The organism is Bacillus sp. FSL P2-0069, from assembly GCF_038593315.1.
GTDB classification, from domain to species: domain Bacteria; phylum Bacillota; class Bacilli; order Bacillales; family Bacillaceae; genus Bacillus; species Bacillus safensis.
This window is the reverse complement of record NZ_CP151984.1, coordinates 3392578-3507920: the sequence shown is the minus strand read 5'-3', so window position 1 is coordinate 3507920 and position 115343 is coordinate 3392578. Positions and strand designations below refer to the sequence as shown.

116 protein-coding genes, 1 pseudogene and 3 riboswitches (1 of these 120 running past the window's edge) are annotated in these 115343 nt (G+C 41.9%); of the genes and pseudogenes, 91 read left to right on the top strand and 26 right to left on the bottom strand.

What is annotated here, in order from left to right:
* A protein-coding gene (locus NSQ34_RS17995) for a class I SAM-dependent methyltransferase (RefSeq protein ID WP_098677076.1) crosses the window boundary here: on the top strand, positions 1-148 show its 3' portion. The gene continues 560 nt to the left of window position 1, outside the view; only the last 148 of its 708 coding nucleotides appear in the window; its start codon lies off the left edge, out of view; it ends in the stop codon at positions 146-148.
* Positions 145-1242 carry a saccharopine dehydrogenase NADP-binding domain-containing protein gene (locus tag NSQ34_RS17990; protein WP_098677077.1) on the top strand — a complete coding sequence of 366 codons (1098 nt, stop codon included), beginning with the start codon at positions 145-147 and terminating at the stop codon, positions 1240-1242. Before NSQ34_RS17995 ends, NSQ34_RS17990 begins: the two co-directional genes overlap by 4 nt.
* 27 nt (positions 1243-1269) lie before the next feature.
* On the opposite strand, the gene NSQ34_RS17985 is transcribed toward NSQ34_RS17990, so the two are convergent.
* The gene (locus tag NSQ34_RS17985; protein WP_176967111.1) at positions 1270-3093 is read right to left on the bottom strand and encodes an acyltransferase family protein; all 1824 of its coding nucleotides are present in this window, start codon (positions 3091-3093) and stop codon (positions 1270-1272) included.
* A gap of 225 nt (positions 3094-3318) precedes the next feature.
* Here NSQ34_RS17985 and NSQ34_RS17980 point away from each other — a divergent pair, with 225 nt between their 5' ends.
* From NSQ34_RS17980 to NSQ34_RS17915, 14 genes and pseudogenes are all read left to right on the top strand, one after another.
* Positions 3319-4182 carry a S8 family peptidase gene (locus tag NSQ34_RS17980; protein WP_176544447.1) on the top strand — a complete coding sequence of 288 codons (864 nt, stop codon included), beginning with the start codon at positions 3319-3321 and terminating at the stop codon, positions 4180-4182.
* Positions 4183-4238: 56 nt separating this feature from the next.
* A complete protein-coding gene (locus tag NSQ34_RS17975) occupies positions 4239-5030 on the top strand; it encodes an SAR2788 family putative toxin (protein ID WP_140352791.1) in 792 nt (263 codons plus the stop codon).
* A gap of 25 nt (positions 5031-5055) precedes the next feature.
* Entirely contained in the window at positions 5056-5517 is a 462-nt protein-coding gene (locus NSQ34_RS17970; RefSeq protein ID WP_098677079.1) for a stage III sporulation protein AH, read from the top strand.
* Positions 5518-5634: 117 nt separating this feature from the next.
* Positions 5635-6510, top strand: coding sequence for an aldose 1-epimerase family protein (locus NSQ34_RS17965; RefSeq protein ID WP_098677080.1), 876 nt, complete (start codon positions 5635-5637; stop codon positions 6508-6510).
* A 59-nt stretch (positions 6511-6569) separates the two neighbouring features.
* Positions 6570-7514, top strand: coding sequence for a sugar-binding transcriptional regulator (locus tag NSQ34_RS17960; protein ID WP_041118292.1), 945 nt, complete (start codon positions 6570-6572; stop codon positions 7512-7514).
* Between the two features lie 84 nt (positions 7515-7598).
* On the top strand, positions 7599-8270 hold the full coding sequence (gene deoC / locus NSQ34_RS17955; protein WP_034281386.1) for a deoxyribose-phosphate aldolase: 672 nt from the start codon (positions 7599-7601) through the stop codon (positions 8268-8270).
* Positions 8271-8436: 166 nt separating this feature from the next.
* Positions 8437-9618 carry a NupC/NupG family nucleoside CNT transporter gene (locus NSQ34_RS17950; protein ID WP_034281385.1) on the top strand — a complete coding sequence of 394 codons (1182 nt, stop codon included), beginning with the start codon at positions 8437-8439 and terminating at the stop codon, positions 9616-9618.
* Positions 9619-9643: 25 nt separating this feature from the next.
* The gene (locus NSQ34_RS17945; protein WP_041087525.1) at positions 9644-10945 is read left to right on the top strand and encodes a pyrimidine-nucleoside phosphorylase; all 1302 of its coding nucleotides are present in this window, start codon (positions 9644-9646) and stop codon (positions 10943-10945) included.
* Positions 10946-11096: 151 nt separating this feature from the next.
* A pseudogene (locus NSQ34_RS17940) lies at positions 11097-11581 on the top strand (MarR family transcriptional regulator).
* Positions 11582-11594: 13 nt separating this feature from the next.
* Positions 11595-12233, top strand: a complete 639-nt coding sequence (locus NSQ34_RS17935; RefSeq protein WP_041118286.1) for a nitroreductase family protein — start codon at positions 11595-11597, stop codon at positions 12231-12233.
* A gap of 25 nt (positions 12234-12258) precedes the next feature.
* Positions 12259-12552, top strand: a complete 294-nt coding sequence (locus NSQ34_RS17930; protein ID WP_024423933.1) for a putative quinol monooxygenase — start codon at positions 12259-12261, stop codon at positions 12550-12552.
* A 189-nt stretch (positions 12553-12741) separates the two neighbouring features.
* Positions 12742-15123: an immune inhibitor A domain-containing protein gene (locus NSQ34_RS17925; protein WP_342500983.1), complete on the top strand. Its 2382-nt coding sequence runs from the start codon at positions 12742-12744 to the stop codon at positions 15121-15123.
* Between the two features lie 206 nt (positions 15124-15329).
* Positions 15330-15584, top strand: a complete 255-nt coding sequence (locus tag NSQ34_RS17920) for an ORF6C domain-containing protein (RefSeq protein ID WP_012011773.1) — start codon at positions 15330-15332, stop codon at positions 15582-15584.
* A gap of 5 nt (positions 15585-15589) precedes the next feature.
* Positions 15590-15961: a DUF1304 domain-containing protein gene (locus NSQ34_RS17915; RefSeq protein ID WP_034281380.1), complete on the top strand. Its 372-nt coding sequence runs from the start codon at positions 15590-15592 to the stop codon at positions 15959-15961.
* Between the two features lie 34 nt (positions 15962-15995).
* Here the strand turns inward: NSQ34_RS17915 and NSQ34_RS17910 are convergent, their stop codons facing one another.
* Entirely contained in the window at positions 15996-16160 is a 165-nt protein-coding gene (locus NSQ34_RS17910) for a hypothetical protein (RefSeq protein WP_003214630.1), read from the bottom strand.
* 255 nt (positions 16161-16415) lie between these two features.
* On the opposite strand from NSQ34_RS17910, the gene NSQ34_RS17905 reads away from it, so the two are divergent.
* The 11 genes from NSQ34_RS17905 to NSQ34_RS17855 all read left to right on the top strand — a co-directional run bounded on the left by NSQ34_RS17905 (position 16416) and on the right by NSQ34_RS17855 (position 28836).
* Positions 16416-17072: a type 1 glutamine amidotransferase domain-containing protein gene (locus NSQ34_RS17905; RefSeq protein ID WP_034281379.1), complete on the top strand. Its 657-nt coding sequence runs from the start codon at positions 16416-16418 to the stop codon at positions 17070-17072.
* 141 nt (positions 17073-17213) lie between these two features.
* Positions 17214-18341: a hypothetical protein gene (locus NSQ34_RS17900; RefSeq protein WP_065214972.1), complete on the top strand. Its 1128-nt coding sequence runs from the start codon at positions 17214-17216 to the stop codon at positions 18339-18341.
* 56 nt (positions 18342-18397) lie between these two features.
* Positions 18398-18501, top strand: a riboswitch (TPP riboswitch).
* Positions 18502-18588: 87 nt separating this feature from the next.
* The gene (gene tenA, locus NSQ34_RS17895; RefSeq protein WP_025093767.1) at positions 18589-19275 is read left to right on the top strand and encodes a thiaminase II; all 687 of its coding nucleotides are present in this window, start codon (positions 18589-18591) and stop codon (positions 19273-19275) included.
* Positions 19272-19871, top strand: coding sequence for an ECF transporter S component (locus NSQ34_RS17890; RefSeq protein ID WP_025093768.1), 600 nt, complete (start codon positions 19272-19274; stop codon positions 19869-19871). Before tenA ends, NSQ34_RS17890 begins: the two co-directional genes overlap by 4 nt.
* Positions 19846-21444: an ABC transporter ATP-binding protein gene (locus tag NSQ34_RS17885; RefSeq protein ID WP_034281377.1), complete on the top strand. Its 1599-nt coding sequence runs from the start codon at positions 19846-19848 to the stop codon at positions 21442-21444. The genes NSQ34_RS17890 and NSQ34_RS17885 overlap by 26 nt, the downstream gene beginning before the upstream one ends.
* The gene (locus NSQ34_RS17880; RefSeq protein ID WP_081125118.1) at positions 21434-22168 is read left to right on the top strand and encodes an energy-coupling factor transporter transmembrane component T; all 735 of its coding nucleotides are present in this window, start codon (positions 21434-21436) and stop codon (positions 22166-22168) included. The genes NSQ34_RS17885 and NSQ34_RS17880 overlap by 11 nt, the downstream gene beginning before the upstream one ends.
* Positions 22169-22318: 150 nt before the next feature.
* Positions 22319-23158, top strand: a complete 840-nt coding sequence (locus tag NSQ34_RS17875) for a methyl-accepting chemotaxis protein (RefSeq protein ID WP_081125115.1) — start codon at positions 22319-22321, stop codon at positions 23156-23158.
* 169 nt (positions 23159-23327) lie between these two features.
* The gene (locus NSQ34_RS17870) at positions 23328-24143 is read left to right on the top strand and encodes a YwqG family protein (protein WP_081125113.1); all 816 of its coding nucleotides are present in this window, start codon (positions 23328-23330) and stop codon (positions 24141-24143) included.
* Positions 24144-24378: 235 nt separating this feature from the next.
* Positions 24379-25212: a PRD domain-containing protein gene (locus tag NSQ34_RS17865; protein WP_034281373.1), complete on the top strand. Its 834-nt coding sequence runs from the start codon at positions 24379-24381 to the stop codon at positions 25210-25212.
* Positions 25213-25538: 326 nt separating this feature from the next.
* Positions 25539-27446, top strand: a complete 1908-nt coding sequence (locus tag NSQ34_RS17860; protein WP_111926979.1) for a beta-glucoside-specific PTS transporter subunit IIABC — start codon at positions 25539-25541, stop codon at positions 27444-27446.
* Entirely contained in the window at positions 27418-28836 is a 1419-nt protein-coding gene (locus NSQ34_RS17855) for a glycoside hydrolase family 1 protein (RefSeq protein WP_111926977.1), read from the top strand. The genes NSQ34_RS17860 and NSQ34_RS17855 overlap by 29 nt, the downstream gene beginning before the upstream one ends.
* Before the next feature lie 54 nt (positions 28837-28890).
* Here NSQ34_RS17855 and NSQ34_RS17850 read toward each other — a convergent pair whose 3' ends face one another.
* Positions 28891-30015 (bottom strand): 5-methyltetrahydropteroyltriglutamate--homocysteine S-methyltransferase, encoded by a 1125-nt coding sequence (locus NSQ34_RS17850; RefSeq protein WP_034281370.1) that lies wholly within the window; start codon positions 30013-30015, stop codon positions 28891-28893.
* Positions 30016-30103: 88 nt separating this feature from the next.
* A riboswitch (SAM riboswitch) is annotated at positions 30104-30216 on the bottom strand.
* Positions 30217-30352: 136 nt separating this feature from the next.
* Here NSQ34_RS17850 and NSQ34_RS17845 point away from each other — a divergent pair.
* Positions 30353-32383, top strand: a complete 2031-nt coding sequence (locus NSQ34_RS17845; RefSeq protein WP_065214965.1) for an AAA family ATPase — start codon at positions 30353-30355, stop codon at positions 32381-32383.
* A gap of 55 nt (positions 32384-32438) precedes the next feature.
* On the opposite strand, the gene NSQ34_RS17840 is transcribed toward NSQ34_RS17845, so the two are convergent.
* The 4 genes from NSQ34_RS17840 to NSQ34_RS17825 form a co-directional block, all read right to left on the bottom strand.
* Positions 32439-33758, bottom strand: coding sequence for a gluconate:H+ symporter (locus NSQ34_RS17840; protein ID WP_065214964.1), 1320 nt, complete (start codon positions 33756-33758; stop codon positions 32439-32441).
* A 48-nt stretch (positions 33759-33806) separates the two neighbouring features.
* A complete protein-coding gene (locus NSQ34_RS17835; protein ID WP_176967114.1) occupies positions 33807-35228 on the bottom strand; it encodes a four-carbon acid sugar kinase family protein in 1422 nt (473 codons plus the stop codon).
* Between the two features lie 7 nt (positions 35229-35235).
* The gene (gene garR, locus NSQ34_RS17830) at positions 35236-36129 is read right to left on the bottom strand and encodes a 2-hydroxy-3-oxopropionate reductase (RefSeq protein WP_176967115.1); all 894 of its coding nucleotides are present in this window, start codon (positions 36127-36129) and stop codon (positions 35236-35238) included.
* Positions 36130-36327: 198 nt separating this feature from the next.
* Positions 36328-37185 (bottom strand): MurR/RpiR family transcriptional regulator, encoded by an 858-nt coding sequence (locus NSQ34_RS17825; RefSeq protein ID WP_170825854.1) that lies wholly within the window; start codon positions 37183-37185, stop codon positions 36328-36330.
* A 161-nt stretch (positions 37186-37346) separates the two neighbouring features.
* Between NSQ34_RS17825 and NSQ34_RS17820 the strand changes: the two genes are divergently transcribed.
* Complete coding sequence (locus NSQ34_RS17820) at positions 37347-38024, top strand: DUF3298 and DUF4163 domain-containing protein (RefSeq protein WP_034281367.1); 678 nt, start codon at positions 37347-37349, stop codon at positions 38022-38024.
* 85 nt (positions 38025-38109) lie between these two features.
* Here the strand turns inward: NSQ34_RS17820 and NSQ34_RS17815 are convergent, their stop codons facing one another.
* The gene (locus NSQ34_RS17815) at positions 38110-38289 is read right to left on the bottom strand and encodes a hypothetical protein (protein WP_008345664.1); all 180 of its coding nucleotides are present in this window, start codon (positions 38287-38289) and stop codon (positions 38110-38112) included.
* A 289-nt stretch (positions 38290-38578) separates the two neighbouring features.
* Complete coding sequence (pepT, locus tag NSQ34_RS17810) at positions 38579-39811, bottom strand: peptidase T (protein WP_065214962.1); 1233 nt, start codon at positions 39809-39811, stop codon at positions 38579-38581.
* 226 nt (positions 39812-40037) lie between these two features.
* On the opposite strand from pepT, the gene NSQ34_RS17805 reads away from it, so the two are divergent.
* From NSQ34_RS17805 to NSQ34_RS17785, 5 genes are all read left to right on the top strand, one after another.
* Complete coding sequence (locus NSQ34_RS17805; protein WP_024427532.1) at positions 40038-40361, top strand: WXG100 family type VII secretion target; 324 nt, start codon at positions 40038-40040, stop codon at positions 40359-40361.
* Between the two features lie 4 nt (positions 40362-40365).
* Positions 40366-41562, top strand: a complete 1197-nt coding sequence (locus NSQ34_RS17800) for a glycine zipper domain-containing protein (RefSeq protein WP_144496458.1) — start codon at positions 40366-40368, stop codon at positions 41560-41562.
* Positions 41563-41574: 12 nt separating this feature from the next.
* Positions 41575-42333: a hypothetical protein gene (locus tag NSQ34_RS17795; RefSeq protein ID WP_254001495.1), complete on the top strand. Its 759-nt coding sequence runs from the start codon at positions 41575-41577 to the stop codon at positions 42331-42333.
* 21 nt (positions 42334-42354) lie between these two features.
* Entirely contained in the window at positions 42355-42882 is a 528-nt protein-coding gene (locus NSQ34_RS17790; RefSeq protein WP_254001494.1) for a YfjD family protein, read from the top strand.
* Between the two features lie 99 nt (positions 42883-42981).
* Positions 42982-43446, top strand: a complete 465-nt coding sequence (locus NSQ34_RS17785) for a helix-turn-helix transcriptional regulator (protein ID WP_024423909.1) — start codon at positions 42982-42984, stop codon at positions 43444-43446.
* A gap of 54 nt (positions 43447-43500) precedes the next feature.
* Here NSQ34_RS17785 and NSQ34_RS17780 read toward each other — a convergent pair whose 3' ends face one another.
* Positions 43501-43848 carry a helix-turn-helix transcriptional regulator gene (locus NSQ34_RS17780; RefSeq protein WP_065214960.1) on the bottom strand — a complete coding sequence of 116 codons (348 nt, stop codon included), beginning with the start codon at positions 43846-43848 and terminating at the stop codon, positions 43501-43503.
* A gap of 205 nt (positions 43849-44053) precedes the next feature.
* On the opposite strand from NSQ34_RS17780, the gene NSQ34_RS17775 reads away from it, so the two are divergent.
* The 6 genes from NSQ34_RS17775 to NSQ34_RS17750 all read left to right on the top strand — a co-directional run bounded on the left by NSQ34_RS17775 (position 44054) and on the right by NSQ34_RS17750 (position 49782).
* Entirely contained in the window at positions 44054-45043 is a 990-nt protein-coding gene (locus tag NSQ34_RS17775; RefSeq protein WP_024427527.1) for an asparaginase, read from the top strand.
* A 28-nt stretch (positions 45044-45071) separates the two neighbouring features.
* Positions 45072-46493, top strand: a complete 1422-nt coding sequence (gene aspA, locus NSQ34_RS17770; RefSeq protein WP_024423908.1) for an aspartate ammonia-lyase — start codon at positions 45072-45074, stop codon at positions 46491-46493.
* Positions 46494-46637: 144 nt separating this feature from the next.
* Positions 46638-48044, top strand: coding sequence for a Na+/H+ antiporter NhaC (gene nhaC, locus NSQ34_RS17765; protein WP_034281362.1), 1407 nt, complete (start codon positions 46638-46640; stop codon positions 48042-48044).
* 296 nt (positions 48045-48340) lie between these two features.
* Complete coding sequence (locus tag NSQ34_RS17760) at positions 48341-48766, top strand: DUF5082 family protein (RefSeq protein ID WP_041118256.1); 426 nt, start codon at positions 48341-48343, stop codon at positions 48764-48766.
* 37 nt (positions 48767-48803) lie between these two features.
* Positions 48804-49067 (top strand): YwqI/YxiC family protein, encoded by a 264-nt coding sequence (locus NSQ34_RS17755; RefSeq protein WP_034281361.1) that lies wholly within the window; start codon positions 48804-48806, stop codon positions 49065-49067.
* A gap of 289 nt (positions 49068-49356) precedes the next feature.
* Positions 49357-49782: a DUF5082 family protein gene (locus tag NSQ34_RS17750; RefSeq protein WP_254001493.1), complete on the top strand. Its 426-nt coding sequence runs from the start codon at positions 49357-49359 to the stop codon at positions 49780-49782.
* A 48-nt stretch (positions 49783-49830) separates the two neighbouring features.
* Here the strand turns inward: NSQ34_RS17750 and NSQ34_RS17745 are convergent, their stop codons facing one another.
* Complete coding sequence (locus tag NSQ34_RS17745) at positions 49831-50046, bottom strand: hypothetical protein (protein ID WP_254001492.1); 216 nt, start codon at positions 50044-50046, stop codon at positions 49831-49833.
* A gap of 136 nt (positions 50047-50182) precedes the next feature.
* Here NSQ34_RS17745 and NSQ34_RS17740 point away from each other — a divergent pair, with 136 nt between their 5' ends.
* The 7 genes from NSQ34_RS17740 (at position 50183) to NSQ34_RS17710 (ending at position 57286) form a co-directional block, all read left to right on the top strand.
* Entirely contained in the window at positions 50183-52141 is a 1959-nt protein-coding gene (locus tag NSQ34_RS17740; protein WP_254001491.1) for a BglG family transcription antiterminator, read from the top strand.
* Between the two features lie 89 nt (positions 52142-52230).
* Entirely contained in the window at positions 52231-53541 is a 1311-nt protein-coding gene (locus tag NSQ34_RS17735; RefSeq protein ID WP_061110267.1) for a PTS transporter subunit EIIC, read from the top strand.
* A gap of 31 nt (positions 53542-53572) precedes the next feature.
* Complete coding sequence (locus NSQ34_RS17730; protein ID WP_041118248.1) at positions 53573-55006, top strand: glycoside hydrolase family 1 protein; 1434 nt, start codon at positions 53573-53575, stop codon at positions 55004-55006.
* Positions 55007-55018: 12 nt separating this feature from the next.
* The gene (locus NSQ34_RS17725; protein WP_254001490.1) at positions 55019-55342 is read left to right on the top strand and encodes a PTS sugar transporter subunit IIB; all 324 of its coding nucleotides are present in this window, start codon (positions 55019-55021) and stop codon (positions 55340-55342) included.
* Positions 55343-55361: 19 nt separating this feature from the next.
* Positions 55362-55691, top strand: coding sequence for a PTS lactose/cellobiose transporter subunit IIA (locus NSQ34_RS17720; RefSeq protein WP_024423898.1), 330 nt, complete (start codon positions 55362-55364; stop codon positions 55689-55691).
* Between the two features lie 80 nt (positions 55692-55771).
* Positions 55772-56605 carry a polysaccharide deacetylase family protein gene (locus NSQ34_RS17715; RefSeq protein WP_254001750.1) on the top strand — a complete coding sequence of 278 codons (834 nt, stop codon included), beginning with the start codon at positions 55772-55774 and terminating at the stop codon, positions 56603-56605.
* Between the two features lie 312 nt (positions 56606-56917).
* Entirely contained in the window at positions 56918-57286 is a 369-nt protein-coding gene (locus tag NSQ34_RS17710; protein ID WP_254001489.1) for a VOC family protein, read from the top strand.
* Between the two features lie 44 nt (positions 57287-57330).
* Here the strand turns inward: NSQ34_RS17710 and ribD are convergent, their stop codons facing one another.
* From ribD to NSQ34_RS17695, 3 genes are read right to left on the bottom strand one after another with little or no spacing between them, the layout of a single operon-like run.
* A complete protein-coding gene (gene ribD / locus NSQ34_RS17705; RefSeq protein ID WP_254001488.1) occupies positions 57331-58422 on the bottom strand; it encodes a bifunctional diaminohydroxyphosphoribosylaminopyrimidine deaminase/5-amino-6-(5-phosphoribosylamino)uracil reductase RibD in 1092 nt (363 codons plus the stop codon).
* Positions 58409-59170 (bottom strand): GTP cyclohydrolase II, encoded by a 762-nt coding sequence (locus tag NSQ34_RS17700; RefSeq protein ID WP_034281353.1) that lies wholly within the window; start codon positions 59168-59170, stop codon positions 58409-58411. Before NSQ34_RS17700 ends, ribD begins: the two co-directional genes overlap by 14 nt.
* A 16-nt stretch (positions 59171-59186) precedes the next feature.
* Positions 59187-60041 (bottom strand): VOC family protein, encoded by an 855-nt coding sequence (locus tag NSQ34_RS17695; RefSeq protein ID WP_254001487.1) that lies wholly within the window; start codon positions 60039-60041, stop codon positions 59187-59189.
* A gap of 177 nt (positions 60042-60218) precedes the next feature.
* On the opposite strand from NSQ34_RS17695, the gene NSQ34_RS17690 reads away from it, so the two are divergent.
* From NSQ34_RS17690 to cydC, 15 genes are all read left to right on the top strand, one after another.
* Positions 60219-60551, top strand: a complete 333-nt coding sequence (locus tag NSQ34_RS17690; RefSeq protein WP_034281352.1) for a helix-turn-helix domain-containing protein — start codon at positions 60219-60221, stop codon at positions 60549-60551.
* A 369-nt stretch (positions 60552-60920) separates the two neighbouring features.
* Positions 60921-61379: an NEAT domain-containing protein gene (locus NSQ34_RS17685; protein WP_254001486.1), complete on the top strand. Its 459-nt coding sequence runs from the start codon at positions 60921-60923 to the stop codon at positions 61377-61379.
* A 20-nt stretch (positions 61380-61399) separates the two neighbouring features.
* Entirely contained in the window at positions 61400-62053 is a 654-nt protein-coding gene (gene isdC / locus NSQ34_RS17680; RefSeq protein WP_046312772.1) for a heme uptake protein IsdC, read from the top strand.
* A 19-nt stretch (positions 62054-62072) separates the two neighbouring features.
* Positions 62073-63884 (top strand): NEAT domain-containing protein, encoded by a 1812-nt coding sequence (locus NSQ34_RS17675; protein ID WP_342500981.1) that lies wholly within the window; start codon positions 62073-62075, stop codon positions 63882-63884.
* 75 nt (positions 63885-63959) lie between these two features.
* Complete coding sequence (gene isdE, locus NSQ34_RS17670; RefSeq protein ID WP_098677097.1) at positions 63960-64847, top strand: heme ABC transporter substrate-binding protein IsdE; 888 nt, start codon at positions 63960-63962, stop codon at positions 64845-64847.
* Between the two features lie 33 nt (positions 64848-64880).
* Positions 64881-65867: an iron ABC transporter permease gene (locus NSQ34_RS17665; RefSeq protein ID WP_046312779.1), complete on the top strand. Its 987-nt coding sequence runs from the start codon at positions 64881-64883 to the stop codon at positions 65865-65867.
* A complete protein-coding gene (locus tag NSQ34_RS17660) occupies positions 65854-66624 on the top strand; it encodes an ABC transporter ATP-binding protein (protein WP_061110259.1) in 771 nt (256 codons plus the stop codon). The genes NSQ34_RS17665 and NSQ34_RS17660 overlap by 14 nt, the downstream gene beginning before the upstream one ends.
* 26 nt (positions 66625-66650) lie before the next feature.
* Positions 66651-67403 carry a class B sortase gene (gene srtB, locus NSQ34_RS17655; protein ID WP_041118230.1) on the top strand — a complete coding sequence of 251 codons (753 nt, stop codon included), beginning with the start codon at positions 66651-66653 and terminating at the stop codon, positions 67401-67403.
* Between the two features lie 18 nt (positions 67404-67421).
* On the top strand, positions 67422-68360 hold the full coding sequence (locus tag NSQ34_RS17650) for an ABC transporter substrate-binding protein (RefSeq protein ID WP_254001485.1): 939 nt from the start codon (positions 67422-67424) through the stop codon (positions 68358-68360).
* Complete coding sequence (locus tag NSQ34_RS17645) at positions 68357-69370, top strand: iron ABC transporter permease (protein ID WP_111926957.1); 1014 nt, start codon at positions 68357-68359, stop codon at positions 69368-69370. Before NSQ34_RS17650 ends, NSQ34_RS17645 begins: the two co-directional genes overlap by 4 nt.
* Position 69371: 1 nt before the next feature.
* Positions 69372-70493 (top strand): heme oxygenase, encoded by a 1122-nt coding sequence (gene isdG / locus NSQ34_RS17640; protein WP_034281342.1) that lies wholly within the window; start codon positions 69372-69374, stop codon positions 70491-70493.
* Positions 70494-70814: 321 nt separating this feature from the next.
* A complete protein-coding gene (locus NSQ34_RS17635) occupies positions 70815-72230 on the top strand; it encodes a cytochrome ubiquinol oxidase subunit I (RefSeq protein WP_041118224.1) in 1416 nt (471 codons plus the stop codon).
* Positions 72217-73233: a cytochrome d ubiquinol oxidase subunit II gene (gene cydB, locus NSQ34_RS17630; RefSeq protein WP_070326179.1), complete on the top strand. Its 1017-nt coding sequence runs from the start codon at positions 72217-72219 to the stop codon at positions 73231-73233. Before NSQ34_RS17635 ends, cydB begins: the two co-directional genes overlap by 14 nt.
* Entirely contained in the window at positions 73233-74969 is a 1737-nt protein-coding gene (cydD, locus tag NSQ34_RS17625; protein ID WP_098677100.1) for a thiol reductant ABC exporter subunit CydD, read from the top strand. Before cydB ends, cydD begins: the two co-directional genes overlap by 1 nt.
* Positions 74959-76692 carry a thiol reductant ABC exporter subunit CydC gene (gene cydC / locus NSQ34_RS17620; RefSeq protein ID WP_098677101.1) on the top strand — a complete coding sequence of 578 codons (1734 nt, stop codon included), beginning with the start codon at positions 74959-74961 and terminating at the stop codon, positions 76690-76692. The genes cydD and cydC overlap by 11 nt, the downstream gene beginning before the upstream one ends.
* Before the next feature lie 57 nt (positions 76693-76749).
* Here cydC and NSQ34_RS17615 read toward each other — a convergent pair whose 3' ends face one another.
* Positions 76750-77787, bottom strand: coding sequence for a pectate lyase (locus NSQ34_RS17615; protein ID WP_034281462.1), 1038 nt, complete (start codon positions 77785-77787; stop codon positions 76750-76752).
* Positions 77788-78248: 461 nt separating this feature from the next.
* Between NSQ34_RS17615 and sigY the strand changes: the two genes are divergently transcribed.
* The 13 genes from sigY (at position 78249) to NSQ34_RS17550 (ending at position 89527) form a co-directional block, all read left to right on the top strand.
* A complete protein-coding gene (gene sigY, locus NSQ34_RS17610) occupies positions 78249-78782 on the top strand; it encodes an RNA polymerase sigma factor SigY (RefSeq protein ID WP_034281337.1) in 534 nt (177 codons plus the stop codon).
* Complete coding sequence (locus NSQ34_RS17605) at positions 78779-79090, top strand: YxlC family protein (RefSeq protein ID WP_034281336.1); 312 nt, start codon at positions 78779-78781, stop codon at positions 79088-79090. Before sigY ends, NSQ34_RS17605 begins: the two co-directional genes overlap by 4 nt.
* The gene (locus NSQ34_RS17600) at positions 79087-79299 is read left to right on the top strand and encodes a hypothetical protein (protein ID WP_034281335.1); all 213 of its coding nucleotides are present in this window, start codon (positions 79087-79089) and stop codon (positions 79297-79299) included. Before NSQ34_RS17605 ends, NSQ34_RS17600 begins: the two co-directional genes overlap by 4 nt.
* A 311-nt stretch (positions 79300-79610) precedes the next feature.
* Complete coding sequence (gene gdhA, locus NSQ34_RS17595; protein ID WP_024423873.1) at positions 79611-80981, top strand: NADP-specific glutamate dehydrogenase; 1371 nt, start codon at positions 79611-79613, stop codon at positions 80979-80981.
* Positions 80982-81063: 82 nt separating this feature from the next.
* Complete coding sequence (locus NSQ34_RS17590) at positions 81064-81177, top strand: hypothetical protein (protein ID WP_223250414.1); 114 nt, start codon at positions 81064-81066, stop codon at positions 81175-81177.
* Between the two features lie 125 nt (positions 81178-81302).
* Positions 81303-82685: a copper amine oxidase gene (locus NSQ34_RS17585; RefSeq protein ID WP_098677102.1), complete on the top strand. Its 1383-nt coding sequence runs from the start codon at positions 81303-81305 to the stop codon at positions 82683-82685.
* A gap of 59 nt (positions 82686-82744) precedes the next feature.
* Positions 82745-83359: a class F sortase gene (locus NSQ34_RS17580; RefSeq protein WP_098677103.1), complete on the top strand. Its 615-nt coding sequence runs from the start codon at positions 82745-82747 to the stop codon at positions 83357-83359.
* Between the two features lie 237 nt (positions 83360-83596).
* Entirely contained in the window at positions 83597-85540 is a 1944-nt protein-coding gene (locus NSQ34_RS17575; RefSeq protein WP_098677104.1) for a BglG family transcription antiterminator, read from the top strand.
* A 122-nt stretch (positions 85541-85662) separates the two neighbouring features.
* Positions 85663-85968, top strand: a complete 306-nt coding sequence (locus NSQ34_RS17570) for a PTS sugar transporter subunit IIB (protein ID WP_024423869.1) — start codon at positions 85663-85665, stop codon at positions 85966-85968.
* A 14-nt stretch (positions 85969-85982) separates the two neighbouring features.
* Positions 85983-87332, top strand: a complete 1350-nt coding sequence (celB, locus tag NSQ34_RS17565) for a PTS cellobiose transporter subunit IIC (protein ID WP_024423868.1) — start codon at positions 85983-85985, stop codon at positions 87330-87332.
* Positions 87333-87358: 26 nt separating this feature from the next.
* Positions 87359-87685, top strand: a complete 327-nt coding sequence (locus NSQ34_RS17560) for a PTS lactose/cellobiose transporter subunit IIA (RefSeq protein ID WP_024427495.1) — start codon at positions 87359-87361, stop codon at positions 87683-87685.
* Positions 87682-89010, top strand: a complete 1329-nt coding sequence (locus NSQ34_RS17555; RefSeq protein WP_342500980.1) for a 6-phospho-beta-glucosidase — start codon at positions 87682-87684, stop codon at positions 89008-89010. The genes NSQ34_RS17560 and NSQ34_RS17555 overlap by 4 nt, the downstream gene beginning before the upstream one ends.
* A gap of 118 nt (positions 89011-89128) precedes the next feature.
* Positions 89129-89527, top strand: coding sequence for a hypothetical protein (locus tag NSQ34_RS17550; RefSeq protein ID WP_176967122.1), 399 nt, complete (start codon positions 89129-89131; stop codon positions 89525-89527).
* A 316-nt stretch (positions 89528-89843) separates the two neighbouring features.
* Here the strand turns inward: NSQ34_RS17550 and NSQ34_RS17545 are convergent, their stop codons facing one another.
* The gene (locus tag NSQ34_RS17545; RefSeq protein ID WP_024426445.1) at positions 89844-90935 is read right to left on the bottom strand and encodes a branched-chain amino acid aminotransferase; all 1092 of its coding nucleotides are present in this window, start codon (positions 90933-90935) and stop codon (positions 89844-89846) included.
* Positions 90936-91302: 367 nt separating this feature from the next.
* On the opposite strand from NSQ34_RS17545, the gene NSQ34_RS17540 reads away from it, so the two are divergent.
* The 5 genes from NSQ34_RS17540 to NSQ34_RS17520 all read left to right on the top strand — a co-directional run bounded on the left by NSQ34_RS17540 (position 91303) and on the right by NSQ34_RS17520 (position 97530).
* On the top strand, positions 91303-92730 hold the full coding sequence (locus tag NSQ34_RS17540; RefSeq protein ID WP_176967123.1) for a right-handed parallel beta-helix repeat-containing protein: 1428 nt from the start codon (positions 91303-91305) through the stop codon (positions 92728-92730).
* Between the two features lie 97 nt (positions 92731-92827).
* Positions 92828-92937: riboswitch (SAM riboswitch) on the top strand.
* 170 nt (positions 92938-93107) lie between these two features.
* Positions 93108-94226 carry a sugar ABC transporter substrate-binding protein gene (locus NSQ34_RS17535; RefSeq protein ID WP_034281327.1) on the top strand — a complete coding sequence of 373 codons (1119 nt, stop codon included), beginning with the start codon at positions 93108-93110 and terminating at the stop codon, positions 94224-94226.
* Between the two features lie 69 nt (positions 94227-94295).
* A complete protein-coding gene (locus NSQ34_RS17530; RefSeq protein WP_176967124.1) occupies positions 94296-95792 on the top strand; it encodes a sugar ABC transporter ATP-binding protein in 1497 nt (498 codons plus the stop codon).
* A complete protein-coding gene (locus tag NSQ34_RS17525) occupies positions 95789-96802 on the top strand; it encodes an ABC transporter permease (RefSeq protein WP_098677110.1) in 1014 nt (337 codons plus the stop codon). Before NSQ34_RS17530 ends, NSQ34_RS17525 begins: the two co-directional genes overlap by 4 nt.
* A gap of 95 nt (positions 96803-96897) precedes the next feature.
* Positions 96898-97530: a GTP pyrophosphokinase family protein gene (locus NSQ34_RS17520; protein WP_025093809.1), complete on the top strand. Its 633-nt coding sequence runs from the start codon at positions 96898-96900 to the stop codon at positions 97528-97530.
* A 45-nt stretch (positions 97531-97575) separates the two neighbouring features.
* Here NSQ34_RS17520 and NSQ34_RS17515 read toward each other — a convergent pair whose 3' ends face one another.
* Together NSQ34_RS17515 and NSQ34_RS17510 are read right to left on the bottom strand one after the other, a co-directional pair.
* Positions 97576-97716, bottom strand: a complete 141-nt coding sequence (locus NSQ34_RS17515) for a hypothetical protein (RefSeq protein WP_162860197.1) — start codon at positions 97714-97716, stop codon at positions 97576-97578.
* A 19-nt stretch (positions 97717-97735) separates the two neighbouring features.
* The gene (locus NSQ34_RS17510; protein ID WP_098677111.1) at positions 97736-98821 is read right to left on the bottom strand and encodes a Rap family tetratricopeptide repeat protein; all 1086 of its coding nucleotides are present in this window, start codon (positions 98819-98821) and stop codon (positions 97736-97738) included.
* Between the two features lie 519 nt (positions 98822-99340).
* Between NSQ34_RS17510 and NSQ34_RS17505 the strand changes: the two genes are divergently transcribed.
* The 3 genes from NSQ34_RS17505 to NSQ34_RS17495 all read left to right on the top strand — a co-directional run bounded on the left by NSQ34_RS17505 (position 99341) and on the right by NSQ34_RS17495 (position 101545).
* Complete coding sequence (locus NSQ34_RS17505; protein ID WP_098677112.1) at positions 99341-100105, top strand: transporter substrate-binding domain-containing protein; 765 nt, start codon at positions 99341-99343, stop codon at positions 100103-100105.
* A gap of 70 nt (positions 100106-100175) precedes the next feature.
* A complete protein-coding gene (locus NSQ34_RS17500) occupies positions 100176-100820 on the top strand; it encodes an amino acid ABC transporter permease (RefSeq protein WP_024423856.1) in 645 nt (214 codons plus the stop codon).
* On the top strand, positions 100817-101545 hold the full coding sequence (locus tag NSQ34_RS17495) for an amino acid ABC transporter ATP-binding protein (protein ID WP_034281322.1): 729 nt from the start codon (positions 100817-100819) through the stop codon (positions 101543-101545). Before NSQ34_RS17500 ends, NSQ34_RS17495 begins: the two co-directional genes overlap by 4 nt.
* An 85-nt stretch (positions 101546-101630) precedes the next feature.
* On the opposite strand, the gene NSQ34_RS17490 is transcribed toward NSQ34_RS17495, so the two are convergent.
* Positions 101631-102014, bottom strand: a complete 384-nt coding sequence (locus NSQ34_RS17490) for a VOC family protein (RefSeq protein ID WP_024423854.1) — start codon at positions 102012-102014, stop codon at positions 101631-101633.
* Positions 102015-102132: 118 nt separating this feature from the next.
* On the opposite strand from NSQ34_RS17490, the gene NSQ34_RS17485 reads away from it, so the two are divergent.
* The gene (locus NSQ34_RS17485) at positions 102133-103314 is read left to right on the top strand and encodes a class I SAM-dependent rRNA methyltransferase (protein WP_098677113.1); all 1182 of its coding nucleotides are present in this window, start codon (positions 102133-102135) and stop codon (positions 103312-103314) included.
* A 36-nt stretch (positions 103315-103350) separates the two neighbouring features.
* On the opposite strand, the gene NSQ34_RS17480 is transcribed toward NSQ34_RS17485, so the two are convergent.
* A complete protein-coding gene (locus NSQ34_RS17480; protein ID WP_024423852.1) occupies positions 103351-104031 on the bottom strand; it encodes a CidB/LrgB family autolysis modulator in 681 nt (226 codons plus the stop codon).
* The gene (locus NSQ34_RS17475; protein ID WP_080701177.1) at positions 104025-104408 is read right to left on the bottom strand and encodes a CidA/LrgA family holin-like protein; all 384 of its coding nucleotides are present in this window, start codon (positions 104406-104408) and stop codon (positions 104025-104027) included. The genes NSQ34_RS17480 and NSQ34_RS17475 overlap by 7 nt, the downstream gene beginning before the upstream one ends.
* Before the next feature lie 165 nt (positions 104409-104573).
* Between NSQ34_RS17475 and NSQ34_RS17470 the strand changes: the two genes are divergently transcribed.
* From NSQ34_RS17470 to NSQ34_RS17455, 4 genes are all read left to right on the top strand, one after another.
* A complete protein-coding gene (locus NSQ34_RS17470) occupies positions 104574-105461 on the top strand; it encodes a LysR family transcriptional regulator (RefSeq protein WP_039182411.1) in 888 nt (295 codons plus the stop codon).
* Positions 105462-105478: 17 nt separating this feature from the next.
* On the top strand, positions 105479-106303 hold the full coding sequence (gene thiM, locus NSQ34_RS17465; protein WP_098677114.1) for a hydroxyethylthiazole kinase: 825 nt from the start codon (positions 105479-105481) through the stop codon (positions 106301-106303).
* Positions 106290-106958, top strand: a complete 669-nt coding sequence (thiE, locus tag NSQ34_RS17460) for a thiamine phosphate synthase (RefSeq protein WP_098677115.1) — start codon at positions 106290-106292, stop codon at positions 106956-106958. Before thiM ends, thiE begins: the two co-directional genes overlap by 14 nt.
* 133 nt (positions 106959-107091) lie before the next feature.
* Positions 107092-107466 carry a nuclear transport factor 2 family protein gene (locus tag NSQ34_RS17455; protein ID WP_098677116.1) on the top strand — a complete coding sequence of 125 codons (375 nt, stop codon included), beginning with the start codon at positions 107092-107094 and terminating at the stop codon, positions 107464-107466.
* Positions 107467-107496: 30 nt separating this feature from the next.
* Here the strand turns inward: NSQ34_RS17455 and NSQ34_RS17450 are convergent, their stop codons facing one another.
* Positions 107497-109038: a cation acetate symporter gene (locus NSQ34_RS17450; RefSeq protein WP_041115397.1), complete on the bottom strand. Its 1542-nt coding sequence runs from the start codon at positions 109036-109038 to the stop codon at positions 107497-107499.
* The gene (locus NSQ34_RS17445; RefSeq protein WP_034281315.1) at positions 109035-109349 is read right to left on the bottom strand and encodes a DUF485 domain-containing protein; all 315 of its coding nucleotides are present in this window, start codon (positions 109347-109349) and stop codon (positions 109035-109037) included. Before NSQ34_RS17445 ends, NSQ34_RS17450 begins: the two co-directional genes overlap by 4 nt.
* A 316-nt stretch (positions 109350-109665) precedes the next feature.
* Between NSQ34_RS17445 and NSQ34_RS17440 the strand changes: the two genes are divergently transcribed.
* Complete coding sequence (locus NSQ34_RS17440) at positions 109666-109929, top strand: SEC-C metal-binding domain-containing protein (RefSeq protein ID WP_051627325.1); 264 nt, start codon at positions 109666-109668, stop codon at positions 109927-109929.
* A 608-nt stretch (positions 109930-110537) separates the two neighbouring features.
* On the opposite strand, the gene NSQ34_RS17435 is transcribed toward NSQ34_RS17440, so the two are convergent.
* Positions 110538-111116, bottom strand: coding sequence for a hypothetical protein (locus NSQ34_RS17435; protein ID WP_141545653.1), 579 nt, complete (start codon positions 111114-111116; stop codon positions 110538-110540).
* A gap of 1083 nt (positions 111117-112199) precedes the next feature.
* Between NSQ34_RS17435 and NSQ34_RS17430 the strand changes: the two genes are divergently transcribed.
* Complete coding sequence (locus NSQ34_RS17430; protein ID WP_342500979.1) at positions 112200-113327, top strand: Rap family tetratricopeptide repeat protein; 1128 nt, start codon at positions 112200-112202, stop codon at positions 113325-113327.
* Positions 113317-113601: a hypothetical protein gene (locus tag NSQ34_RS17425; protein ID WP_041115399.1), complete on the top strand. Its 285-nt coding sequence runs from the start codon at positions 113317-113319 to the stop codon at positions 113599-113601. Before NSQ34_RS17430 ends, NSQ34_RS17425 begins: the two co-directional genes overlap by 11 nt.
* Before the next feature lie 251 nt (positions 113602-113852).
* Here the strand turns inward: NSQ34_RS17425 and NSQ34_RS17420 are convergent, their stop codons facing one another.
* Together NSQ34_RS17420 and NSQ34_RS17415 are read right to left on the bottom strand one after the other, a co-directional pair.
* On the bottom strand, positions 113853-114521 hold the full coding sequence (locus tag NSQ34_RS17420; RefSeq protein ID WP_098677117.1) for a glycosyltransferase family protein: 669 nt from the start codon (positions 114519-114521) through the stop codon (positions 113853-113855).
* Complete coding sequence (locus tag NSQ34_RS17415) at positions 114514-115203, bottom strand: class I SAM-dependent methyltransferase (RefSeq protein WP_081125030.1); 690 nt, start codon at positions 115201-115203, stop codon at positions 114514-114516. Before NSQ34_RS17415 ends, NSQ34_RS17420 begins: the two co-directional genes overlap by 8 nt.
* Positions 115204-115343: the final 140 nt, after the last annotated feature.

Below are 115343 nucleotides of genomic sequence, written 5' to 3'. Positions count from 1 at the left end.
GGGACGTGCAACATATCCTGTGCCTGAGGAGGAAATGAGGGGACATTTAATTGAGGCGGGGTTTCGAGACATCAGACCTTATTTTCAGGCAGGAATGATCAAAGGGCTTGTTTGCAAGCGAGGTCGTAGAAAGGCGGATGAGAGATGAGATCACAGGTAATGGTAATTGGCGGCTATGGACATGTCGGACAGCAAATATGTCTTCAGTTAAGTGAAGTGTATAAAGGGCAAATTGTTGCGGCGGGGAGAAGCTATGAGAAGGCTGAACAATTTTCACAGCAGACCAAAGGCAGAGTCCGTCCTTACAAACTAGATGTTAGAAAGCCATTAGATTCTGACTGGATGAATGAAACAAAGCTGGTGATCATGTGTCTCGATCAAGAAGACACGTCATTTGCTGAAACCGTTCTGCGGGCAGGCATTGATTATATCGATATTTCTGCAAAGGGGGCGTATATGGAGCAAATGGCACAGCTGGATCAGCAGCAAATCAGTGCAACGGCTTTGCTCAGTGTAGGCCTCGCGCCCGGTCTTACAAATTTATTAGCTGCGAAAGCGGCTTCTATGCTTTCATCAGTGGATCAAATAGATATTGGGATTATGCTTGGATTGGGGGATCAGCATGGAAAAGCCGCGATTGAATGGACGATTGATCATGTCCATACTGAATATGAACTCACTGAACATGATCAGCAGAAAAGAGTGAAAAGCTTTACTGGAGGCAGACCGGTCAACTTTGGTGGACAGCTTGGAAAGCGGTATGCCTATCGATTCCCCTTCTCTGATCAACAGACATTGCCTTCCACAATTCATGTGCCATCTGTGACGACAAGGCTTTGTTTTGATTCACGTCTAGCGACGGGTGCATTGGCCTTTACAAGGAGCCTTGGACTGACGTCGTTCCTTACATTACCGAAAATGAAGGATCGAGCCATTTCAATGATACAATCTTCTCAAGTGGGAACAGATCAATATGCGGTCAAAGTGGAAGCGGCAGGGACGGATGGGAAAAAGGTTCATCATGCAGCACTTGGAATAAAAGGACACGACGAGTCTCAAGCAACAGCTCAAGTCGCCTGTGCTGCGGCCCTGCATTTATTGAGCAGGCGGTTTCAGCCAGGGATTTTTCATATTGAAGAATTATTTTCACTAGCATATGAGAACGGGCATTTTGCTTTGGTGGATCAAAAAACAGGGGAAGAGCAGACATTAGCGATAAGGGCCAGCCTTTTGACGGCATAAAAGAAGACTAGCATTCTGCTAGTCTTTTTATGATGACGTTGACACATCCCTTTTTTTCTTAATGCTTGCTGTGATGAGCTGTGTCAGTGTGTCAGAACCTTTTTTTGAAAGGTGGACACCATCGGACTGAAAATAGGATGGCTGTCCAGTAGCGGCTGAATGCCAATCGACCAAGGTGACATTTTGATCTTGATCAGCCACTCGCTGAATGACCGCATTCACATCATTTTCCCATGACCTTGGAACCCTCGTATTCACTAGGAAAATATGTGCCTTAGAAAAGTTTTGAATGAATGCTTTCAGCGTGTCCTCAGTAAAATAACCATTTGTGCCGAGTTCAATGATAACAGCGGCATCAGATTGATTAAATGATTTGTATTGAGGGGCAATGCTGACGGCTTCGTTCATTTGTCTGCCAACTTTCCCATCGATGGTGATTTGTTTATATGCTTTTTCGAGATTCGGCGCAATGTCTAGCATGACAGAATCACCAATGGCAAGAACTTGGTGAAATTGTTTTTGATCAGCTGCTTTTTTCTCGTGCTTTTCTTTCTTTTTCTTCGCTTTTGATTCCGATGGTTCGGCTGTTTTTTTCGGTGCTGTCTTAATTTGCGTCACTTCCTTCACATGTGGGGAGGAAGTGGACGAGTTAGACATGCCAATGATAAATAAGATCAAAAGAGCTGCGGTGATCCCAAGGAACACCTTATTAGATGTAGACCACTGTTTGATTCCTTTTTTCCAAATAGACCAAGAGGAAAAATATTGTCTGAAGCCATGCTGGCGGATCGGCTGTTCGATGAAGCGATAGGAAGCCTCAGCAACTAGTAAAATAGCGATGAGCTGCAATGTGACACGCGCTATGGAAGGCTGTCCAATTTCAATGACCGGTGTGGTCAGTACGATAATGGGATAATGCCACAGATAAATACCATAAGACCGCTTACCAAGCCAGACGAGCGGCTGAAAGGACAGCCATTTCCCTATAAGACTTGCAGGGTGGCAGACGCACCCAATTAAGATGGCCGCATTCAGACAGAATAAAAGCATGCCGCCCTGATAGAGAAAGGCATCGAAATCGTCCACTGCATAAACACAAAAAAGGAAAATCGCAAACGAACCGAAACCGGCAATATGTAAAATACGTCTGCCAACAGGAAGTAATCTTTTGCTGGATAGTCTTTGCATAGGCCACACAAATGCCAGGCTGCATCCAATCAGGAGCGCAAATGCACGAGTATCTGTTCCATAATAAACCCTGCTTGGATCGGTATCTGGTGAATAAAGAATCGCCATCCATAAGGCAGAGACAAGTGCAAGTCCAAAGGTGATCATAGGAAGATGGGATCTGTTTTTTACCCATTTCAGCCCTGCAATCAACAGTACCGGCCAAATGATATAAAATTGCTCTTCTATTGCCAGAGACCACAAATTTTTCAGTGGAGATAGGGCATTGAAGCTATCAAAATATGAAAGCTGGTGAAAAATGTACCACCAGTTACTGACATAAAAAAAGGACGATATGGCATCGCCACGAATGGACAATAATGCATTTGATCCAGCAATCGCGCACCAGCTGACGGTGATAAAAATCATGATGTAAGCGGCTGGAAGAAGCCTCCTGATCCGTCCCATCCAAAATGGCAAAAGCTCTTGATAGCCTAAATCCTGCTTATGTAACAAGATCGTTGTAATCAAGTAACCAGAAATGACAAAAAATAAATCAACGCCAAGAAACCCGCCGCTTGCGGGTCCGATATGTAAGTGATAAGCAATGACTGCCAATACAGCAACGGCTCTTAGTCCATCTAATCCTAAAATATAACGAAAACGATTTTCCTTGCTGTTCATGAAAATGAATCCCCCATCAATTGTAAAAGAACCTTTATTTAATAAAGGTTACTCATATATTGTATATATAATAGACGTCAACGCATAATATTTAGTTTGAATTTATTCAATAAATTTTTATTGTAAACCACCATATATTAATATATAACATTTTTGGTTTTATATTGACTCAAAACCATAATATAGAATAATATATGAAAAAAGGAGTGGTGTTGAATCAATAGTTTGATAAAAAGATTTTTGATAATATTAATAGTTCTTTTAATTTATTTTAAGTGTTTTGAATTGCACTCAAAAAATTTAAACTTCACTAATAATATTCATCAACAGATTCCATGGAGCATAAAGCTAACAAAAAAATATGTGGAAAATAATAGAGGAGGAGAAAGTGTACGAATAGCAATAATTGATAGTGGGATAGATGGGACTCACCCTGATTTGGTAGGTAAAGTTAAAAAAGGACTTAACACAATTGGTACAGGAGGAGAACAAGAGGACAGTTTAGGGCACGGTACTGCTGTAGCTGGAATAATCACAGCTAATGATAATGAAATTGGACTTGTGGGTATAACGCAGAATGTAGAGTTATATCCTGTTAAAATTCTAGATTCAAAAGGCAAGGGTTCAATAAAAAATTTTGTTAAAGCTGTTCAATGGTGTATTGATAATAAAATTGATGTTATCAATGCTAGTTTTGGATTAATGAAAGATGATCCATCTGTTAAGAAAATTATAGACAAAGCAATACAAAAAAACATAATTATAGTAGCTGCTGTTGGTAATAAGTATGGAAGGAAAATGGATTACCCAGCTGCTTATGAGAATGTTTTTTCTGTAACCGCTGTGGATAAGCATAAGAAGGTAGCTGAATTTTCATCTAAAGGAAATTACGATTTTGCTGCCCCTGGTGTGGATATACCAGTTCTAAAGCCTCATAACAACTATGCGATTGAAAGTGGTACCTCTTTAGCGAGTGCCCATATTACAGGTGTAGTAAGCTTAATTTTACAGTACCGGGAACGTTTTAATATTAATTCTGAAGAACGTTTAAACCAACAAATATATAAAGTTTTGAAAAAATGGTATTGATGATTATTTGAATAAAATTGTTTTTTAGAACAAGAAACTCGGAGGTTTAGTTTAGGATGAATAAAATAAGTAAGTTAATCTCAATTGTTATATGTCTATCGCTGGTTATAACTTTGTTTTTCCAATTTCCAAATAAAACAGAGGCTGTTACCACAAAAGATTTTCATGTTTTAGAAGATAGTAATGAAAAATATGTAATTTCACAGGAGCAAGACGGAGTAACTGGTATTCTAACTCTAAATAAAAAAACAACAGAAATCAGTTATCAAACTGAAGAAATTGGTAGTGAAGGTGAAAAGGTTTCAAAGGATTATGAAGTTGACTTGCAGACACTTTTAAATGATAATTTAGATGTTACATTTAAAGATACAAAAGATGATAAGAAATATGAAGTGAATTCTGAAGATATTCAAGCATCTTTTGCATTTGTTATCCCTATTGGTATTGCTATTGGGGCAGTTCTATTAGAACATTTATTAGCTTTGGGACTTGCAGTAACAGTAGTAGGTGTTACCTATATTGCTTATTCTGAATTTATAAAAAGGAAAGACAATAAACATAATCACTTTATTGCTTATCGAGACAAAGATAAACCTCATTTATTTATTGGAAAAGGCGTAAGTCGTGCAAACGCTGTAAAAAGATTAGCTCAGAAAAAAGATACATGGTCTACTTCCAAAAGCAATGCACAATCTATTGCTAAAGCAGCCAGTCCGATTGGAAAAGTAATAGGTGCAGAAATTGACAAAAAAGGAAAAAATAAACATTATCACTATCATCCAGTTTATAAATTAAAAGGTAAATATGAAAGAACAGGAGCACATGCTTTTTTTGGCGCCCCTAGATAAGAAATTGAGATAGAGGAGGTTTTCGATGATTGTTCTTAATCGTGAACCAAGAAAGAAGGAATACAATGCGCTCATCGATTTATGTTGTGAAGTATGTGATGAGTTCCAATTAGTTTTTAGAAAAGATTTTGCTGATTTTGCTGATTATCGTGAAATTCTAGATAAACTTTCACCATCTCTTAAAGAAATGAAGGAAGAGTCTGAATGGGCTACCACGATTCTAGGAGATGGTCAAACAGCATATGTTTATTATTATTATGCCAATGAACACACAAAAAATCTTTTGAAAGAACTTTCGAACTCTCTATACGGGTGGGTTCACCCTAATTTACTGGAGGATTTATCATTCTTCAAAAATGGGAAAGAGTGGATGGTTTCAAGCTCACATGAAGAGGAGAGCTATATTTTTCCTGAAAACGAAGAAGAAATTGAGAGTTTAAAACAAATCAAAGGTCTTAGATGGACTATAGAAGATGATGATGAATAAGTAATTTAAACGGCTTTTCCCTAGAAGGGAGAAGTCTTTTTTATTCTAACTAACTCTTTTATACTCAAAACCAAAATCCCTGTCATAATAAAAGTAGAAGGAAAGGGGATGTGTTGAATGAGAACGATCGAAAATGATCAGTTATTGGTTCAGATTCATGAAAAAGGAGCGGAAGTCAGGGAGGTGCTTGACAAGGAAAGCGGGCGTCACTATATGTGGTCTGGTGATCCAGCTTATTGGGGCAGGGTGTCGCCTGTCTTATTTCCGATTGTTGGGCGATTAATGAATGACCAATACAAGATTGACGATCAAACCTTTGAGCTCACGCAGCATGGTTTTTTACGTGATGTCAATTTTGATTTATATGAAGAAACGAAGCATACGGTGACCTTTCAATATGAATCAAGAGGCCGGCATGTGAAGCAATACCCGTATGAATTTACAGCGCGAATTCGTTATGAACTATTGGAAAATGGACTGAAGATTTCCTGGGAAATTGATCATGACGGAGAGGATACGATGTATTTCTCCATTGGAGGGCACCCAGCATTTCGTATTCCTCTTCTTGAAGGCGAGCAAACAGCAGATTATTCACTCACATTGACACCTTCCACTGAGCATCTCCCTGTGCAATATGAACTGCGGAATTCACTTGTCAGAGAGAAAGAAAAAGGTATTGAACTTGAGTCGATCCAGCTTCGACCGGAGCTTTTTCAGCTTGATGCGATGATCTTTAGCCATATCAATCGAGTGTCATTGACTTCAGGTGCAGGTCACGGAGTTGAGGTCGATCTCACAGGCTTTCCTTTCGTTGGCATTTGGTCGCCTTATGATCAAGAAAAAGGAACGATGGCTCCTTTTGTTTGTATTGAGCCGTGGTATGGCATCGCCGATATGGAAGGGACGAATGGACAGTATAGGGAGAAGTTTGGGATTCAAACATTAGAAAAAAATGAGACCTTTCATGCCGCTTATACGATTTTCTTCAAATGAACATTTGTGCATGATGAGGTGAACAATTTGTTATGATAGAAGAAAAAGGGGGCGTATGAATGGATCGAGAGAAACAACAGCTGAGTATTGAAGCGGCAAGGCTTTACTATTTGTCTGATTACAGCCAGCAGGAAATTGCCAAACAGCTCGACCTGTCGAGACCGACTGTATCTCGGCTGCTTCAATATGCGAAAGAGAAGGGGTACGTCCAGATTACGGTGATGGATCCGTTTGAAGATTTAAATGAGCTTTCTTCATTGCTCAAGGAAAAATATGACCTGCTCGAAGCTCATGTGGTGTTTTCGCCGAAGGACGACTATCCAACCATCACCGATTATTTGAGCCGATTTGGTGCAGATTACTTGCAAGAAACGGTGAAAGACGGTGATATCGTTGGCGTGAGCTGGGGAACGACTATGTATCAAATTGCACAAAAGATGCAACCTAAACAGGTAAAAGGTGTAGAGGTTGTCCAGCTCAAGGGTGGAATCAGCCATTCTCATGTGAATACATATTCTGCGGAAACCATCCAGCTGTTTGCTGAGGCCTTTCAAACAGCACCGCGTTATTTGCCGCTTCCTGTAGTATTTGATAGTGCTGCCGTCAAAGAGATGGTTGAGCAGGACAGACATATTCAGCGAATTATTGAAATGGGCAAGCAGGCGAATATCGCTGTGTTTACTGTTGGAACGGTCAGAGATGAAGCACTTTTGTTTAGACTAGGTTATTTCCGTGAAGAAGAAAAAGCGCTCCTCAAGCAATCCAGTGTCGGAGACATTTGCTCGCGCTTTTATGATCAAGATGGACGCATTTGCAGTGAAGCCATTAACAATCGCACAATTGGCGTGGAGTTAGATGATTTAAGGACAAAAGAACGATCCATTCTTGTCGCTGGCGGTCATCGAAAGGTGGCTTCTATACACGGCGCACTAAGAGGAAAATATGCGAATGTATTGATCATCGATCAGCACACAGCGAGGGCTCTTTTAAATGTCACAAAATAGATGAACAAAATTTCATAACTATGTTTACAATTGTTCATCTGTCATATATGATGAAAGTATCATAATTAAAAGGAAGTGTGAAGCATGACGATAGCGAAGCTCATTGATCATACAGCACTAAAACCAGATACAACTAGAGCTGCAATTATGCAGTTACTTGAAGAAGCAAAGACTCATCAATTTGCATCTGTTTGCGTAAACCCAACTTGGGTATCTCTAGCGTCGAAAGAACTAGCAGGAACAGGTGTAGATGTATGTACAGTCATCGGTTTCCCGTTAGGCGCAAACACAACAGCGGTAAAAGCATTCGAAACAAAGGATGCCATTGAAAACGGTGCCACAGAAGTGGACATGGTCATCAATGTTGCGGCATTGAAAGACGGCGAATATGATGTGGTTGAACAAGATATTCGTGCAGTTGTAGACGTAGCAAAAGGCAAAGCATTAGTGAAAGTCATTATTGAAACATGTTTACTTACTGATGAAGAGAAAGTCAAAGCTTGTGAGCTTTCAGTGAAAGCCGGCGCTGATTTTGTGAAAACATCGACTGGATTTAGTACAGGCGGTGCGACTGCTGAGGACATCGCATTAATGCGTAAAACAGTAGGACCTGACATCGGTGTGAAAGCATCAGGCGGCGTGAGAACAAAAGAAGACGTTGAGGCAATGACAGCAGCAGGTGCTACCCGTATTGGCGCTAGTGCAGGCGTTTCCATTATCAAAGGGGATCAATCAGCTCCTTCGAAAGACTATTAATTCATACGATCCTATGGTAGGATAACATTCATGACTCATAAATGATGAAAAAGTCATATGCGGAAGGATCTCACTTCTGGGAATTTCTTCCGCGTTTTGTTTACAAAATAGGGTTTGTTCTATACAAGCACATTAATGTAAACGAATTCATTCAAGGAGGAAAAACATGAAATACGTGATTGGTATCATCGGTTTGCTAGTGATTCTCGCCATTGCATGGCTGGCTAGTAATGGGAAAAAACGAGTGAAATTCCGTCCAGTAATTGTCATGATTGTACTGCAATTTATTTTAGGTTATATTCTGCTCAATACAGGTGTTGGAAACTTCCTAGTCGGAGGTTTTGCAAAAGGATTCCAAATGCTTCTTGGCTATGCCGGTGAAGGAATCAACTTCGTATTTGGCGGGTTAATGAATGATAAAGCGTCCACTTTCTTCATCAACGTCTTACTGCCGATCGTCTTTATCTCGGCGTTAATCGGTATCCTGCAGCATTGGCGTATTCTTCCGCTTATCGTACGCGGAATCGGATATTTGCTTAGTAAAGTAAACGGTATGGGGAAACTAGAATCTTACAACGCAGTAGCGTCTGCGATTTTAGGTCAATCAGAAGTCTTTATTTCTATTAAGAAACAGCTTGGATTATTACCTCAGCAGCGTCTTTATACATTATGTGCATCTGCAATGTCGACGGTATCGATGTCGATTGTTGGTGCATACATGCAAATGATTAAACCAGAGTACGTGGTTACAGCACTTGTGCTGAACCTATTTGGTGGATTTATTATCGCATCGATCATCAATCCATATGAAGTGTCTAAGGACGAAGACATGCTTGAAGTCGTCGAGGAAGAAAGACAATCCTTCTTCGAAATGCTTGGCGAATACATTATGGATGGTTTCAAAGTAGCGATTGTTGTTGCTGCAATGTTGATTGGATTCGTTGCATTAATTGCGATGATTAACGGTATCTTTACAGCAGTCATTGGTGTTTCTTTCCAAGATGTACTTGGATATGTCTTTGCTCCATTTGCGTTCCTTGTTGGTGTACCTTGGAGCGAAGCGGTACAAGCAGGAAGCATTATGGCAACCAAAATGGTATCGAACGAATTTGTTGCGATGCTCGCTCTATCTGGAGACGGTCTGCATTTCACTGCTCGTACAGAAGCGATCATTTCTGTATTCCTTGTATCATTTGCGAACTTCTCTTCTATCGGTATCATTGCTGGAGCAGTCAAAGGCTTAAACGAAAAGCAAGGGAACGTCGTCGCACGATTTGGATTAAAGCTGTTATTCGGTGCAACTCTTGTCAGCTTCTTAACAGCAGGTGTAGTCGGTTTAATTTTCTAATTTAAAAAAAGGAATGGTGAAAACAATGAGAATGGTAGATATCATTGCGAAAAAACGTGACGGAAAAGAATTATCTTCAGAGGAAATTTCTTTCTTTGTCAAAGGTTATACGGATGGAACAATTCCTGACTACCAAGCAAGTGCCTTGGCTATGGCAATTTTCTTCCAAGATATGACGGATCAAGAACGTGCAGACTTAACACTCGCTATGGCGAACTCAGGAGATACAATTGACCTGTCTGCCATTGACGGTATTAAAGTAGACAAGCACTCAACAGGCGGAGTAGGCGATACAACAACGCTTGTACTCGCCCCTCTTGTTGCAGCACTAGATGTACCTGTTGCGAAAATGTCTGGGCGCGGCCTGGGGCATACAGGCGGTACAGTGGACAAGCTTGAAGCGGTGAAAGGCTTCCACGTAGAAATTACAAAAGACGAATTCATCGAGCTCGTGAACCGTCATAAAGTAGCGGTCATTGGGCAATCAGGCAACCTGACACCAGCTGATAAAAAGCTGTATGCTCTTCGTGATGTGACAGGAACTGTTAACTCAATTCCGCTTATTGCAAGCTCCATTATGAGTAAGAAAATCGCTGCTGGTGCAGATGCGATTGTACTTGATGTGAAAACAGGCGCAGGTGCTTTCATGAAAACACCAGAAGACTCAGAAAAGCTTGCAAAAGCCATGGTTCGCATCGGTAACAACGTAGGCAGACAAACAATGGCGGTCATCTCTGATATGTCTCAGCCGCTAGGATTAGCGATTGGGAATTCCCTTGAAGTGAAAGAAGCGATCGACACACTCCGAGGCGAAGGTCCTGAAGACTTAAACGAGCTTGTGCTCACATTAGGAAGTCAAATGGTCGTTCTTGCGAAAAAAGCAGACACACTTGATGAAGCAAGAGAAAAGCTGATTGAAGTGATGAAAAACGGCAAAGCACTTGAGAAATTCAAGGAATTCTTAGAAAACCAAGGTGGAGACAGCTCAATTGTGGATCAGCCTGAAAAACTGCCGCAAGCACCTTACAAAATCGAAGTACCTGCCAAAGAATCAGGTGTCGTAGCTGAAATCGTCGCGGATGAAATTGGTGTTGCAGCGATGATCCTTGGAGCAGGACGCGCAACAAAAGAGGACGATATCGACCTATCTGTCGGCATCATGCTGAACAAAAAAGTGGGAGATCGTGTTGAAAAAGGAGATTCACTTGTGACTCTGCATGCGAATCGTGAAGATGTTGCAAATGTCATGGAGAAAATTTATGACAACATCCGCATTGCTGATCATGCCGATGCACCAACATTGATCCACACGGTCATTACTGAATAAAGAAAAAGGACAAAAGCGATTCGTCGCTTTTGTCTTTTTTTATGGTCATTTTAGGCTCGTCTTTTTCTATTGAAATAAAAAAATTCACTTTATGAAACAAACCTCTTGCAATCATCAAACAATGGGTGTATATTAATTGACGAGTCAATGATTGATATATCAAGTAATTGATTTCTGAATAGAAAAGAGGGGATGGCATTGACTGCATTTTGCTCTGAAGAGGCAGAGGTATTATATCGTTTGCAGTGCGTGAACCGTATGATGGGCGTGAAGTTCGAAGCATGTACGGGCATCAGCCAATCAAGACTTGAGTTGCTATCGCTGTTATTCCAAGCCGATGAAATCAGCCAATCAGATTTGCAGAAAAAAGTAAATATTGATAGTGCAGCTGTGACGCGTCATTTAAAACAGCTGGAAACAAAAGGAATGGTCACACGCAGAAGAAAACCAGAAGATAATCGAGTCACACTTGTCCGCTTAACAGAAGAAGGCAGAACGAGAATCGAAGCTTCTAAAATAGAAAAAGAACGATTTATCTCAGAAATGCTTGAAAACGTAAGTGAAGAAGAACGAAGGCTTCTCACTGATGTGCTCATCCGTATACAACAAAACATCGAAAAGATTCAAACAACCTAAAGGAGTGTTACACATGGCTACAACATTAAAAACAAACGATTTTATGGAAATTATGAAAGGGCGCCGCTCTATTCGTAACTATGATCCATCTGTGAAAATCAGCAAAGAAGAAATGACAGAGATTTTAGAAGAAGCAACAACTGCACCATCATCAGTAAATGCACAACCATGGCGCTTCATGGTGATTGACAGCCCAGAAGGAAAAGAAAAGCTTGCACCACTTGCAAAATTCAACCAAACTCAAGTGTCAACATCAGCAGCTGTCATTGCAGTTTTTGCAGATATGAAAAACAATGAATACTTAGAAGAAATTTATTCAAAAGCAGTAGAAAATGGCTACATGCCGCAAGAAGTGAAAGAAAGACAAATTGCTGCATTAACTGCACATTTTGAAGCTCTTCCAGAACAAGTGAATCGTGAAACAATCTTAATTGACGGTGGACTTGTGTCTATGCAGCTTATGCTTGCTGCACGTGCACACGGTTATGATACAAATCCAATTGGCGGATATGATAAAGAAGTCATCGCTGAAACATTTGGATGGGATAAAGAACGTTATGTACCAGTCATGCTTCTGTCCATTGGGAAAGCGGCTGACGAAGGTTATGCATCTTACCGTTTACCGATCGACCGTATCACAGAGTGGAAATAATTTTTAAAAAAAGGGAGACGATCACATGATCATTATTCATGCAGGGATGACCATTCATCCAGAAAAAGAAAACGTATTTTTAGAAGAAATCAACGAATTAATGAAAGCTTCACAGGCTGAAGAAGGCAATGTTTCCTACAAGCTATTCAAGGATACAGAAAAGGAAAATACATTTTTAATGGTAGAAGTGTGGAAAGATGACGCTGCGGTTCAGAGCCATAATGCAAGTGCTCATTTCCAGGCTTTCGTAGCGAAGGCAAAAGAATTCTTAGCCGCTCCACTTGACGTGGTTGCTTTTCAAGGCCAGCAGCTTTCATAGAAAAACAACAAACACCCTAGGCGGTTATCGCCTAGGGTTCTTTTATTTTCGACATATGGTTCCACCCATTTCATTCACGTATTGTGCATTTTCCACAAAATTTCTGAAAATAAAATGTTTTTCGACTTAACTATATTGGAATATGCTAGAATTAGATATTATTTATTACCAAAATAGGGAGGAACCAATATGAAAAAAGGGAAATGGACGAAAATTGCACTAACCGCTGTCCTAAGTTTAGGCACATTGACAGCTTTCAGCACCCCTCTATCTGCCCACACCACAGAAAAATCAACATCCTCAGATGGCGGTCATTATTCAGGTATTCCATTTGACTCAAGTGTCGTGAATGAAGACCGTCTTATCAAAGCCTTGAAAAAACAAGGAAAGATCAAAAAGAATGCCAATGAGGCAGAAACCCAAAAAGCATTAAAGAACTATCTAAAGAAAAAAGAAGAATCGGCAATGAAACAAAGTGCCAGCACCTTAACAGAAGAGCCTGAATTCCTGAAAGAATACAAACAAGAGGTACATAACAAACTTGCCAAAAAGAAAAAATTAAAGAAGCATAAAGGAAAAGAAGGCAATCAAGTAAAACCGGTCAAAAAGGAAAAGTATAAAGGTGACGTCCGCAATGATAAAGTATTGGTTTTATTAGTAGATTTTAAAGATTATAAGCATAATAGTATCAAAAAAGAAGAGACTGATATGTACTATGACAAGTACGATCAACAGCACTATCAAGATATGCTTTTCGGAAAAAATGGCTACATCGGTCCAGATGGGAAACGGAAAGTATCCATGAAGCAATATTATGAAAAGCAGTCTGGCGGCAGTTACACAGTTAGTGGAACAGTTGCAGGATGGTATACAGCGAAGCATGAAGCAGCTTATTACGGCGGGAACGTACCTGACGATTCAGGCAGTGACGGCAGACCGCGCGAATTGGTGAAAGAAGCACTCGAAGCAGCAGCAAAAGATCCGAATATTGATCTCAGCGAGTATGATCAATGGGATCGCTATGATATTGATGGCGACGGGGTTTATAACGAGCCAGACGGCATCATTGACCATCTGATGGTCGTTCACGCCGGCGTAGGTGAAGAAGCAGGCGGCGGACAACTTGGCGCTGATGCGATTTGGTCACACCGCTGGTCACTTGGTGATGTATTTGAAATTCCGGATACTGAATCTGAAGTTGGTCAAGGCGGGAAATTAGGCGCGTTGGATTACACCATCGAGCCTGAAGATGGCGCAGCAGGTGTGTTCACACATGAATTCGGACATGATCTTGGTCTTCCTGACGAGTACGATACACAGTACACAGGCAGAGGAGAGCCCGTTTCTTACTGGTCGATCATGTCAAGCGGAAGCTGGGCAGGTAAAGTTCCTGGTACGGAACCAACAGGCTTTAGCCCATATGCGAAAGAAATGCTTCAAAATCTGCATGGGGGCAACTGGCTTTCTGGACAAACCATCGATGGTAAAACATTAAAGAAAAGCAAAACAGTATTAATTGATGAAGCAGCAACAAAAGGAACGAACCATGATGCCGTTCGAGTCGATTTACCAGATAAAGAGATTGTCGTCACGACACCTGCTCAAGGGAAATATTCGTACTTCAGCGGAATGGGTGACAATTTGAATGCAACCATGACGACAACAGGTATTGATTTGTCAAAAGGAAGCAAAGCAGAGCTGACATTTAAAGCATGGTACGATATTGAAGAAGATTATGATTATGCGTATGTCGAAGTGCGTGAAACAGGGACTGATCAATGGAAGACCATCGCGGGTAACATCACGAATGATCGAAATGAAGCAGGTGCAAACGAAGGCAATGGCATCGACGGAAAATCAGACGGCTGGGTAGATGCAGCCTTTGACCTGTCTGCTTATGCAGGGAAGAAAATCGACCTGCAATTCCGTTACACAACTGATGCAGGCTATGCACTTCCAGGCTTATTCGTAGATGACCTGAACATCACCGCAGATGGAGCGAAAGTATGGTCAGATGATGCCGAGGGCACGTCTACTTTTACCTTTAATGGATTCTCAAAATCTAATGGAAAACAATATGCAGCACAATACTATTTACTAGAGTGGCGCTCTTATGCTGATGTCGATAAAGGCTTAAAGCATATTAAACGCGGGGCAAGTCTGATGAGCTATAATAACGGGTTGGTCGTTTGGTATGTCGATCAATCATACAGTGATAACTGGGTAGGAAAACATCCGGGGAACGGATTCCTTGGCGTAGTAGATGCAGATCAGCAAGTATTAAAATGGAGTGACGGTTCCATTGCCGCCACAGGGTTCCAAGTACATGATGCAGCATTCTTTTTGAATCCAAGTACGAAGCTGAATATAGATTATACAGCAACAACGGGCTTAACTTTGCAAGATCGCTACATTCGACCGGCTCGTACATTTAGTGATAAAAAGAACTATGTGAATCCAAACAACCCAGATGCAGGACGCGATGTACCGACATATGGGTTATCCTTTAAAGTCGTTGGACAAAGTAAGGATCGTTCTGTTGGAAAGATATTAATTTCGAAAAGTAACTAAATAGAAAGCCGGATTCTACCATTGAATCCGGCTTTTTGATATGTGAGAAAAGGATTGTGAGGGCACGATTGTTTTTTAAATCGAATGTCTGTTCTTTTTTATTTTGATATCCGAATGAAACCATTATATAATAGACACTGGAAGGTTTTTCTTTCAACCATGATTCTTTTTAGCTGTTAAAACAAAGGAAAGGATGAGCGTTACCAATGAGTTGTGTCACTGCCAAGCAATTAAAGGTGATTCGAGGGACGATGCAGACTTTTTGCAGCCATTTGGAGTATGATGGCCACGGTAAGCTTCATATCAATACCATCATGGCTTTTATTAAAAAGGAATTCGGCGTGAGAAAAATGAAAGACATTCCACAAAGTCGCTTTACAGAAGCGCTAGAATTAATACAAGACTTTGATTTATACACGGACAAAATAGAGATTCGTGACCGTCTATCAGAAAGGAATTAACTAAATTGAATATTTTAGCAATGATTTTAGTAGGAATTGTCGCATTAGAACACATTGTCATCATGTTATTAGAAATGTTTTTTATGGAATCAAAGATGGCGAAGCGGTCTTTTAAGCTGCCAGAACACTTGCAAAAAGATCCAAATGTCAAAGTAATGTTTGCCAATCAGGGGCTTTATAACGGGTTTTTAGCTGCAGGACTCATTTGGGGGCTCATTCTTGGATCGAATACCGTTGGATATATGATTCAGCTGTTTTTCATTCTTTGTGTGATCATCGCAGCAGTATTTGGCGGTGTAACATCCAATAAATCAATTATCATCAAACAAGGAGTACCAGCACTGCTTGCACTCATTGCACTGATGCTGGCGATCTAATCTTAAATAAAGCCGCCCCTGGTGAGGGCGGCTTTTATCTTTTTCGAAGACCCATCAAACGAATAATGGATGTTAGACAAAGGGCTACGGCAACGGCCAAAATGATTTTTCCGTACATGACCCCCGTTAGGTTCATCAAAAAGACGGCCAATATAATACAGAGCGTGATGATGATCATCACAATCGAATAGGTTTTCATCTCTTTTCCACTCCTTTAAAAATCCCCTCATGTGACGAGAGATCTGTCAATCTTTCCTCATATTATATCACTCAATGACAATTTTACATGAAATTCCCTACCAATAGAATGTGACATATTGATTAGATTTCGAGTCATACCATATTTTTTAGAAAATCGGGTATAACATAATGAGCTGGCCTAAAGTCATATTGCTTGATATTTAATTGTGCAAAATATAAAATAACCACAGGATAAATCGAAAGGATGATCAAGATGAGTAAGAAAGTGTTATTAGTATCGACAAGCAGCCCAGAAATGAATGGACATCCAACAGGCTTATGGCTAGAAGAGTTGGCAGAGCCATTTCATATTTTTAAAGAAAATGAACTAGAAGTACAAATTGTCTCTATTCAAGGTGGCACTGTACCAATTGACAAAAATTCAATTCCTGAAGGTGTCCCAGCGCAATATCAAGATGTATATGAATTACTTCAAGACACAAAGGCGCTTACAGATGTGAATCCCGCTGATTATGACGGAATTTTCTTTGCTGGAGGGCACGGCCCTATGATCGACTTTGCGTCTAATCAACTGGTAGCGGATGCGATCTTAGCAGTTTCAGATAAAAATGGTGCGATCGGAGCCGTTTGTCATGGCGTTTCAGCATTCGTTGATGTGAAGGATGAAAATGGCAAATCATTTATCGAAGGCAAAAAAATCACAGGCTTTACAAACGAAGAAGAGGAAGCCGTGCAGCTGACATCAAAAGTTCCATTTTTATTGGAAACAAAACTTCGTGAGCAGGGGGCAGCGTTTGAAAAAGGAGACGCCTTTGCGCCATTTGCTGTCGTTGACGGACAAATCATCACTGGACAAAACCCGGGATCAAGTGCAGAAACAGCACGCTTGTTTGTCAAAACTATTGCATAAAACGATCAAAAACCAGTCGTGACTCATGCGGCTGGTTTTTTTGTTATAAAAATGTCCCAAAAAAGACCAAAACAATAATTAGAATAATGGTAAAATAATCACAGGGTAAAAAACCCAAATGAGGAAAAAGGGGATGTTCCTGTGAGAGCATTTTATGTCAAAATCACCGCAGCTTTACTATCTGTTTTACTTGTCGCAACAGGTTTGTTGTCACCAGCATTAAAAGCAGAAGAAGCACCGAAATCAGAAGGGAAAATATCACCACTGACGGAAAAAGCGATTCAGCAAGTGCAAGAATCGTTTGAAAAGCAGGATGAAGGAACCGCTATTCAACAGAAGCAAGTGAAAAAATCATTTAAAGTGAATAAGAAGAAAGGAATCAGTATCAAACGAAAAGCTGCTAAAGAAGGCAAAATGCGCACGTCTGCCGTTCGCTCCATTGATGGACTAGCTATTAATCAATCGGCTGTCTTAACAGAGGACGACCCAGTTGATTTATGGTTTTTAAGCACATCTTCACCTCAGGCACTCATCAGCCGGATTACCTCTTCAAACCCTGATTATTTTGTTCAATTATTTGTTGTTGATTATGAAACAGGACAAGCCTACCCGACAGATTTGATTCAACCGGCAGGCAGCCTGCTTGGATTGACCAACTTACCAGCAGGTGATTATGCATTCGGTATTACAAGCGGCGGAGAATTTGGAGATTCCTACACGATACAAGTAAATGCAAAAAACCCGCCCAATTTCACGGGGGCTGTATCTCTTTCGTCCACCTTGCAATATTTTGTAGCTGAGTATGCAAACGGTGATGTATTTGCAAATGGTACAAAAGTATACAATAAGCAAACAAAGACAGCAAATTATGAATGGGAGCGTGTTTTTTATTTCTCTTATGATGGAAAATACGAACAAAGAACTCATTCAATCTCAAGTGTGAAAGTAAAAAACATTTCGGCTCCTGTGTCATACTCAGCTCCTTATGCGAGCTCCTCAGAAGCCATCCTCGTTTACTTAGATGTTGAGACATTGTTTATGTACCATCAATCATCATATGCAAGCGGGCAATATTACCATGATACCTTTGTTGATACACTCGGGAAGACAACACCAAGACGCTTAGATATTGATGATATGACAAATTACGGTGATCATATTTTAGCTGTAGATTTAAAAACAGGAAAGCCGATTGATTTCTTCAGTGTGCTGAATTTTTACTATGCTGCAGGGATCGAGAAGCTGCCAACAATCAGAACGTTGAATTAAGAAAGGCTGTTGACATCAAAACGCCACATGTGTAGAGTAAAGATAATTAAATGACAAAAGTCCACTAGGGGAGTCATGTATGACTGAGACAAGAGAAAATCTTGGACCCTTTGAACCTGATCTAGTTCGTACTAGCGGAGGGAAGTGGAGCTGGACCTTATCTTATTCATGATTGAATTGATAAGAAGGCCGCTCCATTTGGGGTGGCTTTTTCATTTATTCAACTGAAGAAGAGGAGGCTTTTTTTATGACATTTTCTACGCAATTAAGGAAAGAAGCAGAACCGTTATTTGAAGCCATTTATCAGCATCCGTTCGTCAGAGGCCTGGCAGCAGGAAAGCTGGAAAAGGAACAAATCATTCATTACGTCAAACAAGATGCAGAATACTTACAAGCATTCATTAAAATTTATGCAGCAGCGCTCAGCAGATGTACAGACAGAGAGGATATTGCGTTTTTTCATCAGCAGATTGCGTTTGTACTAGATAGTGAGACGCACCCTCATCAAAACCTTTGCCGAGTGGCAGGAGTAGCATATGATGAGCTCCAAGGTGCTTCTTTGGCTCCGAGTGCTCATCACTATATTCATCACATGCTGCAAGTTGCGCAAGAAGGCACGCTTGGTGAAATCATCGCTGTCCTGCTTCCATGTCCTTGGACATATTGGGAAATAGGGAAACGAATGCTTACAGATGTGCAGCCGGACCCGTCACATCCGTTTTATGAGTGGATCACGTTTTATGGAGGATTAACCGATTCTGTTACAGGTGAGCTTTGCAAGCGGCTCGATCAGTTGGCGGAAGCAGCAAGTGAGAAGGAAAAGGAAAAAATGAAACAGCATTTTATCTTAAGCTGCCAGCTCGAGTACAAGTTTTGGGAAATGGCCTTCACTGTTGAAGAGTGGCCAGTTCAACTGGAGGTGCATTCATCATGACATGGAAGATGAAAGAAGTCGTCCTTGCGGTGATTTTATCCGTTGCGTGCGGTGTGATCTATTTAGGATGGTCCACGCTATACTTACCGATTACAGCACTTGTTGGCCCAGCAGGAGGCAACATCATGTTTGGAATATGGGTCATTGCCAGTCCAATCGTTGCATATATCATTCAAAAGCCGGGAGCTGCTCTGATTGCGGAAACAGCCGCCGCTGCTGTGGAATTATTGACAGGAAGCCACTTTGGACTTTCAGCTCTGCTGATTGGTGTATGCCAAGGGCTTGGGGCAGAAATCGCCTTTGCTCTTTTTGGTTATAAACGGTATCGCATGTGGACACTGATGCTGTCTGGTGCCTTTGCCGCTATCGGAGCGATGGCGTATAGTCTCGTGGCAAATGGCTTCGGATATTATACGCCTCAAGTTTTACTTATGACGCTTGTGACTCAAATCATTAGTGGAATGATACTTGGCGGATGCCTTGCGAAAGTGGTGGTGGACGCACTATCCAAAACAGGTGTACTGAATCAATATGCCATCATGAAAGAAAAACGAAACAAAGGTGAACAGCATGAATTCATTTCTCGCGTGCAATGAACTCTCTGTCCGTTTTTATGAACAGCCTAAGCCCGTTTTGCATCAAATCTCCCTTACGATTCAAAAAGGGGAAAAGGTGCTTATTTTAGGACCGAGCGGAAGCGGGAAATCCACGCTCATTTCGGTTCTGGCTGGAATCATTCCAGAGCATGTGGAAGCCGACATGCAGGGTGAAGTGGTGCTGCAAAGACATACAGGCGTCATGTTTCAAGATCCAGACTCTCAGTTTTGTATGCACCGCGTCAATGAAGAAATTGCTTTTAGCTTAGAGAACCGTTCCGTCCCTCGTGAAGAGATGGATGACATCATTCAGCAGCTCATGCAAAAAGTCCAACTGAATGTCGATCCGCATACAGAGATTCACACTTTATCTGGCGGCATGAAGCAGCGATTGGCACTTGCTTGTCTACTCGCATTACAGCCGGATGTTCTATTATTTGATGAACCGACCGCACAGCTTGACCCGGCAGGTAGAATGGACATATTTCAACTGCTGCAGCAGCTTGCAGCCGATCAGCATCAGACCATGATTTTTGTAGAGCATGTGCTTGATGGTGTCATCGAATGGATGGACCGGGTGATTTTATTAGATGATCAAGGCAGCATTTTAGCAGATGGAGCTCCAAATGATGTGCTCGCGGCATATGAGGAAGAAATGAAAGAGGCAGGAATTTGGCGGCCTAAATTATTTCCCGAGAAATGGTCCACGATCATTCAAGATCCATTTCATCCACTGAGTCAAACTTTTATGCAAACCTTTAAAGCACGAAAAGACCAGCGTGAAAAAGTGCCATCAATCGAACGAAAGACAATGATTCGTACAGAAAATCTGCAATTAAGCTACGGGAAAAAAAGGATTATGAGTGATCTCCAGCTTGATATCAAATCAGGAGATTGGGTGGCGATCATTGGGGAAAATGGAAGTGGAAAAAGCACACTTCTCAAACATTTGGTTCGTTTAGAGCCAACGAAAAAAGGCCACATTTTCTTAAAAGATACACTCCTAAAAAAGTGGTCAGACCGAGAACTATATGAAAAAGCAGGCTTTGTGTTTCAAAATCCGGAGCTTCAATTTATACAAGACACAGTATTCGATGAAATTGCCTTTGGCGGCAGACAGCGAAACTGGCCAGAATCTGTCGTACAAGAAAAAACGGTTCAGCTGCTGGAAGAGTTCGGTTTAGAGAAGCATGCAAAAGCACATCCCTTCACCTTAAGTTTAGGGCAAAAAAGAAGATTGAGTGTTGCCACGATGCTCCTCTTTGATCAAGATGTATTGCTGTTAGATGAACCGACTTTCGGGCAGGATGAAAAAACGGCGAAGGAATTGATGAGGCGTTTAAAAGAGCGTCAGCGCCAAGGCACTACCATTGTGATGGTCACACATGATATGGAGCTTGTCGATGAGTGTGCCGATCAAGTGCTTCTGTTTCATCAAGGGAAGCATGTGTATGATGGCACCCCTTATGATTTATTTTCAAATCAGGAACTTGTTGATACTTATCGGCTAAGAGCTCCTTTGCATTATCGCTATGTGGCAGAAAGAAAGGACGTGCTGACGATTGCAAAGTAATCATTCCTTTCTTTCTACTGTGAATCCAGTCATGAAATTACTCGCTCATCTGCTTGCGATGTGCTGTCTTATGGCGATTTCTGACCCTAAAACAACCTTTATCATTTGGCTGTTTGCTCTTGGCATTGGAGTTGTTTTAGGTGGTTGGAATATGAAGTATCTCGTTACAAGGCTTGTCCCTTATCTGCTCTTTTTTATTCTCGTGTTCTGGATGATGGCGGCCTTCGGCAAGGGAGATCATACCGTTTGGAAGTGGGCGTGGTTTCATATCACAGAGGAGAGTTTAAGAAATGGGCTCACCATCGCTTTTAGAATGCTTGGATTTGTGACATTTGGTCTCCTTTTTACGTCCACAACAGATTTGACGGCATTTATGATGAGTCTGATTCACCAATGCCGAATGTCCCCAAAATGGGCGTATGGAATGCTTGCCGGCTTCCGGTTTATTCCGTTATTTCAAAGTGAATTAAAACAAATGAAAGCTGCACATAAAATCAGAGGCTACAAGCAAAAAAACAGCTGGAAAGCCTTTATGCGTTATGCTTTGCCCCTTTTTACACAAGGTGTACGAAAATCAGAGCGCTTAGCGATTGCGATGGAAGCCAGGGGCTTCACAGGGACGAAAGAGCGAACGTATTATCATAACATCAGCACCTCATGGATTGACTATATGTATCTTTTTCTCATCGGTATCAGTGTCTTCATGTGCATTTACTTTGTTTAAAAAACACCCACATTCTCTTGATAGAATGTGGGCTTTTTATATGTCTTAGGTCATTTGATTGATATTAGTGCACATTACAGGCTGTAATAGATCATATAACGAACCGATAAAGAAGGTGTACTGAGAAATAGAGAGGATGAACGTAAGCGAATGTCACAGAGAATTGATAACATAATAGACGCTTTACCAATCATTGGACTTGCTATGAGAGAGCAGCTAACCTTTTCTGTTTTAGGGAAAGAGAAGGTTCTTTATTATCAGCAGCATGGGAATATTGATTTAGGATTTAAAGCTGGTGATGCACTAGATGCTGGATTCCAAAACTTTGCGATGCTGAAAAATGGGAGAGAACCATCGTTTATCCAAATTCCAAAAGAAGTATACGGGATTCCAATGGATATCGTATCCGTTCCAATTACTGATGAATCAGGTCAAGTGGTTGCTGCCTTCTGTGTGGCATATGACCAAACGAATCAACAACGATTAGATCACATCATGACGGAGAGCAACGAAGCTTCCGAAAAACTAGTCGCAATGGTACAGCAGGTTGCCGCACATTCAGAGGAACTACAAGCGACAAGTGAACAAATTCTACAAAATACGAAAACCACTGTCGAAAATTCCTCTAAAATCAATCAAGTGTCCAATCTCATCAAAGGTATCTCTGATCAAACGAACTTACTTGGACTCAACGCATCAATAGAAGCTGCAAGAGTAGGGGAAGCAGGAGCAGGTTTTGGAGTGGTCGCAACAGAAGTGAGAAAGCTGTCAACTCACGCGAAACAAGCGACGACTGATATTGAAACAGCCCTAAAAGATGTGCAGGGATCGATCAAAGGAATGGAAGAAGAAATTGCGCAAATTGTCGCTTCCTCTGAGCATCAGGCAGAGCTAGTAGGCACTTTTACGAAAATTATTGAAGGTCTTCACGAAACAAACGAAACGATGAAAGCATTAGCAAACGACTTAGTAAACTATCAAGTGAAATAAAAGAACGACAAAACCTCCAGCTGAATCGGAGGTTTTTTTATCATTTCAAGGTGAGAAACTTGTTAGGATTATGACCGTTTTATCGCTGACAGGCAGGATACACTTCTGTATGATAGAAAAAGAGAGACTAGTTTTGTCATTAGACCTATTCATAAGGAGGAAGATCATCGTGACACAATCAGCGAAGCTGAAAGAAATACTTGCACCCTACCGTCCGTTGTTAGATGAAACGGAAAAACCAATGATACAATTACAGATGAAACAAGGAAAAACAGGACCATACGACAGCAAAATAGCTGGTGATCCTTATTTTCCCAAAAACGACGAATATCCAGTTGACGGAGAAGGACATCCTATGAAACTTTTGGCACAAATTAATTTCGGCCAGCTGCCGAAGCTGAAGGATTATCCAGAAACAGGACTTATGCAAGTTTTTATTTCTGTGCATGATGATCTTTATGGGATGAATATTGACCATAAAACAGAGCAAAAAGATTTTCGCATCAAATTTATTGAGGAACCTTTCTTGGCAGAAGAAGAGTTAATGACTGATTTTTCTTTTGTGAAAATTCCAGATGATTTTTATTTTCCTGTGACGAAGGAAGGCGCGATTACAGGTGAATTATCAAGCGAAACGATCAGTGTAGGAGATTTCCGCTTTGAAAAAGTCACAGGAAAGAACAGCTGGGACCTATTCGAAGATGCAGATGGTGTTAATGGCGATGAAGCAGATGCCCTGCTGGATGAGTTTTATGAAACAGCTAGTGGCTTTGGTCACAAATTGGGCGGGTATCCAGGGTTTACACAAGAAGATCCGCGTACCTATGTAGATCAAGAACATACCGTTCTGTTATTACAAATTGACTCAGATGATGAAGTAGATCTGATGTGGGGAGATTGCGGTATTGCCAACTTTTTTATCAAACCAGAAGACCTTAAACGAAGAAATTTCGAGAATGTCGTCTATAATTGGGACTGCTCTTGATTTTGTAAAATACACACTTTAAACACTCTTTTTAGAGTGTTTTTGTGTATTTTTTTAGACTTTTTTGCCCCTATTTCGTCATTTTTGAGAGGTAATATGTCATTCTTTCTAGTTGACCGTATCAAAAAAAAATGTAAAATCATCTTAAAGTCCTCTTTTTTGAAAATAATAATAACATGACATATGAATCAACGATAAAATGCTCGAAAAAGCGGAATGTACTGGGGGGTATCAATTGATCATTTCTAAAGTAATCAATAATAATGTTGTCAGTGCGTATGATGACGAGCAGCATGAGCTGGTCATTATGGGCAGAGGGATCGCGTTTCAAAAGAAAAGCGGAGACCCGATTGACGAAGAACGAATCGAAAAAGTATTTTCTATTCAAAATAAAGATATATCAGAAAAATTCAAAACCCTGCTTTATGATATTCCAATCGAGTATATGCAAGTGTGTGAGGCGATTATTGAGCATGCGAGAACAACCCTTAACAAAAATTTAAATGACAGCATCTATGTGACGCTGACGGATCATATCACCTTTGCCATTGAACGTCATCAAAAAGGAATGGACATCAAAAATGCCTTGCTCTGGGAAATCAAACGGCTGTATAAAGATGAGTTCAGATGCGGTTTAGAAGCTATTCGGATCATTGAGGACAAGCTGAGCATCCATCTTCCTGAGGATGAAGCCGGCTTTATTGCCATGCATATTGTCAATGCAGAGCTCAATGAAGAAATGCCAAACGTTATTCAAATCACCAAACTCATTCAAGACATTTTAAACATCGTTAAGTATCACTTTCAAATTGATTTGGACGAGGAATCATTAAATTATTTCCGTTTTGTTACGCATTTGAAGTTTTTTGGTCAGCGTCTGTTTAACGAAACACAGATGGAAAATCAAAACGAGTTTCTGTATGAAGTGGTAAAAGAGAAAAACACCGCAGCTTTTCAGTGCGCAGAAAAAATTAACGATTATGTTCAAAAAGAATACAACCGAAGTCTCATAGAAGATGAAATGCTATATTTAACTTTGCATATAGACAGAGTAATAAAAAGAAAATAAATTCAAAAAGAAAGCGTTGACATCACAAAATTAACATGATAATTTATAACTATAAACTAAATAACCACAATCTTTTAGGATTGTTACTGGTCAAGCAGGCAAAACCTAAATCATTGTCCCTATCTATGATAAGGCGTGATTTAGGTTTTTTTATATCTAAAGACTTATAAAAATTAAATAACGATCAATCGCTATGAAGGATTGTTACTGGTTAAGCAGGCAAAACCTAAATATCGATTAATGTCTGAATCGCTATTTCTCGGACATTAATGGATGTTTAGGTTTTTTCTATATCAAGATGAAATCAACGTTTGGAGGGTAATACAATGAACCACAAACAAACAGCAAAAGAAGTGCTAGAACTTGTCGGCGGTGAAAAGAATGTTAAGCAAGTTACGCATTGTATGACAAGACTTCGCTTCAACTTATACGATGAAAGCAAGGCAGATAAAGAGAAGCTGCAATCAACAGATGGCGTCATGGGCGTGAATCAAAGCGGAGGCCAATATCATGTCATTATCGGCAATGATGTCTCAAATGTCTATCAAGCGATGATCGCTGACTCAGGTCTATCATCTGATGTAAAGTCAGGCGGTACAGAAGAAGCGTCAAAGCAAAATGTGATATCAAAGCTTTTCGATTTTATCTCTGGTGTCTTCACACCGATTCTTCCAGCCATCGCTGGGGCCGGTATGATCAAAGGGATTTTGGCACTGATGCTCACATTCCAGTGGATATCAGATAAAAGCAGTACGTATGCGATTTTAACAGCCATCGGAGATGGAGCCTTTTACTTCTTACCGATTCTGCTTGCTGTAAGCGTAGCCAAAAAAATTGGCACAAATCAGTATATCGCGGCTGCCATTGCAGCAGCAGCACTGCACCCGCAGTTAACCGCTTTACTGGGCGCGGGAAATACAGAATTTCTAGGCTTGCCAGTGGTTGCCGTTGTGTACTCTTCATCGGTGATTCCAATTCTGCTCACCATCTGGCTCGGTTCATATGTTGAAAGATTCGCAGAAAAATATAGTCCGAAATCATTAAAGATCATCCTTGTTCCAACAGTCACACTTCTAGTCGTTGTACCAGTTATGCTCATCGCGGTTGGACCGCTTGGCGGGATTATCGGAAGTGGCCTTTCAGGTGGAATTGATTTATTGTTCAAACATGCAGGTCTTTTGGCCGGACTCTTGATCGGCGGCTTCATGTCACCATTGATCATTACGGGCATGCACTATGCACTGCTTCCAATCATGATCAACAACATTACGTTAAACGGTTTTGACTTCATTCTTCCAATGATGTTTGTAGCAAATATGGCACAAGCAGGCGCAGCATTCGGTGTCTTCTTAAGATCAAAAAACAAAACATTTAAATCATTGGCGATGTCTACAAGTATCACAGCCTTAATGGGTATTACTGAACCTGCTATGTATGGTGTGAACATGCGATTGAAAAAACCGTTCCTTGCAGCCCTTATTGGTGCAGCAGCAGGCGGCGTGTTCATGTCAATCTTTAAAGTAAAATCATATGTGATATCTGGATCAGCAGGCCTTCCAGGTCTCCCAACATTCATTGGACCAACATTTGTCTACTCAATCATCGGCTTAGTAATCGCCTTTGTCGTAGCAACGATCATGACACTTGTTCTCGGATTCAAAGATGTACCAGTGAAAGATGATACAAAAGCAGACAAACCAGAAGAAAAGAAAGACACAGCAGCACTTCAAAATGAAGTGGTACAAAGCCCGCTTGAAGGTCAACTAAAGCCGCTCAATCAAGTAAATGATGCAACATTCTCTAATGAAATCATGGGTAAAGGTGCAGCCATTGTACCAACAGCTGGGCGTGTTGTAGCACCTTTCAACGGCAAGGTTGAAACCATTTTCCACACAAAACATGCCATTGGTTTGAAGAGTGAACAAGGTACAGAACTTCTCATTCATGTGGGGATTGACACGGTAAAACTTGACGGAAAGTATTTTACAAGTCATGTGCAGTCAGGTGATCTGATTCAAGCAGGAGATGTACTCATTGATTTTGATATCGAGGGCATTCAGCAAGAAGGCTATGATGTCACCACACCTGTTATTGTCACCAACACAAACGATTTTGCACAAGTTGATGCGAAAACAGATGGAACGATTACAGTGAAAGAGACACTGCTTACAGTCAGTGTTGAAGAAAAAGAGGAGGGTATTCAACATGAACAAGTTAGAAAAAACATTTCCTAAAGGTTTCTTATGGGGCGGCGCTGTTGCAGCCAACCAAGTTGAAGGCGCATATAATCAAGATGGAAAAGGCTTATCGACAGCTGATGTATCACCAAATGGTATTATGCACCCATTCGATGAATCAATGAAAGACCTTAACTTATATCATGATGCAATCGATTTCTACCATCGCTATAAAGAAGATATTGCACTCTTTGCAGAAATGGGATTCAAGTGCTTCAGATTATCCATTTCTTGGCCGCGTATTTTCCCAAATGGCGACGATGCGGAACCGAATGAAGCAGGCCTCGCTTTTTATGAAAAAGTATTTGATGAACTGCATAAGCATGGAATTGAGCCAGTTGTCACCATCTCTCACTATGAAATGCCGCTCGCACTTGTGAAAAACTACGGCGGATGGAGAAACCGTAAGCTTGTGGATCTTTATGAAACATACGCGAAAACATTGTTCACCCGCTTTAAAGACAAAGTAAAATATTGGATGACCTTCAATGAAATCAACGTTGTATTACATGCGCCTTTCACTGGCGGCGGACTTGTATTTGAAGAGGGTGATGACGAGAAAAGCATTCAATATCAAGCAGCGCATCACCAATTTGTTGCAAGTGCTTTGGCTGTCAAAGCAGGACACGAAATCATTCCTGATGCGAAAATCGGCTGTATGATTGCAGCGATGACAACTTATCCGTACAGCTCAAGACCAGAAGATATGTTTGCTGCAATTGAGCAAGACCGTAAAACATTATTCTTCTCAGATGTACAGGCAAGAGGTTATTACCCAGGTTACATGAAACGTTATTTCCTTGAAAATGACATCAACATCGAGTTCCAAGAAGGGGACGAAGACATTTTAAGAAACCATACAGTGGACTATATTGGCTTCAGTTATTATATGAGCTTTGTGACAAGTACAGATCCAGAGATTCTTGGACAAGTGACTGGCGGTAACTTATTTGAAGGTGTGAAAAACCCTTATCTAGAAGCAAGTGATTGGGGCTGGCAAATTGATCCGAAAGGACTTCGTACAACACTGAATCAGCTGTATGACCGCTACCAAAAGCCATTGTTTATCGTAGAAAATGGATTGGGTGCTGTCGATCAAGTAGAAGAAGACGGATCCATTCAAGACGATTACCGAATTGATTACCTCAGAAGCCATTTGCTAGAGGCGAGAGAAGCGATCGCAGACGGAGTTGACCTGATCGGTTATACAAGCTGGGGCCCAATTGACCTTGTCAGCGCATCAACGGCTGAAATGAAAAAACGCTACGGCTTCATTTATGTTGACCGTGATAATGAAGGAAACGGTACATTAGATCGAAAGAAAAAGAAAAGCTTCGATTGGTATGAACAAGTGATTGCGACAAATGGTGAACATTTGGATGCATAAAAGAAAAAGACAAACCGCCATACTGCGGTTTGTCTTTTTTTCTTCTCTGAGGGGCTACGAAGTCCACACTTGATCAGCAATCTCAATCACATGACGCAGCTTTTCCCATTGCTGCTCTTCTGTTAACAGGTTGCCTTCCTCTGTTGAGGCGAATCCGCATTGTGGACTCAAACAAATTTGGTTAATGTCCACATATTGAGCCGCTTCCTCAATGCGTTTTTTAATCTGTTCAACTGGCTCAAGCTCTCCGTATTTTGAAGTGACAAGGCCTAGTACGATTTGAAGGTTTGGGTTCTTCACATATCGAAGGGGCTCAAATCCGCCAGAACGATCGTCGTCAAACTCTAAAAAGAGACCATCAAGATCTAAGCCGGCAAAAATAGTTTCTGCCGCTGCTTCGTAACCACCTTCAGCTGCCCAAGTTGATTTAAAGTTACCGCGGCAAATGTGCATCGTGATCACCAAATCCTCTGGGCGGTCGGCAACAGCTTCATTGATTGTCTTCGCAAACGATTCACGAAGTTCATCTTCTTCACGGCCAAAGGCTTTGATTTGTTCATGGCCTTTTTCAGAAAAGAACACTGCCCATGCCGTATCATCCAGCTGCAAGTAGCGGCAGCCTGCATCATAAAAAGCACGGATGGCTTTCTTATACGCTTGTGCCACATCATGGTGAAATTCCTCTAAGCTGTCATACACTCCTTCTTCAAGCTTTCCACGGAAAAAGAGCATATTCGGACTTGGAATCGTCATTTTAGCCGTATGATCACCAGCGATGCTGTGAAGGAAACGATAATCCTCCAGCATTGGATGATCTGTAAAATCGATCTTGCCTGTTACCTTGATACCTCTAGCTTTTGTCGTTGTGTTATGGAATTGAATGCCTTGATCTGCTTCAAATCCTTCAACTCCATCGAGTCCTTCAAGAAAGTCAAAATGCCACCATGCACGTCTGAATTCACCATCTGTGACAACCTCTAACCCAATTTCTTTTTGCTTCTCTACAATACGTGTAATTTCTTCGTTTTCAATTTGTCGGAGCTGCTCTGCTGTCAGCGTACCGTCTGCTTTTTGCTTGCGTGCTTCCTTGATGCGCTCTGAACGAAGTAAACTTCCTACTTGATCTGCGCGGAATGGCGGTTTCGTTGTTTTCTTTCCAATGGTTTGTACTTGTGTCATGCTGAATCCCTTCTTTCCTCAGGTTAAAAAATCAAATAAAAAAGCTCTTCCTTAGATAAGGAAGAGCATCATATACTGTGAGAACTCTGCCTTATCTTCAAACAAGCATTTGCTTGCTTAAGGAATTAGCACCATTCTGTTCCTAGGAACAGCGGTTGCCGGGTTTCACAGGGCCAGTCCCTCCACCACTCTTAATAAGGTTACCTTTTGATTCAATTTTCTTAATAAACACAATTATTCAACCTTTTTGAGAAAAAGTCAATGGTTTTTTTATTGATTATTTTGTCAAATAAACTTATATTTAATTATATGGAAAATTTTATAAAGGGGGATACTCATGATTCTAGGAGTATTTTTAAATGGATATAAATCATATCCAAAGTCTGTATTCATTCCTATTACGAGTGATGTAAAGGAAAAATATTCTGTTTATATAGGTACTAATGGTATAGGTAAAAGTGGGATTTTAGAAGCGATAGATGTTTTTTTTAATAATAGAGAATGGAATGCAAATAGAGGTTCAAAAAAAGAAGAATGTTATATAACTCCCATTTTTATGATAGAGAAAGAAATATTAAGAGAATTTGTTTTAAATAAAAATCGTTTTAATAAAATTGAAATTAAAGAAAATGAACTATTATTACATGATATTGAAGTTATAAGTGCTCAGTTTTGGAATGGTATACAAAATTCTCTGGTTGGTGCGACTAGAAGAGAATATGCAAAGATATTCTTTAGTCATTTGGAGCAATTAATAGGTAATTATTCTGAGGAAAAGTATTATATTCTGCCAGCTGGTATTAAATATAATGGCAAATCAACTTTAACTCCTTTTGATAGTCATTATAGGAAGTTATTGGGCGAGGATAACTTTGAAAAAAAGATAGACAGATTGAGGAAAATATTAAAAGAATATTATGCATACATATATATACCTGTAGAACAAAATGTTGATGAAACATTAAAGTTAGAAGATAGGCAAATGCAAACTTTAATGAATAAAGACATTTTATATGAGATAGATAATGTATTAAACTCTAAATATGAAATAGAGGGTAAGAATAGAAGTTTTCTGAATTTCACAAATGATTATCTTAACGAATTTATTAAAGGTATCAATAGTTCAATAAAGCAAATAGACGAAAATTATAACTATAGTGCAGAAGCTTTTAGTAAAAAAAATCTAACTGTTACAGATATCAGAGATAAAATAATAGAAGCATATTTTTCTAAAAGACCGTTAAGGTATAAGAATAGAGAAGTAAATCAATTAAGTTCTGGTGAAAAAAGAAAAGCTTTAATTGATATTGCTTATGCCTTCTTATCTAATTCAAAAGAAATGGATAGGGAAGTAATTTTAGCTATCGATGAACCTGAAGTTTCAATGAATATTGCAAATTGCTTCCCTCAATTTATGAGACTTCAAGAATTAGCAAGTAATTTTAAAAGACAGGTTTTAATTACTACACATTGGTATGGATCTTTACCAATAACAGATCATGGTTATTTATATCATTTGAGAAAAGAAGAGCAAGATGTTGATATAAAGATATCTGACTTTAATTTTTTTGATTATTTAGATGAACAACGGCGCTTTCCTGATGACATTGAATTGAAAAGCATGTTTGATTTAGCTTCGAGCATTATAAGTTTTTCAAAAAGTGTTGAAAATATTAATTGGATAATTTGTGAAGGTAGTACAGATAGGCTGTATTTAGAGAATTTGCTTGATGGTTTAGAGAATTTCCGAATTTTACCTGTTGGTGGTTGTGGTAATGTAATAAAATTATATGGATTATTAAGTTATCCGCTTTCAGACAAATTAACAGCAGATCAATTTAGTGGTAAAATTCTTTGCTTAATCGATACTGATAGTAATAAAGTGAACGTTACTAAAGCTCCTGAGAGCAAAGGGAAAGTGGATATAAGAAGGATTCAAACATTAACTAGTAATAATATAGAGGCTGTTAAATTTTTAGAGCCTTGGAGACAGGGGCAATTTTATGAACGTACAGTCATCGAGGATTGTTTGGATCCCCAAAATTATTATACAGCAGTTCAAAGGGTAATTGAAGAAGAAGGTGATGAGTACTTGAGAACTCTTTTTCAAAAATTTGAGTTTAATACTCAAATTTCTTTTTCTAAAATACTTGGTGATAAATCAATTCTTATCCCTAAAGATAATGATGCTTTTATTAATAAAGAACATATAGTTGAATTTATTAACAATAAAAATATAAAAATGAAAATAGCTAAAAATTATATCGACTGTACAGATAGTAACAAAAATACAAATGAACTTTTAAAAGACGAAGTGTTTAATTACTTTGGTGTTACTAATTCAAAGTACGAACTCTCAAGAACATAAAGAGACTTGATTTTTAAATAAAAGCACCTTCAATGAAGGTGCTAATTTAATAATCCTATATAAACAAATCAGCAGCAAGAACACCAGCAAGTCCGACAAGTGAAAGCACGGTGACCATCAATGTCCACGTTTTAAAGGTTTGAGCCATTGATAGGTTAAAGTATTCTTTATAAATCCAGAAACCCGCATCATTCACATGAGAGAACGTAATACTTCCGGCACCTGTTGCGATCACCATTAATTCAGGGCTGACACCCGTCAGGCCAATCAGTGGTGCAGAAATGCCAGCCGCCGTGAGACCGGCGACAGTGGCTGATCCTAAAGAAACACGAAGGACAGCAGCAATGAGCCAAGTCAGAAGCAGGGGAGAAAGTGTGCTTCCTTGCATGATCCCTGCAATGTATTGATCGACGCCGCTATCAATGAGCACTTGTTTAAAGGCACCGCCGCCTGCAATAATTAATAGAATCATAGCAATAGAGCCGATAGAATCCGTGATGGACTTCATCACGTCCTGCATGCTCTTTCCTCTTCCAAGCCCAAACGTGTAGATGGCAAGCAGCACTGAGATTAATAGTGCAATCGCCGGTTCGCCTAAAAACTCAGCAGTTGGCAGCAATGGAGAGGATGGGAAGAAAATTTCTAGAAATGCCCTGAATGTCATAAGCAATACAGGCAGAACAGCGGTGAAAATGCTAATGCCGAAGCTAGGCATTTCTTCTTCTGTGAATTCCTTTGGATTAAATAAGTTCTTTGGAATATGTGCGTGCAACTGATCTTTTTTAAATAGTTTCGTAAACAGAAGTCCGCCTACTAAAACAGCAGGAATCGCTAAAATAATCCCAACCAATAAGGTTTGTCCCATGTTTGCCTGAAAGACATTCGCAATGGCAGTCGGTCCTGGGTGAGGAGGGAGGAAGCCATGTGTGGTGATGAGTGCAGCGACGAGCGGCATCCCCACATACAGCACAGGAAGTCTTGCAGCTTGAGCGATCGTAAAGACTAATGGAATTAAGATAATGAATCCGGTTTCATAAAATAGGGCAATTCCAATCACAAACCCAGTCAGCATCGTCGCCCATTGGATTTTTCCGATGCCAAATCGGTCAATAAGTGTCATCGCGATCCGCTGAGCTCCGCCAGAATCAGCCATCAATTTCCCAAGCATCGCTCCAAAACCGAGAACGAGTGCCAGATGTCCGAGCGTACTGCCAAGTCCTTTTTCGACGGAAGCGATCGCTTCTAGTGGTGTCATCCCTTCTAACACAGCAACAATTAAAGAGACAATAATCAAAGATATGAAAGCGTTTAACTTAAAGACAACCATGAGTAAAAGCAATAACAAAACGCCAAGTCCTATAAACACTAACGACATGATCTTTCCTCCTTTGTGGTGCATAAGGGCGCAAACACCCCCTATGCCTTATCCTTCAAGTATGTCTACAGCTTCTTTTAACGTATCCTTTGACCCAACATTTCCCGGGAAAATCACATAAGACATGAAAGGGAATTTGCTTTCTTCTCCTGTTTGCCAAACGGGGATCCCTGGTTTGATTTGACCTGCCACGGTCGCACGTTTCACGCTAAGTCCTCTTGTTCCAATATCGCTGGAGGTAATTCCACCTTTGGCAATAAGATACTTAGGACGAATGGTGAGACGCTGGACAATACTTGTCACAGCATCACTAATCTGTACAGAGAGCTTTAATTCTTCCTCTTGGCGATCATCCCCAAGATCAAGCCGTTCTCTTCTTGTATAAACAGCTACAGATTGACCTGCTGCCAACAGTGCTTCAGTTTGCTGAATGACACGGTCAATTTCTTCGCGAAAGGCATCAGGCTCTAATACGAGGTGGGTATTCAATTCAATAAAAGCTATCTCTTTATCTTGTTGCAGCGCTTTTAATTGTTCTGTTGTTTTTTTCACATGAGAACCGATCATAATGAGACCACCATGCGGGCTTTCTTCTTGGATCAAGGCATCTCTTGTTAATAAGGCTTGATCCCCTATACCGCCAAGTACTTTTGTGAGCGCCGCCGCACTTCTGAACATCAGCTGCTGTCCTGCTTGAATGGCTTCAATGAGAGCGGTGACAAAGACTTTGACATCATCATAGTCCACCGCGTTTACAACCACCTTTTTGAAATCCTTGACACTCATGAGCTGCTGTTTGATTTGATCAATGCGTAAAGCCCGCAGATCAGCTAACGAAATGTAGGTAGTGTTCTTTTTTGTGAACATTCCTTCTGACTTTTCTTCAATCCATTCTCCAAGATGAGAAGATTGAAAGCCGAATGTACGGTCTCTTGCAAATTCTGTGTCACCAGCAGGAATTAATTCGTGTCCTTCCTGTACGTAATGAATATTGTCGATCGTAAAGCGTCCACCTTCTTGGAAAAAAGGAAGAAGGATTTCACCATCGAACTGGCGGGAGCTTTGCTGTTCAATGGTCGTTTTGAGTACTTCAGTTTCAAGCGGAAAGTGTCCGCGAAGAGTAGAATCCCCTCGGCTGACAATGACGAAGTCCTGATTAAGACGTTCAGCCACCTTTACAATGGTTGCTGCGATTGTTTTGTGCGCAGCGGCAGTTTCTTTCTCAGTCATACTGCGTGAATTGGTCAAAATAAAGAACATGCGGCTGTCTTCAAGAAAACCAGCCTCAATGCTTTCTTCTGACCAATCGGTGAAAACAGAGACGCCATGTACGGTTTGAATCCCCGTTGGGTCATCGTCTAATACAATGACTTTATGACGAAAGCTGCTCAGTGCTTGTTCGTATGCTGATTGAATGGCCTTTGAATCTGCTTTCGGAATGGCATTTAGTATGTCAGTGCTTTGCTTCATGACCATCTCATCCTTTCTTTACTTCGACATGAGCCATTTTTTCGTAATATTGAACGATGCCTCCATGATCAAGCCCGGATTTCCCGTCCGCTTTGAGGGCGTGGAAGATTTCAAGCAGCTGACTAGAAAGCGGGAGAGGAACACCGATATCATGAGCCGTTTCCATGACGTTGGTTAAATCCTTCAAGTTGATGTCGATGCGTCCGCCAGGTTCAAAATTTCGTTCTAAGATGAGAGGGACCTTTGCATCGAGAACAGCGCTCCCTGCCAGTCCGCCGCGGATGGCTTCATACATCTTATCAATGGCAATGCCTGATTTAGCAGCTAGAACGAGCGCCTCGGACATGGCCGCAATATTTAAGTTGACGATGATTTGATTGGCAAGCTTCGCTGTTGTCCCGCTGCCATTTGCCCCAACTAATACGACTTCAGTGCCCATTGAAAGCAGGACATCCTTCACTTGCTCAAAGATGGATTCTTCGCCGCCAGCCATGATGGCAAGTGTTCCGTCTATTGCCTTCGGTTCTCCGCCGCTGACAGGTGCATCGATAAATTCCACCTGATGCTGTTTGGCAAAAGCAGCTAAAGCCCTGGAGGTGACAGGAGAAATTGAGCTCATATCTACGATGACAGTGCCAGGTGCAGCTGTCGTTAAAATGCCTTGATCACCTGAAACGACTGCCTCTACATGCTCTCCTTTAGGAAGCATTGTGATGATGATATCGCTTTCAGAAGCTGCCTCAGCTGCTGAAACAGCACCTTTTGCTCCGGCTTCTTGTAACGATCGAATCGCTTCCTCATTTAGGTCAAAAACCGTCAAAGTATGACCGGCTTTTAATAGATTGAGTGCCATAGGTTTTCCCATAATACCTAGTCCAATGAATCCAATCTTCTTTGTCACGTTGTCTGCCTCCTATATAGAAAACCCTTACAAAAAGCGCTTTCTTTTCTTATTGTTAGTATATATACTATCAATTAAATTTAATAGTAGGAAATAAACTATTGTTCATTTAATGTACATGACGTGATAGGAACGTGTCAACGGAAAATATGATAAAAGTCACAAAAAAAGACCGGAATCAGCTCCGGTCTTTTGCGTTTATGTCTTATTTTTAGCTACAGCTAATCGAGATCGTTTCACGTTTTCAATGGCATTTGATCCTAGCTCTAAAACAGCGGCGACGTATAGTACATCAATGATCACAAGCTGGTTGATACGGGAGATCATGGAGTCCGATCGATAGGTTGTCTCTCTGGAAGAACTAAGCAGATGAAAGTCAGACTGCTTTGCGAGCTCAGATTTCGGATAGCTGGTGATAGAAGCAACCTTTGCCCCTTTTTCTTTTGCAAACTGTACGGCGTCAAGAATTTCTCTGCTCTCTCCTGAATGGGAGATTGCGACGATAAAATCGTGTTCCATGGCGTGTGTTGCAATCATATTCATCATATGCGGATCACTGCATAGGCTCACTTCAAAACCAAGCTGCAGGAACTTATGATAAGCATCTCCAGCAATAAAGCTGGACGCACCTGCTCCAAAAAAGACGGTTTTATGTGCCTGTTTCATGTGTTCAATGAATTGCGTGACGGCATGATCCTCTAGAATATGCTTCATATCTTGAATAGAGTTTGTTGTTAACTCTATGACCTTATGTTTAATGTCAGCGACACTATCGGTTGCCTCGATCTCGCCGTATATGGATTGAGGGGTATTGGTCGCAATATCCTGTGCAACATGGACACGAAACACTTGATACGATTCATAGCCAATTTTCCTTAGAAACCGAAAGATCGTCGTTTCGCTTGTGCTGCATTCAGCAGCGAGTGCACTTATAGAATGAAGCACAACTTTCTGAGGATTTTGTAAAATGTAATTGGCAATCTTTTTCTGGGTTGGGGACAAACTATGAAACGTCGTCCGAATGTGACTAAAAATATTCTCTTCTATGATAAACACCACACTTCATCTAGCATTCTACATTAAGCATACAGGAACTTATGAAAACGGTAAACAAACCCGATGTGGAAAAATGAAGAATAATATGGAAAAAATACTTCTTTTGGTTCTTTTGTCATGGTATACTCATCTGGTAATAGACAAAAATGGGGGTTTTTACTATGACGATGAAAAAAGGCCTAACGATCAGCCTGCTTATTTTCTCACTGATTGTTTCCTTGTTTGCGCCAGTTGGATCTGCGGATGCCAAACAAGCAAAAAAAGCAAAAGTAAGCACACACTATTATAAAAAGAAAAAAACGTTCAAATATGCACAGGTGAAAAACCTAAGCAAGACGCATATGAAAACCATCAATCGTGATTTAAAAGAAGATATCGCTTTCTCTTATTCTACGTACTTGTTTTTAAAGGACGAAGCGAAAAAGGAAGGCTACGGGAAGGTCACGTATGAGAGAACGTATAAAACGAAATTTAATAATGGTAAGAAACTGAGTATCTTAAACTATGATTACATGTATAACGGTGGAGCACACGGAGACACAATGGTTTCCAGCATGAACTATGTGTTAACAAAGAAAAAAACAAAGCAGCTGTTCTTGACAGACGTTGTGAAAACAAAGAAAAAGCGTACGAAAGTAAGAGATTATATTTATAACTACACAAAGAAACATAAAAGCAAATTCTACGCGAACCTGAAAAAAAGCGACATTGAAATCAACTACAACACGCAGTATTACTTCACGAAAAAGGGAATTGCTGTTGTCTTCCAGCCATATGAAATTTCACCTTACTATGTAGGAATTCCTATGATTCAAGTTCCTGCGAAGGTATATAAATAAAAAGAAAAACGACCACTGAATCTGGTCGTTTTTTGCTGTTTATGCAAACAAAAAAGAGCCCCTCATGAGGCTCTTTTATTTGGATTTATACTTGTTTAGGTGCATCGTTTAGTGGGTGACGGCGTTTTCCGTTGTAGTGGCGGCGCATACGAAAGATTTCAAACTCCGAAAGCTCTGCGCTTTTTCTTTTTTGGGTGCGGTTATCTTTTTTGAAAGAGAATAGTAAGTAGCAGCAAAGTGAAGCGATAATCAATAAAATCATCATATGACATTCCTCCAATTCATCCTATTCTTTAAGTGTAGACAGGGTGAGTGATGTTTATAACTGAAAATAAGCAGCAGAAACGGTTTAGTTCTTAAGGTTCATTCGATCTGCTATTTTAGGTCTAAAATACTGGTTGTTTTTAACTATTATATTTCCAGTTATTGCACTCGTCAAGAAGAATTTTTTCTGGGGTTGTCTCTATTAGTACGAATAAGTGTCATAAAAGTTTCAGAAAATTGTAAACTTTTATTAAAAAACCGTTCCCGAACAGGAACGGTTGTAAACATGTCTATGCTTTTTCTTCAAATAAACGGGCAATTTCAACGATAACTTCGGTGGCTTTCACCATGTTTTCAACGGAAATAAATTCATATTTACCGTGGAAGTTTTCCCCGCCGGTAAAGATGTTTGGCGTTGGAAGACCTTTATATGAAAGCTGGGAGCCATCTGTGCCGCCGCGAATTGGTTCAATGACCGGTGTTACTGAGCGATTTTCCATGGCTTCATGAGCAATGTCTACAATATGTTTTACCGGCTCAATTTTTTCTCTCATATTATAATATTGATCCTGAATGCTGAGGGTGATGCTGTTTTCTCCGTATGTGGCTTTTAAGTCATTTGCTATTTTTTCAAACAGGGCCTTGCGATTGTTGAATTTCTCTTTATCAAAATCACGGATAATATATTGCAGCTCAGCCTCTTCTACTTCCCCTACAAATTTCGTCAGGTGGAAAAAGCCTTCGTAGCCTTCTGTATATTCTGGAGATTCTTCAGAAGGAAGTTTATTGTGAAAGAGCATCCCAATTTTCGCAGCACTGACCATTTTGTCCTTTGCTGTTCCTGGGTGGACGTTGTTTCCTTTAATGGATACTTTCGCGCCTGCTGCGTTGAAGCTTTCATATTGCAACTCGCCAAGCGGTCCGCCGTCAATTGTGTACGCATAGGAAGCGCCAAAGGCATCAACATCAAACTTGTGCGGCCCTCTGCCAATCTCTTCATCTGGCGTAAAAGCGACACGGATTTTTCCATGCTTGATGTCTGGGTGTTCGATGAGGTAATGCATAGCGGTCATAATTTCTGCGATACCAGCTTTGTTATCTGCACCAAGCAGGGTTGTGCCATCTGTAGTGATCAGTGTATGTCCTTGGTACTTTTGTAAATTTGGAAACTGTTGTGGAGATAAAACGATATGTAGATCTTCATTTAAGGTAATGTCGCCGCCTTGATAGTTCTCATGAAGCTGCGGTTTTACATTTTTGCCGGTGAAGTCAGTGGCTGTGTCAATATGAGCCAGAAAGCCAATGGTCGGCACATCTTTGTCTGTGTTAGAAGGGATTGTACCCATGACATAGCCGTTTTCATCCATAGTCACTTCTTGAATTCCAATGGATTTCATTTCTTCAACAAGCTGTCTCGCCAGATTCAATTGTCCTTCAGTAGATGGGCAGCTTTCCTTTTCTGCATCCGACTGCGTATCTACCTTCACATAACTTGTGAAACGCTGAATCATTTCCTCTTTCATCTATACGTCACTCCTTTTGTAGAATACGTCCATTTTATCACGTCTTGAATGCGCTTCATAACAAGAAAGGCTTTCTCTGGCAATTAGAGAGGAAAAAGGCCTACTTTCATTAGGTAATGTGCTGAATGGTTCTTTAGGGTGATTTTTTTGGGTGTCTTTTTATTTATAATGAGGACATATAAAATCATCCATTTGTACGTTAAATTGGGAGAAAGGGGTGCGAAAGTTGGATTCTAGTCAAACGCTGGCACTCGCTCAAAAGTTTCAGGAAGCGGCTGATGAGATTCGGCAGTCCAAGCAGCTGCTGGAAAATCGGCTGAAGGCAGTAGGATCAGGCTGGCAGGGAGAAGCAAGGGATAAATTTGATCAAAGCTTTGAAGAAACAACGGCACGCTACGATCAATTTGAAAAAGATTTGCTTGAAACAAGTCAGGAACTGCGGGATGCAGCGGTCAAAATTGAGGAGCGTAAAGCTGAAATTGCCAGAATGGAAGAGCTTGAGCGAAAGAGACGAGAAGAACGGAGAGAAAGAAACCGAGAAGGGAGATGATGTGATGGCACGTGACATTGTGGTTGATCCAGATCAGCTGACTGGGCTGGCGAATGATTTTGTAGGCGAGCTGTCAGCCATTGAAACGAAGCACCGCGATTTACATAGTGAACTGGACGGGCTGATTTTAGGCTGCGATCCTCGGTATAGAAGCTGTTTTTCTGGTGTCGGGGATGCATGGGGAGCAGGACAGGCATTAATCAGCAAATTGAGCAGTGATGATATTGCCATTCGTCATGCAACGGATAAAATGGTCGAAGCAGATGATATATTGCGGAAATTGTACAGTATTTATGATCAATATGGTACACTCACGAGCTTATCTGGTATCGTGATGATGCAGGCGAAATATTACGGGCTTGGAATGACGACTTTCATTAAAGAGAATGGCCGATATGCAGCGCAGCATTCAAAGCTGCTGCTTGATCTGACCAGCCGGGTAGAAGGAACGAGATTTGACCGGTTAGCAAGGATTTGGCTGAGTAAAAAAGAATTATTAAAACGATCGAACTGGCCGATGGCTGACTTGGTTCATAAGAAATTCACAAAATTTTATCCTGACGATACAGTTGCGTTCACAAACAGTGTTCGTGATTTTACAAAAGGAAGTATTAATTGGAAGGACACGGCTGCTATTAAGTCTGTTCTGAAAAATGGTGCAAGATTTGCGAAAGGAAATGCCATCATTGCAACAGTTGTCACTGGTGCAACTGAGACGGTTGGCTGTGGATTGAAAATTGCCGAGAACTATGCAGAATTCGGCGATCAACCAGAAGTTCTTAAGCGTGAAAATGCAAAGGCTGTTGGAAATGCAGTGAACAATACGGTCTTTATCGCTGGCGGTTCTGTCGCAGGTGCCGTTGTCGGCGGTGCTCTTGGCAGCTTTGCAGGTCCGATTGGAACCGTGGTTGGCGGAGCCATTGGTTCAGCAGTAGGTGGATTTATTGGAGAAAAAGTCGCCAAGCTGACATCCGGTTTTGCTGAACAGATGGCAGTGAAATTAAAGGACCCGATTCATGCAGTCGTGGATAAAGGGAAAAAAGCATTCGAACTGGCGGGTCAAGGTGTGAAAGCAGTGAATGATACCATTGATCAGGCAAATCAGGTAATACATAAAGGGATAGAAAAAACAAAAGAAACCGCAGATTCGCTCATAAAGGGTGCAGGCGATTTCTTTAAGGGTGCATTTTCTTTTGGATAAGGAGAGATCAAGTTGGATCAGCTAAGTCTAAGTATTGAGGAACTCATCTTTAGTTTTTACAGTGAAGGCTATTTTGAACAAGGTATGTCCTTAAAGGAGGCTTATTATCCTGAAGTAGAGGACGAGCGCTTGGGGTTTTTATTTGAAATTGCGTGCCGCTCTTTGCTTGCAAAAGGTGTACTGGAATTTCGAAACAGACAATACCGTTATAAAACGGAATACCGTCATTTCATCCAGGCGATGAATGATGCCTCCCACACGATCAAGGCGTCTAGATTTGGAGATTTAGATGAAGAAGTCAGCACCTCTTTTCACACAACACAAGCGGGTGTATATGCGCATCATACGCTTTATGATCAACAAGTACATCAGATTCGCAAACTGGACGGCGATCAGCAGGCAGAGGAGCAAGTGACAGCCTTTTTCAACATACAGATGAATGATCACCCTGAACCTGTCATCAGCATGCAGGCAGAGGAATTTGAAATGCTATTAGAACAGGCAAGCGAAGCGAAAAATGAGTGGCCATCCTTTCTGAATAAAGCGGAGAATCAAGAGCTCGTGAAGGCATTTGTTTCTGATGTACAGACGAGAAAAGGAAAGATGGACTCTCTCATGAAGGTCGTCTATGACAAAAATAATACGCCTGATGTGGAGTCCATGCTATTTGTGATTCCAGGTGAGAACCAATCGTGGCTTGTATCAGGAATAAAAGAAAATCAATTTCGCATTGAGACGGCTCATCGAGACGGGTTACGTTCTATATTCTAATGGAGAAAAGGAGAATGACACTTGAATCCAAGTGAAGTAATAGAAGTAAGGAGCAGACCTTTTTTAAGAGTATGGGCATTCTTAGCAACGGGCGGCTTCGGTATCATCGGTATTTGGTTATTTTCAGAAGCTCTTACATTTGAATCGAACTATACATTGTTTTTATTTTTAGGCGGACTATTAGGTATTGTCTATGGCTGGATCTCCTTTTTGATGATTTTGCCTGCTTTTACGAAGAGGGGAAATGTGATTTTTCGCATTCAGCGCGGAGAGAATGGCGCTGTGCTGCATCGGGAGCGAACGATTCCTTTTCAAGATATTCAATCAATCGACATGCGCAGGCATCGTTACAGCATAAGAGGATTTCTTTTCATGGATGTGCTCATTCGGAAAGTAGATGGGAAATTGATCAAAATTCCGGCATACAGCATTTTAGATGAAGAAGTGTTTGAGCAGACCGTCAAACAGGAGATCTATCCATATTTACATCAGACAGCCCAAGAAAATTGGAGACAGCAGCATGGCCAAGGAAAAGAGAAGACCGACTAAGTTGTTTTTGTCAGAATTCCATAGGATGAGACGCCACTTTTTCGAAGAAATCGTGTATGATGTCAGTAAAGACTGAACACTCGAAAGAGGTGATGAGAGATGGATAAAGAGATGGTAATCGACCTCGTCACAGAACAAATGGCACGGATTCGAAAAGAAAAGGATTATACGCAGGATCGTATGGCGGAGGTACTTGGTCTATCGAAACGGCATCTACAGCAGGTTGAAAAAAACAGGCTGCGTCTCAACTGGACGCAATCCGCGGCCGTATGTGCATTATTCAGAGATAGTGACATTTTAAAAGGCACCCTGGGGGATGACCCGCTCGAGATTTTGGAAGTTGTGGCACATGATGAATTACATCTATCAGTAGAGCGTACGATTGGCGGCAAGGTTTGGTGGAGGACGTCTGTCAAAAAAGGCACGTTTCGCCTTCAGCAAAATGTACTTAGTCAGCATTACCGCATCTTAGATGAGGAGAACTATCGCTATTATAGTTCGTTTAATAAAGAAGAAGCGAAGCGGCGGCTAGAGGAATTAAGCCAGCTGTCTTCTCCATATTGAGATTGCAAAAGGAAAGAGAGGCATCTGTTTATAGGGTGCCTCTCTTTTCTGTGTTTATACTTTTAGAGTGTTTTTCGCCCGAATAAAGGCAACAAGCTGTTTGATTTCTTCTTCATTTAGGGGAACGCCGTCTACATAAATGGTTCCTTCTTTTGCTTCCGTCAGTTCAATTTTGATATCAGAGATTTTGCGTTGTATCTCTGGCTCGTCCGTTCTACCAAGTAAAAAATCAATGGACGTATCATACAAATCAGCCAGCAGCTTCACTGCTTCAAGCGAAGGTCGTCGGTACCCAGATTCGTAACCGGCATAGGTGCTTTTGGCGATACCTAGGCGATCTGCCGTATGCTGGAGAGACCATTTTTTCTTTTTTCTAAGGGTGGTTAAACGATCGAGTATCATACATGAACGCTCCTTTATTTACAACAACAGTATATCATATTTTGACATAGAATGTACGCGTTATGCGTAACAATTTCTTGATTAATTCGCGTTATGTGACTATAATGGCAATGAAGGTACGCGTAAAGCGTATATTATAGAATAGCACAAGCTAGCTTATAATATGTGTGACAAACGAAGTAATTTTACGAAAGAGGTGGACCTGTTGAAGAAATTATTGCTTTTAACGACTGGTGGGACGATTGCATCTGTAGAGAGTGAAAATGGTTTAGCTCCAGGTGTTAAAGCTGAGGATCTTTTGAGCTATTTAAACGAAATTAATGCAGAATATACAATGGACACAAAGTCCCTAATGAGTATAGATAGTACAAATATGCAGCCTGAATACTGGGTTGATATCGCAACAGCCATTTATGAGAATTATGATCAGTATGACGGGTTTGTCGTTACTCACGGAACCGATACAATGGCCTATACATCAGCAGCGCTGTCTTATATGCTGCAAAATCCTGATAAGCCGATCGTGATTACAGGTTCACAAATTCCGATTACTTTTAAGAAAACAGATGCGAAGAAAAACATCACAGATGCGATTCGCTTTGCATGTGACGGTGTTGGCGGCGTGTATGTCGTGTTTGATGGCAGGGTCATCCAAGGAACACGTGCGATCAAACTAAGAACGAAAAGCTACGATGCATTTGAAAGCATTAACTACCCATATATTGCATCAATTGAAAACCATCAAATTGAATACAATAGCAAAGTAAAAAGAACACCAATGAAACCGCTTAAATTAGATGCATCCTTGAACACAGATGTGTGTCTGTTAAAATTGCACCCAGGCCTGAAGCCCGAGTTTTTAGATGCAGTCAAAAGCATGTACAAAGGGGTTGTCATTGAAAGCTACGGCAGCGGCGGAATTCCTTTCGAAGGAAGAAACCTTTTAGAAAAGATTAACGAATTGCTGGAAGAAGGCATTTCTGTTGTCATCACCACTCAGTGTCTTGAAGAAGGAGAAGATATGAGTGTGTATGAGGTAGGACGCAAGATCAATCAAGAATTGGTGGCACGTTCAAGAAATATGAATACAGAAGCTATCGTGCCGAAATTGATGTGGGCACTAGGCAAAACAACAGATCCAAGAGAAGTCAAAAAGATTATGGAAACGCCAATCGCAGAAGATTTAGTGATTTAACTATTCTATAGAAAGCAGGTCATAAGAGATGGTTCAAGCAACTTATCGCTATGAGAAGGATTTTCTTGGTGAAAAAGAAATTCCAGCAGACGTGTATTATGGGGTTCAAACCCTTCGTGCAAAAGAGAATTTCCCGATTACAGGATATCGGATGCACGAGGAACTAATCAGAGCCTTTGCCATCGTGAAAAAAGCAGCAGCTCAAGCCAATATGGAAGTTGGACGTTTATATGAGGGAATTGGAAATGCCATCGTTCAAGCGTCTGATGAAGTCATTGAAGGCAAGCTGCACGAGTACTTTATTGTCGACCCAATTCAAGGCGGCGCAGGAACGTCCATGAATATGAATGCCAATGAAGTGATTGGAAACAGAGCACTAGAAATCATGGGACATCAAAAGGGAGAATACATCCATTTAAGCCCAAACACACATGTGAACATGTCGCAATCAACGAATGATTCATTCCCAACGGCGATCCACATTGCTGTGCTCAAGCAGTTAGATATTCTGCTTGAAACGATGCAAGTCATGCAGGACGTCTTTCAAAAGAAAGCGAAAGAATTCGATCATGTGATCAAAATGGGACGTACGCACCTTCAGGATGCTGTTCCAATCCGTTTGGGACAGGAATTTGAAGCTTACAGCCGCGTGCTGAGCCGTGATATTAAGCGGATCAACCAATCAAAACAGCATTTATATGAAGTCAATATGGGTGCAACAGCAGTTGGGACAGGCTTAAACGCAGATCCTCGTTATATTGAAATCGTGGTGAAGAAGCTCGCTGATATATCTGGTCTTCCTCTTGTAGGCGCAGAGCATCTTGTGGATGCAACGCAAAATACAGATGCTTACACAGAAGTATCCGCCGCTTTAAAAGTATGTATGATGAACATGTCTAAGATTGCCAATGACCTTCGCTTAATGGCATCTGGTCCGCGCGCAGGTCTTGCTGAAATCGCATTGCCAGCCCGCCAGCCTGGATCATCTATCATGCCTGGGAAAGTCAATCCAGTCATGGCAGAGCTCATTAACCAAATCGCATTCCAAGTCATTGGGAACGACCACACGATCTGTCTTGCTTCTGAAGCAGGCCAGCTTGAGTTAAATGTGATGGAGCCTGTTCTGGTCTTTAACTTGCTTCAATCTATTAGTATAATGAATAACGGATTCCGCTCATTCACAGATCATTGCTTAGCGGACATTGAAGCAAATGAAATACGTTTGAAAGAATATGTAGAAAAAAGTGCAGGCGTGATCACTGCCGTGAACCCTCACTTAGGCTATGAAGCAGCCGCTAGAATTGCAAGAGAAGCCATTTTAACAGGACAATCGATCAGAGATCTTTGCTTGCAGTACGATGTTTTAACGGAAGAAGAACTTGATATTATCTTAAATCCATTCGAGATGACAAAGCCTGGCATTGCAGGTGCAGAGCTCCTAGAGCGATAATAATATCAAAAATTTTATTTTATTAATATGTGGAATTGCCTGTGAAAAAGAGAAAAACAGGCAATTCACTTTCTTTCGAATTGACACACTTTTTTCACAATATTTTGAAAACGCTTAACGCACGCACAAAGGGAGGAAACAACATTGAAATCACCACGTCTACCATCTATTTTAGAAGTCGTAGCTGTACTTGGCTTGTTTTTAGCGATTGTTTTATCTTTTACTCTTTACTTCAAATTAGATATTCAGTTAGCATTGTTTATCTCATGGTTTATGGTTATTGCTTTAGGTATTCGATTGGGGCATTCATACAAAGATCTTCAAAACGCCATTACAAAAGGGATATCGAATGGTCTAGAGGCTGTTTTGATTTTAATTGCTGTAGGTGCACTTGTTGGAACATGGATTGCCGGCGGAGTGGTACCCACATTAATTTATTATGGACTGGAATTTATTCATCCTAATATTTTCTTACTAGCTACACTGATTATCTGTTCCATTATGTCTGTTGCTACAGGAACATCATGGGGGACAGTTGGAACCGCAGGTATTGCCATGATAGCGATTGGTGAAGGTTTGGGAATTCCATTACCTATCGTGGCTGGTGCTGTTTTATCTGGAGCTTATTTTGGCGATAAGTTATCTCCTTTATCTGATAGTACTGTGCTTGCTTCCTCACTTTCAAAAGTGGACGTGCTCGCACATGTTAGAGCAATGATGGTCTTATCCATACCTGCATTTGTCATAACTGCTATTATGTTTACAATTACCGGGTTTATGTATGGCGGAAAAAATATTGATCAAGGAAAAGTAGAGTTTTTGAAACAAGCACTGCAAGATACATTCACGATTAATATTTGGATGATCATTCCGGCGCTTATTGTTGTGCTATTACTTGTCTTGAAAAAGCCTTCAATGCCTGTTATTGCGATTGGTGCGCTTCTTGGCGCAGTTTGGGCAATGGCATTCCAAGGAATGAATCCAGCCGATGCACTTGGTACAGCTTATAATGGTTTCTCTATTAATTCAGATGTAGAATTCTTAAATACATTGTTAAACCGCGGTGGTATCGTTAATATGTTAGGGTCTCTAGTGGTTATTATCCTGGGACTTGGCTTCGGTGGAGTACTTGAATATTTAGGCGTATTAAAAGTTATCGTCGCGACATTTGAGAAAAAATTACATAATGCAGGGAATGTAACGCTGTCTACACTCGTTGTTGCGTTCTTCGCCAATATCTTTGGCTGTGCGATGTATGTATCGTTAATCCTTACACCAAAAATTATGGAAAAGAGCTACGATAAATTAAAGTTAGACAGACGAGTTTTATCCAGAAACTCTGAGGTCGGTGGTACGCTTACGTCTGGTATGGTTCCATGGTCAGATAACGGTATTTACATGGCAGGAATTCTTGGCGTATCGACATTCTCTTATTTACCATTTATGTGGTTAAGCTTTGTCGCCATTGGTCTTGCGATCATTTACGGATATACGGGTAAATTCATTTGGTACGTGAAAGATCAACAAGAAAGAGAAGAATCGGCCTCATAAGCCGTTTGCAAAAGCCGCTCCTGAACGGGGGCGGCTTTGTTTGTCCTAGGACTGTGAGACTATATGTGGCATATAACAAACGAACAGGAATTTAGACCTCCAATAAAAGAGGTCGAAAGGGGTGGTGTAAAGCAGAATGAAAGCATATTTATCCCATAAAAAGGGCACAAATCCCTATTCAAACATGAGTCTTTGAACCTTATAATAACAATATTGGAAAAAGTGCTATTCACCTTACGCTCGTTTAGAGGGACTCTAAGCAGCGTTTTTATTTTTGGACAGGAGGAGGAACCCATATGAGCTTATCGGATATGCTGTCTGCCCTTAACGGTGGCATTTCAAATAAAAAAGCAGAAATTGAAGAGAAAATTGCTCGACTCAAAAAGGCGAAAAGCAAGGTTGAACGTGAACAAGATGCGGCAGAAACAGATTTAAAGCAAATCAAGCAGCCAAAGCTTGGGACCTCTTGGAAAGGTGAGCGAAGCCAGGATTTCAAAACAGACCGAAATGAAGCACATGATGCGCTGCAAACAATCGTGAACGATAAATACCCACGCTACGTGAGCCGCATCGAATTCAAAATCAGTACATTAGAAGCAGAACAAGCTGCGTTATCCTTTGCCAGTTCCTTAGCTGGAGACGCCGCACGTCTTGCTGAAAAAGGAGAAGACGCAGTAGAGGACGCAAAACGCTTGATCTCAAAAGCATGGAGCAGCTTGTAAGAGAGCGTCATGCTGAACAAATCTGGAGGAAATCACAATGGGACAAATTAAGTTAAACTACCAAACAGTCATGGATAAACTAGATGAAGTCTCCCAAGCCGTAGAAGCTTTAGCGATGAAAAAAGCAGCAGATAAAGCGGGTGAAAACAGCCTTGAATTTGTAACTAAGTGGACGGCACGTGAAAGAGAAGTGAGCGAAATGGTCTCAAGCTTTAAAGAAGCCTTAATTAAAAATGTTCAGGATACACGTTCTAACGTGAAAACATTAAAAGAACAAGACGAAGCGATTGCTGCAAAATAATCAGCACACTCGCTTTTATTTATAGGTACATTTAACGCGGTGTATAATTATAGTCTTAAAGACTCATATTAAATTAGGGGTGTAAGACCTTGTATTATTCCGTTTTTCTTCCAAATGCGTCACTAAAAGGACACCTTTTCCCTATTTAAGGCTGAGGCTTTTCGCCTTATACTATACTTAATGAAAGCAAAACGATAGAAATATCAGGATTGGAAAAATCATGTGATTCGTTGGTTTCCAAAGGCGCTCACGCCATGCTTTCGTATGAGGTCAGATAGAGGTGGATGACATGAGTTTATCCGAGATGCTGCACCATCTGCATATGGGAATTGAGAACAAACGTGCAGAATTTGACGAAATGATCTCTCGGTTAAAGACAGCCAAAAGCAATATTCAAACAGAACAAGATCTTGCCCAGTCAGATATCAAAGAAATCAAGAAGCCTGCACTAGATTCGTCATGGAAAGGCAAGAGAGGGACCGACTTTCATCGCCATCGGAAAGACGCTTACAGCGTGATGCATGACATCGTCAACAATGAATATGAAAAATATATAACAGAGATTGATCAAAAAATCTTACACTTTGAATTGAAAAAAATGGAGCTGGCCGTAGCCAGTAATTTTGCAGGAAGAGCTCAGGACGTGATGGAAAAGGGCGAGGATTTTGCAAAGGATGTTAAACATTTGATTGAACGGGGCTGGAAAGCTCTTTAAAACCATAAATGAAACAGCCGACTCATAAAAGGGCGGCTGTTTTTTTGTTTAATCACATCCACCACCGCCGCTGTCGCCTGAATCACTCCCACAGGAGGCATCAGAAGCGTGATGGGTATACGAATCAGTATAAGTGCTTGTCGTTGAGCTATGATGTGCAGAACGCTTAGCAGATGCACGTTTATCCTTTGGTGTGAACAAGCTGGCAACGATGGCTCCTAAAGAAGCTAATATGATAATGACAACAAACATAAAAGTACCCATAATGCATCCCTCCTCTAGTTTCATATTCATACGAATGAGCCATATCAAGGTTCCCGATTTGAAAGAAATACTGGGCAAAGAGTTCTATTTTCGTTTATGATGATAGGCAAAAGTAAATGCCAAGGGAGGAGAGCCCATGCTATCTCTACGTCAGGAGGAGCTTTTGAAACGATTGATGCAAGCGGAGCAGGAACTGACAAGTGAAGAAATTGCCCGTGTGATCGGAGTCACATCACGAACTATTCGAACAGATATGAAAGCGCTTAAAGAGATCTTAGAAGAACATGGTGCCGCACTGCATATTAAACGCGGGGCAGGGTATACATTGAGCGTTGAAGATTATGGAGCATTTCGTACATTTTTGAAAAAGTCACTGAGAGATAGGAATGAGAAAAAGGAACCGTTCATTCCCAATCAGCCTGAGGACCGTGTGGCTTATCTATTGAAAAGGCTGCTTCTGTCAGAAGACTATATCAAATTAGAGGGATTGGCAGAGGAATTATTTGTGAGTGAATCTACAGTGAAAAATGATTTGAAAGCTGTCAGGCACTTGTTTTCATTGCATGGACTTTCTATATCGCACCGGCCTAAATATGGAATGCGTCTGACAGGCGATGAAATGAAATTAAGATATTGTATGGCAGAGCATGTGTTTCAGCAGGAGCACGCGAACGCTGCACTGTTACCTGAAGAAACTTATCAATTGATTCAGGACATCGTGCGTTCACGTACAAAAGCCACCGGACTTCATCTATCAGAAATCGGTTTAAGTAATTTAGTAACCCACATTGCTATCGCATGCAAACGAATTGAAGAAAAAAAGCTGGTCAAGATGCCAGAAGCGGAATTGAGAGAAATTCAAGTGCAGCCAGTTTTCCAGGTAGCTCAACAAATGGCTGAAGATATTCGCTGCGTATTATCGATTGATTTTCCGCTATCAGAAATGGCGTACATCGCGATTCACTTAATGGGGGCAAAGATGATGGCATATGGAGAGGCTGGCCATACGCTATTTCATCTGCTGGACGAAGATCATTTTCGTTTCACTCACCAATTGCTTGCTTATGTAGAGGAGCACATGTCACTTGATATTCAGTTTGATAAGGAGCTGATCGTTGGTTTAAGTCTTCATTTGCGTTCAGCCATTCATCGTTTTAGATACGATATGAACATCCGAAATCCTTATTTACCAGACATTAAAAGGTATTATCCCATTGCGTTTGAGGCGGGTGTTTATATGGGCAGATGGCTGAAGGAAAAAGAGGGTGTTGAGATTCCTGAGGATGAAATCGGATATTTGGCACTTCATATTGGGGCTGCAATCGAGCGGACAAAATCACAGCATGTGAGAAAGACATGTCTTATTGTGTGTGCGACGGGTGTCGCCAGCAGTCAGCTTCTTCTTCATAAGCTCACGGCGGCTTTTAGCGGAAGGCTGGAGATCGCTGGAACTGCAAGTGTCGGGGAACTTCCTTCGTATGATTTGAGAAGCATTGATTTTATTATTAGTACCATTCCGCTTCAGAATACATTGCCGGTGCCAGTAATTGATGTACATACGATTCTAAGTGACGATGATATTGTACGGCTGAAACGATTTGTGAAGAATTCACAGGATACAGGAGTTTTGCGGTATGTGAGTCCGGCGCTGACATTTTTTCAGCAAGATCTCCAATCAAGGGAAGAGGTTCTTCAATTTTTCGTGAACGTGCTAAAGGAGCAGCATCGAATCCCAGACGAGTTTGAACAATTATTGCTAGAAAGAGAGCAAGTGTCACCCACATCTTTCGGTCATTTGGTTGCGATTCCTCATCCAATTAAGCCGGCAACTGATGACACATTTTGTGCGATCTGTACGTTGAAAAAGCCGGTGCTGTGGGGAGAAGATCGAGTACAAGTCGTATGCTTGTTAAGCATCCAGAAGACGTATCAAAAAGAATTACAGTCGCTTTATCAATTTCTTGTGCGGCTGACAGAACGGAAGGAAGTGGTGGAACAGCTCATCAAAGCCGCTTCATTTGAAGAACTGACAGCTGCGCTTCAAGTATTGGAGCATCCAAATGAAAAAACGCGGCACCCATTTCCGCATCTGTGAGGAAAAAGATTAGATGTTAATGAAAGCGCTTTTAAAATAACATCAAAAAGGAGGATGATCACGAGTTTTTGCAAAGGGGGAGACGGATCATGAGCTTCAAGGAGAAAGCGGCAGATGTCATGGGGCATGTGGCTTATCGCATCACCAACCAGAAATATATTATGGCGATTAAACAGGCATTTGTCACACTGATGCCGATCATCATTACAGGAGCTTTTGCTGTACTGGTGGCGAATATGATCATGAGCCCGGAAACAGGGCTTGCTCATTTTGAGATATTCAGGTTTTTAGCAGAGCTTCAGCCTATTATGAAGGCAATCAATTATGCCACACTGAACTTTTTAACCATTGGGGCTGTGTTCCTCATTGGGATTGAGCTTGGGAAAATCAACGGTCACAAGTCTCTGTTCCCAGGATTGATGGCATTGATTTCATTTATATCTGTTATTCCAACGACACTTCTTCTTGAAGTCGATGGATCGATGCGTGAGGTTGTTGACGTGTTGGCAAGACAATTTTCTGATCCAAAAAGCTTATTTTTAGGGATGATCATTGCGATCGTATCTGTGGAGATTTTTTGTAAGCTGACCGAGGTGAAATGGCTGCAAATCAAGATGCCGGATTCGGTTCCGTCGAATGTGGCAACGTCTTTTTCGTCACTTTTCCCATCGATCATTACAATTACAATCATTAGCTCATTTGGCTTTGCATTTCACCGGTTGACAGGCATTTATCTGCATGAAGCAGTGTATAACGTGGTGCAGCGTCCGTTAGAAAGTGTTGTACAGGGGCTGCCTGGGATTTTAACGTTGATGTTTGTGGCGCAATTTTTCTGGGTGATCGGCATTCATGGCAACCAGATGATTAAGCCGATCCGGGAGCCGCTCTTATTAGGATCGATTGCAGTGAATATGACAGCATTTCAAGAGGGAAAAGAGATCCCGAATATCATCACGATGCCGTTTTGGGATGTGTATATGAGCATCGGTGGTTCAGGTGTGACCATTGGTCTTTTGATTGCGATTTTTATTGCTGGGAGAAGGGAAGAGATGCGAAGCATTGCCAAGCTCTCATCTGGACCCGGACTGTTCAACATCAATGAACCCGTTATTTTTGGATTACCTGTGATGCTAAACCCTGTGATGGCGATCCCATTTATCGTCACGCCCCTTGTGACAGGTACGATTGGGTATATTGCGACGGCTACAGGATTCGCTGGAAAAGCGGTCGTGATGGTGCCATGGACGACACCGCCGCTTGTAAATGCATGGCTGTCCACCGCTGGCAGTATGGGCGCTGTCATCACACAGCTTATCTGTATTGTGGTTGCTGTTTTCATCTATTTACCGTTTGTTCTCTTGTCTAACCGCAAGCCAGAAGCAGCACCAGATTCAGAATAAACATTCAGACGAAGAAAAGGGAGGCGGCGACATGAACAGAATTGAGATTCCAAGTGATTTTATCCTAGGTGCTGCGGCTTCTGCTTGGCAGACCGAGGGATGGAAGGGAAAGCGGGCGCATCAGGACTCGTACATCGACTTATGGTATAAGGAAGGATATCACGTGTGGCACGAAGGCTATGGTCCTGCTGGTGCGACAAACTTTTACGAGCGCTACCCTGAAGATGTAGCCTTAATGAAAGAGATTGGGCTGACACATTACAGGACATCGATCAATTGGTCGAGGTTTCTCATAGATTACGAGAATGGGATAGTGGATGAGGCCTATGCTCGTTACATTGATGATCTGATCAATGAATTAATCGCAGCAGGTGTAGAGCCGATGTTTTGCTTAGAGCACTATGAACTTCCTGCTGTTTTGCTTGAGAAGTACGGCGGATGGTCATCAAAGCATGTTGTCGAGCTGTTTGTTCTCTATGCAGAAAAGGTGTTTGAACGCTACGGAGACCGAGTCAAGCATTGGTTTAGTTTTAATGAACCGATTGTTGTTCAGACACGTGTTTATCTAGATGCGATACGATATCCGTTTGAGCAAAATACGAAGAAATGGATGCAGTGGAACTATCATAAAGCGCTGGCAACAGCAAAAGTGGTGAAGCTGTTTCAGGAGATGGGTTTGAAGGAATCGGCAGGAGCCAAAATCGGCGTGATTCTCAATCCAGAAGTGACGTATGCAAGATCGTCTGCTCCCCATGACCAAGAAGCGGCACGTATGTATGACTTGTTTTTTAATCGAGTGTTCCTAGATCCTTCCATCAAAGGGGAGTATCCAGAGGAACTGATCGATGTGTTGAAAAAGCATGATATTCTTTTCGATTCCACAGAGGAAGAGCTTCAGATCATCAAGAATCATACGGTGGATGTTGTTGGGCTTAACTTGTACTATCCGCATCGTGTCAAGGCACCGAGTAAGGCTTGGAACGAAGGGACGCCTTTTCATCCATCCTATTATTACGATATGTTTGAGCTTCCAGGGAGAAAAATGAATCCTTTCAGAGGCTGGGAAATCTACCCGAAGATTGTCTATGATATGGGGATGAGAATAAAAGAAGAATACGGAAATATTGAGTGGTTTGTGGCCGAAAATGGCATGGGTGTAGAAAAGGAAGAACGGTTTAAAACTGAAGACGGTATCATTGATGATCAGTATCGCATTTCATTTATCAGCCAGCATTTGAAACGGGCACTTCAAGCGAAAGCAGAAGGATCAAATTGCACAGGCTATATGCTTTGGGCATTTACAGACAATGTATCGCCGATGAATGCCTTTAAAAACCGCTACGGATTAGTCGAAATCCAGCTGGAGAATGAACGAAATCGTCAGCTGAAAGCATCTGCGTATTGGTACCAGACGTTAATCAAAACAAGGGAACTGCAGGTTGAAACAGAAGTCATTTATCAATAGGAGTGATGAGAAATGAAACGAATCATTCTCGCTTGTGCAGCAGGAATGTCAACGTCTATTGTGGTGTCCAAAATGAAGGCTGCCGCAGAAGCTAAAGGGCTGGATTACTATATTTATGCTATACCTGAAGGAGCCATTGCAGATGAACTAGAAGAGCATGGAGAGGATGTACAGGCGATTTTACTTGGACCGCAAGTAAGCTTTATGAAAAAAGCAGCTGAAAAAACGGCGGCTCCCTATCAAATACCTGTCGATGTCGTCAATGTAAGATTATACGGAACAGCAAACGGAGAAAAAATTCTAGAGCATGCACTGAAACTAGTAAATGAATCTTGAATAATTGGAGGAGAAGCAGATGACGGTATTAGAGGAAATGCAGGGAGCAGCCTTTCAAATCATTGCCCATGCAGGCGAGGCAAGAAGTCATTATGTAGAAGCGATTCGTCTAGCAAGAGCGGATGATTTTGAAAAAGCGCAGCAGTTGATCGAAAAAGGGGAGGAAGCGTTTCGAAGCATCCACAACCTGCATCTGTCGCTGATTCAAAAAGAAGCGGCAGGTGAACAGCTTCCTTTTTCTTTACTGCTCATACACGCAGAAGATCAAATGCTCACAACAGAGACCATTCATCTGCTCGCCATCGAAATGATCGAAATGTGTAAAAAAATGAATACCCTGTCAAAATAGTTGTCAATGAATAACCAATTTCTGTTATAATCATTCGGTAGATAAAGAGAAAGCAGGATTGGTGAATGAAGAAAACATGTATGCTGATGACGATTGGTCTTATGCTGCTGCTCATTTCGGGCTGTATGGGAATGAAGGAGCAGGCGGGAGGAAGCCAGCAAGTCATCAAAGAGGAAAAGGGTCGATTACAAACAAAAGACATTCAGCAGAAAAAAGAAACGGCAGTGATAGAGACAAAAAGCTGGATAAAGCAAAAGGAGCCGGTCGAGCTTCCGATTTTGATGTATCATAGTATCTCAAGCGGCAACTCGTTACGTGTGCCAAAGAGCGAATTTGCAACTCATATGAAATGGCTGAAGGACAACGACTATGTCACACTGTCGCCAGAAGAGGTGTACCGCGTTTTCACAACAAATTCGATGCCAAGTAAGAAGAGTGTCCTCATTACATTTGATGATGGATATACGGATAACTATACAAAGGCATTTCCGATTTTAAAGCAGTATGAAATGAAAGCAACGATTTTCATGATTGAGCAATCCATTGGCCGTCCAAATCACTTAACGGATGAGCAAATGGACGAGATGATGGCACATGGGATATCGATTGAGAGTCATACGATTCATCATTTAGAGCTCAATCGATTATCAAAGCAGCAGCAGGAAGAGGAGTTAAAAGGATCAAAGACATTCTTCGATCAGCGATTTTCTCAGCGTACGAGAATGGTCAGCTATCCTGTCGGGCGCTATAATGAAGAGACGTTGAAGCTGGCGAAGGAAGCCGGATATCAAATGGCTGTCACCACTGAACCAGGACATGCGAAGAAGGAACAAGGCATGATGTCATTGCACCGCGTCCGTATTTCACCGGGACTTTCACCAGAAAGCTTTGGCAGGCTGGTAGAAGGGAAGTAACGATCAATGTTTCACATGAAACATTTTTCGCCAAGTTTCACCAAAATGAATCACCGCCCATACACCTTGACATGATATGTCTTGGTTTCAACTGTTATTATAAGAGACACTTAGATAGACAGAACTTTCATTACCAGGGGAGTTCTGTTTTTTAAAATTGTCATTCAAACCCTACATCGTAAGAAACACCTCAATGAAAGACTCAAAGTATCAAGCCCGCCAATGAAGTGAGAATCAAATATTGCTCAGCAACGCAAAACTTAAGAAACCCTACATAGAAAAACCAATTGAGAAAAGAAAGAAAGAAGGAATATGTCAAACTTTTTTGGAATCGACCATGTTCAACTAGCTGCCCCAAAAGGCAGTGAAGAGAAAGCTCGTTTGTTTTTTGGCAAAATTTTAGGGATGAAAGAAATACCTAAGCCTAGTAATCTAGCTAAACGCGGAGGTGTCTGGTTCCAATGCGGTCATCATCAGCTTCACATTGGCATTCAGGAACATTTTCAAGCTGCAAAGAAAGCTCATCCAGCTTTTCTTGTAAAGAGTCTATCGGAATTAAAAGAAGCATTATTGAAGCATCACATTCGTATAAGAGAAGATGAGCCATTGGAGGGAGTCAATCGGTTTTATGTAGAAGATCCTTTTGGGAATCGAATTGAGTTTTTAGAGAGAAGAGACTAGAAGACAAAAAGAAGGCTGTTGAGGAAATCTCGACAGCCTGTTTGTTATTGATAAACGGGATAGCCCGTTATTTTAATATCTTTTCCGATTGGTTCCACGGTGAGTTGATCCAGTTCAATGGCATCACTCATGAGGCGTATGCCTTCGCCTCCGAAAAAGGAAGGGGAAAGTCGTCCTCCAATGAGCTTAGGCGCCATATAGATGACGAGTTTATCTACCAGCTGCTGCTCTAAGAATGAGGCGTTAATCTGGCCGCCGCCTTCAATCATGAGAGAGGAGATATTTTTTTCTCCCAGCACTTGAAGCACTTCTTTCAGGGGCACCCGCGTGTCGCTGTCTGTCATGAAGACACGGACGCCAGCTTCTTCTAAAGCCGCTCGTTTTTCCTTATCGGCTTGCTTTGTTGTAAAGATCCATGTAGGTGCCATCTGATCCGTGACGATCTTTGCTGTCAGTGGTGTTGACAGCTTAGAGTCTAAGACAATTCGAATCGGATTATTCCCATTTGGAATCCGCGCAGTTAATGAAGGATCATCGTGAATGACGGTTTGAGCACCGACCAAAATCGCATCATTGATACTGCGGATATGGTGAGCGTCATAACGGGATGTCTCAGATGTAATCCACTTGCTGTCAGACGTGGCAGAGGCGATTTTTCCATCTAAGGTAATGCCTGCTTTGAGCGTCACAAAAGGTGTTTTTTTCGTAATAAAGTGATTAAATACTTCATTCATCAGAATGGATTCTTGTTCAAGTACGCCCGTGATGACTTGAATGCCTGCGTCTTGTAAAATGGCAATCCCGCGGCCAGCGACAAGCGGATTCGGATCAAGTGCTGCCACGACAACAGTTTCGACGCCGGCTTTTACAAGTGCTTCCGCGCAAGGGCCTGTGCGTCCATGGTGGGAACAAGGCTCGAGGGTCACATAAATAGTGGCTCCTTTTGCTTTGTCTCCGGCCATGTTGAGTGCATGAATTTCAGCATGTGGTTCACCGGCTTTCATATGAGCACCGACTCCAACAATTTCATTCTCTCGCACAATCACAGCCCCGACGAGCGGGTTCGGAGATGTCTGACCTTTCATTGCCCGTGCATTATCAAGGGCTAGCTTCATATATCGCTCATGATGTGGCAATCGTACGCACCTCTTGCTCCGCCTTCATGTGACCTGAGCGGTTGATTTTTGTCTGCAAGTATTTTTCGTTAAATTCAGAGACATCTCCCCAAAGCGGAATGCGTCCAGAAAGAGATAAACCTGCATGGCTGATCGCATCTGTCTTTTTCGGATTATTGGTAATGAGTCTGACTGGCTTTGTACGAAGTGTTTGAAGAACGGCAATGGCTTCTTCATATTGACGTGTGTCATCTTCAAAACCAAGTGCTTCGTTCGCTTCTACTGTATCGTAGCCGTTTTCTTGAAGAATATAAGCCATGGCTTTACTGAAAAGACCAATGCCGCGGCCTTCATGATTGGCTAAGTAAAACAGGGCTCCTGCCCCATTGTCCTCGATCATTCGCATAGACTGCTTCAATTGGAATCCGCAGTCGCAGCGCTTGCTTCCGAAAATATCGCCAGTGTGGCAAATGGAATGCATGCGGATAAGGGCTTCGTCAGCTTGCTCAAAATCCCCGTATACTAGAACGCTTGACTGCTGATGATCAGCAAGCTGGCGGGACGAGAGGCTTTCAATTAAAGCTTCATCTGACAATGGCTCTCTTCCATCGTCTTTTAACCATGAATACCAGTTGAACATGACAGTTCTGCCGTCTAAATTCACTGGCAGTTTAATGGGTCCAGTGATATATATATACCCGTCTTCTTGCTGTACTCGTTTGATTTTATCTTTTAATATGGCTGTTTTAAGCTCTGTGTGTTTGTCCATATTCTGCACCTTCTTTTTAGTCTGTTTCTTCAATCTGTAAACGAACGAGAACGCCAAATGGATCAACAAATTCGCTGCTTTTTCCTGTCGTGTTGACTTGAGTGCCTGCTTTTGTCAGGCGTTCGATGACGGATTGTCTGTCTGCTTCTTCTGGGAAAACCAGTGTATAGCTTCTAATTCCTGAAAAACGTGGATCAATGGCTCCTTTTCGTCCGCGTCCCCATGCATTAAAGGCAAGGTGGTGGTGGTACACACCAGCAGCGATAAATACGCTTGCTGGTGGAGCCATTCGGATATGAAAACCGAGCGTATTGACATAAAAGGAATCTGCTTCTTCTGGGTTGAGATGGAAATGCAAGTGTCCCATCACTGTGCCCGCAGGGAGTCCTTCCCATGTGGTATCAGCGGCTTCCTGCAGAAGTCCATCTCCATCAAGCGGTGCATTTCCGCCACCTTTCAGTTCTCCATGCTCACCTACCCAAATGTCCTCAGGACGGTCAGCATAAATTTCTACGCCAATGCCGTCAGGATCACTTAAATAAATGGCTTCACTGAAAAAGTGATCGCTTGCTCCAATTAAAGGATAGCCTTTTTTGATCACATGTGCCAGCCATGTGCCCAGGTTTTTTCTGGTAGGTAATAAAACAGCAAAGTGATAAAGTCCTGGCTCATGATCAGGCTTCTCTTTGAGCTGTGCATCTTCTTTTAACAAAAGAATCGGTTCCTTTGCATTGCTGCCAAGTGTCACCGTGGAATCTGTTTTTTCTAATATAGTAAATCCTAAAATGTCTGTATAAAAAGGTAAAGAACGATCAAAGCTGGATACATGTAATTCTGTCACACCCAACCTTAGCTGCTCAATTGTCTTCAAGCTCGGTCATCTCCTTCATGATATATGCATCGGCATGTTCAAATGTTTTTGAAAATCTATAAAAAATGAATACCTTGTTACTTTTAGTAACTAAACTATATAATAGTTAGTGACTTATTTCAAGTAATTAATTATGTTATAATGAAAAAAAGAGAAAAAAGCAGGAGGGAGTAAGATATGGCTCAAGTAGATGGCTGCCCAATTACAGATGCCATGGAGATTCTAGGCAAGAAGTGGGTCATTCTCATCATCAATCAGCTTCTGACAGGGCCTAAGCGTTTTTGTCAGCTTGAAAATGAAATGAACATCAGCGGAAGATTACTATCAGAAAGGCTGAAGGATTTAGAAGCTGAGGGACTTGTTGAGAAAAAAGTATATCCCGACATTCCAGTGCGGATAGAATACGAATTAACAGTGCAAGGAAAGAAAACTGAACCGATTATTCGTGAAATGTATGCATGGTCTTTAGAGCGTAAAAACAGCAAAATAGAGGAACATGTTCCTTCTTAATCGATTTCGATCAGTGTGTCTGATCGAAATTTTTTTGTGTGATTTTCCAGAAAACTAAGACAATAGTATGAAAAATGATATTGACAATTATTTCACCCATTATATAATATCAAGGAGAAGAGGGTTCTTTTCCCTGTAATGGAATGGAGGTTATGCCATGGTATTATGAATGGGACAGATTGCCTAAAACTCTTATCCATCCATCATTTAGAAGCAGACATCTTTGACTTTAGGAAGCAAAGATTTATTTTTTCAACTCAATTGATAATGATTATCATAATCATCTATAAGTGTGTTCCAGCACTTATGAAGGTTATTTTTTTTATTGTCTATTGAGAATAATTATCAATATCATTTAGGAGGGCTCACATGAAAGTCATTCGTTCAACGTCACCCGTATTATTATTCCTTAGTTTTGTTCTATTATTTGCTCTAGCTCCTGTTAGCTCAGCCTCAGCAGCTGGCTTAGCAGATGGTCAATATTCAGCGCAATATGTGGTATGGAAAGCTGATAGCGATTCGAATTCAACAGCGAATACGTATTTCGAAAAACCAGCCAAGCTTGTCGTAAAGGATGGAAAAATCAAAGCGCAAGTCACGTTAACGAATAGCTCTTGGATCACCAGCTTTAAAACGCTCGATCAAGGTGTCTATAAAGATGCGAAGGTGATCAGTACAAATACAGCTGCGAATAAGAGAACAGTAGAATTCAATGTGAACAGCCTGACTGAGGCCGTACCAGCAAAAGTGAGTGTGACTGTACCGGCTATCGGATATACAGGCAATTACGACATTCGCCTCAAGTTTGATGCGGCATCTGTTCAATAGAAAGGGAGGAAATTCGCTTGATGAAAAAAAGAATGAGGCTGTCAGTCTTCATGGCGGTTTTTTTACTGGCACTTATGCTGCCTTTTTCAAACGCACAGGCTGCCGCATTAAAGGATGGTACATACTCCGTCAATTATACAGTGCTAAAAGCTGAAGGAAATGCGGTCTCAATGGCAAATGATTACTGGCTAAAACCAGCAAAAGTGATAGCGAAAAATGGGAACCTGACAATACAAATGACAATTAAAAATAGTAGCTGGGTAACGGAATTTAAAGTACCGGGAAATGGCGGCTATGTCGATACAACCGTTCTCTCAACAAATAAAAAAGCCAATACAAGGCTCGTTCAGTTCCAAGCTCAAAGCTTGTCTAAACCAATCAAGTCAAAAATTCATGTCACTGTGAAATCTGCTGATTATGATCATGATTACACCATTCAGCTGAAATTCGATGAAAGCAGCATCAAGTCACTTTCGTCTAACAATGCAAATCAATCAGCGGGTGCAGCAGAAAGTCAGCAGCCATCAAAAGAATCAACGAACAAAGCTGATTCATCCACAACGAAACAAGAAGAAAATCCTCAAACTGGTGATACAAGCCAGACAGGGTGGCTCCTTGTGCTTGTCTTATGTTCAGGCGGGTTTTTAGCAAGAAAGTGGATCATCAAGCATTAACGGAAGGAAGTGTCACCATTTGAAACGTCTTTTTCATCTAAAGGCAGCCATTCTGCTCGTTTTATTCAGTTTGTTGACTGCGTTTCAGATTCCTCAAGGAACAGCTCAAGCGGCATCATTCGTTGATGGTGAATACACAGTTGGATTCACCGTTTTAAAAAATGGCAGCACAGAAGCGTCCATGATGGATACCTATACAGAAAAGCCAGCTAAGCTGATTGTGGAAAATGGCAAGAAAACAGCCTATGTCACACTGAAGCAAAGCAAAGAAATAACAGATTTCAAGGTCGAACAAAATGGTGCTCTCGTTACCACTGAAACGGTCAGTGAGGACGAAACAGCCAATACACGTGTGATCAAATTTAATGTCGACGACTTATCAGCGAAATTAAACGGCTGGGTGAAAATTTACTGGGATTTAGGCGGCTTTATTTATGACGAAGCATATGACGTACAGCTTGCATTCGATCAAAGCAGCCTCACACTCGTTACGCCTGCAAAACCAGATGATAACGAAACAAAACCGGATGACCAAAACGGTACAAAACCAGATGATAACGAAACAAAACCGGATGACCAAAACGGTACAAAGCCAGACGATAACGAAACAAAACCGGATGATCAAAATGGTACAAAGCCAGACGATCAACCGACAAAACCAGGTAATAACAATGGCACAAAACCAGATGATTCCGCGCAAAATCAATTAAAAGATGGCGTATATCGTATCAATTACAGTGTACTAAAAGGGGATACGGATGAGGCATCTCGAATGAGTGATTACTTCTCACACCCTGCATCCTTAACTGTCAAAAATGGAAAGCAAACCATTTCCTTTACGGTGAAGGACCATAAGTCTGTCGCTTCTTTGAAAACAGAGAAAGACGGTTCTTATCAAGAAGCCAAAACAGTCAGCAAGGATGAAGCAAAAAACACAAGAGTGGTTTCATTTGATGTAGATGATTTGAAAAAAGCGGTAAAAGGAAAAGTACACATTGTAGTAGCAGTTGCTAACTATGACCAAACCTACGATATTCGTTTTCAATTTGATTCAACAAGTATCGCTCCAGTGAAGGACGGGCAGGTGGTAGAGGAAGAAACACCAGCTGCACCAGAAACACCAAAACCAAACACACCAACAACAGAAACAAATAACGGCGGAGCAAATCAAGAGACGGCTCAGCTAAAAGATGGTGTATACAAGCTTCCTTTCTCAATGAAGAAAGCAGACAAGGATGAGCTTTCTCGTATGAACGATTACGTCGTGAGTCCTGCGACACTGGTTGTAAAAAATGGCCGCCATTTCGTTTCATATACAGTGAAGAACAGCTCAGCGATCACGTCATTCCAAGTAGGAACAGGCGGAAAGTTTGAGGAGACACTTGTCGCGAAGACAGATCAAAAAGCAGATACACGCGTCATTCAATATGAAGCAAAAAGTTTAAGTGGAGCTCAGGCTGCACGCGTAAAAATTGATATTCCAGCTGCGAACTACCATGAGCAGTACGATGTCAAACTCGTCTATGACACAAAAGGAATCGCTCTCGGTGAGGGAAGCGGAATTTCAACGGTCATTGGAGACGATGAGAGTATCGGCTTTATCAAAAATCCAAATGATCACGATTCTCAAACGAATCAACTTGAGAATGCAGTACCTGAGGAAACGGGTGCGGAGCAGATGACATTTACGCCATCAGATGATCAAACCAAATCTGAGTCTGGACAGCTGAATCCGAAAACGGGAGATACCTCTCTTCTTTGGATGTATATTCTTTTGTTCGGCGGGTCGTTATTCGTACTCGTCAGAAAATATCAAACACGGACAAGATAGACTGTTTATTTTATGTGAGATGCGCCATTTATGCTGGCGCATCCACTCTCTTTTTTCGAAAGGAGGCTTCTATTTTTGAAGCATCGAATGTTATGTACCTTGATCGCTGCCTTCAGTGTGTGCATGATCTTATCGGGCTGCTCACAGTCAGCTGAAAGCTCAGCAAAAGGCAAAAAAAGCGCTGAATCAAGTGAGCGCATTGTAGCAACGACTGTAGCTGCTGCGGAGATCATGGATGCTTTAGAGGTGGATCTTGTCGGGGTGCCAACAAGTCAAAAATCCTTGCCAGCTCGTTACAAAGGACTGCCGGAAGTCGGTAACCCAATGAGCCCGGACATGGAAATCATCCAATCACTTCAACCGACAGATGTCCTGTCTGTCACAACCCTTCAATATGATTTAGAGACACCCTTTCAGCAAGCAGGTGTCCCTGCCACATACCTAAATCTCGAGAGCATGGCTGACATGGAGAAGGCCATCACGAAGCTTGGAGATCAGTATGACAGAAAGAAGCAGGCTGAACGCATTGTGTCTGAGTTTGAGCAAAAAAAGAAAGACATTCAAGAGAGGACGAAAGGAAAAAGCAAGCCGTCCGTTCTGGTTTTGCTTGGTGTGCCAGGCAGTTATTTGGTGGCGACAGAGAATTCATATATTGGTGATCTTGTGCGTATCGCAGGAGGAAAGAATATTGTCAAAGGCGAGAAAATGGAGTATTTGGCATCCAATACGGAGTATTTACAAAAAGCCAATCCAGATATCATTCTCCGGGCCGCACATGGGATGCCAGACGAAGTCGTCCAAATGTTTGATCAAGAATTCAAAACAAATGACATCTGGAAACATTTCAATGCGGTCAAACAAGACCGGGTGTATGACCTCGAAGAAAGCTTATTCGGGACAACAGGCAATTTAAAGGCAACAGAAGCATTAGATGAATTGACTCGTATGTTGTATCCGTCATAAGCGGCGAATCTTAATGATAAAAGGACGTTCAAGATGAAAAAAACAGGGATTTTATTTCTGATAGTCAGTCTCTTACTGGTCTGCGTATTTATTTATTCAGCCATTACTGGGAGCATTCATGTCACCCCATTTGAATTATTAGAAGGGCTCATCACCGGTCAACATGCACAGGTAGAAATCATTAAAGATTTGAGAATTCCCCGCATGCTTATCGCGATGTTTACAGGGGCCGCCTTATCTGTCTCCGGTGTACTGCTGCAGTCGGTCATGAGGAATCCGTTAGCTGATGCCGGCGTCATTGGCATTTCATCAGGAGCCAGCTTCTTTTCATTAATGGCGATTACAGCGCTTCCTCAATTTTATTTCTACTCTCCTTTATTTTCGGTTTTAGGCGGGGCTATTGCGTGTTTCCTCGTGTACGTTCTGTCTTGGAAGGGTGGTTTAAGCCCGATCCGCATGATCTTGGTTGGGATCGCCATCAATGCCATGTTTACTGGGATGGCTGAAGCATTTGTGACCATTTGCAGCTATTTCAATATCACAATTAATCAGTCAGGGCAGTCGAATCTCACGATGAAAACGTGGGGAGATGTCCGTTTAATCGGTATCTATGGTGTCGCCGGCCTTGTCGTTGCACTCTTCTTCAGCAGATGGTGCAACCTCCTGGCTCTTCAGGACAAGACAGCGAAAAATTTAGGATTGCGTGTGACCAGAATGCGCCTTTTGATTTCCATCACAGCCGTTTTACTTGCGGCGGTGACAGCTGCAGTAGCGGGCGTGATAGCCTTTGTCGGCTTGCTCATTCCGCATATTTCAAGAAGACTCGTCGGCTCGGATCACCGGGTACTGATTCCATTTTCTGCGTTAAGCGGGGCTTTGCTTATTTTAACGGCTGATACGCTTGGCAGGACGCTTGTGGCGCCAAATGAGATTCCAGCTTCTACGATCATGGCCGTGATTGGCGGGCCGTTTCTGATCTTTTTATTAAGAAGGGGGGACCGTCTCCATGGACATTCGTGAGGTGTCATTCTCATATGATCAGCAGAAGGACATTGTTCAATCGGTCACAACACAGATTGAAAAGGGGAAAATTACAACCATTATCGGTCCAAATGGCTCGGGAAAATCCACACTGCTTTCCTTAATGGCGAATAATCATTGTCCAAATAAAGGGCAAATTCACTTAGACGGGCAAACGCTGAATACGTTCAAGCCAAAGGAGCTGGCAAAAAAGCTCGCTGTCGTCCATCAGCAAAATGAAGCGCCGCTTGATTTAACGATCGAACGGGTCGTGGCATTCGGCAGAACGCCGTACCAGACGATGCGCGGAGGAGACAAGAAAGAGGATGAGAGAGCAATAGAGTGGGCGCTGTCCAGTACAAAGCTAACGGAAAAACGAAAGGTGCCGCTCGCCTCACTGTCAGGTGGAGAGCGGCAGCGTGTATGGATTGCGATGGCGCTTGCGCAAAAAACACCAATCCTTTTCTTAGATGAACCGACAACTTATTTGGATATTTACTATCAATTTGACATTCTTGAGCTGATCCGTGAGCTGAATGCCATGCATGGATTAACCATTGTCATGGTGCTGCACGACATGAATCAGGCTGTCCGCTACAGCGATATCATCATAGCGATGAAGGATGGACAGATCATCAGTGAAGGACAGCCAAACGATGTGTTAACAGAGGAAAACGTGCGGCACATTTATGATGTGTCTGTCACGATTAGACAGGATGCAGAAACAGGGATGTATATTGTGCCTGTTGGTATATAAGCTGTGCAAAAAGCAGGTGAGACAGTGTGAAACGAGGAAAACGGCTCTGGCAGCGGATGCTGACGATTGTTTGTTTAGGAGTGTTTATTTATAGCGGTACAGCCATCGGCTTCGAACTTTTCGGTTATTATCAAAATCGCCAGGTGCTTGCAAAGGCCCAAACGATGTATGGACATCAAGAAGAAATGACTGAAAAACGGGAGCCGGGAAAGATCCGTTCGTCATTTGATGAGCTGCGGAAGGTGAATGAGGACATTGTCGGCTGGATCAATATGAAGGACACGATGATTCAGTATCCGATCGTTCAATCTCGCGATAATGCATTCTACTTAACTCGCAATTATTTAAAAAACGACACCCGGGCAGGCAGTATCTTTATGGATTATCGTAATGATGTCCTGCATGAAAGCCCAAATACAGTCGTGTACGGCCATCGGATGAGGGATGGATCCATGTTCGCTGGACTCACAAACTATCTAAAAAAAGATTTCTTCCAAGAGCACCGGACATTTCAGTACGATACGCTGTATCAAAGCTATGAAGCGGAGATTTTTGCTGTGTATGAAACGACGGTGGACTTCGACTATATTCAAACCGATTTTCAAGATCTTGGCGAATATGCGCACTACTTGCAAGCTGTGCGGAAGAAATCAATCTATCAAACGAAGACAGACGTGTCCACAGATGACCTCATCCTCACCTTATCGACCTGTGATCATGTGCTTGCACCTAAAAACGGGCGTCTCGTGGTACAGGCAAAGCTAAAGAAAGTTTACTAGAAAAGGAGAGACAGGCGGTTGAAATTTTCACATGTGATCTTGGCGGGACTCGTCTTGATGCTTCTCCTCGGGGGATGCAGTCAGGCAGCACCTGTAGAGAATGGAAGCGGGCAAGGAGCGCTGAAGATAAAGGATTTTACCGGAAGAACGCTGTCGTTTGATGAACCCCCTCAGCGTATCGTCGCTTTGTCGTCTGGGGACATGAGTATTGTGTATGCTTTAGGCGGTGAGGTGGTCGGCCGGCCAACTGCCGAGTTACCAGACAGCTTACAAAAGGCAAAGTCCGTACAAACGATTGGCACAACGCATCAATTTGATGTAGAGCTGATCACAAGCTTAAAGCCTGATGTTGTGCTTGGAAATGAACAGTTAAACAGCAAGGACATCTCTACAATAGAAGGAATTGGTTCACAGCTTCTTTTGACAAGCGCCAATTCAGTGAAGGACATCCAGCGTCAAATGACGTTATTTGGGGAGTTACTTGGGAAACAGCAACAGGCTAAAGCACTCAATGATCAAATTGAAGAGCGGAAAAAGCAGGTCAAGCAGCCTGAGAAAAAAGTGAAAACACTCGTTGTGTACGGTGCACCCGGCACATATATGGCGGCGCTTCCTCAATCCTTAAGCGGAGATTTACTGCATATCGCAGGGGGTGCAAACATCGCTGAGAATGAACCGGCACTCGAAAAATTCCCTCAATATGCCCAAATCAATGCAGAAAAGGTGATCGAAGCCGATCCTGATCTCATTCTGCTCATGACACACAGCAATCCTGAAGATGTGAAAGCAGGTTTTATGAGTGAAATGAAACAGAATGCAGCATGGCACGATGTATCTGCTGTCAAGAATGGCCGCGTGGAGGTTCTGCCTAGTGATCTATTCGGGACGAATCCAGGCGCAGACGTCATAAAGGCGATTGATGAACTAGAGAAGAGATTGAAGCGATTGTCATCATGAAGATGAATGCAGAGTTAGATTTTCAAAAAAGACAGTCGAGACGAAGATGGCTGATACCGGGACTGCTTCTTTCGCTAGGTGTGGGCATTTGTTTAGGGCTTGCCTTAGGTTCTGTTCAATTATCGCTGCAAGATTTGATCGCTGCTTTGACGGGATCAGGCCAGCCAGTCCATGAAAAAATCGTCATGGATTTACGTCTGCCTCGCGTTCTCATAGGTTTCATCGTCGGGGCCTGTCTCGCAGCATCAGGGGCCATTTTACAAGGAGTCGTCCGAAATCCACTCGCTGACCCCGGGATCATCGGTGTGACCGCCGGCGGCGGGTTAGCTGCTGTACTCAGCATGATTGTGTTTCCGCAATTCACTTATCTGCTTCCAGCGGCTGCCTTCCTAGGGGCTTTATTAGCGGCACTTGTTGTGTATATGTTGTCGTTTGATCAAGGAGTTTCACCACTGAAATTGATTCTGGCGGGTGTGGCAGTTAATGCCCTGCTTGGTGCGGTCATGAATGGATTTATGGTGCTTTATAGTGAGCGTGTGCAGGCTGTTCTGCCTTTTTTATCAGGAGGATTAAATGGACGGAGCTGGCATCACCTGAGCTTTGTGTCACCTTATGCGATTGCTGGATTGTGTCTTTGTTTTTTTGCGATCAAGCCGGCAAATCTTCTTTTGCTTGGTGATGAGTCAGCACAGCTGCTCGGCCTTAGAGTCGAGCGAACCCGATTTTTCTTAATTGCACTGGCGGCGCTTTTGGCGGGTGCAGCTGTAAGCGTGAGCGGTTTAATTGGATTTGTCGGTCTTGTCGTCCCTCATTTTATCCGCCTTTTAATTGGAGATGACTACCGGTACCTGCTGCCGATCTCAATGCTTGGCGGCGGCGTACTTGTGGTCTTTGCTGATACAGCAGCACGGGTATGGTTTACACCGGTTGAACTGCCTGTTGGTATCCTGCTTGCCTGTATCGGTGCACCTTTCTTCCTCTATTTATTAAAAAAGAAAGGGAGGGGTTAAGTTGGATGTGATTGCGATGGATGACGTGAGTCTCAGTCAAGGAGGCTTTCGGCTGTCGTCTATATCAGCAGCTGTGCCTAAAGGAAGTGTAACAGGCATTATTGGACCGAATGGGTCAGGGAAGTCGACGTTTATTAAAGCAGCCGCACGTCTTACGTCGATTGAAAGCGGCATGATTTATATTCACGATATCCCGCAAAAAGAAATGACAGCACAGGAGATTGCACAGGAAATCGCCGTTCTGATGCAGACGAGAACGGCGATCCCATCGATGACAGTACGTGAGCTGGTCGCACTTGGACGCAGTCCGCATCGTTCGATCTGGAAAAAGAGCTCGAAGACAGATCAGGAAGCGGTAGAGTGGGCGCTTGATGTGACAAATAGCCGCGTGAATGAAAACAGGATGCTGCATACATTGTCAGGCGGAGAAAGGCAAAAGGCGTATATTGCAATGGCACTGGCTCAGAAGACAGAAACGATTATTCTGGATGAGCCTACCACTTACTTAGATATTGCGCACCAACTTGATTTATTAGAGCTGCTCAAACAGCTGAATGAAACACATGGAATCACCATTTTAATGGTACTTCATGACCTGCAGCAGGCAGCAAAATATTGTGACCGCCTGATTGCGATGAAGCGTGGTCAGGTTTACCAAATAGGGACACCAAAGGAAGTATTAACAGAAAACTTTTTCAAAGAGGTCTTTGGGATTCAGGCAGAGGTTCACCTAGATGGAGAGCATCCGCTCATTATCCCAATCGCTTCGATCCAACAACAAAAGGGAGATGAACCAAACATGATCATTGTAAACAACCAGGTTAGAGTAGAAAAAGGCAGTGCAGACCACCTTGTTAAGCGTTTTAACAAGCAGGGACAAGTAGAATTCATGGAAGGATTTTTAGGCATGGAAGTCTGGGTCACGCAGCAGACAACTGATTACGATGAGGTGACCATTCATACCCGCTGGAATCGAAAAGAAGACTTTGTGAACTGGACAAAATCTCAGGCATTTGGAGATGCACACGCTCACGGAAAAGCGAAACCTGAAGGCCTATTAAAAAACAAAATTACGTACTATGAAGTCCAAGTGACAAGACCTGCTTTACAGAAAAAAGCCTAAAAAGAAACACAGCGCTGCGGCCCACATGCAGCGCTGTTTTTTTGCGATTTTTTATTTTCCGTCACATATTTTTGACAAAGTATTCAAACAACTGACACAATACCATCCAATTTTTAGGTAAAATTTACTTTATTTTTGAAGCGTATGGGTGTAAAGTACAGGTATAAATAACTAACCGAATGAAAATCAAGAGTAAAATTTCACCGAGTGAACCATTTCAAATGGACTTTTATTTGTGAAACATTGAACAAATGGTGAATATTTTGTGAAGTGGTGAGCATGAATCGTTCGGCATGTGAAAGTAAGGGAGGATGTAAGGCTGTGAGTGAGCTGTTTTTAGCAAGATTTCAATTTGCTTCAACGACATTATTTCATTTTATTTTTGTTCCTATGTCAATAGGTTTGGTGTTTATCGTCGCATTGATGCAGACCCTTTATGTCGTCAAGAAAAAAGACATCTATAAAAAGATGGCGAAGTTTTGGGGTCACCTGTTCTTACTTAACTTTGCAGTAGGTGTGGTAACAGGGATTCTGCAGGAATTCCAGTTTGGGATGAACTGGTCAGATTATTCAAGGTTTGTCGGTGATGTCTTTGGTGCACCGCTTGCCATTGAAGCACTTTTGGCCTTTTTCCTTGAATCTACATTTATTGGACTTTGGATATTCGGCTGGGATCGTCTGCCGAAGAAGATTCATTTATTGTGCATTTGGCTTGTTTCCCTTGGTACGATCTTTTCGGCATTTTGGATTTTACTCGCTAACTCATTTATGCAGGAGCCAGTTGGATTTGCCATTAAAAATGGCCGTGCAGAAATGAATGATTTTGGCGCTCTTGTGACGAACCCGCAGCTTTGGGTTGAGTTTCCGCACGTTCTATTTGGTGCACTGGCAACAGGAGCTTTCTTTATTGCAGGAGTTAGTGCCTATAAAATGATCAAAAAACAAGAAATCGCCTTTTTCAAAAAGTCATTCCAGATTGCGATGGTCCTCGCTTTAATTTCTGGTTTAGGTGTGGCGTTCTCTGGACATGATCAAGCGAAGCACTTAATGAAATCACAGCCAATGAAGATGGCAGCAAGTGAAGCCCTTTGGAAGGATAGTGGAGATCCAGCAGCTTGGACACTATTTGCCAACATTGACACAAATAAAAAAGAAAACTCTGCGGAGATCAATATTCCGTTTGCTTTAAGTTATTTGGCGTATCAGAAGTTCAGTGGAGATGTTCCAGGCATGCTGACACTTCAAAAAGAATATGAAGCCAAGTTTGGTCCTGGAGACTACATTCCGCCAGTGAAAACAACATTCTGGAGCTTTAGAATCATGGTCGGTGCTGGCATGCTGATGATTTTTGCTAGTATGATTGGCTTATATTTGAGCTTTAGAAAGAAACTAGAAACGAACAAATGGTTTTTACGCTTCATGGTAGGGATGATCGCGTTTCCGTTTATTGCGAACTCAGCCGGCTGGATCATGACTGAAATTGGGCGTCAGCCGTGGACTGTCTTTGGTATGATGACGACAGCTCAATCGATTTCACCGAACGTATCGTATGGCATGCTGTTATTCTCAGTCATTAGCTTTACGGTGATGTATCTGATTCTTGCCATTTTGCTTGCCTACTTATTCATTCGAGAAATTAAAAAAGGTGCACATTCTGAAGAGGATACAGATCAAAAGGATGAAACGGACCTGTCTACAGATCCATTTGATGGAGGCGCATATCATGGTATATCTTAACGAGATTTGGTTTATTCTTGTCGCAGTATTGTTTGTTGGATTTTTCTTCTTAGAAGGATTTGATTTTGGTGTCGGGATGTCCATGCAGCTGCTTGGAAAGGACGCGCACGAGCGCCGCATTTTAATCAATACGATTGGTCCTTTCTGGGATGCGAATGAGGTCTGGCTAATTACAGCTGGCGGCGCTATTTTCGCTGCATTTCCTCACTGGTATGCCACGATGTTCAGCGGATACTATATTCCGTTTGCGGTTCTCCTCTTAGCGCTCATTGGGCGCGGCGTCGCCTTTGAATTCCGAGGGAAGGTTGAGAAAGCCTCTTGGATTAAAGCGTGGGACTGGGTGATCTTCTTTGGCAGTCTGCTTCCGCCGTTTTTGCTCGGTGTGTTATTCACGAGTATTTTACGAGGGATGCCAATTGATCAAGACATGAACATGTACGCTGGATTTACGGACTTTGTGAATCTTTACTCAGTGATCGGCGGGTTAGCTGTGACGGTTCTTTGTCTGCTGCATGGCTTGATTTTCGTCACACTTCGTACAGAGGGTGACTTAAGAGACCGTGCAAGAAAACTAGGCCAGCGTGTCCTGCTCATTGCACTCCCTGTTCTTGTTATATTTGTCGGTGTGTCCATCATTGAAACAGATATTTATACTGTACGCCCGATCATCACCATTCCATTAACTGTGCTGATTGTGGTTTGTTATGTAGCTGCCCTTGTTTTGATGAGAAAAGAACGTGATGGCTGGACATTCTTATTCACAGGCGCAGGCATCATGGTGACGGTGTCCATGCTGTTTACTGCATTGTTCCCGCGCGTCATGATTAGTTCAATCAGTCATTCATTTGATCTCACAATTCAAAACGCTGCATCTGGATCTTATTCACTGACGGTCATGACGATTGTTGCTGTTTCTTTGCTGCCCTTTGTGCTTGGGTATCAAATTTGGAGCTATTACGTCTTCCGTAAACGTGTAAGCGGTAAGGAGCCAATGACCTACTAATGGATAAACGTTTGCTTCAATTAAAAGGAATGAGAGGGCTTCTTGCCCTCTTAGGTATTGTGTCACTCATCCAAGGAGCAAGTATTATTTTCCAAGCACAGTGGCTGGCACATGCCATTACAACGCTGTTTGACGGGAAAAGCCTCTCGCAGGCAACGCCTTATGTCATGCTGTTTCTTGCTGCCTTTGTTGTGCGGCACGGTCTCACCTTGATTCGGGAGAAGGTCATGTTTACCTACTCTTCCCGAATTGGAGCAGACGTCAGAAAGCAGCTGTTAGACCAACTCTTTCGATTAGGGCCTGCCTTCGCAAAGAAAAAAGGGACAGGAAAGCTTGTCACATTAGCAATGGAAGGAATTGCTCAATACCGTCAGTATTTACAGCTGTTTTTGCCGAAAATGGTGAACATGGCAGTGATTCCGGCGGTGGTCCTTATCTATGTGTGGACATTAGATGAAACATCAGCCGTCATTTTAATTGTGACGCTGCCAATTTTAATTATTTTTATGATTTTGCTAGGCCTTGTTGCTCAGCGTAAAGCGGCCAAACAATGGAGATCGTATGAGAAATTATCCAATCATTTTACTGACTCTCTCCGGGGCCTTGAGACGCTGCGTTACTTAGGTATCAGCAAAAAACACTCCCGTAATATTGCGGAGGTGTCAAAGCGATATCGAAAAGCGACCATGAGTACACTGAAGGTCGCCTTTCTGTCATCGTTTGCCCTCGATTTCTTTTCCATGCTATCAATTGCAACCGTCGCTGTTTTTCTTGGCTTACGTTTAATTGAAGGAGAGCTTCTGTTATTGCCGGCTTTGACGGCGCTTATGCTGGCGCCGGAGTATTTTCTGCCGGTACGTGAAGTGGGAAATGATTATCATGCGACGTTAAATGGAAAAGAAGCGAATGAAGCCATGCAGGTCATTTTAGAAGAAAAAGGCTTCCGCGCCCAGGAGACACAATCTGTGCAGCTGAATAAGTGGGATGAACAATCCGTGCTCACCCTGCAGGATGTTTGTGTTCAGCATGATGAACTTGCTCCTTATTCCATTCAGGATGTAGATCTCACTGTCAAAGGGAAGAAAAAAATCGGCATCATTGGTGCCAGTGGTTCAGGGAAATCGACATTAACTGATGTCCTCGGCGGCTTTGTTGAACCGTCTTCGGGTCAAATCACGCTAAACGGCCAGCCGCTTGGTCATTTACAGATGAACGAATGGCAAAAGGAAGTTGTCTATATGCCGCAGCACCCCTATTTATTTCACATGACATTAAGAGAAAACATTCGTTTTTATGAACCAAATGCAACAGAGGAAGAAGTGGAAAGAGCGGTGCATGAAGCTGGCTTATCTCAGCTGGTTACGCAGCTGCCAAACGGACTGGACGAAGTCATTGGAGAACAGGGAAGAGAGTTAAGCGGAGGACAGGCGCAAAGAATTGCGCTTGCTCGAACTGTGCTGGGCCAGCGGTCCATTATGCTGTTAGATGAACCAACGGCGCATCTCGATATTGAAACAGAGTATGAACTGAAGAAAACAATGCTTCCACTGTTTGAACATAAACTTGTGTTCTTAGCGACACACAGACTCCATTGGATGCCGGACATGGATGAAATCATTGTCATGGATCAAGGAACCGTCGCAGAAATGGGGACACATGAATCATTAATGCAAAGAAAAGGCGTGTATTATCAATTGGTACAGGAGCAAATGGGGGCGGTCACACATGGTCAGTAAAGGCTGGTTTATACCTTATATCAAGGAGAATCAAAAGCTGTTTGCCTTGGTTTTATTTTTAGGAGCCATTGCGGTATTCTCTGCTTCTATGCTAATGTACACGTCGGGATTTCTCATTTCAAAGGCTGCGACAAGACCTGAGAATATACTCATGGTCTACGTCCCAATTGTGGCCGTACGTACCTTTGGTATTTCGCGCTCTGCTGCCCGCTACGCAGAAAGGCTGGCAAGCCATCAGCTCATTTTGACAATGATTGAAAAAATGCGTGTACGCCTCTATGACATGGCTGAACGAAGTGCCAAACAGACAAAGCTTGGGACAGGTGAAATGCTTGGTCTCTTGTCAGATGATGTGGAGAGATTGCAGGATGCCTATTTAAAAACCATCTTTCCATCCATCGGTGCACTGCTTTTATATGCCGCATCCATTGGAGCACTTGGCCTTTTCTCATGGCCTTTTGCTGGACTGATGCTGCTTTATATGGCGCTTCTCATATTCGTTTTCCCATACGTCACAGTGCTTGTGAACCGGGCAAGACAAATTCAAATGAAAAAAGGCAGAAATGAACTGTACAGCCATTTAACAGATGCAGTCATGGGCGTTAGTGACTGGCTGTTCAGCGGCAGGCAGAAAGATTTTGTGGATGGATATGAACAAAAAGAAGCGCAGCTGTTAGCGCTTGAAGCAGCGAAACACCGATTTATCCGCGTGCGTCAATTTTTGGCACAGCTCTTGATTGGAGGGGCTGTCGTGCTTGTTGTGTATTGGAGCGGCTCGGTCGTTCAGTCAGGATCCATGTCACACACACTGATTGCAGCCTTTGTACTTGTGCTGTTTCCATTAACAGAAGCCTTTCTTCCGCTGTCAGATGCGGCAGGTGATATTCCCGTCTATCAGCATGCTGTCAGCAGATTACATCATTATGAAAAGCAGTCATATGAAGGAGAAGCTGAGAGCAAGGCAGTGGATCAATCAGCCCTTTCTCACGATGAAGCTGTCTGTTTTGATCAAGTGTCCTTTCGGTATGACACGCATCAATATGTCCTTCAAGACCTGTCCTTTTCTCTGAAGCAAGGGGAATCACTCGCGCTTTTAGGAAAAAGCGGTGCAGGAAAATCGACCATTTTGAAATTGTTAGAAGGGGCAGTTGTTCCAAATCAAGGGACTGTCAGCATTCAAGGAAAACCGGTTCAAAGCATTCAAGAGAAGGTGTCTGCCTATGTATCTGTGCTGAATCAACAGCCATATTTATTCGATACGTCTGTTTTAAACAATATTCGTTTAGGATCTCCAGAGGCAACAGAAGAGCAGGTAAAAGAAGCAGCTAGACAAGTGCAGCTGCATGATGACATCGAGTCTTTGCCAGAAGGTTATCACACAGGTGTTCAGGAGACAGGGGTTCGATTTTCAGGTGGAGAAAGACAGCGTATGGCGTTAGCTCGAATTTTGCTTCAGGACACGCCGGTTGTTGTATTAGATGAACCCACCGTCGGGCTTGATCCACGGAAAGAGCGTGAATTGCTTGAAACCATCTTCCGTGTGTTAAAAGGGAAAACAGTTATTTGGATCACCCATCATCTGACTGGCTGTGAGGCGTGTGACCGCATCATGTTTATTGAAGACGGACGCATTGAGATGCAGGGTCAGCATCAGGAGTTACTAAAAGAAAACAAGCGTTATCAAAAGCTGTATGAAATGGATCGCCCGTTTTCTACAATATAAATGGATGAAATGACAAAAACGTTCGGACAGGAAATCTCTGCCCGAACGTTTTGTGGTTTAAGGGTTTACTTTACCAACACCTGCATTTGATATCACTTCTGATTTCACATTGTTCACGTTAAGCAAAGAGTAGTTATAAGGAGGGTTATACGTACCTGTTGAAGACGTTGGCAGACTGCCTGTGCTGTTAATATACGAGTTGTTGATGACATGCCATGTACCAACTTGACGGCTGTCCCAGCTTCCAATGGCATTTGTGGTGTTTTCAAATACGTTGTGTTCAATTCTCATTTTCGCGCCCATACGTGAGTTAATCGCTGTTGTGAGGATGTTTTTATAATAGTTGTTATAGACATGTCCTTCCCCGAAGCGCATAGACGGTACACGAGAGTTTAGGTTTTCAAAGCGGTTGTTGTGGAACGTAATTTTTCGATTGTAGTTATCGTTATCGGAGCTGCCCATGAGCATTGTTTTCCAGCTGTCATGTACATAGTTCCACGAGAAGGTAATGTAGTCAGAGTCATTTTTTACATCAAATAAACCATCGTAATCATCCTTCCCGGAATTCAATGTGTTGTACAATTCATTATGATCGACCCATATGTTTTTAGAACCGCCTTCGATCCCGATGGCATCCTTGTCACCGATTTTGCTGTGGTGGATTTTCAAGTTGCGGATGATGATGTTATTGGCACGCCATACTTTAATGCCAATTCCATTCAATTCGCCGTTCGTCCCTTTACCGACGATCGAGACATTATTTGTATCTTTCACATCGATTTTATTGGCTGATGTATTAGAAGGGGTAATGGTCCCGTCTACAACAATTTTTAATTTTTCGTTTGTTCCTTTATTTTTGAGGGCAGCCAATAGTTCATTTCCAGTTTTGACTGTGACGGTTTTACCGCCTTCACCGCCTGTTGTGCCGCCATTTAATGTGGAGAAGCCTTGTTGATTAAAGTTGGCCATAATAGAAGGGCTTTCTGGATATTTGGCTGCTGCCTTTGCCTCCCCGTTTGGTGCAAATAATGAAGTGACGAGACCAACAGCTAATACACCGGCTAACATTGGAATTTTTCTTTTCAAACTCAACATCTCCATTCTATTTTATTTTAATGAAAACGTTTCCAAAATAAGCTGTGATTCAACCACTCCTCCTTCCTTCACAAGCATTGCTTCTTTCGGAATGTAGGATGAGCATAGCATGCAAAAAGGTATCATCGGCTAAGGATAGGCGCAGCGTATTCCATGATTTTCTAGGAAGCTAAGCCAATGATTATTTCATTTTCATCTTCATGAGATAAGGACCATTGTCGATAGGTATGAGGATGACATCTTGATTATGGAGAGGAGGCTCTCCGTTTGGTAGAAAATCAAGATGATTATAAACGCATCATTTTGTTAGAGAAGAAGGAATGCCATAATCATTACATAAGAAAAAATTGGATATAAAACGAGAATCATAGAAGGAATGCTAAAAAATAAGGTCTAATTTAAACGATATTGTCATCCGTGTCGTCTTATGAGTAAGAGAAGAAAAGGAAGGAGGGGCGTGCTTGGAGCAGACAGAAGAGACATTATTGATTCAGCGGGCAAAACAGGGAGATGATGCCGCGTTTACAGCCCTTTATCGGCATCATTATTCCTTTCTTTACCGATATATGTTGAAGCTGACCCTTCAACAAGAGCTGGCAGAGGAAATCATGCAAGAAACGATGCTGAAAGCGTATATGAAACTTTCTTCATTTAGAGGAGATGCCTTATTTTCAACCTGGCTTATTTCGATTGCATCTAGGCAATTTTTAGATCACCAGAAGAAAAGAAAACGTGAACAAATGAGAGAAGGAAAAGCGAATCAGGAAGCCATACGCCGCTTTAAATGGGACGTTCAGCAAAAGGGGAACACATGGCATGACATGTGGGATGCTTTAAATGAATTAAAGGCTCAGGAGAGAGCACCGATTATTCTGCACTATTATTATGGATTTACCTACCCAGAAATGGCTTCAATGCTTGGAATGAGAGAAGGCACTGTGAAATCGAGGGTTCATCATGGATTAAAGAAAATTCGAAAGGAGTGGGATTTATGAAGGAAGATCGTTTGACCGAACGTTTAAAAGAAGAGCTGCAGCAGCTAGACGAACAAATTGAAGTGGAAAAGCCAAGTGAGCAGGCTGTCATGATGATGCTGAAACAGGCGAAGGAAAAAGAGAAAAGGCGTTTTAAACAAGAAGTGCTGGCATACGTTTTGATCAGTTTGACCATTCTAGCACTCTTTGCAGCTGCCATTACCCATTTGCCTATCATCTTCATTCTTCTCCAAATAGTGAGCGTCCCCATCTGCTTTGTTGTTGGCTACAAGGAATATCAACATATCAAAGGAGGGTCTTCCGTATGAGTCAGTCGGAAATGATCATCTTATTGTGCGTCTTGCCGTTATTGTTTGCACAGGGCTTTCTTTTATTTATAGATGCAAAGAAAAGAGGGCGTTACAAGTGGTTTTGGGGCATTGTCGGTCTCATTAACTTTCCATCGTCTTCTATTTTATATTGGCTTTGTGTCGTGTTACCTGATCGAAAAAGAGGCGGGAAGCCCCGAAAAGATTGAGTGCATCCGATCAAACTTTTGACCTTTTTTTCAATGGAAAACCAGCTAGAAATTCATCATGATTCATGTATTTGTCAAAGAAAACGGGACGAGAAATATCCGCTCGTTCGTTTCTAGCACATTAGTCATTCCTTGAGCGCTTATTTTTAAAAACAATCGCTGCGGCTGCTTGATCTATCTCAATTCGGCATCATTTTCATCTGTTATCAATATTGATCAGATTTTACAATTGGTGTTAAATTAATCTCAATATGCGTTAGAAAATCTAACAATTAAATGTGTGGAGATATCTACAAGGAGGCAGATGCGACATGTTGACCTTAGATCGAGCAGCACAAACAGCACAAAGCTACATCCACCGTGTGTTAGAAGAGGTGGAAAAACGAAATCCCGGCGAGGAGGAGTTCCAGCAAGCCGTAAAAGAAATTCTGGAATCACTCGTCCCAGTTTTTGCGAAGCATCCAGAGTATGAAAAACAAGGCATTTTAGAACGGCTCATTGAGCCTGAGCGGCTTGTGGTATTTCGAGTGCCATGGGTAGACGATGAGGGCAAAGTACAAGTCAATCGAGGGTTTAGGGTTCAATTTAATAGTGCCATTGGTCCTTATAAAGGAGGTATTCGTTTCCATCCAACCGTCAATGCAAGCATTATCAAGTTTTTAGGGTTTGAACAAATCTTTAAAAACGCACTGACTGGTATGCCGATTGGCGGAGGGAAAGGCGGATCGGATTTTGATCCTAAAGGGAAGTCTGATGGAGAAATCATGCGTTTCGTTCAAAGCTTTATGAGTGAACTCGGCCGATATATTGGACCTGATCAAGATGTGCCAGCAGGTGATATTGGTGTAGGAGCACGCGAAATTGGCTATATGTTCGGACAGTACAAGAAAATGCGCGGTGCTTATGAAGCGGGTGTACTCACGGGGAAAAGCCCTGGATTCGGAGGCAGCTTAGCGAGAAAAGAGGCGACAGGCTACGGACTGGTGTACTTCATGGAGGAAATGCTGAAAGCACATGGGCTCCAATTTGAAGGACGTTCTGTTGTTGTGTCGGGCTCAGGAAATGTGTCTATCTATGCAATGGAAAAAGTAATCGAATTAGGCGGTAAGGTTGTGGCTTGCAGTGATTCAAGCGGAGCGATTTATGATCCTCAAGGGATTTCACTTGAGACGATCAAACAGCTCAAGGAAGTCGAGAATCAGCGGATTGGGGCATACATAGACATTCACCCGCATGCTGAATTAATTGAAGATTGCGAACAAATTTGGTCCGTTCCTTGTGATATTGCGCTGCCATGTGCAACACAAAATGAAATATCAGAGGCGCATGCACAGCAGCTTGTGGCAAATGGTGTCATCGCTGTAGGAGAAGGAGCCAATATGCCATCCACTCTTAAGGCGGTCAAAGTATTTGAAGAGAATCGTATTTTGTTTGCGCCGGCAAAAGCGGCGAATGCTGGCGGTGTAGGTGTATCAGCATTGGAAATGGCACAAAACAGTGCAAGAATATCTTGGACATTTGAAGAAGTAGATGCTCAGCTGAAACAAATGATGCAGTCTATTTATCGTCAGTGTACAGAGACAGCAGACGAATATGGACACTCAGGAAACATCATGGTTGGAGCAAATATTGCAGGATTTCGTAAGGTGGCAGATGCCATGATCGCACAAGGCGTGATTTAACTCCTGCTCTCCCGCACCTGTTTATTTCATGACAAGATGGGGAATCGTCCTTTAAGAATGACAATAAGGAGGCGCGGGAGAAATGAAAAAATGGCTGAAACAAATTGTCAAATGGGCACCTGTGATTTATCCAGTGGTGAGAAAAATATATAAAGAGCGAAAAGCATCTAAACGTCGTAACGTATCAGCCGGATAATCCGGCTTTTTTTTATGCAATCATACAGAGCCTGTGTTGTAAGAAAAAAATAATAGAATCGAATGATCTATTTTCTCCCTCTCTCCGTTAAGTACATAACAAACGGAAAGAGGAGGAAATAAAAGATGAACATGAAGAAAGCAATGTTAACCATTCCACTGAGCGCAGCGTTATTATTCCCAGCGGCTCATATCGCAAGTGCACACGAAGGACATATGCATGGGGAGGCGAAGAAGACGTCTTCGTCACAAGAGGTGTCAAATAAAGCCACAGATCTTCGAGCAGCGCTAGATCAGCTGTTTTCAGAGCATGCCTATTTAGCAGTGATCACAATGCAAAAAGGAATTGACGGCAGTAAAGACTTCGATCAAGCAGCGGCGGCTTTAAATGACAACACGAATGACTTATCAGATGCAATTGCCTCTGTATATGGAAAAAAAGCAGGCAAACAATTCAAGGACATTTGGTCAAGTCATATCGGCTACTTTGTTGACTATGTACAAGCCACAGCGAAAAAAGATAATGCAGGTAAAAAGAAAGCGATGAAGCAGCTTGATCAATATCGAATGAAACAAGCCGATATGCTCGATCAAGCAACAGACGGCAGACTGAAAGCAAGTGAGCTTGAAGAAGGCTTGAAGATGCATGTGAATGAACTGCTAAAAGCGTTTGACAGCTATACTGAAAAGGATTTTGATACGACCTATGAAACGGTTAGAAAATCCATTCATCATATGTTTGAGGTAGGAAAAGGCGTGTCATGGGCCATCACAGATCAATTTCCTGGGAAATTTGATCAAAAGTCAGTGGATACACCAGCAGCGGATCTTCGTGAAGATTTAAACTACTTGTTCTCAGAGCATTTGGTACTCGCGGTAGTTGCCATGCAAAAAGGAAATGATGGCAGTAAGGACTTTAAGCAGGCAGCAGGGGCTTTAAATGAAAACACAAATGATTTATCTGCTGCGATTGCATCTGTTTATGGTAAGGATGCAGGCAAACAATTCAAAGACATTTGGTCAAGCCATATCGGCTATTTAGTTGATTATGTCAAAGCGGATGCATCAGGGAATCAACAAGCAAAAGAAAAGGCTGTCAAAGATTTAGATGCGTATCGAATGAAGCAAGCGAAATTCCTAGATCAAGCGACAGATGGACGTTTAAAGGCAGCTGATTTAGAGGCTGGTTTGAAAACACATATTGATGAGCTGATCAAAACATATACGTCTTACCATAATGGCGAATATGATCAGCTTTATCCGACAGTGAGAGAGGCTTATGGTCATATGTTCATGGTTGGTCAGGATGTCGCAGCAGCGATTGTTGATCAGCATCCTGAGCTGTTCAAATCCAATATGCCTAATGAAATGCCGAAAACAGGTATGGGAGGCACAGCCGGTCCTTTAGGCATGTCCTATGAAGCATTTGCGGGTATGATCGCAAGTTTAATTCTAGCAGGCGGTGCATTTTTCCTCATTCGCCGTAAGGCATCAAATTCTAACTCATAAAGATAGATGGGAACGTGCACAATCGTGCCGTTCCTTTCTTCAAAAGGAGGCCGGCTTAGATGAAGAATTGGCTGCTCAGTATTCTTTCGCTTCTCATCATCACAGGCTGTTCATCACCGTCAATGGATGAATCGTCATCCTCAAAAAACATATCCGTTTCTAAGGAAATGACTACACATCAAGCTGAGAAACAGAACCACTCACACGATACATTAAAAGACGAGCCGTCTGGCATTGTACCAGCTGAAATCGCCATTCCCGCTATTGATGTCAAAGCAAAAGTGGAGAAAACATCTTTATCAAATGATGGCAGTATGGGTGTTCCTCAGGATACAGACAACACCGCTTGGTTTGAAGATGGTCCAAAGCCGGGAGATAAAGGGAATGCCGTCATGAATGGCCATGTAGATAATAAATGGGGGCCATCGGTTTTTTATCGATTAAAGGAGCTAAAAAAGGGAGACAAGGTGGTCGTCACGTCCTCATCAGGGAAAAAGCGAAGCTTTGAAGTCATAAAAGTAAGAAGCTATCCGCGTGAAGAGAAGCCCAATGCGTTTTTTGGATACGCCTTTACACGGAATCTCAATTTAATCACTTGTACAGGGACCTTTGATCATGCAGCAGGTACGCATGAAAAAAGATTGGTTGTCTTTACCGAGCTGATCTCTTCATAAAGAAGGCGGATACACGAAGGTGTACGCCTTTTTTTCGTGGTTTTCGCAAGTATCTTTCAAAAAGATTCATAGGACATTAGATATGGTTAGTTGTATAAATAGGGGCATTTGTCATATAAATGAGTTGGCAATTTTTATTTCTTTTCAGTAGAATATGAGTAATGAAGAGAACTGCAAGCGGATACAACCTGTCCAGACAAGGCAGATTCTCCACCCCTACATAAGGAGGCCGATCTGATGCTGAGTAAAAGACTGGCGCACATCTTAAGTCAGCTCATGGCAGCTGAGACCCCGCTCACCAGCGCTGCACTTTCTGCCAGTTTACAAGTGACAAGCCGCACCATTCGTACAGACATAAAGGAACTGAACGACCGCCTTGCCCCTTACCAAGCGGCTGTAACAGCTGTTAGAGGAGCTGGTTATGAGCTGCTGATCAACGATGAGAATGCCTTTCGCCGTTTTATGAAGGAGGAGGTCGAGCAGGAAGAGCCGCTTGCTGTGCTGCCAGAGGAGCGTGTTCGGTTTATTTTAAAAAGGCTTCTTTTGGCAGAATCCTATGTGAAGCTGGAGGATTTACAGGAGCAGCTGTTTATTAGTAAATCAACGATGAGCAACGATGTGAAATCGGTCAAACGTAAGCTGGAGCCCTTTGATCTGAAGCTGGAAGCGAAGCCTAGCAAAGGCTGCCGAATCAAGGGATCAGAGATGAAAATCCGTTATTGTATGTCAGAATATTTATTCAATGAACGTCGTTCTTATCAAACGATGCTGAACACAGCTGTTACTATTTTGCCAAAGCATGAACTCGAATTGATTCAGAAAACAATGATCAATTATATCAATGAGGAAGGTATGAATCTATCAGACATTTGCATGAATAATTTAATCGTTCATGTCGCCATTGCCTGCAAACGAATTAGACACGGAAACTATGTATCTGTTCTTCCAGAGGAAATCAGCGAAATTCCGCGGGCAAAGGAATATAAGGTCGCTAAAAAAATGGTGGAGCGTCTTGAAGGGCTGCTGGATGTCTCATTTCCACAAGAGGAAATTGTCTATATCACCATTCATTTGCTAGGAACAGCCAAAATGGTACAGTCCTTTTCCTCGAACGGTCAAAAACAAATTGTAGATGATGACACGAGCCGGCTTGTACAGCTCATGCTGAAGGCCATTGATCAAAAACTGCAGCTTGATTTAGCCGGTGATACGGAACTAATGATTGGACTCAGTCTGCACTTAAAGCCTGCCATCAACCGATGTAAATATGGAATGAACTTAAGAAATCCGATGCTTGATGAAATAAAAGCGGGGTATCCCCTTGCTTTTGAAGCGGGGATTATCGCCAGCAGGGTCCTTGAAGAAGAGGAAGGGCTGAGTATTCATGAGAACGAAATCGGATATATGGCGCTTCACTTTGGTGCGGCTTTAGAGCGGAGGAAAATGGAGATCCCGCCGAAGCGGTGTCTTATTGTCTGTGCGTCTGGTGCAGGGAGTGCAAGGCTGCTGCAGGATCGTTTGCGGTCACAATTTGGGTCAAAGCTGACCATTTTAGGAACAGCAGAGCTATATTCGCTGCCGCATGTCTCTTTGCATGCCCTGGATTTGATTATTACAACGATCCCAATTCATATGGATTTACCGGTTCCAGTCATTCAAGTGAACACCATATTGGGAGGCAGTGATTTTTTAAAAATTGAAGAAGCTCTGACGAGTGAAACAAGGGTGACATTGGCCTCTCAATATATGAAAAAGGAATTGGTTTTTACAAAACGCGCCTTTCAAACAAAGGAAGAGGTCATCACCTTTTTAACGCAAAAAGTCATCGATATGGGCTTAGCGCCAGCTGAACTCACACCATCTGTCATGGAAAGAGAAGAGGCTGCCCCAACCTCTTTCGGACATTATACAGCGATTCCGCACCCGATGACGCCGCTGACAGATGAGACGTTTTGGGCGATATGTACATTAGAAAAACCAATCATTTGGGGAGAGAAAAAGGTTCAATTTGTCTGCCTGCTTTGTGTCGAAAAAGAGAATGCCAAAGATTTAAAAGGCATGTACCGCCTGCTGGGAGAGCTTGTGCATAATGTGAAATTCATTCAGCATCTGATCGCCTGTGATACATTTGAAGACATGCTTGATATCATGTATAAAAAGGTTCCTTCGTACAAGAACTAACTGTGTGATATTAACTTTTTCCGCTTCCTAAAGGAAAAAGTATGGGTGTTTATGAAAGCGGTTTCATAATATGATGAAAGTGTAAAGAATAGCTTCACACTTTGAAAAGGGGGCGTTTACACATGAACATCTTATTGGTTTGCGCAGCAGGTATGTCCACAAGCTTACTTGTCACAAAAATGGAGAAAAGCGCACAAGAACAAGGAAAAGAATATCGTATTTGGGCAGTATCAGGAGATTCTGCGAAAAATCATATTGATCAAGCCGATGTGCTTTTATTAGGACCTCAGGTTCGATATTTATTACCACAAATGAAAAAGCTCGGAGAAGAAAAAGGAATCCCAGTAGACGTGATTAATACTGTGCATTATGGCGTTTGTAATGGCGCTGAGGTTTTAAAATCTGCTGAACAGTTAGTGAACGGATAAAGGGGGCGGAGGGGATGAATGGATTCAACCGATTTCTAGAAGAGAAGGTCATGCCGTTTGCAGGGAAGATTGCCGCTCAAAGACATTTACAAGCATTGCGTGACGGAATTGTTTTAACGATGCCTCTCATTATTGTCGGTTCACTGTTTCTCATTTTAGCCAACCTTCCGATTCCAGGATACAGCGATTTTATGGCAAGTATCTTCGGAGCAGAATGGGCCACGAAACTATCCTATCCTGTTAATGCAACCTTTGACATTATGGCACTTGTTGCGACCTTCGGGATTGCTTACAGGCTTGCTGAAAAGTATGCCGTTGATGCGCTATCATCTGGTGCGATCGCTGTTGCGGCTTTCCTTTTGGCTACACCATATCAAGTACCTTTCACACCTGAAGGCTCAACAGAAGCTATCTTAGTTGGCGGGGGAATTCCTGTCACACTGATGGGCAGTAAAGGTTTATTCGTTGCCATGATTATTGCCATGCTTTCAACCGAAATTTACCGCTTCATTGTACAGCGGAACATTGTTATCAAAATGCCTGATGGTGTACCGCCAGCAGTCAGTAAATCGTTTATTGCACTTATTCCAGGTTTTGTGGTCATCACCCTGATCTGGGTCGCTAGACTTGTGATTGAGATGACACCTTTTGAGAGTATTCATAATATCATCACGGTCTTAATTGGCACACCGCTATCGATTCTTGGTGGCAGCTTAGGCGGCAGTATCGTTGCGATGGGTGTGCAAATGCTCCTCTGGGCATGTGGTATTCACGGAGCAACCATTGTCGGCGGCGTCATGGGGCCAATTTGGCTCGGTGCAATGGATGAGAACCGTCTTGCATTCCAAGCAGGAGAAGTACTGCCGAATATTTTCACAGCGCAGTTCTTTGAAATCTTCATCAACGTCGGCGGAAGCGGAGCAACGCTTGCTTTGGTGCTGACCATGATCTTACGCGCCAGAAGTAAACAAATGAAACAGCTTGGCCGCCTTGCCATTGGGCCAGCCATCTTTAACATCAACGAACCAATCATTTTTGGAATGCCGATTGTCATGAACCCAATGCTCCTCATTCCGTTTATCCTTACGCCAATCATGATGATCATCACCACATATATCGGAATGAGCACAGGGCTTGTGGCAAAACCAGCCGGGATTGCTGTCCCATGGACCATGCCGCCAATCATTTCAGGCTATCTCGCCACAGGAGGCAAAATCTCTGGTGCTGTCATGCAGCTGATTAACCTTGCGCTGTCATTTGCTCTATACTACCCATTCTTTAGAATGTGGGATAAGCAGAAATTGAAAGAAGAAAGTGAGCTAGAAACAAAAGCATCAACTGATGAAAATGTCGTCAGCATGTAATAGAGGGAACAAGGGGGATGCGGCCGATGGAAATGGAACAAATTGTGTTTCAACTCATCCTGCACGGCGGAAATGGCAGAAGCTCCGCGATGGAGGCCATTACATGTGCAAAACAAGGAAACTTTGATGAGGCGAAGCAAAAATTGCAGGACGCACAAGACGCGTTAAATGAGGCGCATCACGCACAGACAGAGCTGATCCAAGGAGAAATCAGGGGCGAAAAGACGGATATTAGTCTCTTAATGATTCATGCGCAGGATCATCTCATGAACGCAATGACCGTCAAGGAGCTCGCAGCAGAAATCATCGAGCTCCATGAAAAAATGAAGCAACTCGGAGGTGTCAATTCATGAAAGAAGGAATCAAAATTGTCACAATAGGCGGTGGATCGAGCTATACGCCTGAGCTCGTCGAAGGGTTTATTAAACGATATCAAGAATTGCCTGTAAAAGAATTATGGCTTGTGGATATTGAAGCGGGTCAGGAAAAGTTAAACATCGTAGGCGCTCTGGCGAAACGTATGGTTGAAAAAGCAGGTCTGCCGATTGAGGTACACCTGACTCTTGACCGCCGGGAGGCCTTGAAGGACGCAGATTTTGTGACGACACAATTTCGTGTAGGACTGCTGGAAGCACGGGCAAAGGATGAGAGAATACCGCTTAAATACGGCGTCATCGGTCAGGAAACGAACGGACCAGGCGGTTTATTTAAAGGCCTTCGGACCATCCCAGTCATTCTAGACATTGTGAAGGATATGGAAGAGCTTTGCCCAGACGCATGGCTTGTGAACTTTACAAATCCAGCCGGCATGGTCACAGAAGCTGTTTTACGCTACACGAATCTAAAAAAAGTGGTCGGTCTATGCAATGTGCCGATTGGGATCAAAATGGGGATTGCCAAAGCGCTTGATGTGGACGTTGAACGCATCGAGGTACAGTTTGCCGGTCTCAATCACATGGTCTATGGATTAGACGTATATTTAGACGGGGTCAGCATTATGGATCAAGTGCTTGATGAACTAGGAAATCCAAACAGCCAGTGGTCCATGAAAAACATTGAAGCGAAAAACTGGGAGCCTTCTTTTGTGAAAGGATTAGGGGTCATCCCATGTCCGTATCACCGCTATTACTATAAAACGAAAGATATGCTGGAAGAAGAGCAAAAGGCGGCTCAAGAGAAAGGAACACGAGCAGAGGTTGTGCAGCAGGTCGAGCAGGAATTATTTGAGCTTTATAAAGATCCTGATTTGTCGATTAAACCACCGCAGCTCGAAAAAAGAGGCGGGGCCTATTACAGCGATGCGGCCTGTAACTTAATCAGCTCTATCTATAATGATAAGCACGACATTCAACCAGTCAATACAGTGAACAGAGGGGCGATTGCCAGCATTCCGGCTGAATCAGCGGTTGAAGTAAACTGTATCATTACAAAGGACGGACCGAAACCAATCGCGACAGGTGATCTTCCTGTAGCTGTAAGAGGACTCGTTCAACAAATCAAATCATTCGAGCGTGTGGCAGCAGAAGCGGCTGTGACTGGAGATTACGAGACGGCTCTTGTGGCGATGACCATCAACCCGCTCGTCCCATCTGACGACATTGCAAAGCAAATTTTAGACGAAATGCTCGAAGCGCATCGTGAGTATTTACCGCAATTCTTCAAATCAGTCAATACTTAACACATAATGGCCCCTTTAATGGGGTCATTTTTTTGATTGCCCCATATGGAAACTGGAGAAAGAAGTGTATGATTAGAAAAAACAGCATGTATGGCTTCAAAGAAAGGACTGTTGGAATATGGTTGCAATTGGTTTAATGTTTTACGGGTTTGTCGTACAGCCTGTCATGAGTTATGGTACAGTGATCTTGTTTTTGTATGGCCTTATTGCTTCATTTGTTGGCCTCATTCGGCATAAGGAATATGTGTGGATCTATGTTCTCCGCCTGCTCGTTTGTTTTACCATTCCCGTGACCAATCTGTTGATGTATTTTGCAACGATTGGAGGAGATGCAAGGAAATTTGATTTCCAGCCAATGCCGCTTGTTTATTATCTTGTCTTTATCCTAGAAATCATGATCATCTTTTTGCCAGAGATCTTTTTACAGATCGAAAAAAAGCGGAGCATCAAAAGGAGACAGTGGATATACGCAGGGGCGATTGTTGGGGTATCGGTCTTGTTTTGGTGCACGATTTGATGGGAAGAGACGGGTCAACTAAGTCTATTTCGCTTTTGTTTCTGTAACTTCTTTCGTCGGACCTTTACAAAAGAGATGGAAAGAGCAAGGATAGAGATTCCAAGAGCCTTAAATAAAAACTGGGTGAGGAAAGGTGAATCGTCGAAACCAGTGGCGACGATCATCGATCCGATGCAGATTCCAAAGAATGCTAGTAGATAAGTAAAAAACATACCATCACTCCCCTTATTCATGTGTATTTACCATTATAAGGGATAAAAGAGAGGTAAATAAACAAAAAAGAACCCTTCATGATTGAAAGGTTCTTTTTATATGCTTATGCTTGCTTGACGACTGAGTCAACTTCAACTGTCCAGCCGAAGATGTCTGGCTGTGTCCCTTTTTGGATGCCAGTAATGGCTTCGTACAATTTCTTCGATACTTCGCCTGTTTGACCATTTTGGATCACATATGGCTGATCATGATAAATTAATTCCCCGACAGGAGAGATCACGGCTGCCGTTCCAGTTCCGAAAATTTCTTCAAGCTCGCCAGATTGATGTGCTTCAATTAACTCATCAATTGAAATTTTGCGCTCTGTTACTGGAATTCCCCAATGCTTTAACAGTTCAAGCACAGAGTTGCGTGTGATGCCTTCTAAAATGCTGCCGTTCAATTCAGGCGTCACGATTTCGCCATTGATTTTAAAGAAGATATTCATGCTGCCGACTTCTTCAATGTATTTTTTCTCGACCCCATCAAGCCAAAGAACCTGTGAAAATCCTTTCGTTTCAGCAACCTGCTGTGCTTTAAGGCTTGAGGCATAGTTTCCAGCTGTTTTGGCATTTCCTGTTCCACCCTTAACGGCACGGACAAACTCATTTTCAACTGCAATTTTAACCGGATGAATGCCTTCTTTATAGTATGATCCCACAGGAGATAAGATAATGAGCAGCTTATACGTGCTAGACGGTGCAACGCCTAAATACGGCTCAGTGGAAATAATGAATGGACGAATATACAAGGAAGTTCCCTCTGCATCAGGTACCCAATCCTTATCAATACGAATGAGTTCATTTAAGCCCTCTAATACTGTTTCTGTATCAATTTGCGGAATACACAGGCGGTCATTGGATCTGTTTAAGCGTTCCATGTTTTTTTCCGGACGGAATAAGAGAATTTTTTGATCCTCAGAAACATAAGCTTTCAAGCCTTCAAAAACAGATTGACCATAATGGTAGACCATCGACGCTGGGTCCATTGGAATGGCTTGATAAGGGATAATTCTTGGATCGTACCAGCCTTTATCAACTGAATAATCCATCACAAACATGTGATCTGTGAAGATTTTTCCGAATTCAAGTTGATCAGATTGAGGTTTTGGTTTTTTTGTTGAACTAAGTTCAACGCGGATGGGTTGTTTTGGCATTGTAAATCTCCTTGCTGTTTGATTATTTGAAAATTCTAATAATATGAAATAATTATGATTCTATTCTATACCTTCACAAAATATTAGCAATAGGTTTTCTGTAATTCAGACAAGAAAAATCTGTTAAAGCGCTTTCCTTCTCTCTGCTGTCAGTTTGGCTCATGTCACCCCTTTTAAAAAAGAAATAAAATCCAAATACAATATTAACTGATTAATCTGACAATTTAAAAACGAATGGTTTTCCTGTAAGATATTCTTTCAACCATACACCTTTTGACTAGTACATTGCAAGGGACATCGTCATATTTTAATCCTCTTTTTTTTAACCGATAAAGGAAGGAGAGAAGGGAAAGGAGCAAACAACAAGATGAAACGAGCGATACCAGGCATTTTACTCATTTTATTCATGACCGTAATCAGCTTTGGCTGTCAAGCGATGACAGATGAGGCTGGCGCTAAGCAAAGCACAGCCTATTACGTAGCGGTAAACGGAAGCGACAAAAACCCGGGAACTAAGCAAAAACCTTTCCGTACGCTGAAAAAAGCGGCAAGTATGGCGAAGGCTGGGGCAACCATTTACATGAGAGGCGGCACATACAAAGAAAAATTGATTGTCCGCCATTCAGGAACAAAGAAAGCACCCGTTGTCTTTCAAGCTTACGGAAAAGAAAAACCTGTGATTAGCGGGGCTTCCCTTAAAGGAAATCAAGCCGATGGCGGTCTTGTCACGATCGATCAAAAGAGCTACATCACCCTCAAAGGCCTGACTGTAGGACACCTTAAGACGAATAAAGAAGATTTAACACCAGTTGGTATTTTCATCAAAGGAAGCGGCAAAGGCGTCAAACTGCTTAATAACCGAGTGTATGATATTCAGACGAAACATGAAAATGGAAATGCACATGGAATTGCTGTCTATGGGACAAAAGCTCCAGCAGCGATTGAAGACATTGAAATCAAAGGAAATACCGTTGAAAAATTAAAGCTGGGCTTCAGTGAAGCGCTTGTGCTAAATGGGAACGTGAAAAAGTTCCGTGTGACACATAATACGGTCCGGCACACTGATAATATTGGCATTGATTTAATTGGATTTGAGAACGTGGCACCCTCTAAAAAGTATGATCAAGTCAGAAACGGTGTCGTCTCAAGAAACAAAGTATATGAGATTACGAGTGCAGGGAACCCAGCCTATGGCAGCGACATTTCTGCTGGCGGAATTTATGTTGATGGCGGAAAAGACATTGTGATCGATCATAATATTTCACATCACAATGACCTAGGGATTGAAGTCACAAGCGAACATAAAGGAAAAATGGCGGACCGCATCCGCATCGAACACAATCAAGTGTATTTGAACCGTTATACAGGAATTTCTATTGGCGGCTATGATAAGAAGCGTGGCGGTACAACTAATACGACGATCTCACATAATACTTTGTACAAAAATGACACAGCCGGTTTAGAAGGCGGTCAATTGCTGATGCAGTATCAAGCAGTGAACAATCGAATCACGAATAATATCATGACCGCTAGTGCCTCGCATTACTTGGTCGTGAATCTTTATCAAGTGAACCAAAAGAATACCTTCCAGAAGAACGTTTATGATGACCGCAAAGGTGCAAAAGCATCACAGTGGGTATGGTACGGGAAATGGCTGGAAGGCTACAAAACGTTTCTCTCTAAAAGCGGTCAAGATAAAGGATCAGCACATCTTAACCCGCAATTTGTGAATGAGAAAAAATATGATTTCCGTCTGAAGAAATCATCACCTGCGAAGAAAATCATCGGAAACTGATGATATTTTAGGAATTTTCAAAAAAGTCATTGACATTGATGTGACATCACATTAAAGTAAAGAAGACATTTCAACGAAAACAAATTTCATAACGGATCTCTTATCAAGAGAGGCAGAGGGACTGGCCCTATGACGCCCGGCAACCGTTTCTATTTTAGAAATTGGTGCTAATTCCTGCAAAGCTGTTACAGCTTTGACAGATAAGAGAGGAAGACTTCCCGATACATGTTTCATGCAACGGTGATCAAGCCTCTCTTTCCAAGAGAGGCTTTTTTTCGTCTCTTTTTCGAATCAAATGCCTGTTTTACAGGCGTATTTCCACTTTTTTACCTAGTTTTCCGATGTGAAAAATCAAAACAACTTGAGGAGGAACAGCAATGAAGCGTAAGCATTTTACATCATGTCTTGTCTTATTAACGGCATTAACCGTCCTATTAACAGGCTGCGGCACTGGATCAAGTGCAGGCTCAAAGGCAAATACGAACGAAAAAGTCTCTTTTGACAATGTACCGAAGCGATTTGCAAAGGGACAGGGAGCAAAAATTAAAGTCATCCGCAAAATTGGAGGAGACGATCATACAGCTCAATTTTTAGCTGGAACCAAGGCAGAAGGTGAAGCACTCGGCTTTACGGTAGATGTCTACACCGCAAATGGAGATACAGCGAAGTTCCATGATGCCATCTCTCAGGCGCTTGAAGAAAATTATGATGGCTTTATCATCTCTCACGGGGACGACGAGGCGACAGTCGCTGATGTGAAAAAGATCACAGCGAAAGGCATTCCAGTTGTAGCATTTGATTCGAATCCTAAGCTGAAGGACATCAAAGGGGTCACAGTGACATCTCAAGATGATGAGCAATTAGCGAAAAAATCATTAGATGCGCTAGTGTCTGATTTTAAAGGAAAAGCAAATATTGCGTACCTCTGGGTAGATGGATTCCCGCCAATGGTGAGACGAAATAAGGTCTATCAAGAAACGCTTAAACAACATTCAGGAATCAAGGAGCTTGACCGCTTTGGTATTGCCTCCTCTGATACGTCTGTTCAAACGCAAAATGCAGTAGCAGCCATGCTGAATAAGTATCCAAAGGGCAAGCTGGACGCTATTTTTGCCACATGGGATGCCTTTGCCATTGGGGCAGCAAGAGCGTTAAAGGAAGCAGGAAGAACAGAAGTGAAGATTTATGGGATTGATGTATCAAATGCGGATCTTCAAGAAATGACAGCGAAGGACAGTCCGTGGAAGTACACAGCAGCGGTTGATCCGAAGCTCATCGGCGCAGTCGACGTGAGGATTCTTGCGAAGAAAATAGCTGGTGAGAAAACACCGTCTTCCTATGACCTTGAGGCCTCTCTCATCTCGCAAAAGCAGCTTCAACAAGCAGGAAAAGCCATTAACATGGTCAATCTTGCAGACGAAGTGAAGGGATTTGGTTCATCGACTGCTTTTGAGGAAGATTGGATGAAGACCTTGAAGAAGCATTATACAAAATAAGCGACGTGCACTCTCTTTCCATAGAGGGTGTTTCGTTTTTCAGATGATATCAAGAGAAGGAGGACACCTATGACAGCGCCGCTTGTTCGTATGAAGAATATTTCAATTGAATTCCCAGGGGTCAAAGCGTTAGATCAAGTGAATTTCACATTAAAAAAAGGGACGGTCCATGCACTGATTGGAGCAAATGGTGCTGGGAAGTCAACGTTAATGAAGGTTCTTTCTGGCGCTCATTCCCACTTCGACGGGACCATCTACATCAATGGCCAGGCGGCATCCATTCAAACCCCAAAGGATGCATCCTCATATGGTGTGCAGACGGTCCATCAAGAAGTGGATACGGCTCTTGTTCCCTACTTAAGTGTTGGTGAGAATATGATGATGCATGAAATTGAGAAAAAAACATTTGTCAGCTGGAAAGAGCTGCATCGCAAGGCGGCTCAGCTATTAAAAGAAATGGACATCGACATCTCCACAAAACGACTTGTCAGCGATCTGACCCTTGCCGAAAAACAGATGGTGCTCATTGCCAAGGCCGTTTCCATTAAATGCAGCATTTTAATCTTAGATGAACCAACGGCTCCGCTTAGTCATGCAGAAACAAGCAAATTATTCTCAATGATTGATCGGTTGAAACAGAATGGGACGGGGATCGTGTTTATTTCTCACCGCATGCCTGAAATTTTCACCATCTGTGATGAATTGACTGTGATGCAAAATGGAACGGATGTCGCAGCTCACCTTGTCAAAGACACAAATCCGCAGCAGGTCATTGAAGAAATGCTAGGCGCACCATTAGAGGAGCAATTCCCGTCTCGCAGGCCACTGAAAGATGCACCTATTGTGCTTGAAGTGAAAGAGCTAAACGATCAACATAAATTAAACAACATTCACTTTTATGTCAAAAAAGGAGAAATTCTCGGGATCGCAGGACTTGTCGGTGCTGGTAAAACAGAATTGTGCAAAGCCCTTTTCGGTGCCTCAGAAAAAAAGACGGGGACCGTGCAGCTTCATGGTCAAACCATCCGCATCACATCGCCTCATCAAGCGGTGAGAGCTGGAATGGCTCTTGTGCCGGAAGAGCGGAGAAAAGAAGGGATTCTGACCGAAGAGAGCGTGGGGTGGAACTTAACGGCTGCAAGTCTTCACTCATTTTCACGGATATTCAGCTTCTTACATCGTTCGAAGGAAAAGCGGGAAGCAGACGACATCGTCAAACGACTTGGTGTCAAAACGCCGTCGCTTGAAGCAAAGGTGAAGCACCTATCGGGTGGAAATCAGCAGAAGGTTGCTATCGGAAAATGGCTGCTGGCTGAGGCAGATGTGTATCTCTTTGATGAACCAACCAAAGGTGTAGACGTTGGAGCGAAAAAAGATATTTTCACTTTGATTGCAGAGCTTGCCGCCCGCGGAAAATCTGTCATTTATGCGTCGAGTGAGCTGTCAGAAATTGCAGGCATCGCTGACCGGGTATACGTGTTATATGATGGCAGCATTACCCGGGAAATGACCGCACCGACGACTGAAGAGGAGCTTTTATATCATTCAACAGGAGGACAATCATGAGCGAACAACAAATTCCAGCCCCTGTGCAGCAAATTAAAAAACAGCGGCCATCCTTTCATCTGTTTGATTTCTTTTATCGATATGGCACAATCTTAACCATTGTTGTGTTGATTGTAATATTTGCGGCAGCGAATCCAGCGTTTTTGCAATCAGGAAATATCATCAATATTCTACGGTCTATCTCAATTGTGACCATCATTGCGGTGGGCTTAACCATCTCATTGGCAGTAAACGGCTTTGATTTATCAGTTGGATCAGTCGCTACGCTATCAAATGCGATTGTCATTTCTATGTTCGTATGGTTCTCGCAAAACCCACTGATTGCAATCCTCTCTGCACTAGCGGCTTCTATCATTGTTGGTTTGCTAAATGCATGGATGATCGTCAAAATGAAAATTCCAGATATGCTCATGACATTAGCCATGATGTTTATCATTCAAGGGCTGGCTCAAACGTATACGAAAGGGGCGACCATTTCTGAAAATATGGTGCTTCCCGATGGCACGTTCTCAACGGGAACGATTCCTGCCTTTTTCAGCAAAATTGGACAGGTGCCATATATCATTCTTATTATGGCTGCCATTGTACTCTTTGCGCATGTTTTCATGACCTACACAAAGCACGGCCGATTCATGTACATCATCGGTGGGAATAAGGAAGCGGCTCGTTTGTCTGGCATACATGTGAACAAATACAAAATTGCGGCCTATCTGCTTTCTGCGTTATTTGCAGCGATCGGCGGTATCGTGCTGGCATCAAGGGTCATGACAGCAGAAATTAATGCGGGTGCACCATATTTAATGGATGGAGTAGCGGCTGCTTTTATCGGCTTTTCCGTCATGGGAGCAGGTAAGCCAAACGCATTTGGCACTTTTATCGGGGCTGTACTCATCGGTATTTTACAAAATGGGCTTGTGATGATGTCTGTCCCTTATTATGCAATGGATATTGTGAAAGGCTCTGTGCTGGCCCTTGCACTGGCGCTGACATATTACAAACAACGAGGCTAACTGCGTATTTTTTAAAACCATTCGAGTCCTCTCTCCGTCTAGTAAACGGAAAGCGGTGCAGCTGCCGTTTCCCAAAAGGAGATGACAAAAAGAAAATGAATATGTCAGCAACTCATGTAGAAGATTTGAAAAATGTCATGGAAGACTGGAAAAATGAACTATTAGTATATAAATTTGCGTTAGATGAAATGGATACAAAGTTTTCAATTATCAGCCAGGAGTATAATTTAATCCATGGACACAACCCAATAGAGCATACAAAATCACGAATTAAATCCTTTGAAAGCATAGTGAATAAACTAGCAAGAAAAGGATGCGACATCACGACACAATGTGCCAAGGAGCATATCCATGATATCGCAGGTGTCCGCATCATCTGTTCTTTTATTCAAGATATCTATAACATTATGGATGTATTGAGGCAAAGAGAGGATTTAAAGATCCTTGAAGTGAAGGACTACATTCAACATCCAAAACCAAATGGCTACAGAAGCCTTCATTTAATTGTTGAGATACCTGTCTACTTAACAAATCGTGTGGAGCATGTGAAGGTTGAGATTCAGGTGCGGACCATTGCGATGGATTTTTGGGCGAGTCTAGAGCATAAAATCTATTATAAACTGCAAAACGATGTTCCTCATCAGCTGACTGATGAACTGAAGGAAGCCGCAGATATTGCCCATTACTTAGATGAAAAAATGCAGAATATTAAACGAGAAATTGATTAGCACATCAAAAAGCAGCTGTTTTGATCACAGCTGCTTTTTTTCATATTATGGATTGGTTCCACGGTCTCTCTTTTGAATAATATCTTGAGATTGTGCAGATTGGCTGTCTTTTTGAATGGAAGTACCAACAGAAACACCTGTTATCAAGAGGGTTAAAATCGCACTTGTGATGAGCCATTTCTTCATCATACATCACTCCATTTTCTTAACAAGTTTTCAAGGACAACGCCTTGTTTTTAAAATAAGAGGATTCTTCATGAAGCCCAAGATCTGTTAAGTAAGCTGCTGCATCCTGACAAACAGCTTCAAGGTCAACAAGGAAATTCATTGTTTCTAATTGATCGCAATAAGCCTTGATTTGCTCAATCATGTTGTCTGGCTGAATCATAAGTGTTTCTAAAATGGATAATTTAAGTGAAATGTTTCGTTGTTTTAAATTTTCTGCTTTTTGAAGTGAAAGCTGTACATAATAGTGGAACAAACCTGGCTTTTTCAGCTTAAAAAGTGCTTTTGTATAGGCGTACATGGCAAGTAAATAGCCGCCTGGAGAAGAAGTTTCGAATGATTCTATCATTAAAGCCTTTTCTAGGAGCGGCACAGCTTCACTGTATTCATTTCTTAGACTTTTAATAAAGGCTGCATTGCAATAGGCATGTCCAAGTAAATCTGGATCTTCCATCTGTTCTAGTGAATGAATCACTTCTTCGAACAGCGATTCTGCCTCATCATATTTCGACTGATCCGCATAATTCAAAGCAAGCATCATTTGACAGCTGATTGATTTTTTCACATAACATGGATCTGCGTCGTAAATAGATGAAGCCATCTTTAAGTGGTGGATGGAGAGAAGCGTGGACCTAATATTATAGTAAAGACACCCAGTTTTATAATGAAATTCGGCTTTTTCAATGTCATCGTGCACGAGATCTAATTTATCCTCGGCCAATTTTAAATGGTGAAATGCCGTATCCTGATTGCCTCTGCGCATTTCATACATCCCTTTAAAGAAATAGAAATAATAGCTGAGCATATCATCCGTACGGATGGCATTTTCATCAACAAAAAGACTATGATCTAATGAAGCTGTATCTTCTATTAGATCTTTAAAACGGTACTCTAGCAGTTGATAGTAAAGTAAGACGTCTTGATTTTCTTCCATTCGATCAAACGCTTGAAGAATGTCTTCTTTTAACTGAATGGCACCTTGTATCTCTCTTTTTTTCATCATGACATACCAATCATTGAGCATATTCGCTACATCAACGGACGACAAAACACCTGCTTCTGCCAATTCTTATCCTCCTTTCTTCATCTATCAATATCCGTTCTTCTGAATCAACTTCCCATATTCCAGTATCTTCTTATATTTTAAGCTCTCTCGTACAGTTTGTAAAACATGTTTTTTGATGTAAATTCAACCAATAGTGAAAGAAATAGAGAGACATCGCTCTTTTGTATACGCTTACATTTTTTTAGGTAAAAAGAGGGTTTTGGGAAAAATATATTACAATATCAATATAGAGAGGAAGCAAGTTGTTGAGTTTGCTTTCGTATGCAAGGAAGAAACATCATTTATCAAGGCGCTGCCTCGTTTTTTTGTGAGATTATCTCACATCATAATTGTGGATGACTCTTCTTTTAGAATAAAATGAGTTATTCGCAAAAAAGTAAAATTTAAAGAGACTATTGATCTAGAATTGTATGGATCTTTGGTATTGATAAAAAATATCACACACTATAGCTTTAGCGTGGTATAGTATTATTGTTATTGCGAATATTTAGACAAAACTGACAATGGGGGTCGTGTTTTATGAAGAAATCGATGTTATTGATCATGGGACTAATTGTTGTGCTTGTCATGGCAGCCTGTGGATCAAAATCGGACAGTGGTTCGGGAGAAGGCAAAGGCACATATAAAATCGGGATAGATACAACTTATCCGCCATTTGAATTTGAAAAGGGCGGTAATTATGAAGGGATAGACGTTGATTTAATTAATGCAATCGCGAAAGACCAAGGTTTCAAAGTGAAGCTTGAAGCCATGGACTTCTCAGGTATCATTCCAGCGATGCAGGCAGGACAGCTTGATGTTGGAATGGGCGGGATGAGTATTACAGATGAGCGTAAGAAGAAAGTAGATTTCTCAGATCCTTACTTCGACGCTGGACTGACAGTTGTTGTGAAAAAGGACAGCAGCATCAAATCTATTAATGATTTAAAGGGGAAAAAGCTAGCTGTTAAAAACGGAACGACTGGTGCCAAGTTCGCAGCTGATAACGCTGATAAATATGGGTATGAAGTCGTTCAATTTAATGACAGCCCATCTATGTTCCAGGAAGTATCAAACGGAAATGCAGATGCCTTAATTGAGGATTATCCTGTCATTACGTATGCGATCGCACAACAAGATTTAAAATTGAAAACAGTTGGAGACCGCTTGAATGGAGACCAGTATGGTATCTCTGTCATGAAGGGGAAAAACCAAGACCTATTGAAGAAGATCAATAAAGGCCTTGAGAACCTAAAGAAAAACGGTGAATATGACAAAATTATTGATAAATATTTGAAGTCATAACACAAGCGAGGCGCGCTCCGAGCGCGCTTTCTTTATGTGTCAGCCGTATGTGAATTAGGGAGGGAGAAACATGGATACAATTATTAATGCATTTCCGTATTTAATGGATGGTTTGCAAACCACTTTATATATCTTTGTTGTTGCCATCATTTTAGGGTTTATCATCGGTTTAATTGTGGCATTATTCCGTCTGTCACCATTTAAAATCTTAAATTTCATCGCACTCGTCTTTGTGAATGCCATTCGAGGCACACCATTTATCGTACAGCTATTCTTCATTTATTTTGGTTTGAATACACTTGAATTCATTTCGCTTGATCGAGTGCCCGCAGGGATTATTACAGTAGCGATTAATGCAGGGGCTTATTTCTCAGAAATTATTCGTGCAGGAATTCAGTCTATTGATAAAGGACAAACAGAAGCTGCGCGCTCTTTAGGCTTTACAGGGGGGCAAAACATGCGCTTTATCGTCCTACCGCAGGCATTCCGCCGCATGCTCCCAGCGATTACAAACCAGGCCATCATCAGCTTGAAGGATACATCTCTCTTATCTATTATCGGAATTGCCGATATTATGCAGCGAGGGCAAGTTCAAGCATCGGCTACATTTGATCCTTTGAATGTCTGGCTGATTGTCGGTGTCATTTATTTCGTGATCATTTATTTACTTTCTCTACTGGCTAGCTACGCAGAAAGGAGATTTGATATCAAATGAGTATGATTACGGTGAAAAACTTAAAGAAATCCTTTGGCGATCACGAAGTGTTAAAGGATATTAATGCAGTCATCGAGGAAAAGGAAGTCGTGTGTGTCATAGGTCCTTCTGGATCAGGGAAAAGCACGTTTCTAAGATGCCTCAATAAATTAGAAGATATCACGGCTGGAGAAGTCGTTGTCCACGGGCACACGATTACAGACCCAAAGGTGAATATCAATAAAGTACGACAAGAAGTAGGCATGGTGTTTCAGCACTTTAATTTATTCCCTCATAAAACCGTTTTAGAAAATATTACAATTGCACCGATAAAAGTAAAAGGCATCGAGAAGAAGGCGGCAGTCGAAAAAGCGTTAGACTTGCTTGAAAAAGTCGGCTTAAAAGACAAAGCTCAAAGCTATCCTAACCAATTATCTGGTGGACAAAAACAGCGTGTAGCCATTGCAAGAGCGTTGGCAATGGATCCGAAAGTACTATTATTCGATGAGCCGACATCAGCTCTTGATCCTGAGGTCGTAGGGGATGTATTAGCTGTAATGAAACAATTAGCTGTCGAAGGTATGACAATGATTGTGGTCACACATGAAATGGGCTTTGCAAGAGAGGTAGGAGACCGTGTCATCTTTATGGATGGCGGATATATTGTCGAGGAAGACAAACCGGAAGCTCTCTTTGGGAACCCGCAGCATGAGCGTACAAAATCATTTCTTAGTAAGGTGTTATAAAAAAGAGTAAGGGCATGTATATGCTCTTACTCTTTTCTTTATGAATAAATGGGAGAGATTTAGCGGCCCCATTTCCTAGGAAATATTAGCGCTGGAAGAATTCGATCCATTCTTGGTCTGGTCCTCTGAAAAAGAAGTAGCAATATCCATTTGGTAATGTCGTAATTTCTTCATCAATTAATTCAATTTGCAGCTTTTGAATACGATTGAATTCAGCATGAATGTTGTCTGTTGTGAAAGCGAGATGATGGACCTTCCCTTCAGATGGCAGGTCACTGCTGTAGCCTTGGATGAGCTCAATTTCCGTTTCGGTTTCATCTTTAAAACCGAGAAAGGCAAGCTCAATCACTCCATTTGTATGAGTGATGCGGTCCTTTAATTTCATGCCCACCACTTTTTCATAAAAATCAATCGACTGATCAATATTCGAAACCATAATACCTGTATGATCTAAGCGTAATGTCGTCAAACGAAGTGCCTCCTCTATGTCATGTTGATAATTTTCTCCTCATCTTATCATAATAGAAGTAACGTATACATTCATATGGTAGGATAGAGAGAGTCAATTTAGGATAAGGATGACACAAATGAAAAAAATCTCATTAAAACAAACATTTGCGGAACAAGTGAAAAAGGGATATCCGCTCATTTCCAAAGATGCAGTATCGCATGTGAACGGTGTACGGGAAGGCGAGCTCATTGAATGGGTGGATGAGCGGGGCACTTTTTTAGGAAAAGGGTATTATGGTGTACAAAATAAAGGTATCGGCTGGGTCCTAACCTTTGATGCGAACGAAAAAATAGATCAAGCTTTTTTTGTCTCTAGGCTTGAGCAGGCAGCGAAAAGCAGAACGCATTTATTTCGTGATGCACAGACGACTGCTTTCCGTGTGTTGAACGGAGAGGGTGATGGAATTGGCGGCGTCACGATTGATTATTATGACGGATTCTACCTCATCCAATGGTATAGCGAAGGAGTCTATACATTAAAGGAAGATGTATTGGCTGCGCTTGAGCACGTATATCCAGACTATAAAGGCATTTATGAAAAGAAACGATTTGATACATCTGGACAGTATATAGAAGATGATGATTTTGTGAAGGGAGAGAAAGGTGAATTTCCTCTCATCGTGAAAGAAAACGGCATGAACGTGGCGGTTTACTTAAATGATGGCGCGATGACGGGTATCTTCCTTGATCAGCGTCATGTGAGAAAAGCGATCCGAGATCGTTATGCAAAAGGAAAGACTGTGCTCAATACATTTTCTTACACAGGTGCTTTCTCAGTGGCAGCTGCGCTTGGCGGAGCGAGCCGTACGACAAGTGTGGATGTTGCAAACCGCAGCTTGAAAAAAACATCTGAGCAGTTTGAAGTCAATGGTATTGATGTGGACGGGCAGGATATCAAAGTCATGGATGTTTTTAAATATTTTCCGTTTGCAGCGAAAAAAGGCTGGACCTATGAACTCGTCATCTTAGACCCGCCTTCCTTTGCACGAACGAAAAAGCACACATTCAGTGCGGCGAAGGATTATAAGAAGCTATTAAAAGAAGCCATCCAAATTACAGCTGAGAACGGCGTCATTGTGGCATCAACGAATAGCAGTGCATTTGGCATGAAGAAATTTAAAGGGTTTATTGCGCAGGCTTTTAAAGAAGCAGGGCAAACCTATCGGATACTTGAAGAATATACCCTTCCTGAGGATTTCCGTACAACGAAGAATTATCCTGAAGGGAACTATTTAAAGGTTGTCTTCATACAAGCATAAGAAAAAGCCATTTTCCAATAAGGGAAATGGCTTTTTTTATAAGGCAAACGACATAAGGATAGGCGCTGCACATAATGTAATAATGGCTGAAATAATCATCGATACACTTGAGATCGTTCCTGAGACGGAGCTCATTTCAAAAGCCTTCGATGTTCCTGCCCCGTGTGCACCCGTTCCAAGCAGGACGCCCATGGCAATGTCATTATCGATGCGGAAGTAACGGATCACCATTGGACCGATAATCGATCCAAACAATGCGGTTAAAATGACAAACACGGCCGTAACGGACGGCATGCCGCCGATCATCTCTGACACACTCATCGCTACAGGTGTTGTAACCGATCTTGGGACAAGGCTCTCAATAAGGCCTGTGTCCAGATGAAACAACTTGGCGATAAAAGCCGTTGATAAGATCGCAATGACAGAGCCGCAAGCCACATTCAAAATAATTTCCACTGCATGCTTCTTCAGGATATGAAAATACTTATATAAAGGAATGGCAAAAGCAACAGTCGCAGGCTGCAGCATATTCGTGAGCCATTTCCCTCCTTGATTGTAAGCATCGTAAGGAATGTTGACGATTAACAGCAAGACGACAAGGACAAGCGGAGTGACAAGTAACGGTGAGACATAGACCTTCGGATGCCGTTTGTACACCGCTTTTGATCCGAGATATAAAAGAACTGTTAAAATCAGAAATAGTCCGCCAACTAACATAGTTTTTTCCGCTCCTTTCGTTTTGCAATCATTTGCGTCATGATACCAGTTGAGAGCATGACCACAAACGTACTAATTAAGACGACAAGGACAATACTTGTGCCAGATTGAGAAAGCAGTTTTCCATAATCAATGACACCAACTGCTGATGGAATAAAGAAAAGCAGCAGTTCTCCGAGCAGCCATACGGCGCCAAGTTCTATCCATTTTAATTGAATGATCTTAAAATGAAGTAATAAGAAAATGACAAGAATGCCTAAGATCGTGCCCGGAATTCTTAAATGCAAAAAGGCCGCCAGCACATTCATGAATTTCGCAAAAATAAACAAGACCATAATCTGAAGGGCAGCAATCAGCGGCGTTTTGAGCAATTTCACTTTCTGTTCACTCCTTTTTCTATATAAATTGTTCAGTGTTTCACAAAAACATGACAACGTTCCAATTGATGAGCTTACTTTAAAGTGTACAGCACGTTCAGTTATAGGTAAAATACATATATCGAATAGTAATTATTCCTTTTGTCTATAGGAAGGATGAAGCATGTGGACATCAGACATTTAACATATTTCTTAGAAGTGGCAAGATTAAAGAGCTTCACGAAAGCATCGCAGTCTCTTTACGTATCGCAGCCGACCATTTCTAAGATGGTCAAAAACCTGGAGGATGAGCTGGGGGTGCAGTTGTTTTACCGAAATGGCCGGCAGGTTGAAATGACAGATGCTGGCCAAACCATGTATACACAGGCGAGTGAAATTACACAGTCATTTCAGAATTTAACGAGCGAATTAAATGATTTAATGAATGTGAAAAAAGGGCATATTCGAATCGGACTGCCGCCGATGATTGGGTCAAGTTTCTTCCCGAATGTCATGGGGGAATTCCGCCAGCAATATCCAGATGTCACATTTCAATTAGTTGAGCACGGCTCCATTAAAGTAGAGGAAGGGGTCGAGGATGGGTCGTTAGATATTGGTGTCATTGTTCTGCCTGCAAATGATAAAATTTTTCATACGTACACCATTATTAAAGAGAACATGAAGCTCGTGACGCATCCATCCCATCCGATGGCTGGTCGTGAGGAAGTACATTTAGCTGATTTAAGGGAAGAGTCTTTTATTTTCTTTAGAGAAGATTTTGTTCTGCACAGCCGGATTTTGAATGAATGTATGAATGCGGGATTTCGGCCAAATGTCATTTATGAAACGTCTCAGTGGGATTTCATTAGTGAAATGGTAGCTGAAAACTTAGGGATTGGACTTCTGCCAGAACGAATCTGCCGTGATCTTGATCCCGAAAAGGTAAAGGTCATTTCCCTAAACCCGTCGATCCCGTGGCATTTAGGTGTCATTTGGCGAAAGGACCGCTATTTGTCGTTTGCGGCAAGAGAATGGTTAAAGCATACGAAATCCTACGTGTGGGATGCAGAGTAAAAGGGAGGACGATACGGATGAAAATAAGCTGCGCGTCTCATTTATTGGAGAAGGTTCGAGAAAAAAATCCACTCGTTCATAATATCACCAATCAAGTTGTGACGAATTTTACAGCGAATGGACTGCTTGCTTTAGGTGCTTCGCCAGTCATGGCAAACGCCAAAGAAGAAGTGGCTGAAATGGCGCAATTAGCGGATGCACTAGTGCTGAATATTGGCACATTGACTAAGGAAACGGTGGAAGCGATGATACTCGCTGGACAAGCCGCCAATGAAAAAGGTGTACCTGTTTTGTTAGATCCTGTCGGCGTCGGTGCGACAACGCTTCGAACGAATGCTGCTCAACAGCTGTTAGAGAAAGTGAAAATCACCGTTGTCAGAGGAAATGCTGCTGAAGTGGCTCATTTACTTGGAGTGGATGGCTGGGAGTCAAAAGGCGTTGATGCGAAAGCGGCGAATGGAGATGTATCGGCATTAGCCAAACAAGCGTCTATTGCACTTCAGACAATAGTGGTAATCACAGGAAAAGTCGATGTGGTGTCAGATGGAGATGAGGTGCTGTCTATTCATAATGGACATGAATGGCTCACGAAGGTGACGGGAACTGGCTGTTTGCTGACGTCTGTCATCGGAGCATTTTGTGCAGCGGGTGAACAGCCGCTTCATGCGTCGGCAGCTGCATTGATGTTTTATGGTGTCGCCGCTGAAAGGGCAGCTCTGCACGCAATGGATAAAGGACCGGGAACTTTTCAAATGGAATTCTTAAACGCACTATCACACACAACCGGCGATGATGTGCTGACACTAGGGAAAATAGGGGGAGTTTCACATGACAAAGGCTGATCAACAGCAAATCAAACAGCAATTATCGGTTTATTTTATTTTGGGCACAGCGAATACAACGAGGCAGCCGCTTGATGTTGTGAAAGAGGCCATTCAAGGCGGAATCACCATGTTTCAATTTCGTGAAAAGGGTGAAAAAGCCTTGCAGGGTGAAGAGAAGAAACAATTGGCTCGTCAAATTCAAGCGCTTTGCCAAGAAGCAAATGTTCCTTTTATTGTGAATGATGATGTACAGCTAGCGATTGATCTAGATGCAGATGGCGTTCATGTTGGACAGGAAGACACAAATGCAAAAGGCGTCAGAGAAAGGATCGGGAATAAAATATTAGGCGTATCGACGCATAACCTAGATGAAGTAAAACAAGCCATGAAGGACGGAGCAGATTATGTCGGGATGGGCCCAGTCTATCCAACGGAAACGAAAAAGGATACACGCAGTGTCCAGGGTGTGTCTTTGATCACTGAAGTCCGCCGTCATGGCCTTCAAATTCCGATTGTAGGTATCGGAGGGATCACATACGACAACGCAGCACCAGTGATACAAGCTGGGGCAGACGGTATAAGCATCATTAGTGCTATTAGCCAGAGCGCCGATCCTAAAAAAGCAGCAGAAGAGCTGAAATCACTTGTTGCAGCAAAAAAAGCATCTCTTTAATCTGAAGGAGACATGAATTAAATCAATTCATGTCTTTTCTTATGCCGGGTAAATTAGACAGGAGCTATACAATTGTGTACAATCATATAGTTCGATTATTTTCGAAATGACAGGTAAATAAAGGAGAATGAACATGGAAGTGCTCGATACGTATTTTCGTCGATACGATGAAGCAGGAAAAGGGCAGGAGCAGATGGATGAATTGCTGGCATTGTTTTCTGACGATGTCATGATTGTCTTAAATGGCGCCAAAAAGCCTGGGATCCAAGCGTTCACACAATTTTTGAATACATTTTTCCACGTACATGATGACATTAAGCATATGTGGGATGGGTGGAATAAAAGAGAAGATGGAAAGTATGAAACAAACTGGGCCGTTTGCGGAAAGCTTTCGGATGGCCGTGTCTATACAGCAGAAGGAATTGATATCGCAGAGCTGGACGACCAAGGGAAGATCGTTTATTTAGAAAACGTTCCGAAAAACCCAGAGTTATTCCAGCGCTATTAAAAAAAAGCCGGTTGAGCAGCCGGCTTTTCCTTATGAATCAGTATCCATATGCATGCCTGTATGTGCCTTTACTTGAATTTCCGTAAAGGTGTCTTCATCTGCCTTTTCAGACGAGAATATCGTGCCTAAGTAAGCGGCAAGAAATCCGAGTGGAATCGAGATAATCCCAGGGTTCGACAGCGGGATGAGCGGATCTCCTGTGAAGATGGCTGCTCCCGATGGGTCCCAGACGCTTGGACTGAGCGAGACGATAATCAGTGCGCTCAGAAGACCTGTTAAGCTTCCTGCGATGGCACCCGTAGAGTTAAATCGTTTCCAAAAAACAGTGAAGATAATCAAAGGTAAATTCGCACTTGCTGCCACTGCGAAGGCAAGAGACACAAGAAAAGCGACGTTTAAGGACTGGGCAAATAATGCAAGAATGATAGAGAGGATCGCCACGCCGATGGAAGCAAAACGTGCCGCCTTCACCTGCTCCCGTTCACTCGCTTTTCCTTTGCGGATAATCTGACTATAAAAATCATGCGCAAAGGCAGACGCGGCGGATAGGACGAGACCCGTTACCACCGCCAAAATAGTCGCAAAGGCAATAGCGGAAACAAAGGCAAATAACAAATCTCCTCCAAGAGCTTGGGCGAGCAGTGGAGCGGCCATATTTCCTGCTGCATCTGCTGCTGTGATCGCTTCTGTTCCCACAAATGCAGCCGCGCCGAAGCCAAGGAAAACCGTCATTAAATAAAAGATCCCGATGATCCACGTAGCGGATAGAACAGATTTACGCGCAGAAATGGCATCTTTGACCGTATAAAATCGGATCAAAATGTGCGGCAAACCTGCTGTCCCAAGCACTAAAGCAAGGTTCAAAGATAGTGTCTCTAAAGGCACATCATATTTATTTCCCGGGTGAAGAAATGCCCCACCGAGCGGGGTCGCTGTTTTCATCTGTTCAAACATCTTCAGCAGACTAAAATCAAACTTTGCAAACACAAGCAGAGAAATAATTAACGTCCCAAGCATGAGAAGCACAGCCTTTGTGATCTGTACCCAGCTGGTCGCAATCATGCCGCCAAACACGACATAAATGGTCATCAGGACACCCACGATCAGTACCGCAATCCAGTAATCAATGCCAAGAAGCAGTTTGATTAATGCACCTGCCCCAACAAGCTGTGCAATCATATAAAAAGTAGAGACTGTAATGGTATTAAAGGCGGCAACCCCTCGAATGGCAGGGCGCTTAAACCGTGCAGCGATCATATCGGCCATCGTATATTTCCCCAGATTTCGAAGCGGTTCAGCCACAACGTAAAGAACGACAAGGTACGCTACTAGAAAACCAATGCTATAGAAAAAGCCGTCAAATCCGTTTAACGCGATCATGCCAGCAATCCCTAAAAATGATGCAGCAGACATATAGTCTCCAGCAATGGCAAGGCCGTTTTGAAACCCAGTCAGACCTCCGCCTGCTGTGTAAAAATCACTCGCATTGCTAGTTTTTTTCGCAGCAAAATATGTGATGACCAATGTGAGCCCTACGATCGCAACGAACAAAATAAAAGCGGTCATGCTCATTCGTCATCACCTCTTGATTCATTTTTTAAAGCGCTTACATAATTGTCGAACTTAGCTGCTTTTTTCGCATAAAGTCCACATAAAACCCAGGTCATAACAAATTGTGTGAGGGCGAATAACCAAGCCCATGAGATCGCGCCAATTGCCGGCGTGTTCAAAAAGGTGAAGTAGGATGTAGCAACCGGAAGTGAAAAGTAAAAGAGAAAAAAGAAAATCGTCATCGGTACGATAAATCTGCGTTTTTCCTCAAGAAGTTTTCGAAAATCCTCTGAAGCGGCAACCTTCTTATAATGAACTTTTTTGTCTGCCATTGTTTCCTCCTTTGTACGAATTAGGGACAAGGTACTCCAATGCATATGAGACGATCTGGCTGTTTATGACAGTATATCATAAAAAAGGAACCCGAAAAGGGTGCTGAGCCTGATCAAAACATGACTTTATCTTGAGGTATTGTGTTAAGTCGAGAAGGGGCAAAAATTCTATTAGACGAAATAGCATCTCTGGAAGAGTGAAATCTAGAAAGGTGACTGACCGTCTTGTAGATGCAAGACGGCATTTTTTTGGTAATATATGATAAAATTGTTTAGGTAATTAATGGGTTGATCCTGTTGTTGTAGGGGGAAGGCAATGGTTAAGACAATCTCAAGAAATGACCCGTGTTTCTGTGGTAGCGGGAAGAAATATAAAAAGTGTCATAGTGACATTCATCCTGAATCAAGAGCTGCTCGGCTTATCCAGACATACAGAAAGTACGAACGAAAAATAGAAGATTATCAAAAATCAACAGGTAATATTCCTCCATGTCAAAAGGGGTGTTATAACTGCTGCTATGAGGATTTTTCTATAACTGAAATTGAGTTTGAATTTATTATGCGTGAGTTGAAGACTTGAAGCAAAGATCGAGTAGAAAAAATATATGATACTGTTTTAGATCAGTGTGAAACAATTAAAAATGAACGACCTGACACCTGGAGAAAATTTAGAGGTATATGTCTCGAAAGACGTTGGCACAATACTTGTTGAACAATTGAAATAGCTTTATAAAAAGGGTGTTTTGAAGTCGAGGATCAAGGAGAAAATCGTATTATGGAATATAAATTAGTGCCGGTACACGCCGATGGAACAGTCGCGTGCTGAAAGCTTAATTGAAACATACAAGGATGGTATGTTAGATAAAGATGATAAAAATTCATTCCAGAGAGGTTTTCAACTGTGCCTTATAGATTTCGGATATAAAATAATGGAAAAGTGAAATTCAACACAAGAAGCCGTAAATGGCTTCTTTTTTTATGTAAAAAGGGTTGTTTTACGAGGAGAAGAATGAGAGGGCTTACCGATCGTCTGCACGCTGCAACACTTTCTATACGCTTACCACTATTAATGCAGAACCAAAATATTTTCAGGAATTTCAAAAATTTTGTGTTGAAGTCTTATATTAAAAGTAAGCAGGCTCTTACTGGAGCCTGCTTTTTTTATTTATTGTTGCTTAACAGTAATTTTTAAGGTATTTTTACAGTATATGCTAAGTCGACAAACATAATATTTACGCCTACATCAACTTTCTTATATTTGTTTTTAACTGCCCATGCAACCGCACCAGAAGTTCCAGCAGTAATAGCCGCGGCGGCTCCGGCACCCCATGGTCCAGCAGCAGCAATTTTGCTTGTGTACCAACCGATATATCCGGCTGCAAATCCACCTGCTACTATGGCGTTCATGCTTCTAACTTTCGGTCCTAATTTGAGGTGTAGACCTACAAAACCATAAGCCTGCATGTCACCTTTTTTCTCATTCTCTTCAAAGCTAAATTCTTCTGATTTCATAGAAGTCATTAGTTGACTGTCGTGTTCTGAAATTCCCATTTCCATAAGGGTTTCTTTATCAGCTGTAAAATGAGTATTTCCATCCTTATCTAATTCGAAGTAATTAGATAGTTTCTCTGCTAATTCCAATTGTTTTTTATCTACACTGACTGGAGGGGTCTTATTATTACCTTGACTGGCATGACTAATCATTGGAGAAGAGAAACCAAATGTAATAGTAAGCACACATAACATTACTAGAAATTTTTTAAACATACGTACCACTCCTATTTGTTTTTTGGGGTAACGCATACATGATATTTCCTTCTATTGGGGTGGAATACTTAGAGGTTAAGGAGAGTAATAAAATGTATTTATTCTTATTCACTTTGATTTATTGTGTAATCACACACATTTTTAATTTGTCCTATGAGTTTTCTTTTGGGGTGTATTTTATAGGTCTAGGTTTGATCAAAGGACTTTCCAGCGGGGAAATTAAAGACATCTTTAATTTCAAAAAGACAAGGGACGTGTTCAAAGAAAACAGATTTATAGATTCTTTGATGGAATTGTTTTCTTTGATAATAGTGTTTATTAATGCATACATAATTGATTATGAACCATTCTCTCCCTTTGAGTTTGTTTATACTTTTTTCTTGATTGTAATTCTATACAGATTCCTATTTTGGGGAATCATAAGAGAGTCAAAAAAATGGTTGCATAATGAGGCATAGGAGTCATGGACTTATAAGAATCACTCACTTTCTTTGATATATTTTCATGCTACCATTTATTTCTTGATAATTGGTAATTTGATGGAAAGTTTCTTTTTGGGTTGCGGTGACCGCAATATAGGTTCTTTTATTTGGGAGGAGAATTTATGATGACTGTAATACCAGTATTGATGATGTTAATTGATGCTTCTTATTTTGCTGTTTATATGATAAAAAAGAGATGGGTTAAAAAGTTGTTTTTGCCGTTGTTTTCTTTTTACTGAGTGTCCCATTCATCAATATGGTCATCACTGGATAATAAAGAACAGGCTAAAGAGCCTGTTTTTTTTGTTTCTAAAAAAACATAGCGCCTATTTCAAACCACCAAGAGCGTTCATGTTCGTTTTAAGCACCTTTATTTATGCTCGGGTATTTCCATAGTGTGATGCTTCAAGAACGCTTATATGGGATTTAAATGCGTTAACTGCTGCGATAGCATCTAAAGATTGATATGTCTTGTGTCCTACTTGCTTACAAAGTGTTTGCGTCATGCCGAAAACTTTACATATGAATGGAAAAATAGGATTTTATTAGGAATTATTGTGCTAACATTTATTAAAAATTGGTTTTCTAGGGGGGATTGTAGATGGCGTCTATACCGTCTCCAGTTGTAGCGATCAAGATAAATGAATGGTATAAGCATATAAAAAGATTCAATGTTAAAGAGGCCCAGATGCTAAGGGAAGAGATTAGAAAAGATATAGATGTCATGGAAGAAGATGAACAGGCGGTTCTTTATTTTCAGCTGATGGAGTTCCGTCACCAATTGATGACAGACTATGTGCAGCCTTCTAAAGAACCACTTGAAAAATCTGATTACTTGAAAGCTGTAGAAGGACAAGGAAAGAAGATGTCAGCCATTCTTGAATACTATTTTAATTTTTTTCAAGGAATGTATGAATTCAAAAATGGTGAGTTTATTAGAGCTATTGTGTTCTATAAGCGCGCGGAAAAGCGCCTGGAGCAAGTAGGGGATGAGTTAGAAAGAGCGGAATTTTACTACAAATTATCAGAAGTGTTTTATCACATGAAACAGACACACGTGTCTATGTATTACGTTGGTCTTTCTTATGATACCTATAAGGCACATAAGAGCAATTCACTTTATATGATTCGAGAAATTAATTGTCTAACTGTTATGGCAGGTAATTTCATTGATTTTGAATGCAGAGAAAAGGCGCTTCCTCATTTATTGTCATCTTTAGAAAGATCTAAGGCAATTTCTAATAAGCCAATGATTGTGAAGTCATTATTTAATATTGGTTGTTGTTATAAAGGATTAGGTGATTTTAATAGGGCACTAGCTTATTTTAATCAGGTTATTCTTGAAGGAGAGCCTATTCATGCTACAGAGTTGCTTTTGGTTTATTATGAATTATCTTTATTTCATTTGAGTCAAAAGGAATTTATTGAGGGAGAAAGATTTTTCAAAAGAGGCTTGGAAGAAGCGAAGAATAGAAAAAATGATCTGTTTTTATCGTTGCTGATGGTATTGGAAAATTTATTTTTAAAAACAGCAAACCTAAGTGAGGTCTTGAGCTCGTTGGAAAAATTAGAGAACGAGAGGGGTTATCCATACATAGAAGACCTAGCGCTCGAAGCGGCTCGGTACTATAATGAGAATGGGCGTATGGATGAATCTGTAAAAATGTACGAAAAAGTGATGTACGCCCGAAAACAAATCCAAAGGGGCGACTGTTCATATGAATTTTAAAACGGTTCTTACTGGTTTTTTGAGTGCTTCAGCATTGCTAGGTGTGATCTCATTATCATCTGTCGATTTTGATGTGAATTCAAGAAATGCTACTTCTCCAGAATCAACTGATCTGACAGTAAGAAATGCTACAGGCAGTAGCGTTACTACTCAAGATTTCCCTCTTATAACTTTATCTCAACATGATAACGATTTTGCTGTGAGGAATGGAACCCGTTCTAGTGTAAATCCGGATATTCGTTTTGGAACACGTGATTCTAGATTATCTACTTGATGAATCAAACAGACCTTTAGGGTCTGTCAGGCTGTCGAGAAAATCTCGACAGCTTTATTTTCCCGGAAAGGTTATCGGTTCTACAAATCAGATCCGAAAGCATGTGCTCCGTGTCCTTTTCTTGAAAGCTGCACAAGATCTTAAAAGCACCAAAAGACCCATTCTCACCTAACATCATGACGTGGAAAATAAAAAAGAATGTAGAAAAACATGAGTTTCTCTACATTCTGGGCACCCGAAAAGGGTGCTTTCTATCGATAATTTGCAAGAAATGTTTTTCTCGCTTTTTCATATGTTTCTGCGTCAAAATGATCTCCGCATTTATGAATACACCAAGGCTCTTCTTGCCTCACAATGCCAACCTCATAGCCCTGTTGCATGAATTCAAAGGATTGCGAAACATCATAAAAATGAAAGCCATCAAAGAGATCCTCACGCCACTTCACATCATACTGCGTCGCCATGAAAAGACCATCAATGGCTGCAGCTTGGATATAATCTTGCGCTTCGGGCTGCTGACGGCCTCTTTCAAACGAAAGCAGCTGATAGGTGTCGTGACGATATTCAATGACTTTTCCCCTGCAATCAGAACTCTCCCACCAAATTCCATTGTCAGGCACGCTTTCTGCTCCAATCACTCCAACCATGCCAAGTGATGGGTTTTGTAAAAAAAGCGGGATGAGTTCAAGCAGCATATGCTGTTTGACAATCAAGGTATCCTGATGAAGATAAATTTTAAACTGAGCTGGATGAGTGATGGCTTCATTGTATGCAGAGGTCATACTTGATGCATGTCTGATGGGTAAGACCTCCACATGGTATCCATGAGGAGCTGGAAGTGAAGCGAGCTGCCGGAAGCAAGCCTGAAACATCGATTCATCATTCACACATAAAACAAACAGGATGGTGGGATTACTCATTGAATGGAACCGCCTCGACCACATATTGATAGGCTGTAGCTGCCTCGTGAAAATCAGAACGAATGCCGTGTTTCATGAGTAATTCATGTAGATCATTCAACACGCTTGCATAGGAAGGATGCTGTACGCGAATGGCCTCGAATTCGCGAATGCGAAAACCCGCTGAATGAAAGAGTGCATGTATTTCGTGAAGGGTGAAGAAACGTAAATGTGTTTGATCCATTAACCCTGCATCTGTATAAGTAAATCTGCCGGCTAGTAATTCTAAAACCGTTGAAATGTGGCCGATATTTGGAATAGATGACAGGATGGCACCCTCTTTTTTAAGGAAGGGTTTCACCTTTTTTAAAACGGCCCAAGGGTCCAATAAATGCTCGAGGACGTCTCCGAAAATCATGCAGTCAAATTGTTCATGTTGATAAGGGAGAGCCAGTTGTTCAATATTTCCGCAGAGAACATGATCCAGCTCTTGCTTAGCCTCTTTTGCTGCATCTTCAAATGACTCAATGCCATAAATGGTCCGGCCCTTTTGTTTCAGGACTTTTCCAAGCTTGCCTGTGCCGCATCCGATATCCAACAAAGACGTCCATTCCGCGCGGATACGGCTGACGATGACCGGGTTTACCCCATGATAATACTGATCCTTTTTTTGGTGATAATACGAAAGGGAATCTGAACTCACGCTCTACCCACCTTTCTGCTTTCTCGTTGTTTTCATGCTTAATATATGGGTGGACAGCTTGGTTTTATAACGAGAGAAGGACAATTTTCATGAATAGCGGCTAAAAAGGAATCATATAAAGAACAGGAAACGGACTGTCC

What these genes read in the sequence shown, in the direction of transcription:
- NSQ34_RS17990 (WP_098677077.1), top strand. Translation starts at nt 145, where the DNA reads ATGAGATCACAGGTAATGGTAATTGGCGGCTATGGACATGTCGGACAG.
- NSQ34_RS17985 (WP_176967111.1), bottom strand. Translation starts at nt 3,093, where the DNA reads ATGAACAGCAAGGAAAATCGTTTTCGTTATATTTTAGGATTAGATGGA.
- NSQ34_RS17975 (WP_140352791.1), top strand. Translation starts at nt 4,239, where the DNA reads ATGAATAAAATAAGTAAGTTAATCTCAATTGTTATATGTCTATCGCTG.
- NSQ34_RS17970 (WP_098677079.1), top strand. Translation starts at nt 5,056, where the DNA reads ATGATTGTTCTTAATCGTGAACCAAGAAAGAAGGAATACAATGCGCTC.
- NSQ34_RS17965 (WP_098677080.1), top strand. Translation starts at nt 5,635, where the DNA reads ATGAGAACGATCGAAAATGATCAGTTATTGGTTCAGATTCATGAAAAA.
- NSQ34_RS17960 (WP_041118292.1), top strand. Translation starts at nt 6,570, where the DNA reads ATGGATCGAGAGAAACAACAGCTGAGTATTGAAGCGGCAAGGCTTTAC.
- deoC (WP_034281386.1), top strand. Translation starts at nt 7,599, where the DNA reads ATGACGATAGCGAAGCTCATTGATCATACAGCACTAAAACCAGATACA.
- NSQ34_RS17950 (WP_034281385.1), top strand. Translation starts at nt 8,437, where the DNA reads ATGAAATACGTGATTGGTATCATCGGTTTGCTAGTGATTCTCGCCATT.
- NSQ34_RS17945 (WP_041087525.1), top strand. Translation starts at nt 9,644, where the DNA reads ATGAGAATGGTAGATATCATTGCGAAAAAACGTGACGGAAAAGAATTA.
- NSQ34_RS17935 (WP_041118286.1), top strand. Translation starts at nt 11,595, where the DNA reads ATGGCTACAACATTAAAAACAAACGATTTTATGGAAATTATGAAAGGG.
- NSQ34_RS17930 (WP_024423933.1), top strand. Translation starts at nt 12,259, where the DNA reads ATGATCATTATTCATGCAGGGATGACCATTCATCCAGAAAAAGAAAAC.
- NSQ34_RS17925 (WP_342500983.1), top strand. Translation starts at nt 12,742, where the DNA reads ATGAAAAAAGGGAAATGGACGAAAATTGCACTAACCGCTGTCCTAAGT.
- NSQ34_RS17920 (WP_012011773.1), top strand. Translation starts at nt 15,330, where the DNA reads ATGAGTTGTGTCACTGCCAAGCAATTAAAGGTGATTCGAGGGACGATG.
- NSQ34_RS17910 (WP_003214630.1), bottom strand. Translation starts at nt 16,160, where the DNA reads ATGAAAACCTATTCGATTGTGATGATCATCATCACGCTCTGTATTATA.
- NSQ34_RS17905 (WP_034281379.1), top strand. Translation starts at nt 16,416, where the DNA reads ATGAGTAAGAAAGTGTTATTAGTATCGACAAGCAGCCCAGAAATGAAT.
- tenA (WP_025093767.1), top strand. Translation starts at nt 18,589, where the DNA reads ATGACATTTTCTACGCAATTAAGGAAAGAAGCAGAACCGTTATTTGAA.
- NSQ34_RS17890 (WP_025093768.1), top strand. Translation starts at nt 19,272, where the DNA reads ATGACATGGAAGATGAAAGAAGTCGTCCTTGCGGTGATTTTATCCGTT.
- NSQ34_RS17885 (WP_034281377.1), top strand. Translation starts at nt 19,846, where the DNA reads ATGAATTCATTTCTCGCGTGCAATGAACTCTCTGTCCGTTTTTATGAA.
- NSQ34_RS17875 (WP_081125115.1), top strand. Translation starts at nt 22,319, where the DNA reads ATGTCACAGAGAATTGATAACATAATAGACGCTTTACCAATCATTGGA.
- NSQ34_RS17860 (WP_111926979.1), top strand. Translation starts at nt 25,539, where the DNA reads ATGAACCACAAACAAACAGCAAAAGAAGTGCTAGAACTTGTCGGCGGT.
- NSQ34_RS17855 (WP_111926977.1), top strand. Translation starts at nt 27,418, where the DNA reads ATGAACAAGTTAGAAAAAACATTTCCTAAAGGTTTCTTATGGGGCGGC.
- NSQ34_RS17850 (WP_034281370.1), bottom strand. Translation starts at nt 30,015, where the DNA reads ATGACACAAGTACAAACCATTGGAAAGAAAACAACGAAACCGCCATTC.
- NSQ34_RS17845 (WP_065214965.1), top strand. Translation starts at nt 30,353, where the DNA reads ATGATTCTAGGAGTATTTTTAAATGGATATAAATCATATCCAAAGTCT.
- NSQ34_RS17840 (WP_065214964.1), bottom strand. Translation starts at nt 33,758, where the DNA reads ATGTCGTTAGTGTTTATAGGACTTGGCGTTTTGTTATTGCTTTTACTC.
- NSQ34_RS17835 (WP_176967114.1), bottom strand. Translation starts at nt 35,228, where the DNA reads ATGAAGCAAAGCACTGACATACTAAATGCCATTCCGAAAGCAGATTCA.
- NSQ34_RS17820 (WP_034281367.1), top strand. Translation starts at nt 37,347, where the DNA reads ATGACGATGAAAAAAGGCCTAACGATCAGCCTGCTTATTTTCTCACTG.
- NSQ34_RS17815 (WP_008345664.1), bottom strand. Translation starts at nt 38,289, where the DNA reads ATGATGATTTTATTGATTATCGCTTCACTTTGCTGCTACTTACTATTC.
- pepT (WP_065214962.1), bottom strand. Translation starts at nt 39,811, where the DNA reads ATGAAAGAGGAAATGATTCAGCGTTTCACAAGTTATGTGAAGGTAGAT.
- NSQ34_RS17800 (WP_144496458.1), top strand. Translation starts at nt 40,366, where the DNA reads ATGGCACGTGACATTGTGGTTGATCCAGATCAGCTGACTGGGCTGGCG.
- NSQ34_RS17785 (WP_024423909.1), top strand. Translation starts at nt 42,982, where the DNA reads ATGGATAAAGAGATGGTAATCGACCTCGTCACAGAACAAATGGCACGG.
- NSQ34_RS17780 (WP_065214960.1), bottom strand. Translation starts at nt 43,848, where the DNA reads ATGATACTCGATCGTTTAACCACCCTTAGAAAAAAGAAAAAATGGTCT.
- aspA (WP_024423908.1), top strand. Translation starts at nt 45,072, where the DNA reads ATGGTTCAAGCAACTTATCGCTATGAGAAGGATTTTCTTGGTGAAAAA.
- NSQ34_RS17760 (WP_041118256.1), top strand. Translation starts at nt 48,341, where the DNA reads ATGAGCTTATCGGATATGCTGTCTGCCCTTAACGGTGGCATTTCAAAT.
- NSQ34_RS17755 (WP_034281361.1), top strand. Translation starts at nt 48,804, where the DNA reads ATGGGACAAATTAAGTTAAACTACCAAACAGTCATGGATAAACTAGAT.
- NSQ34_RS17750 (WP_254001493.1), top strand. Translation starts at nt 49,357, where the DNA reads ATGAGTTTATCCGAGATGCTGCACCATCTGCATATGGGAATTGAGAAC.
- NSQ34_RS17745 (WP_254001492.1), bottom strand. Translation starts at nt 50,046, where the DNA reads ATGGGTACTTTTATGTTTGTTGTCATTATCATATTAGCTTCTTTAGGA.
- NSQ34_RS17740 (WP_254001491.1), top strand. Translation starts at nt 50,183, where the DNA reads ATGCTATCTCTACGTCAGGAGGAGCTTTTGAAACGATTGATGCAAGCG.
- NSQ34_RS17735 (WP_061110267.1), top strand. Translation starts at nt 52,231, where the DNA reads ATGAGCTTCAAGGAGAAAGCGGCAGATGTCATGGGGCATGTGGCTTAT.
- NSQ34_RS17730 (WP_041118248.1), top strand. Translation starts at nt 53,573, where the DNA reads ATGAACAGAATTGAGATTCCAAGTGATTTTATCCTAGGTGCTGCGGCT.
- NSQ34_RS17725 (WP_254001490.1), top strand. Translation starts at nt 55,019, where the DNA reads ATGAAACGAATCATTCTCGCTTGTGCAGCAGGAATGTCAACGTCTATT.
- NSQ34_RS17720 (WP_024423898.1), top strand. Translation starts at nt 55,362, where the DNA reads ATGACGGTATTAGAGGAAATGCAGGGAGCAGCCTTTCAAATCATTGCC.
- NSQ34_RS17715 (WP_254001750.1), top strand. Translation starts at nt 55,772, where the DNA reads ATGCTGATGACGATTGGTCTTATGCTGCTGCTCATTTCGGGCTGTATG.
- NSQ34_RS17710 (WP_254001489.1), top strand. Translation starts at nt 56,918, where the DNA reads ATGTCAAACTTTTTTGGAATCGACCATGTTCAACTAGCTGCCCCAAAA.
- NSQ34_RS17700 (WP_034281353.1), bottom strand. Translation starts at nt 59,170, where the DNA reads ATGGACAAACACACAGAGCTTAAAACAGCCATATTAAAAGATAAAATC.
- NSQ34_RS17690 (WP_034281352.1), top strand. Translation starts at nt 60,219, where the DNA reads ATGGCTCAAGTAGATGGCTGCCCAATTACAGATGCCATGGAGATTCTA.
- NSQ34_RS17685 (WP_254001486.1), top strand. Translation starts at nt 60,921, where the DNA reads ATGAAAGTCATTCGTTCAACGTCACCCGTATTATTATTCCTTAGTTTT.
- isdC (WP_046312772.1), top strand. Translation starts at nt 61,400, where the DNA reads ATGAAAAAAAGAATGAGGCTGTCAGTCTTCATGGCGGTTTTTTTACTG.
- NSQ34_RS17665 (WP_046312779.1), top strand. Translation starts at nt 64,881, where the DNA reads ATGAAAAAAACAGGGATTTTATTTCTGATAGTCAGTCTCTTACTGGTC.
- NSQ34_RS17660 (WP_061110259.1), top strand. Translation starts at nt 65,854, where the DNA reads ATGGACATTCGTGAGGTGTCATTCTCATATGATCAGCAGAAGGACATT.
- NSQ34_RS17645 (WP_111926957.1), top strand. Translation starts at nt 68,357, where the DNA reads ATGAAGATGAATGCAGAGTTAGATTTTCAAAAAAGACAGTCGAGACGA.
- cydB (WP_070326179.1), top strand. Translation starts at nt 72,217, where the DNA reads ATGGTATATCTTAACGAGATTTGGTTTATTCTTGTCGCAGTATTGTTT.
- cydD (WP_098677100.1), top strand. Translation starts at nt 73,233, where the DNA reads ATGGATAAACGTTTGCTTCAATTAAAAGGAATGAGAGGGCTTCTTGCC.
- cydC (WP_098677101.1), top strand. Translation starts at nt 74,959, where the DNA reads ATGGTCAGTAAAGGCTGGTTTATACCTTATATCAAGGAGAATCAAAAG.
- NSQ34_RS17615 (WP_034281462.1), bottom strand. Translation starts at nt 77,787, where the DNA reads ATGTTGAGTTTGAAAAGAAAAATTCCAATGTTAGCCGGTGTATTAGCT.
- NSQ34_RS17605 (WP_034281336.1), top strand. Translation starts at nt 78,779, where the DNA reads ATGAAGGAAGATCGTTTGACCGAACGTTTAAAAGAAGAGCTGCAGCAG.
- NSQ34_RS17600 (WP_034281335.1), top strand. Translation starts at nt 79,087, where the DNA reads ATGAGTCAGTCGGAAATGATCATCTTATTGTGCGTCTTGCCGTTATTG.
- gdhA (WP_024423873.1), top strand. Translation starts at nt 79,611, where the DNA reads ATGTTGACCTTAGATCGAGCAGCACAAACAGCACAAAGCTACATCCAC.
- NSQ34_RS17590 (WP_223250414.1), top strand. Translation starts at nt 81,064, where the DNA reads ATGAAAAAATGGCTGAAACAAATTGTCAAATGGGCACCTGTGATTTAT.
- NSQ34_RS17585 (WP_098677102.1), top strand. Translation starts at nt 81,303, where the DNA reads ATGAACATGAAGAAAGCAATGTTAACCATTCCACTGAGCGCAGCGTTA.
- NSQ34_RS17580 (WP_098677103.1), top strand. Translation starts at nt 82,745, where the DNA reads ATGAAGAATTGGCTGCTCAGTATTCTTTCGCTTCTCATCATCACAGGC.
- NSQ34_RS17575 (WP_098677104.1), top strand. Translation starts at nt 83,597, where the DNA reads ATGCTGAGTAAAAGACTGGCGCACATCTTAAGTCAGCTCATGGCAGCT.
- NSQ34_RS17570 (WP_024423869.1), top strand. Translation starts at nt 85,663, where the DNA reads ATGAACATCTTATTGGTTTGCGCAGCAGGTATGTCCACAAGCTTACTT.
- celB (WP_024423868.1), top strand. Translation starts at nt 85,983, where the DNA reads ATGAATGGATTCAACCGATTTCTAGAAGAGAAGGTCATGCCGTTTGCA.
- NSQ34_RS17560 (WP_024427495.1), top strand. Translation starts at nt 87,359, where the DNA reads ATGGAAATGGAACAAATTGTGTTTCAACTCATCCTGCACGGCGGAAAT.
- NSQ34_RS17555 (WP_342500980.1), top strand. Translation starts at nt 87,682, where the DNA reads ATGAAAGAAGGAATCAAAATTGTCACAATAGGCGGTGGATCGAGCTAT.
- NSQ34_RS17550 (WP_176967122.1), top strand. Translation starts at nt 89,129, where the DNA reads ATGGTTGCAATTGGTTTAATGTTTTACGGGTTTGTCGTACAGCCTGTC.
- NSQ34_RS17545 (WP_024426445.1), bottom strand. Translation starts at nt 90,935, where the DNA reads ATGCCAAAACAACCCATCCGCGTTGAACTTAGTTCAACAAAAAAACCA.
- NSQ34_RS17540 (WP_176967123.1), top strand. Translation starts at nt 91,303, where the DNA reads ATGAAACGAGCGATACCAGGCATTTTACTCATTTTATTCATGACCGTA.
- NSQ34_RS17535 (WP_034281327.1), top strand. Translation starts at nt 93,108, where the DNA reads ATGAAGCGTAAGCATTTTACATCATGTCTTGTCTTATTAACGGCATTA.
- NSQ34_RS17530 (WP_176967124.1), top strand. Translation starts at nt 94,296, where the DNA reads ATGACAGCGCCGCTTGTTCGTATGAAGAATATTTCAATTGAATTCCCA.
- NSQ34_RS17525 (WP_098677110.1), top strand. Translation starts at nt 95,789, where the DNA reads ATGAGCGAACAACAAATTCCAGCCCCTGTGCAGCAAATTAAAAAACAG.
- NSQ34_RS17520 (WP_025093809.1), top strand. Translation starts at nt 96,898, where the DNA reads ATGAATATGTCAGCAACTCATGTAGAAGATTTGAAAAATGTCATGGAA.
- NSQ34_RS17515 (WP_162860197.1), bottom strand. Translation starts at nt 97,716, where the DNA reads ATGAAGAAATGGCTCATCACAAGTGCGATTTTAACCCTCTTGATAACA.
- NSQ34_RS17505 (WP_098677112.1), top strand. Translation starts at nt 99,341, where the DNA reads ATGAAGAAATCGATGTTATTGATCATGGGACTAATTGTTGTGCTTGTC.
- NSQ34_RS17500 (WP_024423856.1), top strand. Translation starts at nt 100,176, where the DNA reads ATGGATACAATTATTAATGCATTTCCGTATTTAATGGATGGTTTGCAA.
- NSQ34_RS17495 (WP_034281322.1), top strand. Translation starts at nt 100,817, where the DNA reads ATGAGTATGATTACGGTGAAAAACTTAAAGAAATCCTTTGGCGATCAC.
- NSQ34_RS17485 (WP_098677113.1), top strand. Translation starts at nt 102,133, where the DNA reads ATGAAAAAAATCTCATTAAAACAAACATTTGCGGAACAAGTGAAAAAG.
- NSQ34_RS17480 (WP_024423852.1), bottom strand. Translation starts at nt 104,031, where the DNA reads ATGTTAGTTGGCGGACTATTTCTGATTTTAACAGTTCTTTTATATCTC.
- thiM (WP_098677114.1), top strand. Translation starts at nt 105,479, where the DNA reads ATGAAAATAAGCTGCGCGTCTCATTTATTGGAGAAGGTTCGAGAAAAA.
- thiE (WP_098677115.1), top strand. Translation starts at nt 106,290, where the DNA reads ATGACAAAGGCTGATCAACAGCAAATCAAACAGCAATTATCGGTTTAT.
- NSQ34_RS17455 (WP_098677116.1), top strand. Translation starts at nt 107,092, where the DNA reads ATGGAAGTGCTCGATACGTATTTTCGTCGATACGATGAAGCAGGAAAA.
- NSQ34_RS17450 (WP_041115397.1), bottom strand. Translation starts at nt 109,038, where the DNA reads ATGAGCATGACCGCTTTTATTTTGTTCGTTGCGATCGTAGGGCTCACA.
- NSQ34_RS17445 (WP_034281315.1), bottom strand. Translation starts at nt 109,349, where the DNA reads ATGGCAGACAAAAAAGTTCATTATAAGAAGGTTGCCGCTTCAGAGGAT.
- NSQ34_RS17440 (WP_051627325.1), top strand. Translation starts at nt 109,666, where the DNA reads ATGGTTAAGACAATCTCAAGAAATGACCCGTGTTTCTGTGGTAGCGGG.
- NSQ34_RS17435 (WP_141545653.1), bottom strand. Translation starts at nt 111,116, where the DNA reads ATGTTTAAAAAATTTCTAGTAATGTTATGTGTGCTTACTATTACATTT.
- NSQ34_RS17430 (WP_342500979.1), top strand. Translation starts at nt 112,200, where the DNA reads ATGGCGTCTATACCGTCTCCAGTTGTAGCGATCAAGATAAATGAATGG.
- NSQ34_RS17425 (WP_041115399.1), top strand. Translation starts at nt 113,317, where the DNA reads ATGAATTTTAAAACGGTTCTTACTGGTTTTTTGAGTGCTTCAGCATTG.
- NSQ34_RS17420 (WP_098677117.1), bottom strand. Translation starts at nt 114,521, where the DNA reads ATGAGTAATCCCACCATCCTGTTTGTTTTATGTGTGAATGATGAATCG.